This is a genomic window from Acinetobacter sp. UNC436CL71CviS28 (genome assembly GCF_000620525.1).
GTDB lineage: Bacteria > Pseudomonadota > Gammaproteobacteria > Pseudomonadales > Moraxellaceae > Acinetobacter > Acinetobacter radioresistens.
Window position 1 is genome coordinate 1 of the sequence record NZ_JIBB01000005.1, and the last position, 115,343, is coordinate 115,343.

Sequence of the window (115,343 nt, forward strand, 5' to 3'; positions counted from 1 at the left end):
GAAAATCAACTGAGAAATTTGACGATAATCAAAATACTGACCTGCAAAGAAGCGCTGCATACGTCGATAAAATGATTGTGGTAAGCACTTGATGGGCAAGGCTTTAGATGCAGAAGAAAGATTACATGTTTGCTTTAAAATAATCACAAGCATGATGAGCGCAAAGCACTTTAAATGTGACTTGTTCCATTTTAGATATTTGTTTAAGATAAGATATAACTCATTGAGATGTGTCATAGTATTCGTCGTTAGAAAACAATTATTATGACATTATTTCAATGAGTTATCTATTTTTGTCGTGTACAGAGAAAATAGTTAAAATACAAAGTAGTTTGGTAGATTAATTGATCCTCATAACTTAGTTTAATTCTATTAAAGCTTATTTTATCTCGATTCTGGACATCCCACTTAAAAATGCGTATAACGCTGTTTTTTCATTGTCCAGGTAAGACACTGTGAAACTTGTTCTTGCGCCTATGGAAGGCTTAACTGATCCGATTATGCGGGATGTACTCACACATGTGGGGAGCTTTGACTGGTGTGTGACCGAGTTTATTCGTGTTACGGACTCTGTTCTGCCCGACCATATCTATTACAGTTATTGTCCTGAATTAAAAACTGAAGGTAAAACAGCCGCAGGTACTCCGGTTCATGTCCAGTTTTTAGGCAATAATCCTGAAATGCTGGCGGCAAATGCGGTACGCGCTGCTACACTAGGTGCTCCCGCAATCGATATGAATTTTGGCTGCCCGGCAAAAACTGTAAACCGCCATCGTGGTGGTTCTGTACTCCTAGATGAACCAGAAGTTGTATACGAGCTAGTAAAAGCTGTACGTGATGCAGTCCCGGCCCATATTCCAGTTTCGGCTAAAATGCGCTTAGGCTATATGGACCGTAACTTTATGTTGGACAATGCGCATGCTATTGAAGATGCAGGCGCATCTTGGGTGACAGTTCATGCCCGTACCAAAGCTGATGGTTATACTCCGCCTGCGTTCTGGGACCAGCTGCAACCCATTCGTGAAGCCCTGAAGATTAATGTAATTGCTAATGGCGAAATCTGGAACAACACTGATGCACGTCAATGCCAGCTAGAATCTGGCTGTGAAGATTTGATGATTGGACGTGGTGCCGTTACCACCCCTGATTTAACCCAATGCATCCGCAATAACTCAGATGAACCTCTGCTTTGCTGGCAAGACCTGTTAGCTTTACAGATACGCTTTATCAATGGTCCATCCAAAACTGAAATCGGTATGGTTGGCCGTTATAAACAGTGGTTAGGCATGATGTCAAAACATTATCCAGAAGCAAAAATGCTGTGGAATGAAATCAAACGTCTGAAAAAAATTGACGAAATTAATGAAAAGATCACAATACAGTTGGCCAGTCCGTAAAATTAAAATATGATAGACTGGCCATACCGTTACTTAACTTGTGAAACAAAAGTAGGTAACTGCCAGGCTCCACCTGCAAAACCTTTGCATTGACCAGTGGTTGCATTGTAACTTTCTACAAAACCGTTACTGGTCCAGACCCACTCCTGCCGGCTCCAGCAGTCTCCCAAGCCACGCCCTTTATGATGGGCAAAAATTTCACCCTCACTAAAACTTGAACCCTGTGTAGTTGCCAGATGCTTGACCTGTTTAAGTTGAGGGTCCATCACCCAGTAACCTGAACCGGCATTATAGGCACCACGCCAGCACGGACTTTCAACTACAACATTCTGCTTGTCTAATGGATAGACCGTTATCTGGTCATGATCAGGATAATTTGCTTCAAATAAAATTGGACAGCCTTCCCGGTCTGCTGTTTTTTTAAATTTAGTAATTAGTGCCTTGGCTTGCGGGCTATTTAAGGCGAAATGTCGTGCTGTGCCCGGCCGGTAGGTTTTAGTAAGTACTGGCATAGACTGGGCCTTGATTACTTTATCTTGGCTGACATTTCCAAAACGAATCAGAGCAGATGCAGTATCTACCCGGTTCTGAAAGGCATCCATTTTAAGTAATACTGCGGTTGCGCCCTGATCAGACAGTTGCCACTGCTCCTTACCCAAACTAAAGACAATCTGGCTACTGCCCTTTAAAGCGGTTAAAAGATGCTGGGTCTGCTGTTTAGAGAGCGTACCACGCGCATTGTCTCTTTTTAGTATAATACTGCCCAGCGGGCGACCATTAATATATAAACTAAGATAAGGAGTACCTTTAATCTGTTCCAGAAATTTTTCGTCTTCATGACTAATCTGGACCTGAGCCAGCACTGCGGTATCTGGCCCAGCCTTACGTGTCAACAAAACAGATACCGGATGGGAGATGTTTTCTTCAGTCTGATAACCGGCAGCACGACAGGTACCTGTATTTTCACAGGCGAGTGACCAGTCTTTATATTCAAAGGCCAAACTGGCAGAGGTACCGGCCAGACATAATGTAGGCCACATTAAAATAGCGCCGAGACCAAATACTGTTTTCATACTGGCTTCCTGTACTTATTTTATTGTCCCTGATATTGAATTGCATCTGCCCAGATGCCTAGTTTGAAATTGTAAATAAAAAGAAATAATTATAGTTTTTTTAAAGTTTTTTATTTACTGAGGCAGTTTAATGGCCGTAATTTTCCAGCTCCACCCACTACGACTCAAGATAAAGCTGGTATACCTATTAGCTGCAGGTACCTGAACTCTAAACCTGTTTATGCTCAAATACCCAGCCTTGTAATTTAAAGCTGTTTGTGAAGAAGATGCTGAAGCAACAGATGCCCCAGATAAGAATGAGGCAGCAGCTTTTTTAGGTTCAGGCAGATGATAAACAACTGATGAGCGTTCATACCGGGTGAGCCGGATTACTTCTGAGAACTCTTTCCCTTGTAGTAACAGTGCGACACCATATGGATTAACCAGAGTTTCTACCAGGTAGCCAGTTAAGCTGATTGTAAGCTGCGCACCAAATTGCTCAAACGGATTAGAGCGTTGCTCAAAACCCATTTTTTGCTCTAAGTATTGGCTTAGCTGACTTTTTAAGCTTTGCCGCACAGCGGGATAATAGATATAGGCTGAAAGTTTGCCAGGCTGATTCTCCTCAACTGCCTGCTTAACCTGATAAAGTACCCAATAAGGTGATGCAAACCACCAACCGGCAATCAATAATACCAATAATCCACTGAATACTTTCAGAATTTTCATATAACCTTTATACCATTTTATCTAAACTGGTGATGTTTATTTATTGCATCATTGGTTTCAGTTTTAGTCTTCTTTCAGCTATTCAGTTTTTATCTTAAAATCTCTGTGCCTTAGTTAATTCTTACTTTTTATTGAGCATACATTATAGTAGCAAAGGCATCACGCACATGCTGATTAATATAAGCTGTGAGTCCTTTACCACTGACTGCAAGCTGCTTCATCTTTTCGACATGATGTTCGCCCGCACTAATATAGGTATAGACATATTGTTTGGCTGATCCTTTAAACTGCACCATGATATAGTCCGAACCAATATAATAAAATTCAATATGGGATTTACCGCTAACGTCTTTATATGCTTCCAAGATCAGGCCCACCTGTCTCTTAACACAGTCGCCCTATTCTATCCTGCAAGGTGAGCAACTGATTTTTTAATTTACGTTGTATTAGTTTAATCTTTCAGCCCTACCGCTTTGTATAATTTTGATCAACGGGCAAACGCTGAAAAGCAACCTGAATACTTCATGTATTTAAATAATGGCTAATAAGTTCAGCTGCCATAAAATTAGGCTTCCCATGATAAAAGATACTTATAATTATTTTTCAGGCTCACATTGTACCGGCATTGCGAAACCCTCACCCTGAATAAATCCAGTCTGGTTATTTTCATTTATTGCCAGAATAAAATTGGCTGCAATATCTTTTTGTCCCTCCATTGCCAATTCATTCGCTGAGGCTAAAAGATGCTGCCGGTCATATAAAATTTTTGCTTGTCCTGACCAACAAGCGCTATAGGCACAAACCTTTAACTCACCAGCTTGCTGCAGCTGGATATACATCGGCGTAAAATTTTCCTGATTTATTTCACAGCCACGCGCACCACAATAGATTTCGAAATCATGATTTTTGCAGCTCCAGTTGGCTGCATAAATCAAAGGGCTAGCCAACAGCAGGCTTAAAAATAAAGTACGAATCATGACCGATTAAATCTAGAAAATTTATCGGCCAAAATAGCGTACTTAATATCAGGAACAAAATACTTTTATTTACAATCTTGAGGTCAGATCAAAATTTTATCAGGATGAAATATTAGGACTTTCTTCTTCATCTTCATAGATATAAGACATGCAACCCCAACCATCATATTCGCCGTCAAATTCTCCAGCAATTTTAGTAAACCATTCTTCTAGGTCCACAATATCTTCATGTTCAGGAATCATATTAATATGAATATTTACTATCCATAAGTTTGCCCCGTCAGTCTGCTCGTCTTCCTGAAACATGGAAACTTTTTGTTCCTGCTGCAGTAAATGTAGCGCGCACTTTTCTGCCAGTTCCTGAGTTTTAAAAACAATAGAAAATTCGACCTCATGCAGGTCGCTCAAGTCATTGCCATCTTCATACATTTGCCAAAGTACATCGCCATTTTCATCGTCAGGAAATTGCTGATAGTCACGAGTCATGAGATTATCCTTGTTATGCTTGTGGTCATTATAAATAAATCATCATTATTCAATATCAGCACAAAGATTAATCTATTTTAATTTCACATGACCAGCTTAATTCTGTTTCTAATTAATTCATGATGATTTTAAATATAAAGTTTATAACCAGGCATCTGGTTTAAGAACTAGCCTGTTTTATATTTAAATTAATTTATATAGCTAATATACCAGTTTAAAGATCACCTGCGATTAAAACGGGATAGCCATATTAATTTCAATCAAATCTTTGCTTAGCGGTTGCTGGAAAGCCAGGTAACTGGCATGCAATGCCATTCGCTTTAAGTAAAAACCACCAGGTTCAGGGTGATATAGCTTATCTCCCATAATAGGATGTCCAATATATTGCATATGTACTCTTAACTGGTGCGAACGACCAGTTATAGGTGTCAGCAATACCCGGCTCATGTCATGCTCCTCATGATATTGAAGCACCTGAAATAAGGTTTTAGCCGATTTTCCCAGTTCAAAATGTACAATTTGCCGCGGACGGTTTTCCCAATCGGTAATTAATGGCACATCAATACTGCCCTGATCGTTAAGCTGGCCCTGTATCAGCGCAACATAGCGCTTGGTTACGGTACGTGCCTGAAACATTTTGCTGATCGCGACTTCTGCATCACGATGTTTGGCAAACATCAGGATACCTGAAGTTGCCATATCCAGCCGATGGGTGATCTTAGCATGCGGATATTTTTCCAACAGACGTAGATATGCGCTGTCCTGATGCTCAGGCAGACGTCCGGGTACAGAAAGTAATCCTGCTGGTTTATCTATAATAATTAAATCATCATCTTCATATATAATAGATAATGGCTGTTGCGGCGGTGCATAGATAAAGGGTTGATTCAAAGCCATGCGGTTATATGAAGAATGAATTAGCCCGAAAAATAACAAGGGATTATACAGCTGTCAATTCTTGATTTATAACAGGTTAATCAGTTGATTTTCTGGTCTAGAATTCAAACTGAAAGGGCAGCTTTATATTTTTGAAAGTATTATTTTGATAGTTCTACTATCTAAAGATTTATTGTAATAACAGAATATTTCAGGTGTCAGGGAAAACTTTACGGTTTACTTCAACTATCATAACTTTGTAAGTGATGATCTTATAGCCTATAAACTTCTGGTTTATAGCGTCCTAAGCCGAATCGAGACCTTTTGGGTAAGTACTGCACTCGCGTTTTGCGCCGCTCACAGCATGCTACTCTTTTCGATCCCTACTACACCTTGAGATCTACTTTAACTAATGCTGGACGGAATTAATTTTCGAAGTTCAGTTAATTTTTATATTTTTTAGAAAAATTTTCTACTAAAAGTAAAGTTTTAAGGATTTTTTCTTTTATCTCTCATTTTTTAATATTTTTATTGCAGTAAAGTTTATTTTTACAGAATTATTTTCTTTTAAAATCAGAAAACTTCTAACTCTATATTTATCTCGTCATTAAATAATTTTATTTTATTACTTTAAGTTTCGTTTGTTGAGCTCAGTTAATAGATCTAGCTGAATTTCCTGAATTTTAGCTAACCGGTCCCACTGGTGCATCAGCAGATGATCAAGCTTTTCATGTAAATGCCGGATTTCAAGCTCTGCTTTCAGGTTGACCTGATAATCATTTTGCGAACGTAACCGGTCTTTGGCTTCCTGCCGGTTCTGACTCATCATAATAATAGGCGCCTGCACTGCAGCCAGACATGATAAAATCAGGTTTAGCAAGATAAATGGATAAGGATCTGCCGGACGGTTTATCATTATAACGGTATTGACTAATATCCAGCCTGCCAGAAAAAGTGTAAAACAGATCAGAAATGCCCAGCTACCACCAAAAGTTGCTATTTTATCGGCCATCCGTTCACCCAGTGTCCAGTTCTGGTCAAATTCTGATTCTGTGTCTTTTGTAATAAGCTCATGTTCTTGCAAGCTTTGAATAACTTCATACTGAAGACTAGAAACTTCCCCCTGTTCAGACTTTAATAACCCTTGCACGTACTGCATACGATAATGGGTTAAATCAACCTGACAAATATAATCATGAACAGACCATGCTGGAAAATCTTTTGCTATTTCCTGTGTAATATCTTGCCGTACCGTATCTAAAGGAATCAGACTCTTTTCATTAAAATTTCTTTTACAAACCAGACATTTATGTAATTCGTTTTTATCATTCATCCTTATATCCTTTTTTATAGTTCAGTCTGCTTATTTTAATTAATTTAAACGATCAAAATCTTTAATTTTAGATAAATACACAGATGCCTGATTCATCTTATACCAAGTTTCTTTAAATTTTGGTGTATCGTCATCCCGGTTCTTATTTATATTTTCTCTTACTAATTTCCGCTGAGTTAAGTAGTTAATACTGGTTTGACTATTAATATAAGGACCGAAATTATCTGAATTGTCATAGCCCACCAATTGCAGATCATATTCTTTTAGTTGAAAGCGGTAGCGCCAGTAACCATAACGGCCATGGGCATAATGCACATTCAGCAACCCTTGTTCGACAGATAATAGTAATTCCGGCGCATAATATACGCCCCCATCTTCATACTCCGACGAGAAGCATGACAGATTCTGTATGATCTTTTTATATTGACCATTTTCATTTACAAGCACAATTATGCCACGACGATTTCGGTCTAGCTTTCCCTGATACTCATCATTTACCCATTTTGCAGGATCAGTTGCCTTAACTATCAGCACCACATCTGTTTTCCGGTCTTTATTCAAATCTCCTGTTATAACTTCAGTAAGTCTATAACTTCTCGGAATATAAGATTTGTAGCGACTACTGTCTTCTTTCAGCCGGATTTCTTCAGGACTTTTATTTTCAGCCCATATTAATGTTGGAAACGTAACAACCATGAAGAATATAAAAATATAAGGAATCATCAGAATGATACTTCCAAGGTAATAGCTTTTTACAGTATGAACTCGACTGTCTGTAAAATAGAGGAGTGTTTAAAAAGCAAAAAGCCCTATAGAGTAATAGGGCTTTTCTAAAAAACAGGGGTATCTGTTTTATTTATTGCTTAAGCCACCTTATCGTTATATTGGGTGCCGTAGCATTTGGTACACGGGGGTAAACGGTCTGTACCAATTTCTAAGTAAACGCGATGTCCGCATTGAACACAAAAATAGAAACCTGTTCCCGGTTTTGAGCCAGCTGTTACCATCTTTGTTCTCCATGAGTGTTTAGAAAATGGTCTAAGCAGTATAACCCTGTTGTGATGAATGTCTATTGTCCATTTTTGTAAATGATGATGGCAGATGGGCGAAGTAGTATTTCTAAAATGTATTCGCAAAATTAGACTCTAATTTAGGCACTTCAATACTATTTACTGTGAACAGATTTAAAATATCATCTCTGTCCATAAAAATGATCTGACTTCTACGATTAGCGTCTAATTTGTTACCTAACCAATTTCTTGCTGCTTTAGTAATTTCGCCACCAGCAATTATATAAGCATGATCAACCAAGACTCTTTTATTAGTCTCAGGATCAAAGATCTCATGTCCTAACATCATTGTGGTTTGGTTATAAATTTCAGCAATATTATGGTTACCTGATTTAGAAACTCCAGATGAATCTAGCTTCCCTTTTTTAACTTGTATTCCAAAATAAATTATATGTTGCGTAGGTAAAGTATATTTCATCCATATGTCTTTACCGTACTCCAAAGCTTTATCCTTATGACCTGCAACAGTGATCCGTTGGAATCCTATAGTTCTAAATAAGGGGAGTAAAATATTTTCAATAAGCTGGTCTTCGGAACATTTATTTAAGTAATCTGCTAGGTGCTCTCTTTTTTTTATTTCTGCTTCTGAAAATACTCTATTTGGATTTTCATTAGGTTTTATTGTTTGATTCGTAATTATATTTTTAATATAAAGATTATTATCTTCTCCATAATAAGCTTCATAACCTTCTCGACTTAAAGGCTTATTAAGTTCAATCAATGCATTAATCCTATATGGATCATCTTCTGTAGCCTCAGATTTATGCATTAATACCCTTAAAACATTTATAAATTTTTCAGGTAAGCAGTTTTGCAGGCATGGTTCTTGTAATAGCTCATTCAATCGTTCAGCTGTCCAATACCATCGAGTAGAACCATCATGCTTAAATGGTAAATCACATTCCTCAAAAAATTCAGTAATAAACATACTACTCTTGTATTTAAAATAGTTTTTATCACCAATAATACATTCAGCTAGTGCGCGTAAATTTCGATCCTTGAATTTTATAAAACTTAGTTTTTAAATTATTTAACGACAATTTAGATTATTATTTAACCAATTTCAATAAAATAAAATCTCCCCTAACCCCTCTTTAAAAAGAGGGGAACTCCCTCCTTTTTCAAAGGAGGGTTGGGGAGGATTTTAAATTAAGCCACATTCCCTTCCAAAAAATCCTGTGCAAAGCGCTGTAACACCCCACCCGCTTCATACACATGTACTTCTTCTTCGGTATCCAGACGGCAGGTCACAGGCACTTCAATCGTCTGTTCTTTACCATCATCTGTGGCACGTTCAATCACAAGCATCAAAGTCGAACGTGGTGCAATATTCCCAATCACACTATACAGCTCAGTACCATCCAGTTTTAATGTTTTACGATCTGTACCCGGCTTAAATTCAAGCGGCAACACGCCCATACCAACCAGATTGGTCCGGTGAATACGCTCAAAACCTTCAGCCACAATTGCTTCAACTCCCGCCAGACGTACACCTTTGGCAGCCCAGTCACGACTTGAACCCTGGCCATAATCCTTACCCGCAATAATGATCAGCGGCTGCTTGCGGTTCATGTAGGTTTCAATCGCCTCCCACATGCGCATCACCTCACCTTCAGGCTCCACACGCGCTTTTGAACCCTGCTTAATGGTACCGTCAGAACGTACCACCATTTCGTTATACAGTTTCGGATTCGCCAGGGTGGCACGCTGTGCAGTCAGGTGATCCCCACGATGCGTCGCGTAAGAGTTAAAGTCTTCCTCGGGCACACCCATTTTTGCCAGGTATTCACCCGCTGCCGAATCACGTACAATCGCATTTGATGGAGATAAATGATCGGTAGTGATGTTATCGCCAAGGATTGCTAAAGGACGCATATTTGCAAGGGTACGCGGTGCAGCCAACGCTCCTTCCCAATATGGTGGACGGCGAATATAGGTACTTTGCGGCCGCCAGTTATATAGCGGGCTTATTGCCTGCTCGGATCGGTCCAGATTGAACATAGGGATATAAACCTGCTGAAACTGCTCCGGTTTTACACTACGTGCCACCAGTTCATCAATTTCCTCATCAGAAGGCCAGATATCTTTCAGATAAATCAGGTTTCCTGCCTGATCATGACCCAGCACATCATTTTCAATATCAAAGCGGATAGTCCCAGCAATTGCATAGGCAATGACTAATGGCGGTGAAGCCAGAAATGCCTGTTTAGCATAAGGGTGAATCCGGCCATCGAAATTACGGTTACCAGAAAGTACAGCTGTGGCATACAGGTCACGGTCAATAATTTCCTGCTGGATTGCTGGATCTAACGCGCCTGACATACCGTTACAGGTGGTACAGGCATAAGCTACGATACCAAAACCGAGTTTTTCCAGATCTTCAAGCACCCCTGCTTCTTCAAGATATAATGCTGCCGCCTTTGAGCCGGGGGCAAATGAAGATTTCACCCAAGGCTTACGGGTTAGACCCAATTCATTGGCTTTACGTGCCAGCAAACCGGCAGCTACTGTATTTCGCGGGTTCGACGTGTTGGTGCATGAAGTAATGGCAGCAATAATAACCGCCCCATCCGGCATTAAACCGTCATCACGCTGTTCAACTACCCCGGCAATTCCTTTTGCTTTTAAGTCACTGGTAGAAACCCGCGCATGCGGATTAGACGGCCCGGCGATGTTACGGGTTACCTGAGACAGATCAAAACGTAATACTTTTGGATAAACTGCTTCTTTCATCTGCTCGGCCCAGAGCCCGATCTGTCTGGCATACTGCTCAACCAGTTGTACCTGCTCCGGTTCACGACCTGTGAGGCGCAGATAGTCGATAGTATTCTGGTCAATATAGAACATTGCTGCAGTGGCGCCATATTCCGGCGTCATATTGGAAATCGTGGCACGGTCACCGACTGACATGCTATCAGCACCTTCTCCAAAAAACTCCAGATAGGCACCTACTACACGCTCCTTACGCAGAAATTCAGTTAAAGCCAGCACAATATCAGTCGCAGTAATGCCAGGCTGACGCTGTCCAACCAGTTCTACACCAATGATATCCGGCAGACGCATCCATGAGGCACGGCCAAGCATCACGTTTTCAGCTTCCAAGCCACCCACCCCAATCGAAATTACGCCCAGCGCATCGGTATGGGGGGTATGCGAATCTGTTCCGACGCAGGTATCTGGAAATGCAACACCATCTCTGACCTGAACCACTGGTGACATTTTTTCAAGATTAATCTGGTGCATAATGCCGTTTCCGGCAGGAATGACATCAACGTTTTTAAATGCAGTTTTAGTCCAGTTAATAAAATGAAACCGGTCTTCATTACGGCGGTCTTCAATAGCGCGATTTTTTTCAAAAGCATCCGGGTCAAAACCGCCATATTCTACAGCCAGCGAATGATCAACAATCAGCTGGGTCGGTACCACCGGATTAACTTTGGCCGGATCACCGCCCTGTTCAGCAATTGCATCACGCAGGCCTGCCAGATCAACCAAGGCAGTCTGGCCTAAAATGTCATGACAAACCACACGTGCCGGATACCATGGAAAGTCACGAGTCTGGCGGCGCTCAATCAGTTGCTGTAAAGATTCGGTTAATATTTCTGGTTCACAGCGGCGCACCAGTTGTTCAGCAAGTACTTTGGAAGTATAGGGAAGCTGGTCATAAGCGCCTGGCTGAATATCTTCGACGGCTTGACGCACATCAAAGTATTCAAGCTGGGTATCTGGCAACGTTTTGCGGTATTGGTTATTCATACGTACTTGCCTCTGCATCTTTTTGCTTTATTTCATCTTTTTGTGTTGATTTCACTTTCCGTGCATTGGCATTGTACGCTGTTCAAAACCCATTTCCCAAATCTTATATATTTCAAATACCTATATATAAAAATACCGGTTTTTGAAATATTTGGTTACCTTTAAATGGGCTTTTCTAGCAAAAAGCTGCTTTTTTATTAAAAATCAGGGAAAATACAACTCATTCTTTAGTATTAAATTGCAAGATTGAGACTGATAACATGACTAGTTTGGCTTTTCTCTGTTTTAGCTTAAAAGGTGTCGATGCACAAAAATTCTTGCAGGGCCAAGTCACGGCAGATGTAGAGCGACTGGACAGTAACTACCGTTATACTGCTATTTGTGACTTAAAAGGCCGTATTCATTTTGGCTTATGGTTAAGTCGGCAAGATGCTGAAAATTTCAGTATTGTGGTGACTCAGGACCAGTCTGAAGAATTTGCCAAGCATATCCGCAAATATGGTGCATTCTCTAAAATGGCATTTGAAGAGAGTGGTGCCGTTTCTCCAAGCATGGATAATGCTCTCACCAGATTTAGTAGTGAAGATACGGATTTAAATGCCTGGCAATTGCAGGCAATTGAACAGGGCCAAGCCTGGATCACCAGCTTGACTGAGCATGAATTCCAGCCTCAGGAACTACGCCTGCATCAGCGTGGTGGTGTGCATTATGACAAGGGGTGTTATCTGGGTCAGGAAATCGTCGCTCGGCTATGGTTCAAGGCAAAACCGAAGCACTGGCTACATTTGGTACAAGGTTCAGGTACTGCCCCTGCTCCGGCGACTCTACTGCATGATGATGTAGAAGTGGTTAATAGTATCGCTGTTGAAAATGGCTATAAGGCATTAGTAGTCGCTAAACCGGTAGCACTTGATACGCTTGGATTAACCTTATTGGAATTGCCAGAATCGCTTAGAGGCGATGTGGCACGGCCAAAATAAAGCTGTGTTTGAAATTATGGGTAGTAAATATGACCTCCAGTAAATCTGGAGGTTTTTTATCAATCAGTCTATATTTTTTAAAACTCATTCTTTCAACCCTATTGTTCTGGAAAAAACCAGGTTTAACCAAATTTTTAATATAAAAATCAAACAACTATAAATATTTTTTATCTCTGAAGCAGGTTAAGATATAAAAACTATTTCAATAGTTTTAGAGCTTTCATTAAAAATTATTACCTAATACATTCTTTTATTTTTTAATCAGAATTTAAAGAAAGACCGGCATAGTCATAGCTGTAGCCTGATTAATCTTGCAAGATTTTTGGTGTTCCATATTTACATTCATATAATTCAGCTTATGATTTATGTTGAATGAATCACAGTTATTCCACATAAATGGAATTATGTGTAGAAAGAAGAGGAAAAAAATGAAAAAAATTCTGCTCGCCAGCCTGATTGCAGTCACCAGCACGTTTAGCATGGCTGCACCAAGTAGTGATAAAAATCCGGCTTTTGAACAAATTGAACAGCTAATTAAAGCAAATGATTACACCACCGCTTATCAACAGTTGCAAAAGCTGGCTCAAGAAGGTAATCCGCAAGCGTTGTATAATCTGGGTTACCTGACCCAGGTGGGAAAAGGCGTAACTAAAAATGAGCAGCAGGCCTTAAAATACTACCAGCAGGCCTCAGAGAAAGGCTATGTAGTGGCCGATTATGTACTTGCCAATAACTACGTGACTGGTGGACTGGGCCTGCCTAAAGATGAGAAGAAAGCCAGAGAGTATCTGGAAAAAGCCTCAAATGCGGGCTTTGATGATGCAACTGTCCAGCTTGCAGTGGCGCTATTTTCAGAAAATAAGCCAGCATCTGACCAACAGGCATTAAAGCGACTTGATCCGCTTATCAAGAAAAACAGTATGCCGGCAATTCATACCAAGGCACTTTATGACATTAGTACGGGGATCAAGAACAAGCAGGAAACCAAGGTTAATCAGGGGCTCCAAAGTATTCAGAATCTGGCCAAAAAAGGTTATATACCAGCCTTGATGGCAGTGGGTAATATGCTTGCCAATGGAACCATTGTGCAGCAGAATCTGCCTGAGGCACAGAAAATTTTTAGTGCACTGGCCCAGCAGAATGTTCCACGCGCTAAAGAATCACTGGATACCGTTAATAAAATGATGACTGATCAGAATAAAGCCAAGAAAAGCTAAAGATTGAATATAAAACCCCGCCAGATGACGGGGTTTTTTATAATTTATTTTTCTGCTTTAAAAGGATGGAACAACTCTTTTAAACCATGCGGTTGACTCCGTAGATACTGCGGTGCGATCGAAATATTTTCACCAAGTTTTGCAGCTGCATGCCAAGGCCAGCGTGGGTCATATAGCATAGCACGGGCTAAACCAATTGCATCTGCCTGACCTTTTTGGAGGATTTCTTCGGCCTGTTCGGGCTCGGTAATCAGTCCGACTGCGATAACAGGAATGCTTACACCCTGTTTAATTTTCTCTGCGAAAGGCACCTGATAATTTGGCCCGACTTCAATACGCTGCATTTCATGCAGTCCGCCTGATGAAACATGGATGTAAACCGCTCCCAGCATCTGTAGGGCTTTTGATAGGCCGGCACTACATTCTACATTCCAGCCTCCCTGCTCATCCATCCAGTCAGTAGCCGAAAGACGCACCCCGACCGGGAAGCCTGCTGGTACTGCATCACGGATCGCCTGAAATACTTCCAGTACCATCCGCATACGGTTTTCAAGTGAGCCGCCATATTCATCTGTACGCTGATTGGATAAGGGCGATAAAAACTGATGCAACAGATATCCATGGGCTGCATGGAGTTCAATCAGGTCAAAACCTGCTTCGACTGCACGACGCGCAGCTGCCGCAAAATCTGCCTGTACCTGATGAATCTGATCAAGTGTTAAGACATGTGGTTTCAGGTCAGCTGCGGCAAAACTTAATTCACTGGGTGCCACCGTATTCCAGCCATGTTCATGATCTGGTGCAATCTGGCCTTTGCCTAGCCATGGCTTATCGGTTGATGCCTTACGCCCGGCATGAGCTAACTGAATCGCAAAAGGCATGGGAGATATCTGGCGGACTTTACTAAGCAAAGCCCACATCTGATCGCGTTGCTGATCATTCCATAAGCCCAGATCAGCATAGCTGATTCGACCTTCAGCCTGTACCGCCGTTGCCTCTACAATGCATAAACCGGCACCAGACAGAGCATAATTGGCCCACTGCTGTTCATGCCAGTAAGTCACCTCACCCTGATCAGTGGCTGAATATTGGCACATAGGTGCAATAATAATGCGATTGGCAAGTTCAAAGCTACCAAAATTAATTTTCTCAAACAGCTTGGCCATATATTTCTCCGGTTTTATTATTAAGTGGGCAGAGTGCCTAGACGCTCACTAGCCTACACTGAACCAGCTTTATTTTTATAGTCCAGCCTAAAAAAACCATACAAAATCATGAGTAAGACAGCCTTTAATACAACATACTCTGTACAGGAGTTAATATGAACCAAACCTTAACGGCTCAAACTCGGATGTGCTTTCCAGCAGTAACGCTCCAGCCAGTCTTTGGCCTCTTCAGCATAGTCGATCCCAATACGCGGTGTCTGTACAATTTCAGGCTGCTGAGTTTTCTGTTCTATCCATAGCCCACTTTCCAGTCCGACTTTCTGTCCTTTAAAAGTACGATTAATTCCCATATGCCGGGTCAGTTTCCCTGGACCAGCCATTAACTTGAATTCCTGCCGTGTCTCGGCATCCTCAAAATAGCCGGCCCGCAACATCACACCTTCTGGCACACCTTCAGTCTGGGTAATAATATTAAGCATTTCATACATACCATAGATCAGGTATACATAAATAGTTCCACCTGCTTGGTACATAACTTCGGTACGTGGTGTTTTACGGTTATTATAGGTATGACAGGCTTTATCCTGACAGCCCAGATAAGCTTCTGTTTCTGTAATGATACAGCGCCTGATTTCTCCACTATCTTGGCGCACACATAACCTACACCCAACCAGATCATGCGCAACGTCTGAAGTATCGCGCTGAAACCAGGTTAAAGGTAGAATCTCTGCCATGTGTTCCCTCCTTTTCATATCAATGCCAGCTTGTAAATTATTCATGCAACCCGATATTATTGCTATTGCATAAGAATGAGTCGATCAATGCCTGAATTACCCGAAGTTGAAACCACCAAAAAGAGCCTTGAACCCTTATTACAGCAAAAAGTTATGTCTGTTGAGGTCCGTGAGCCGCGGCTTCGCTGGGCCATTCCTCAAGATATTCAAAAGCTACAAGGCCAGAAGCTCATCAGGTTAAATCGCCGCTCTAAATATATTCTTGCGCAGTTTGAACACGATACCATGTTATGGCACTTAGGCATGTCAGGTTCGTTTCGCTTGTGTGAGCCTGCGACCGAATTACGTAAACATGATCATTTGATTATTAGTTTCGAAAATATACAGCTGCGTTATCATGATCCGCGTCGTTTTGGCTGTATTTTATGGCTGAACCATGAAACACAACATAAATTAATTGATCCATTAGGACCAGAGCCACTATCTGAGACATTTAATACTGAATACCTGGTAAATAAACTCAAAAACAAGCAGGTCGGCATAAAAGTTGCACTCATGGATAATCATGTAGTGGTCGGTGTCGGCAATATTTATGCAACCGAGAGTCTCTTCAATACCAGAATCCATCCAGCTCAACCTGCTTCAAGCTTAAGCTATGAAAAAATTGATCAGTTGGTGATTGAAATTAAAAGGATTTTAAAATTTGCAATTGAACTGGGGGGTTCGACCTTGCGTGATTACAGTAATGCCGCAGGAGAAAATGGCTATTTTCAACAGACTCTGCTGGCATATGGCCGTGAAGGTGAAATGTGCATTAATTGTGAAACGCCTTTGCAGAATATCCGTTTAGGACAGCGTGCAAGTGTTTTTTGCCCTGAATGCCAGCCGCTACGAACAGTAAAATAAACCGGTTCAGCTGTAGGAGAAACTATATGAAAACAGCAATCGTCCGTCATATTTTGGTTAAAGAAAAAACACTGGCTGAACAGTTGAAAAAGAAGCTCCAGAGTGGTGCAGACTTTAATAAACTTGCACAGCAATACTCGACCTGTAACTCAGCTAGACGCGGAGGTGAATTGGGTGAAGTCAAAAAAGGTCAACTGGTGCCGGTAATCGATAAACTGGTTTTTAGTGGTGCTGAACGTGTAATCCATGGTCCGGTAAAAAGCCAGTTTGGCTTCCACTTGCTGGAAATCAAGTTCCGTATGAATTTCTAGCGGTTTTATTCAGCTTTATTTTTTTAAGACTTAAAGTGATGCGTTCGGTCAAAATAAAAAACGGCATTTGTTGTGCCGTTTTTCCATTTATATTTTAAGGTGCCGAGCGATTTTTAAGCTCATCACGGATTTCGCGCAGTAACTGGATATCTTCTGGTGTAGGTGCTGCCTCTTCTTTAGGTGGCGCTTCCTCGTGTTTACGGCGTAAACGGTTAATCATTTTAACCATTAAAAAGACAACCCAAGCCAGTAACAGAAAATTAATTAAGATGGTAAGAAAATTGCCATAGGCAAAGACATTCAGACCTGCTTCCTTAGCCGCTGCAAGATTACTAACATTATTTGGATTATCGCCTAGCACCAGAAACCAGTTAGAGTAATCAACTTCTCCACCTAGAATAAAAGAAATCAGGGGCATAAAAATATCTTTAACCAGAGAGTCAATAATTTTATTAAACGCCCCACCAATAATGACACCAATTGCAAGATCAATCATATTGCCTTTAATAGCAAATTCTTTAAATTCTTGAATAATACTCATTTTATCTCCAGACTCAATTTACCCATGCCCTAATCTTTTTCACATTCTTAATCCTATTTAAAGGGCATTAACCTTTAGGATAATTTAGCGATTTCTTTAAAGATTCCAATTTCTTTTTGTTATTTATATAAAAAAACCGCCAGATTACTGGCGGTTTTTTCAACTTAAACGAGAATTAACTGCGTGAAGCACGTTTACGTTCGTTTTCTGTCAGGAATTTTTTACGAATACGGATTGATTTAGGTGTAACTTCAACCAGTTCATCATCTTCAATAAATTCAAGCGCCTGTTCCAGCGTAAATTTAATAGCTGGAGTCAGTGTTAATGCTTCATCTGTACCAGATGCGCGCATGTTAGTTAACTGTTTTGCTTTAGTCGGGTTGACCACCATGTCGTCTGAACGTGAGTTCATACCAACAATCATACCTTCATAAACTTCAAGCTGTGGTTCAGCAAAAAGACGGCCACGGTCTTGCAGCGAGAACAAAGCAAATGCCAGGCAGGTACCATTTACCATAGAGATCAGCACACCGTTTTGACGTTTAGCTACAGCACCTGCTTTGGCTGGGCCATAGTGCGAGAAGCTAGAAGTCATGATACCTGTACCAGAAGTGATGGTCAGGAATTCAGAACGGAAGCCGATCAGACCACGTGAAGGTACAGTTGCCTCAATACGGATACGGCCTTTACCGTCAACTTCCATATTGGTCAGCTCGCCCTTACGGTTACCCATCTGTTCCATGATTGAACCCTGATGCTGTTCTTCAACATCAAAGGTCACATTTTCATACGGTTCCTGCATTTGACCGTCAACTTCTTTCATGATCACTTGAGGACGGGATACACCCATCTCGAAGCCTTCACGACGCATGTTTTCAATCAGTACAGACAGATGAAGTTCGCCACGGCCTGAAACTTTGAAACGGTCCGGGCTGTCTGTATCTTCAACACGCAAAGCAACGTTATGGATCAATTCGCGGTCCAGACGTTCACGGATATTACGTGAAGTCACGAACTTGCCTTCACGGCCGGCAAATGGTGAGTTATTTACCTGGAAAGTCATAGATACGGTTGGTTCATCTACAGACAGTGGCGGTAATGCTTCAACATTTTTCGGATCACAAATAGTGTCAGAGATGTTTAGTGCATCAATACCGGTAATACATACAATGTCACCTGCATTTGCAGAATCAACATCGATACGCTCGAGGCCATGGTAACCCATGATTTTCAGAATACGACCATTACGGGTCTTGCCTTCTTTATCAATCACAGTTACTGGTGTATTGGTTTTAACTGAACCGCGCTGAATACGGCCAACACCGATTACACCAACAAAACTGTTATAGTCAAGTGATGAAATCTGCATTTGGAATGGGCCATCAACATCAACTGCTGGTGGTTCAACGATGTCAACAATAGTTTCAAACAGTGGTGTCATGTCTTCAGCCAGTTCTTCTGGTGAAGGACCAGCAACACCGCGTAAGCCTGAGGCATATACAATCGGGAAGTCTAACTGTTCATCAGTTGCACCCAAGTTGTCGAACAAGTCAAATACCTGGTCGATAACCCAGTCTGGACGGGCACTTGGCTTGTCTACTTTGTTAATAATGACGATTGGTTTCAGACCACGTGCAAACGCTTTTTGTGTTACAAAACGGGTTTGTGGCATTGGGCCTTCTTGAGAGTCAACCAGAAGAAGTACACAGTCTACCATCGACATAACACGTTCAACTTCACCACCAAAGTCTGCGTGTCCCGGAGTATCTACGATGTTGATACGGTAAGTGGTATCAGTACGCTTATCTAACCATGTAATCGCTGTATTTTTAGCGAGAATAGTAATACCACGCTCTGATTCAAGCGCATTCGAGTCCATGACACGCTCAATCTCGCCGGCACGATCACCGAGTGCACCTGATTGTTGAAGAAGTTTATCGACAAGAGTGGTTTTCCCGTGGTCAACGTGCGCAATAATTGCGATGTTGCGGAGAGTTTTGATATCTGACATGAAATTCGATACGCCTACAATTTTGAGGGCAAATTATACAAAAAAATGCTACGCATTAGTAGTGACAGTTGATTGACAACTACAATATATTTTGACAAGCGGTGTACTTTAAGGTTTTTAAAGTGTAACAACTCGATTAGAATAGCGCCACCTTGCCACTCCCCTGTTTGTCTCATGTCTGACTTAAACACTTCATCTGATCAAAATGAGCGTCTAGATCTAGTCTACGGCCTTAATGACAGGCCTCGTCCATTAATTGCATTTCTGGCTGCATTACAGCATTTGCTCGCCATCATTGTACCTATTGTTACTCCAGGCCTGCTGATCTGTCTGGCGCTGGGGGTGTCTCGTGAAGATACCAACATGATTTTATCAATGTCTCTGGTCATTTCAGGTATTGCGACATTCTTGCAGTGTAAGAAAGTCGGACCATTTGGTGCTGGACTACTGATTGTACAGGGCACCAGTTTTAATTTTATTGGCCCTATCATTGGGATTGGCTCAGCCATGGTAGCGTCAGGCACGCCGGTAGAAGCGGTTATGGCTGCTATTTTCGGTGTAGTGATTGCAGGCTCATTCATTGAAATGGGGGTGTCCCGTATTTTACCTTGGGTAAAAAAACTGATTACGCCTTTAGTAACTGGTATTGTTGTACTGCTCATCGGGTTAACCTTAATTAAAGAAGGCCTGATCTCTATGGGTGGTGGCTATCAGGCAATGGAAAGTAAAACTTTTGCCAGTGCCGATAACCTGATTATGTCTTGTACTGTCCTGGCAATTATTATTTTGCTAAACCGTATGCGAGCAGTCTGGATCAAAAGCTCCGCCATTTTAATTGCTTTAGTTGCCGGTTATATTCTGGCCGGATTTATGGGTTATTTAGATTTCTCTACGCTTGAAGAGGCACCTTTAATCCAGATACCGACACCAATGCACTTTGGCTTAAGCTTCTCATGGAGTTTATTTATTCCGATGGCTTTCATCTATCTGGTCACTTCATTAGAAGCAATTGGTGATATTACTGCAACCAGTAAACTGTCAAATCAGCCAGTAGATGGCGATAGCTGGATGCAACGTATTAAAGGTGGCGTTCTGGTAAATGGTGCCAACTCTTTGCTGGCAGGTTTATTTAATACTTTCCCGAGTTCAGTCTTTGCACAAAATAATGGTGTCATTCAGCTGACTGGTGTGGCTAGCCGTTATGTAGGTTTGTGGATTGCAATTATGCTGATTATCCTGGGTCTGTTCCCTGCCGTTGCCGGGATTATTCAAGCAGTACCACAAGCGGTACTCGGTGGTGCAGTGATGGTGATGTTCGGTGCAGTTGCTGCATCCGGGGTAAATATCCTGTCAGGTATTCAGCTTGACCGTCGTGCCCTGCTGATTATTGCAATTTCTCTGGCACTGGGCTTAGGTGTGGCGCAGGTGCCTCAAATTCTAGAACATTTGCCTGAATTATTTAAAAATATTTTTAGTTCTGGTGTAGCGACAGGTGGTATTGCAGCATTAATTCTCAATATCGTATTACCTGAAACCAAGAAATAATACTTGTTATAGTGATATTGCCCAGCCCAGCCTGGGCATTGTTTTTGATGAGAAATGCCATGGATCCAAGAAGTGAAGTTGTGCTGCGGCAGATTGACCAGCTCTCTGGGCAGGTGCTTTTTATTCATGCACCCAATGATCAGCTCATGAACCAGTTGGGACCGCGGATAGATGCTTCTATCTGGACCTGGAATTTTAGTGATTATCAGGGATTTCAGGCAGCAGGTTTTAAAGCACATTTTGGTGTAGATTTTCCGCTACAACAGTTTAATCAGGTGGTCATATTTGTTCCTAAGTCCAAGGAACTACTTAACTATGTACTACATAATGTTGTCAGCCATTTAGAAATCGGTCAGTCTGTATTTTTGGTCGGAGAGAAAAAAGGAGGTGTTGAACGTGCAGCCAAGCAGTTACATACTTTTGGGCATCCGGTCAAGCTCGACAGTGCACGTCATTGCCAGTTCTGGCAAGTAAAACTGGAACATATAGAACAGCAAAAACCGCTTGAGAGCTGGTTAAAAACCTATACTGTCCAGTTAAAAGACCAGCAAATCGAGATTTGTGCCCTTCCGGGCGTTTTTAGCCAGAGTCATCTGGACGTTGGCACCGCTGTATTAATTCCTTATCTGGACCAAGTAAAATCAGGTACACTTGCCGACTTTGGATGCGGGGCTGGTGTTATTGCCTGCTATTTGGCAAAATCCAATCCGGCAAATACTGTATATGCTCTTGATGTCGATGCTTTTGCTTTACGTTCAACAGAACTTACTTTTCAGCGTAATCAGGTTCCAGCATCCCAATTGCGTCTGCAACCTGTGAGCAGTATTACAGATGCACCTTTTGAGCTTGATGCAATTGTCAGTAATCCGCCTTTTCATCAGGGTATTCATACCCATTATGAGGCCAGCGAAGAACTCTGTAAGACTGCGCCTCAGCATTTAAAGAATGGTGGCGAGCTATGGATTGTTGCAAACCGTTTTTTAAATTATCCCCATTTGATTGAACAGCGTTTTGGTCAATGCACTCTTAAGGCTGATCAACAAGGCTTTAAAGTTTTGTATGCCTGTGCGCGTTAATGTAATAAAGGAATCTCGATGAGCGAAATAAATCAGCCCGCGAAACTCAAGCGCAAGCTGGGAGCTCGCCACTTAAATATGATTGCGATCGGTGGTTCTATTGGCACAGGACTGTTCCTTGCGTCAGGATCAACTATTGCCAATGCCGGTCCTGGTGGTGCGCTGCTGGCTTATGGCCTAATCGGTATCATGATCTATTTTCTGATGACCAGCCTTGGTGAACTGGCCACCCATAATCCAACCTCTGGTGCTTTTTTTACCTATGGCAGCAAATATGTAGAAGATGGGTTTGGTTTTGCCTTGGGCTGGAACTACTGGTACAACTGGGCTATTACTGTCGCATTTGAACTGGTGGCAGTTCAGTTCATTATGAAATTCTGGTTTCCAGATATTCCTGGTTTTTACTGGAGTGCAATCTTTCTGGCCATCATTTTCGGCATCAATGCACTGACCGTTAAAGGATTTGGAGAAAGCGAATTCTGGTTTTCCATGGTCAAAGTAGTAGCCATTATTGCCTTTATCATTATTGGTATCGCCATGATTATAAAAATCATGTTAACGCCGGGAATGATTACTTTTAGCAACTGGACCAAAGGCGAAGCACCATTCGTTGGTGGCTTACAGGCAATGATCGGTGTAGCCATGATTGCTGGTTTTTCATTTCAGGGCACTGAGATGGTCGGAGTAGCTGCAGGGGAATCCAAAGATCCAAAACGCACTATTCCGCTTGCTATTAAACAGATTTTCTGGCGTATCCTGCTGTTTTATATCGTATGTATTTTTATCATTGGCACGTTAGTGAGCTATGATGATCCAAGATTGCTACAAGCAGCTGCCAGTGAAGATATAGCACTTTCACCCTTTACTTTACTTTATGAACAGGCCGGCTTTGCCTTTGCTGCCAGCCTGATGAATGCTGTAATTTTGACTGCCATTCTATCGGCGGGTAACTCGGGTATGTATTCGTCCACTCGTATGTTATTTGATATGGCACGTGAAGGCCGGGCGCCAAAATTTCTAAGCTGGATTTACGTGGCGTTCCAATGAACGCATTATACGCCACCACTGCGATTGCCGCGCTGTGCTTCTTGACGACATTTGTCGGTGAGCAGGAAGTCTTTAACTGGTTACTGAATATGTCGGGCATGTGCGGTTTCATTGTCTGGTTGGGTATTGCGATCTCACATTATCGTTTCCGTAAAGGTTATATCGCGCAAGGCTACAAGCTTGAAGACCTGGCTTATCGAGCAAAATTCTTTCCTTTCGCTCCATGGTTCGCATTTATTTTATGTTCCATTATTATTCTTGGGCAAAATTATGAAGCTGTGACAGGAGGAAAAATTGATTGGATTGGACTGCTATCAACCTATATCAGTATTCCCTTGTTTTTAGTCATCTGGTTTGGTTATAAGCTTAAACATAAAACCAAGTTAGTTTCTTACAAAGAAATGGATGTTAAACCGGGAAACCTTGACTAGTCCCTACCTTCAAGAACTTAACCCTCTTTCTAAATATGAATATACCCAGCTCACTCTATATATGATTGTGCTGGGTATTTTTATTTCTATATTTCTTTATACTTGTAGCGCTCTTGGTTATTTTCATATGACATAAGATGTAACTATGAAAAGCAATTATTGCCTTCTAAATTAGGAAATAAAAATTATTCTACTATATCGCGCCTGCTCTTCTTAAAAAATTCAGATAAATAAGTAGCCTATAAGTTAAGAATAAAAATTAAGGTAAAAATTTTGAACTGACCAGAGATAAACAGTGAGTAATTAAAAGTAAAGATAGATACTGAAAGATGGCTTATTAGAATAAAATTAGTATAAAAAAAAGCAGTTCCGAAGAACTGCTTTTTTTAGTTAAACTCAGATTATTGAGCTTGACCTGGTTGAGCAACAACAGTACGGCTACCAGTAATTGTCGCGAATACACGACGGTTCATAGCACGACCTTCTTTAGTGCTGTTGTCAGCAATTGGTTGATCCCAGGCAAAACCTTGAGCAGTCAAGCGAGATGGATCAATATTGTACTCGTTCACCAGTGAAGATTTCACAGAGTTAGCACGAGCCAGTGACAGACGTTCGTTCAGAGCACGTGGACCAGTGTTATCAGTGTGACCATCGATGCGAGCAGTAGCATTTGGATATTCTACTAACTTCTCAGCAACTTTAGCGATTTCTGGCTTGTACTGATCTTTGATATTTGATTTGTTAGTATCAAAGAACACACGAAGTTCCATATTCAGATCTTCAGTCAGTTCTTGTGGTTGTGGCTCAACAATTGGTGTTGGCTCAACAGGAACAACTTCTACCACAGGAGCAGCAGGTTTCAGGTGACCACCTAAAACAACGTTCAGACCAGCTAAAGCTGTATAGTTCCAGAACTGCTCGTCAAAATGGTAAGTACCACGTGCTTCTGTACGTAGAGACAGGGCATCATTAATACGCCAGAATGCACCAAGACCTGCGTTACCTAGAGTACCTTCTTCATCTAAGCCACGACCAGCACGACCAGCATCAGTGTCAAACTCATATTTATAGTGACCAGCACCTAACAATGCATAAGGCTTGATTTTACTGTCATAGTTTTTAGTGAACAGGTCAGAAGTAACATAGAAGTTACCAGCGATATTTTCGCCTTTATATTCATTGCCTGCAACGCTGGTATCACCTTTGATCTGGCTATATTCAGCTTCAAAACCTAACCATGGAGTAAGTTCAACACCAAGTGCTGCACCAACAAACAGGTCATCATCAAGTTCTACGCTATCAGTCAGGTCGCCATCGTTACCGCCATTGTTGTGCTGGGTATCAAACATTGTGTAACCAAGCATTAATGGGGTAATAGTTACGCCAGCATTTGCAGCAGCAAGAGGAGCAGCAACAAGCATAGCAAGTGCAATACGACTCAATTTCATGGATTATCCTCCAGAGATAACATTGTTGTTCAAGCTCAGCCTAAAATTAACTTTTTGGCTCCTGAGATAAGCTTATATATACCCCAGTATTATTTTTAAGCTACTCACTTTGAATCATACAAACACTTTGTTTTTTTTCCAAGTGCTTGATAATTTTAATCAAGTAAATTATTGACAAAATTACTTACAATTTCCGTTGTAATTCGGTAAATTTTCACTCAATTTATTCTAATGAATAGCTTATCTTTTTCGCTTCTGTTTATTTTAACAGTATTCAAAAGCTAAGCTAATGATCATTTGTTCTGGTTTTGAATGCAATAACTACACACTAATTTACTGTTAAAAAAACAAAAAACTATAATAAACAGGTAATTTTTTAACCATGAAGAAAAATAACAATGGAGTTTCTTTACTGGAACTCGTAGTTTGTATAGCGATTGTGGCAATTTTAGCTTCTTTTGCTATTCCTGCTTACCAAGAGTACCGAGCACAGCAGGAAGCCAAATCACTTCCACACTTATTAAACATGCAGATTATTCAAGCTAAAAATTATGCATTAACTTATCGTAATCAGATAGTTATCTGTTCAAGCCAGAACCTAGAGCAGTGTGAAGATGAGCAATGGAATAAAGGTTTACTCATCTTTATAGATACCAATAATGATAAGGAGCTTAATTCTAATGAAAAAATACTGTCTACAGTAATGCTTGATCTTGAGTATGGTCGACTAGATTGGCGAGGGGCTCTTAATAAACCGCGTTTGTTTTTTAAAGCAGATACCGGGCTACCGCGTGGTTCGAATGGTAGTTTTTTCTATTGTGCCAGCTCATCTGCCAGCCTAAATAAACGTTTAGTACTTAGTCCTATGGGCCACTTACGAGTAGAATCGTTAGCAAGTACTTGCTAAGAACTGTTCAGTCTAATGTTCACTAGTGTTTATTCTTTATTCATTAATTTTTTCTAAATATACTGCTCAAGATCAGTTATTTTTATAATGAAATAGTGGAGATTAGAACAATGGTAAACATCGTGATTCTTAACGGTGCGCGTACTGCGATGGGTGGTTTCCAAGGTTCACTCGCTACAAAGACTGCACCAGAATTGGGTGCAGCAGTAATTAAAGAAGCAGTTTCCCGTGCTGGGCTGCAGGCACACGACGTTGAAGAAGTCATTATGGGCTGCGTGCTTCCAGCAGGTTTAAAACAGGGCCCTGCTCGCCAGGCAATGCGTTTAGCTGGCATTCCAGATAGTACAGGCGCTGTTACTATTAATAAACTCTGTGGGTCAGGGATGAAAGCTGTAATGCAGGCCGCAGATATGATCAAAGCCGGTTCAGCAGACATTGTAGTTGCAGGCGGTATGGAGTCCATGACGAATGCGCCTTACCTTCTGCCAAAAGCCCGTGAAGGTTTTCGCATGGGTCATGGCGAAATCAAAGACCACATGTTTCTTGACGGCCTGGAAGATGCAGAAACTGGACGCCTGATGGGATCTTTTGCTCAGGATATGGCCAATGAGCGCGGTTATACACGTGAACAAATGGATGATTTTGCCATCCGCTCTTTAAAACGTGCTCAAACTGCGATTACTGAAGGTTATTTTAAAGATGAAATCGTCCCTGTAACTATTTCTAGCCGTAAAGGTGAGGCAGTAGTAGATCAGGATGAGCAGCCATTTAATGCCAATATTGATAAAATCCCGTCTTTGCGTCCGGCTTTTGCAAAAGATGGAACAATTACAGCAGCCAATGCCAGCTCAATTTCGGACGGAGCATCTGCGCTTGTTCTCTGCTCGGATGAAACTGCTAAGCAACGTGGTTTACAACCTTTAGCAAAGATTATTGCGAGCGCTTCAAACTCCCAGCACCCTTCTGAATTTACCATTGCGCCGGTAGGTGCAGTAAAAAAAGTTCTAGACAAGGCAGGCTGGACCGCGGCTGATGTCGATTTATGGGAAATTAATGAGGCATTCGCAATGGTTACCATGTGCCCAATCGATGAGTTTGGCCTTGATCCAGAAAAAGTAAATATTCATGGTGGTGCATGTGCTCTTGGTCATCCTGTAGGTTCTACCGGCTCACGTATTATTCTGACACTTATTCATGCCCTGAAACGTACAGGTGGACATAAAGGCATAGCTGCGTTATGTATTGGTGGCGGTGAGGCTACAGCTGTGGCAATTGAAATTCTTTAAAAATAATCAAATAAAAAATCCCGCTATTGCGGGATTTTTTATTTAGAAAAATAAACTTTTAATGAAGACGAATACTTCGAGGAGCAGGTAATTGCATTTCTCTAAATACTTCGGGTTGCTGTAAATACAGCTGATATAAATAGTTTTTAAGATCAAGTAAAAATTTTTCTGGTCGAACCAGAATATTTTGTCCCTCTGGTGTCAGATCTAAAGACAGATGTGTTTCATGTGCCCTCAAATAAGGCAGAACTTTTCCAATTAAATCTTTTAATGTAATTTCATGAATCTTATAGTTTTCCCACTGATCTTTTATTAACAATCTTGCCAGACTTCTACTTTGCCAGGCGGGAAATGCCTGCTGACCTGAAGGCGTTGCGCAGAGTGCCCATCCTTCATGATAAAGCGCAATAATCATACGTTGCGCAATAATATTTTGAATAAATTGCTGATAGTTCTCGAGCACCGAATAAGGTTTCTGCTGATTTTTTGATACAGTTTTACGCTGATAAGGGTTTTTCATAATTATTAGTTATATTAAGAATATTTTTAGATAATCTTAGGGGAACAAATAATGTTTTGCAACTGAAGAGGATATATGGTGGGCGCTGACGGGATCGAACCGCCGACATTCTGCTTGTAAGGCAGACGCTCTACCAACTGAGCTAAGCGCCCTGAGAAATAGCATAGCTATTAGAGATAGTAGCATAAGCAGTTATGCATATACACTGATTAATATCTTAATCTCAGGAAATTAGGATACCAAATTTTATAAAATGGCGCAGCGGACGGGGCTCGAACCCGCGACCCCCGGCGTGACAGGCCGGTATTCTAACCAACTGAACTACCGCTGCATCACATTACATTATTTAAAATAATGTAAAAGTCACTAAGTTATGGTGGGCGCTGACGGGATCGAACCGCCGACATTCTGCTTGTAAGGCAGACGCTCTACCAACTGAGCTAAGCGCCCTCAATAGGATTTGCATAAATGGCGCAGCGGACGGGGCTCGAACCCGCGACCCCCGGCGTGACAGGCCGGTATTCTAACCAACTGAACTACCGCTGCATTTGCACAATGTCGCTATTGTGGTACAAACTCTGAAATCTTAAGTGGCGCAGCGGACGGGGCTCGAACCCGCGACCCCCGGCGTGACAGGCCGGTATTCTAACCAACTGAACTACCGCTGCACGAAAGATCACAACATAAAGGCTTGGTGGGCGCTGACGGGATCGAACCGCCGACATTCTGCTTGTAAGGCAGACGCTCTACCAACTGAGCTAAGCGCCCTTTAGGTCTTCATCGTTTGTGAGGTGCATTATAGAGAATCCTCATCTGGTGTCAAACGCTTTTCTATCTGTTTTCATAAAAATACTTTCGAATGATTAAAAAATAGGTAAATTAAAGGAAAAACAATGTTTTTTGTATTTTATTTAAACATGTCTCTAAAAAATTAGAGGTGTTTATACAGACTATTTTTTATTTGTATCTGATAAACATAATGTGACTTATGTATTGTTTAAATCAATTCAAGTGGTGTTTCTGAGAGAAAAACTAAAGCCTGCTCGGGGATTAAATCAAAAAGCTCAATGATTTCTTCATTACGCATACGAATACAGCCATGTGACATCGGAATACCCATCGGCTCAGTATCTGGTGTACCATGAATATAAATATAGCGCTGGAAGGTATCCCGCCCTTCTCCCTGATTAAAACCTGGCTCAAGCCCATGTAACCAGAGTATGCGTGTTAGAATCCAGTCTCTTTGTGGGAACTGGGCAGCCAGTTCAGGACTATAAATCTCATCAGTAAACTGACGTGCAATAAACACTGAATTTTTAGGATGTTCCGCCCCAATTTTTTTTTCTATACGATGCCAACCTCGTGGAGTCTGGCCTGTATTTTCCTGCTCACCTACTCCATTTTTACCAGAAGAAATGGCATAACACTTTTTTAGTTTAGGAAGATGAAGCTTCTGCTGTGCCAGATCAATTAACAGATCTGCCTGATCCAAGGTATAGCTAGACATTTTTTACTCAATTTCTCCCGGTACTTTTTTTTCGATGGACTGTAAAGGTCGATCTTGAGGCTCAGGACGCATCCATAACCAGATGGCCACAACCAGCATAATGCCATCTGTAAAGATTTTGACAAGCAGTGGTGCATTAGTAAATAGCATCATAATACCGCTTATTAACATCATGATACTGGCCAGCCATTTTGCTTTACGCGGAACAGTGCCATTAGCTCTCCAAGCTCTGAGCGTTGACCCATATTTTGGATGATTCAGTAACCAGTTATCCATTTGTGGCCAGCCTTTAGACGCAGCCCATGCAGCAAGTATTAAAAACACTGTCGTTGGCATGCCGGGTAAAATTGCCCCTATCAGTCCAAGTACAATAAAAATCAGTACCAGACTTCGCCAAAACAATGTTCTCATATCTCTTTCCTAATCCCGCAATTGCGCTAGTATAAAGTGTTTTATATGCGCACTATATTTTTATTCTGCGCGTTTTCTTATGATATTTATGGGCGGACTATGTATATGTTTGGTGATCAGCAGGCTTATTTTGAACCATGGTTACAATTTAAGCATCCTGCCATACGTCAGCTGGCTTTTAGTCTAGCCAGTCCGAATATTCTTAAAAGCCTGCCACAAGAACTCATAATTAAGCATCATTTTAATTTGCATAGTGACCATATCTGGCAAAAATATTTCCAAGCCTATTTACCCCGTTTAAAACAGCTTGACCAGCAACCTGAACCACTTGAGCACTTCCTTCGACAGCTTAAAAGTACGCGCCTAGGACTACGTTTTGAAATGCTGATCTGGTTCTGGCTACTTGATCATGCATATCATCCATATCGTTTACTTGGACATAGCATCCAGATTATTGATGGACCAAAAACAATTGGTGAGCTGGATTTTTTAATTCTAAATACCGAAACGGGAAAAACAGAACATTGGGAAGTGGCTTTAAAATATTATCTGGCTGAAAGAGAACCTTCTTTGGCATCGTGGTTTGGTCTTAACCGTAGTGATACCTTATTACGCAAACTAAATCACTTTACGCAGAAACAGTTCCAGTTTGAAGAGGTATCAGGACATCTCATTCAAGAGCGCTACGCTATTCTCAAGGGACAACTTTACTTCCCCTTAAAAAACTGGCCTGACTCTTCTGAGCCCTTTTCAACCTGGATTAATTTATCTCGTAGATTTGGAGGATGGGCTGATTATATTCCCCAGCAAGACTACTATCGTCTACAGCGACAGGAGTGGTTATGTCCGGATCAGGTGCAAAGTTCGGACAGGGCTTTATGGTGGACTCAAGGTTTATATTATTCTGATCATGCATCTCCGCAGTTCTTTATGTACCGTCTACCTCCCTTACTCAAAACCTCTAATAATGTTTAAAAAATGCAATATAAATAAGTGATTTATCTTTTTCTGAAACATTTCATAACGTTTCTACTATCAAAACATAATGTTATTTATTAAGCATATTTTTTAGCCTGAGTGAACATCAAAATAAATCTAACTTGGAGATGATGATGAAAAAAATTTTAGCTGCTTCAATGTTTTTGGCAATTGTACTGACTGGTTGTAACACAGTAAAAGGCTTGGGCGAGGATGTTTCTAGTGCAGGAAGTGCTGTATCAAATACTGCAGAAGATACTAAACAAAAACTTTAATTTTGCTATCAGTTTTTCAAAAAACCTTATCTACGGATAGGGTTTCCTAATTTTATACAGACTAGGTTTGTTCTAATTAAACTCCCTTTCAATTACATATTCCCCTATTATATCGGCAAGTTTTAAAGACATTGATCTCCGGTATGACTTCATCATCAGACACTCTCGACCTTAGCCTGCAACTTTTGCGCCAGCCCTCAGTTACTCCTGTAGACCATAACTGCCAGAATATTATGGCTGAACGTTTATCAAAGGTCGGTTTTCATATAGAAAACATGCGCTTTGAAGACGTAGATAATTTATGGGCCCGTCGTGGTACTAAAGACCCAGTTTTCTGTTTTGCAGGACACACTGATGTGGTGCCCACTGGAAGCCTGGATGCCTGGAATTCTGATCCGTTTATTCCTGAAATACGTGATGGTAAGCTATATGGTCGTGGTAGTGCCGATATGAAAACAGCTCTGGCAGCGATGGTAATCGCTTCAGAACGTTTTGTTGCCAAGTATCCTGATCATAAAGGCTCAATTGCTTTTTTAATTACTTCTGATGAAGAAGGTCCTTCAATAAATGGGACCGTAAAGGTAGTAGAAACACTTGAGTCCCGTAATGAAAAAATGACCTGGTGTCTGGTGGGCGAGCCGTCTAGTACTCATCAGCTGGGTGATATCATTAAGAATGGTCGTAGGGGCTCTCTAAATGGTGTTTTAACTGTTAAGGGTAAACAGGGACATGTAGCATATCCACATCTGGCGATTAACCCGATTCATACAGCTTCTGCAGCGCTTGCAGAGCTATGTGAGACCGTATGGGACAGCGGGAATGAGTATTTTCCAGCAACCTCTTTCCAGATTTCCAATATCCAAGCTGGTACCGGTGCAACCAATGTAGTGCCTGGCACAATGACAGTTACATTTAATTTTCGTTATTCTACTGAAGTGACCGCAGATGAGCTTAAAGCACGAGTAATTGCTATTTTACAGTATCATCAGGTTGATTTTGATATTAAGTGGACCTTATCTGGCTTACCTTTCCTGACACCCGTGGGGGAGCTCGTAAACGCTGCTGTACAAGCGATACATGAGGTTAATGGTGTAGAAGCCAAGCTTTCAACCAGCGGTGGTACTTCAGATGGACGTTTTATTGCTCCAACTGGTGCACAGGTACTGGAGCTTGGGGTATTGAATGCCAGTATCCACCAAATTGATGAACACGTAAATGTAGACGATCTGGAACCGCTAGCAGAGATTTATGAAAAAATCCTGATACAGCTCCTGAGCTGATGAATATAAGATAAACAAAAAAGGAACCCTGTCGGTTCCTCTTTTGTTTCAAATGAATTTTTAGAATGTCTTATGACTTAACTGGTTTTGAATCTCGTTCAGGTTGGGAACCTGAAAAATCTGGTCTCCCATACGTACATACTGATAAATATTTGAATCATCAAAAGGCTGTTCTTCATCGACCACCTCTGAAATCCGCAGTCTGATAGTCTGAGGCATTTCATCACAGATCAAGGCAAAGCGCTGATCTACCTGCTCTCCTTCTATTACCAGTGCAACTGCTGTTTTAGCCGTAGGGCTATTTACCTTATAGACCGGAAGCTTAAAATCATGCCAATCAATATGATCGACGTTAATCGAACTATCAAGAGCAGACAATACAATATTCTGGGGTAGCAACATCGGTACCTGAGCATAGCATTGAATAATATAAGCATCGATAAAACCGGTCGATACTGTAATCAGGTGCTGTAACTCTTGTTGATCAATCTTTGCCAGAGTTGAATTCGCTTTGGTTTGACTCATCTTTTTTCTCCCGCGTTAGACCATAACCTCAAGTAACGCTTCAATATTGGCCAACAGGTCTGCTTCCTGGAAAGGTTTGCCCATATATTGCGTTGCTCCGAGTGCAAAAGCGCGCTCACGATGTTTCTCACCTGTACGTGAAGTAATCATAATAATTGGCATATTACGATGTACATCATGATGACGTACCAGATTAGTTACTTCAAAACCATCCATACGCGGCATTTCAATATCGAGCAGCATTAAATCAGGCTTAATACTTTCCAGCTGTTCAATCGCTTCAACACCATCTTTAGCGGTCACTACATCATAACCTTGACGCTCAAGCAATCGGCTGGTGACTTTGCGTACAGTGACTGAGTCATCAACGATCATAATCAGACGTCGTTCATCATTAAAGCGATGCAACTCACGAGATTCTTTTACTTCCTTGACACGTAATGAAGACTGTACCTGACGAGCAATATACTGCCCATCCAGAATGAGACAAACCTGTCCATCACCCAAAATTGTTGCACCAGCTACTGCACCTACGCTAGCCAGCTGTTGACCCACTGGTTTCACCACAATTTGTGCACGAGATCCGACCAGCTGGTCAACTAGTAACGCTACTGTCTGGCCACTGCTCCCTTTAATCAGCAGTACCGGCAGAGAGTGGGCTATACCGGTAAGACGAGGCAGAGACTGATTTGCTACAAACTCTGAAAGATAACGCAGCTTATAATACATATTGTCGATACGGAAAGTATCTTCTTTGCCAGCAAAATAGTCTTCCAGCATAGAAGGAGAGATACGCACAATACGTTCAATCTGCGCCAATGGTACAGCGTATTGCTGGTCACCTGCTTTAACCATCAGGGCATCACTGATTGCTACTGTAGTTGGTACACGAATCGTAAATGTTGTACCCTGCCCCTGTACAGACTCGACCGTCACATGACCACCCATCGCCTTGATACTGCTCTGTACCACATCCAGCCCTACACCACGACCAGAAATCTGGGTAATTTCTGCTGCAGTACTTAAACCTGGATGGAAAATCAACTGGGCCAGTTCTTCAGCTTCCAGTTTTTGTTCCGTTCCAATCAGGCCTCGCTCTAGTGCTTTATTTTTCAGCTTGTCAAGATTAATACCTTGGCCATCATCTGTAAAAGTAATGATGACATCTGTACCTTGGCGATTAATATTTAGCTCAATACGGCCACTTTCAGGTTTACCTTGCTTGAGACGCTGCTCAGAGGTTTCAATACCATGATCAATTGCATTTCGCAGCATATGTTCAAGCGGGGTGACCAGCCGCTCTAAAATATTGCGGTCCAGCTCTCCTTCAGTGTTTTGAACAACGAGTTCTGCAGGACGGTTTAATGCTGAAGAGGTCTGCCGTGCTATGCGCTGTAAACGCGGTAATAATCGAGAAAAGGGTACCAGACGGGTCCGCATCAGGTTTTCCTGAATCTCTGCCTGAATCCTTGACTGCTGTAATAGCAAACCTTCAGTATCACGTATTTTTTCAGATAATGTGGTTTTAAAGTCAAGTAAGTCAGATGCTGACTCAGCCAGTGATTTGGATAACTGATTTAGCGAAGAATACTGATCCATTTCTAAAGGATCAAAATCGCTGTAACGTGAATTCTCAGTACCATGCTTGGCAATAATCTGACTCTCAAGCTCACCCTCCATACGGCGTAACTGGTCAGCCAGTCGTTGAATAGCCAATTCCATGTCGGAAAGAATAGAGCCGACCTGTCCCACATCCATTTCAATACGGGAACGGTTGATGGAGTTTTCACCTGCAAGGTCAATCATTTTCTCAACCAGATCGGCTGAAATCCGGATCATTTCATTATTTTCAGTCCGCTCTGTATTGTCCCATTCACCCATCATGGAAGGTGGTTCAGTACCATCACCATGCACGAATTCAAACAGACTGCCATCAGCTACGATATTATCTGCAGGAATCTGATTGATGAGCTGAGCAGGAATTTCAGTAAACTGGATCGAGTCCAAGCTGTGCTTCAAACTGTCAAAGTTTTCATACTGCTCTTTGAAGATAGCATTTTCCAACCAGCGTAAAGCAGTATGTAAAAGCGGGTCATAGACACTGGTGGTAAGATTGTGCAGACCAAATTGTTCAAAAGTATTTTCCAGCGCATAAGCAATCACGGCTACCGGCTCAAGCTCGGCCATCCGTGCGCCGCCCTTAAGACTATGAGCATTCCGTTGCAGCTGTAGTAACAGACTCCGGTTACTGCGCTCTTCTACCCATTGATCTAGTAATTTATGAGCGGTCTGTAACAGCTCTTCGGCTTCCTCGAGAAAAACTTCTTCAACAATTGATCTTACCTGTTCATTTGTTTGTAACTCTTCGGAATGCTCAGCGATTTCCGCATCCGCAAGTGTACAATCAGTTATATCTGATTCAATATTTTGACTCGACTCGGACAGCTTCTCTTCTGCTACTTTTGGCTCAGCCGTAGTCACTAATACACCAGTGCTGATCGACTCAATATTTTTGAGGATTTCAATAGTTGCTGGCGCCGGGTAGTCAATCTGCTGTTCACGTAGTATCTGGATGCGTTCTGCCAGCTCATCCTGTACCAGCCGGATAATACTCATCAGTACAGTAGAGACCTGAACCTGCCCGTTAATAATTCTCTGATAAATGCTTTCCAGCTCATGTGCAATTAATCCCATATGGGTGGCCTGCACCATGTTTGCACCACCTTTTAAGGTATGCAAATAACGCATTAGATTGTTCAGAGCAGTAACTTGGCCTGATTCTTTTGTCCAACTGTTCAGGTCACTATCCATACCAGCCAGTAATTCTTCGGCCTCTTCCAAGAAGATATCGCGCAGATCAGCATCAGCAACCTGATTACTATGTTCAGAATGCATCAGCGCTTTATCAGCCGCTATACGTGCTGAAAGCGCTCCCAGGTTGAAAGTATGTTGCAAAACTGCTACGTCAACCGGAGCCTCAAAAGGCTCAGTAACAGTGGACAACTCATCTACCTGTTGTATTTCTTGCTGTACAAATGCAGATAATTCTTCAAGCAGACTTTGATGAGCCGGGCTCAGGCTGACACGCTGTCCCGCTGCAAGCGTATCAAACAGATAAATCAGCTGCTGATGAGCTTGAGTATAAAGTTCATATGCATAATCAAGATTTAATAGCTGTGGCTTTGCCAAGAGCTGCTGATAGCTCTGAAGTAGTTCTAACGTAAAATCATATACACCTTGGGAGGCACGGTTTCGTGTATGTTCAACCAGTTCCTGTGCCTGCTGTACCAAAAGCTGTAAATATTCTGGATATTCGGTACGGGTACGCTGATCAAACTCGAACTCGGCATCTAGTAACTGGTTGATCTCAAGCTCGAGGAGCCTTGAAACCAGACCTTGAGGGTTCACGAGATCATCCACAGGTTCTTGATGAAATCCGTAGTTTTCCCAAGCATGATTAAAGGTCTGATAAACCCGTTCCAACTGTTCTATATTACATTCCTGTTTTAGAATGTAGAGATAATCCCTTACAAATTCAGCATAATGAGTAAGTAAAGCGGTTTCATTTGAAGTAGATACCAGCTCATCTTGCAGCATGGTTTTAAACAGATTTTCAATTTTACTACTTGCTTCAAATATGTGTTCTACCTGAGCCATGGCCGAGCTGCCACGCAAAGTATGTAAAGCGCGGATTAGAGCATTATAATTACTGCCCTGTTCATTATTATTCAAGAACTCATCAATAGTTGCCAGATGTTCTTCCGACTCTTCAAGAAAGATCGCCAGTGTCTCGGCAGTTAGTGAATCAAATTCCTCGTGAATTTCAAGCTTCTCTACACCTAGTGGTGGTAGAGTCTCTGCTGTATGTTCCACCAGCTCAAGCCCGGTGACTGTCTCAGGCGAACATAAGGTCCAGCTAAGCTCCAGCAATTCCTCAAGTGCCGGTTCAAGACTGCCATGCTGTTGCAGTTGTTGCCCGATCAATACGAGGGGACGCAAATCAATCGCATGAGGCTGACTATTTTTAAAGTTATAAAATAACTTGTATTTGTAAATCTTAAAGACTAATTCTACATAACGACTGATCGCCAGGGTAAAAGCCTGTGTTTTAGCAATTATTCGATTCAAGAGATCTTCAACCGTCCAAGCCAACTCGCCGGAACTTTTAGCTCCTACCATCCGGCCGGAGCCTTTTAAGGTATGAAAATAACGGCGAATACTGGTCAGCTTGTCCTGCTGCTCAGGCTGCTGTATCAAAATATCCAAATCAGTAAAGATTTCTTCTAGTTCTTCAACAAAAATTTCAAGAATCTCTGCATCTTGGTCAAGATAGCTATCTTCAGGAAGAGTCGTTGTTCCAATCAAGTCTTTTAGTATTTGTTTCATAGCTAAAACTTCTTCGTTTCTTCTACCAAGACCGGCAGAAAACTATTTTGTAACCATCATGCAAGACGTTACTTTCGAACACGAATTCATCTTGTCGATGCGCTTAGTGCCTGTGACAGCAACCTGCTTCAGGGGCTGCTGTCTGGTTTTCTATTTTTATTGAGATTATTCAGGCAGTTTAAAGTCAGTTACAGATTCACGTAGTGACTCTGCCATACTGGCCAGCTCTGATACTGAACGTGCAGTATCGAAAGTAGCGCTGGTGGTCTGCGAGGTAATTTCCTGTACGATACTCATGGTACTAGAAATATGACCTGCTGAAGCAGCCTGTAACTTTGCAGCATCAGAAATGCTCGCAATCAGTTTTGCCAGATCGCCTGATACTTTCTGAATTTCATCCAGTGCAATACCCGCATCTTTTGCCAGATTGGCACCGCGTACTACCTCGGCTGTGGTCTGCTCCATCGAGATTACTGCTTCATTGGTATCGGCCTGAATGGTTTTTACCAGTGTCTCGATCTGTTTCGTTGCAGAGGTTGAGCGCTCTGCAAGACGCTGTACTTCATCGGCAACCACAGCAAAGCCACGGCCTGCTTCACCAGCCATCGATGCCTGAATAGCCGCATTCAATGCCAGAATGTTTGTCTGGTCTGCAATATCATTGATGAGGGAAACGATATTACCAATTTCCTGAGAAGACTCACCCAGACGCTTAATACGCTTTGATGTTTCCTGAATCTGTTCACGGATGGTATCCATCCCTTCAATAGAACGGTTTACAACATCTGCACCATTAGAAGCAATCTGTACTGAGCGCTGTGCAACCTCGGCAGATTCAGAAGCATTGGCAGATACCTGGTCAATTGAGGTTGCCATTTCACTGATTGCACTGGAAGCGCCGGCAATTTCCTGAGCCTGATGTTCTGAAGCCTCAGCCAGCTGGTTAGTAATATTCTGCGTATTTTGGGTATAACGTGATACTTCTTGCGAGGTTTCATTGATACGTGATACCAGATCACGTAGCTGGTCGATCGCAAAGTTAATCGAATCCGCAATCGCACCAGTAAAGTCTTCAGATACGGTTGCATAAGAACGCAAGTCACCATCTGCAAGATCTGCAATTTCATCCAGCAGACGTAAAATTGCATTCTGGTTACGGTCGTATTCGTCCTGTAGGCGGGTCACACGCTGTTTATCCGTCGCTCCCCGCAGTGCCAGAAGTTTAATTACAGAGAAGATCAAGGCAGCAATTGACGCCAGCAGCAGAATTGCAAGAGCCACTTCTGCCCAGTTACTACTTGCCGACTCAGTCAGTTTGTTTAGAGCTGCCAGCAGTTCGTCAGATTGAGAGAAAATTTGTGCTGATGCCTGACGGACCTGAACAATCTGGTTGGAGTTATTTAGAACTGTCGCTGCAGCAGATTTTAAGACCGCATTATACTCATCTTGAATATTGGTTAGAGATTCACGTAATGCAGGGTCATTAATACGCTCTACACCTAGCTCACTACTGCCGTTCAGCTGTGCATTGAGATAAGTACCGAAAGTTTCAGTATCAGCATTGAAGTCGTCTGCAGATTCACGTGAGCTGTCATTACCTACAAGTACGGAACTGATCGAACGCAAGATACGTTCTGCAATAAATACCTGGTTTTTAGCAATAACTACCTGGCTACTACTCATATTTTGTCGTGCCATCTGGTCGACTAGCAGGTTATATTCTGCCTGAATACCTGGAATGGTTTCAGAAATAGCAATATTGGTATCGTAGAGTTTGTTAATAATTTTTTGCTGGCTGGTAATCTGGTCAATATTTCGAGATACCGCATTCCAGGTCTGTTCAACCTGCCGAACCTCGGCATCAGTTGAGCCATGAATATCCTGTACAGTTTCTAGGTTTTCAGCAAAGCGCGCCTGTGACTGTGACAGGGTTTTAATGGACTCAGGCGTTCCAGAAGCAGTCGCCTCGGTTGCTTGACGGGAAATAGTTTGCGACAGTAGACGCAATTCACCCAAACTACGAGTTAACTCATTATGACGAGGTACGCTATAGAATAAAAACAGTAAAAGAATAACGGATAGAATTAAAGATAATGCTGCCCCATAAATAAACGGTTTAGATTTGGAACTATCTCCAAATAACCGTGCAAAGTCTTCGACTTGTGTTTGTATTTTGGTTAAAAACGCATTACTGCTGTGAGCAGCACCGCTTTCTCCCGTATTTTTCTTTTTGAGTTTAAAGCCCATACAGCCTCTCCCCTGAAAACGCTTTTATTGAGTAGGCGCGTCAAATTAGTTTATAAATTTTGTAGATGCGTTCATGTACTGTGAGTCTTTCAATAAACGGCTGAATAAAAACACATGCCAATGCTGGTTATGCTGATAAAAATAACCCTGACAATATGGATTTAACTGATCCTCCAGCCCGTCATTCTTTGAAAAAAAACTTTGTTTGTTAAAATGCTGAATCCCCAAAACCCGATCGACCACCACACCCACATATTGTTCATTATGACTAATGCAGAGTACTTTTTGAGTAGGTGAGAAATTGCTGCGTTGTCCAGATATAAACTGTGCCAAGTCAGCCACACAAAGTAGTCTTCCCCGAATATTAGCCAGTCCACGTACCCAAGGCTGAGTATTAGGAACTGCGGTATACTTTGGAGGATAAATAACCTCAGAAACCTCCCCAAGTGGAGCAACAAAATATTGCCCCAGCATTTCAAAAGCAATACCTGACCACCGGTTTACTTCATTATTGCTGGCAGCATAGCTACGGTTGCCACGCTTTGCCAGCCGAAGTAATTCGATAAATCCATTTGCTGCCATAGCACTATCCTGCGTTGAGGTATTGTTGGATTACTTCGATTAGTTTATTTTCATCAACAGGTTTGGTTAGATAGTCACGGGCGCCTTGACGCTTGCCCCAAACCCGGTCAGTTGCCTGGTCTTTTGTACTGACAATGACCACCGGGATATCTTTAGTTGTTTCACCACGAGCAATCTGACGAGTTGCCTGAAAACCGTTAACACCCGGCATCACCACATCCATCAATACCAGGTCCGGTAATTCTGCCTGGGCAATAGTTACCCCATCTGCACCATTAGTCGCTTCAAGAACCTCATAACCATGCTTGGTCAAGATCTCTTTAAAACGGAAAGTTTCGGTAGGTGAGTCATCAACAATCAAGATACGAGCCATTTTCTTCCCCAAGTTCTTTTTCTAGACACTGACATGATTACGTATTGCATTGAGCAATTCGTCTTTACTAAACGGTTTGGTCAGATATTCATCCGAACCCACTACACGACCTTTAGCCTGATCAAATAGCCCATCTTTACTAGACAGCATAATGACCGGTATATTCTGATAATTTTGTGAGTTTTTAATCAGTGCACAGGTCTGGTAACCATCTAGACGCGGCATCATGATATCGACAAAGACAATATCAGGATTGGCTTCGGCAATCTTGGACAATGCTTCAAAACCATCAACTGCAGTAATTACCTCACAGCCCTCACGTTGCAGCAAAGTTTCTGCTGTACGGCGAATAGTTTTTGAATCATCGATTACCATAACCTTAAGGTTTTGAAATTTGTCTTCCATCTAATCGGCCTTCCCGCTTATTCAACATAATATTTGACGGATTAATTTTTACAGTTATTCAACTTTTTTAACATAAATTTACTTGTATTTCCAATGAACATTTTAAGTATAGCTTTACAGAGTGTCATTTAAATCAATAAGATAATTTATGTTTTTATCAGAAACTGGTTTTTTTTGCCTATACCGTATTTTTAACTGCAAAAATCAGCTCTAATATAACAATTTTATTACTGAAAGATAAGTGCTTCGGTCCAGTGTGTTGGGGAATTTTATGGTGTTACATGCTATAGCTAAAAGTTGCTGGATACGAACGAAAAATATAACCCGTGAGTTTTTGATGGTTTGCAGCCTGAGCTGCCTGACTATTCCAGTCATTGCAAATGTCACTGAAACACCTAAAGCGGTGTGGTACCGTTATTATGATAATAATGGTATTGCCAATATTAGTACCTCGGTGACACCGACCCATATTCGTTATGGATATGAAGCACTAGATCAGAATATGCAGGTTATTCAACGCAGTCGGCCCTACAATGTAGATAAAGACATAAAGCAGGCTCCACAGCGCGCTGTTCAGGCCCGAGAGCGTGAACAGGACCTAAAACTTAAAAGAGCATATACCAACAGCCGAGTAGCTCAGGCTAAACGTGATGAACATTTAGCTAACCTCAAAAAACAGCTTAGTTTTCAACAAGACCAGCTTCGACAATTACAGAGTGACCGGATCTATTTTAAACGGCAGGAAATGGATTATTTAAGGAAAGGCCAACCTGTACCTGCTGTCTTGAAAAATAGTCTGAACAGCAATTATCAGAATCTTGTTCTCATTAAAAATAATATTACTTCTTTACAAACGAACTATCGCAATACCCAAGCCCAATACGACAGAATTATCTCACGTTTAAAAGCCATTGAATAATGTAAGCTTTTTAGAGAAAAATAATTTAAAAGCATTATGCTGAACATAAGGATGAATATGCATGCGAGTAGCAACGCGTATATTGACTCTGCCTACTCTTGACCTTATTCCCAGAATAAGCCTGTTATGTCTCTGTCTGGCCTTAATAGCCTGTGACAGGTCAGAACCTGTTGCAACACCGACCGAAGCCACTAAAATTGAACTGATTCCTCAAGATCTGATTCCGGTTAAAAGTGGTACTTTATTTAATAGAACGGCTTTTACCGGAACAATTAAAGCTGTAAATCAAAGCTCAATTCAGGCGCAAATTACAGCAACTGCCACTCAAGTGAATGCATCCGTAGGTCAGTCTGTTCATAAAGGCCAAGTGCTAGTGCGGCTTAATAATCAGGATAATGCTGCCAGACTGGCTCAAGCACAAGCTAATTTAGCCTCTACCCGTGCTCAGGCTGAACAGAGCCGTTTAATGGTAGAACGTAAACGTCGCCTGTTTAATCAAGGATTTATCTCCAAGGTAGAGTATGAGGAAGCCCAGGTTGACTATAAAGGTCAGCAGGAAAACGTCAGAGCTCAACAGGCGAATGTAGATATTGCACAAAAAGCTGACCGAGACGGTATTTTACGCAGTCCGATTTCAGGTGTAATTACTGCACGCCAAGTGGAGCCGGGCCAGACAGTGAGCGCCGGTCAGACCTTATTTGAAATTGTTGATCCTAGCCAGCTGGAAATACAGGCATCCTTACCAGCTGATCAGCAGCAGGCCTTGAAAGTCGGCCAGAAAATCGAATACCAGATTCAGGGTAACTCGGCGCAGCTCACTGCAACCTTAAGCCGGATTTCACCAATTGCTAATCAGGTCAGCCGCCAGATTGAGTTCTTTGCAAGACCAAATGAAGCCATTCAGTCCCTAAGTATTGGTGCTTTTGTTGAAGGTTATATCATTAGCAGTAACCAGCTTCAGGGTCAGCTTATACCTCTAGATGTGATTCAGAGCATAGACCAGAGCCCATATGTCTGGGCTATCCGCAATAATCGTATTACCAAGGTTCCCCTTACTCTTCTGCGTCAAGACTTCAGCAATAATACGGCTGTGGTAAAAGGACTGCAAAATACGGATGTGGTCAGCCGGGTCCAGCTTTCCAATGATCAGGTTAACCAGCCGGTCAGTATCAGCAAGCCTGCATCATAAGGATCTAGACATATGTGGTTTACGCGGATCAGTGTGAAGTACCCGGTCTTTACTATCATGATGATGTTATGTTTGATGGTGCTGGGACTTGCCTCATGGCAACGAATGGGTGTAGAAGAATATCCCGACGTAGATTTTCCCTTTGTAGTGGTGTATACCAGTTACCCAGGCGCATCCCCGGAAACGGTTGAGTCTGAAATTACAAAAAAAATGGAAGATCAGATTAACACCATTTCAGGCCTGAAAAAGCTTACCTCGACCTCAAGCGAAGGGCTTTCAACCATTGTGGCAGAATTTGACTTGGATATTTCATCCTCTGTAGCCGCACAAGACGTTCGCGATAAAATTGCATCAGTAACAGCACAGTTCAGGGATGAAATTGAAGATCCGGTAGTAGAGCGGTATGATCCGACCTCAAGTGCCATCATGTCGCTGGTATTCGAATCTAATAACATGTCATTAAAAGACCTGAGCTCTTATCTGGATCAGCGGATTTTACCGCAGTTAAGGACTGTAGAAGGAGTCGGTAATGTTAATCTGCTCGGCGATGCACAGCGACAAATCCGTATTGCAGTCGATCCAAAAAAGCTCCGAAGCTTTGGAGTCGGTATTGACCAGGTAATTAATACTTTAAAAAATGAAAATGTACAGATTCCAGGTGGAGCGTTGCAGCAACCTGACTCGGAACTGGTGGTTGAAATTCAGGCCAAGGTTCTCAATCCGTATCAGTTCGGAGAGCTTATTATAGCCAATAAACAAGGTACTCCAGTTTACCTAAAACAGGTTGCCACGATTACCGACTCTCAGGCTGAAATGGAAACCGCGGCCTATTTAAATGGCAAGTCAGCAGTTGCCATTGATATTTTACGTAGTGCGGACGCCAATATTGTAGATGTGGTCAAAAATGCCTATCAAGTCATTGACCGGATCGAGCAACAGTTACCGGCAGGTACTACGCTAAAAGTAGTAGTTGATAACTCAGAATCAATTCAATCCACTATTAAGGACGTTGCCCGTACCATTGTAGAGGGGGCGGTACTGGCAATTATTATTGTACTGTTGTTTTTAGGCTCTTTCCGCTCTACTGTCATTACCGGTTTAACTCTGCCGATTGCCTTGCTCGGAACACTAACCTTTATATGGGCATTTGGTTTTACTATCAATATGATGACTCTACTGGCACTCTCTTTAAGTATCGGCTTACTAATTGATGATGCGATTGTAGTTCGGGAAAATATTGTCCGGCACAGTGATATGGGTAAAGATCATGTGACCGCAGCACTTGATGGTACTAAAGAAATTGGACTGGCAGTGCTGGCAACTACCCTTACCATTGTGGCTGTATTTTTGCCTGTCGCTTTCATGGGCGGCATTATTGGCCGTTTCTTTTATCAGTTTGGCGTTACTGTTAGTACCGCTGTCCTGATCTCCATGTTTGTCAGCTTTACTCTTGACCCGATGCTCTCTGCACACTGGGCTGAACGCAAAGACAGGCCTAAAAAACAGAATGCTTTAACTCGTTTTTTTGCATGGACTTCTAAAAAGCTGGATGACCTGACAGCAGTTTATGAAAAGTTGCTCAGGTTAGCCTTACGCTTTCGCCTGTTAACAGTATTGATTGCTGTACTTTCTTTATTTGGGGCATTTGCCTTGTCAAAACTGATCGGTACTGAATTTGTACCTACACCTGACAAAGGTTCTATACGGGTAAAGTTTGAAACTCCGGTTGATGCCTCTTTGCAATATACCCAGGCAAAACTGCAACAGGTCGAAAATATTATTCGGCAGCACCCGGAAGTACAGACCACATATGGCGTAATTAACGGTATGACTGACCGCGGAAAAAACCACGGCAGCATCCGGGTGACTGTTACGCCAAGACACGAACGTGAACAAACCTTAAATGATCTGAACAATGACCTGCGTAACCGGTTACAACAGGTCGGTGGTATTACTATTACTTCAGTGGCATCGGCAGATGAGGTCGTTTCTGGTGGACGCAAACCTATCCAGATTTCAATCAAAGGACCCGATCTGGATGAACTTCAGAGAATATCCGACCGTTTTATGGCAGAAATGAAAAAAATTAATGGTGTGGTTGATCTTGAAACTTCTCTTAAAGAGCCAAAACCCACACTCTCTGTCAGTATTAATCGTGTCTTGGCGAGTGATTTAGGACTATCAGTGAACCAGATTGCAAATGTCGTACGTCCACTAATTGCAGGTGATAACGTCACAACCTGGGAAGATGAACGTGGTGAGAACTATGACGTCAATCTACGCCTGAGTGAAAATGCGCGCACTCTGCCAAGTGATATCCAGAATATGTATATTACTTCAGAAAAACTGGATAATAACAACCAGAATATTCTAGTTCCGCTAGCAACGGTCGCAAGCTTCAAGGAAACTTCAGGTGCGTCCCAGATTAACCGCCGTGAACTGTCCCGTGAAGTGCTGATTGAAGCGAATACTTCAGGCCGCCCTGCTGGCGATATTGGCGGGGATATTGATGCCATGCAAGCCCAGTTCAAGCTGCCGCCCGGCTATAATTTCGACACAGAAGGCGCTAATGCAGATATGGCTGAATCTTTAGGATATGCAATTACTGCAATTACCTTATCCATTGTATTTATCTATATTGTTTTAGGTTCACAGTTTAATAGCTTTATTCATCCGGCTGCTATTATGGCTTCTCTCCCCCTTTCACTGATTGGGGTATTCTTGGCCCTCTATCTATTTAACTCGACCATGAACCTGTTCTCGATTATCGGTATCATCATGTTAATGGGTCTGGTGACCAAAAATGCCATTTTGCTGATTGATTTTATTAAAAAAGGAATTGAAAGTGGAATGGACCGCTACGATGCTATTATTGCTGCGGGTACAACACGCTTGAGACCCATTCTGATGACAACTAGCGCTATGGTCATGGGGATGGTACCGCTGGCACTGGGCTTAGGTGAAAGTGGTGAACAGAGTTCCCCCATGGCCCATGCTGTAATTGGTGGCGTAATTACCTCTACATTGTTGACACTGGTTGTGGTTCCAGTCATTTTTACTTATCTGGATGATCTAAAGAACCTGATGATACGTCAATTCCGTAAATTAATGTCATAATCAGGCCATGAAAAAAATGAGATGAAATATTCATCTCATTTTTTGTCGTATAATCTTATTTTTACAATGCTCACTTTTAGGACTGTTTCCATGCGCGCAAGCCGCTTTCTATTTGCAACGTTAAGAGAAACCCCAAATGATGCAGAAGTTATTTCGCATCAGCTCATGTTAAGAGCGGGGATGATTCGTAAATTGGCTTCAGGGCTGTATACCTGGTTGCCGATGGGCGTACGTGTGCTGAATAAAGTAGAGGCGATTGTACGTGAAGAAATGAACCGGGCCGGTGCTCTGGAAACCTTTATGCCCGTGACCCAGCCTGCCAGTCTCTGGGAAGAATCTGGCCGATATGTACAATATGGTCCAGAATTACTGCGTTTCAATGACCGTCATACTAACCCGTTCGTACTCGGTCCGACTCATGAAGAAGTAATCACTGACCTGGCGCGTAATGAGCTTAAAAGCTACAAGCAGTTGCCAATCAATTTTTACCAGATCCAGACCAAGTTTCGTGACGAAGTTCGACCGCGCTTTGGTGTTATGCGCTCACGTGAATTTATCATGAAAGATGCCTATTCTTTTCATGTTGACCAGGCATCCCTACAAGAAACCTATGATGTGATGTATGAAACTTACTGCCGTATCTTCAGTCGATTAGGACTCGATTTCCGTCCGGTACAAGCAGATACAGGTTCTATTGGTGGCTCAGGTTCACATGAGTTTCATGTACTGGCTTCAAGTGGTGAAGATGATATCGCTTTCTCGACAGAGTCGGACTATGCAGCCAATATTGAAATGGCAGAGGCTATTTTAGTGGGAGAACGTGCAGCGCCTACTCAAGCACTCGAAATTGTAGACACGCCAAATCAAAAAACCATTGCAGATGTTTCAACTTTCTTGAACACTGATCCTGCCCATTCTGTTAAGGCACTCCTCGTGCAGGGTATCGCCGATGAAAAAGGTCACTCACCTGTAATTGCATTATTTTTGCGTGGTGACCATGAGCTTAATGAAATTAAAGCAGAGAAGCATCCACTGATTGCTGCACCGCTCACTTTCGCGACTGAAGAACAAATTGCCGCACTGGGCTTGACTGCTGGCTTCATTGGTCCCCAAGGGCTGGTCGAGAAAGGGCTTACCGTAATTGTTGACCGTGCTGCTTCAGTACTTTCAGATTTTGTTGCTGGAGCGAATGAAGCTGACAAACATGCAACTGGAGTGAACTGGGAACGTGATGCATCATTTACTGAAGTTTATGATTTGCGTAATGTGGTCGAGGGCGATCCATCTCCAGATGGCAAAGGTACTTTACAAATTAAGCGTGGTATTGAAGTCGGACATATTTTCCAGCTTGGTAAAAAATATTCTGAAGCGCTAGGCTGTAAAGTTTTGGGAGAAGATGGCAAGCCACTTACCGTTACTATGGGTTGTTATGGTATTGGGGTAACTCGTGTAATTGCTTCAGCAATTGAACAAAACTATGATGAAAAAGGTATCATTTGGCCTGCTGCCATTGCTCCTTTTGAAGTAGCGATTGTACCAATGAATGCCCATAAGTCGCCACGCACTCTGGAGGCCGCTGAAGCACTGTACATCGAACTACAAGCTCAAGGTTTTGATGTACTGCTAGATGACCGTAATGAGCGCCCAGGCGTTAAGTTCTCTGACCTGGAGCTCACTGGTATTCCACATCGAATTGTGATTGGTGAAAAAGGCTTGGATGCGGGTACTTTTGAATATAAAGGCCGTACTGATATAGAATCAGTTAACATTAACAAAGATGAATTACTGGCAAAACTTGCTAAATAGGTTTCCATAAAAAATCCCGCTCAATGCGGGATTTTTTTATTAGCAGAATTTAAGGCCACCGTAACAGTTGGAAATAGGCAGCTGACCTAAGTCCATAGGATCAATATTAACTGTTGCTCCTAATAAACCTCCAACCGCACTTGAAATAGGAAGTTTAACATTTGATCCGTCCATATTTAAATTTGCAAACTGCGTATCAGGAATAGACATCCACCAGCCTTTTTGAGCTGCATTTGCTTTCCAAGAGTTATCAGTTACATTTTGCCAAAAAATATCCTTATTCTGTAAAGATAGAGAAGCATTACTTGTTGCCCCCCCATTGCTATCTGCAATTACTAAGCGATGGACGGTACTAAATGGAATATCTTTCATATTGGTATCTAAATGAAGATTCTTTAATAATGGATAGCCTGCAATATTTAAAGTACTATTCGCGTCCATACCTAATAGATCAAATGTAGAGGAACGATTTACCACTAGAGTAGTAGCATAATCTGTAACTTTCGCATCTGCCGTCGATATTGGTAGTCCCAATAGGGTGACTTGGATGCCTTTAATATTAGCATTTGTAACTCTCACTCCAATATCACCACTTAAACTATTAATCCCCTTATCATCATTAAGTTTACTTAAATCTGAATTTCCACCTATACTCATCATACCTAAAGCTGAAAGTGCACCCAGACGGAAACCAGCCACTTGACGTGTGGCTGCTGAATTAGGATTATCAATAGCAAATTCAATGAAAGGATTATTTAAGACAAAATCTGAGTTTACATATGAACCATCTACAGGATTTATTCCAGTCAGAGCAATATTATCAATATCAATATCACAGCCTGCTCCCTTACTTCCCCCGCATCCTAACTGTAATTTCTTAATATTGGCATTCAGAGATAATTCAGCAGCCAGTCCTAAACGATAAAATCCCATATTGCTTTGCTGCATAGAGCCAGAGTTTATGCCTTGATTATATGTTAAATTTAATAAAGCCTGCCCTTCAACTTGTGAGAGGGCATTGTCATCTAACTCTGTCATCGCATATAGGGTTGAACTGCTTAATATAGAGACAAACAAAATACCTAAACCAGTCTTTTTCATTATCTTTCCTTATCTGTTCTTTTTATAATCTAGCGTGGTGTAATACCTAAAGTACTACGCATGGTGCCACCCGTAATTGCAAGGTCTGCAATCTTTTGCATGCTACCTGAAGGGGACATCGCCATCTCTGCTTTAAAAATCTTACCCGTATTCAATGTATTAACTTGTCCAGGACTCATTAATGTAGAAGCCCGGTTAAACTGTATTTGACTGTCTACCTTCACGGTATCCTGCTTTACATAGACTCTAGATTCAAGACCGACACTACCCTGCATTTTATTGATATTTATGCTTGAAGTTTTAGACGTACCGTCTGGCCTTATGTCTTCATTAATCAGACTTACATAACTTCCTAACACTGAAGGATCTTGCTTTTGTGAAGTATTTAACTCGCTAAAATCGAAATTTGCCTTTAGAGTTAAAAAATTGCTATCCAGATTCCCTTCAGTCGGGTTAACACCCGGAATAATAAACAACTCACCATTACCATCCAGTTTAAATGCCAACGAGGTTAAAACATCATTTTTGCGAGCAAAGTTATCAATGGGTACTACCTTTTTATCACAGCTTGTTACCCCAGCCGGACAGTTATATAAAGAGCCAGGTAACTGGCCAATTGCGATTTCTGCTTTAGCAGCGAGTAACAAGTGGTCAGCCTTAATATAGATTCCCTCATCTTCAAATCCGATGACACCATCAGATTTTAAATACGCATCTATATTTCTAAAACCTGCATAATAATTTACTTCTTCACCATGCGAACCTCTTGCACCATCAACAATAATAAGCGAGGTAGTACTAGGCGTATTAGTTTTCTGGTCAATACCATAACCTTCTGTAGACAAAGCCAAGTTATAGCCTAATCCGGCTTTGCTGCTTCCGTGGTAACTATAATTCTTAGAAAATAGGGCAAGATTGGTATTTAAGTTAAAAATAGGAATACCAATACCCCATTCCGCACTTTGATTGGTTAATGCTGCCATAGAATTATCAGAAATGAATCTTGCTTTACGGGCAATCGCCTGAAAGTCCATACCACGCATAGCCAGTAAGGCAATATTTTGTGTAGTACCGGATGGCACTATGTTATAGACCAGTTCAGCTGCTGTTTCACCCAATACCTTTCTCATATTTTCATTAATGATAAAACTTAATGTAGGTGTCTGGGCAGCATTAATATAGATATCACCCAAGTCTATATAAGCATTTTGGGTGTTGTAAGCAGTTATACTATTTGCATTGCGAATGGCCAAGGGAGACAAGTTAGAAAATTCGATCGCATAACTGCCTTTACCCGTATGACCTAGCTCAAGAGTTGTAGCCTGATGATTAGCCGTAAGTAATGGATTTCCCTGACGGGTAAACTCTGCTGCCAGTCCTAAGTGTAAGCCACCTTTGGTATCGTACCCTTGTGCCTTACGTGTTGTTTCTTTCAAATCTGTAGCATTAACTGTATTAAAATTTGCCAGTCCTGTCTGGTCAGCATTTAGAAAAATCTTGCCATTGGTTAAAGCACCTGATGCTCCCATACGGATCAGGTTTTTCTGGTTAGCGGGGTCAGAACCGTAACGTAAATCCAGGTTTACTCCAGGATTAGTAGCATCACTCCGGCTTGAATGAACATCAGTTAGATCAGAAACCCGGCCCAGTTCAATTATATGATCTGTGGCTCCATTTTTACTTTTTGTGGCCAGTACAATTCCTTCTGTCGGGTCGATATACATATATCCATCCGCTGAAATATTAAAATTTAAATCTTTCAAGGTCAGATTATGGCCATTCAAGCCATAACCAATACTGGCATTTTGTAGTCTGAAATCCAGATGAGCTTTCTCGTCACGGTTAAACAAGCCCGCTGTTGTTTCCAGATTAAAAATAAGTGGCGAGATAGTCGCGAGGCTCAAGGAACCCAGGTTTTGTTGAGCCACGGTGTTCGTGCAACTAGTATCACAGATCAGCATCAGTTTTTCGATAGTCGCCTGAAAAGGTGAAATACTGCCCTGTATCTTTATTCCTACGCCCCGCTCAGTTTTTCCAACATCAATATCTAAAGTACTTTTGATATTCTGCTGATGGGTTCCCTCTACTCTGACATTATGTAAACCTAGTTTCATTTTTCCAGTGTTGGAATAATCTACCCAGTTTGCTTGATCGATGACCACTTTAGATACTTCATGAGTAATAGAAATACCATCCTGACCGGTGACTGTACTTAATGACGTATCAGAAAGTTGCTGCAATGCATAAGAATGCTGTGCCATAAATATACAGACACTGAGCCACTTTAATTTTGTTATTTTTCTCATTTCAACATCCTTATTGATGAGCTCTCTTTTCTTTTAACAGCGACTTGTCGTTGTGCCCGCACAGTTATAACTGAAAATCTTCAGATTACCTGACATATGCAGGTTCCCATGCATGTTCACTCCCATAAAGCCTTGTTCCCCTCCTTGATCAAATCTCGGAACCAGCTTGCCGCCATCGTAAGTTGTATACTTTTTATCATTTAAATACCCTTCACTTCCGCTTTCTACCGCAAGACTTTTAAAGCCCAAATTACGGACTTTTAACGGATGGTCATCATAAAAAGTAAGTTGCAGTGCAGTTTGCGGTTCACCCTCCCGGTTTAGAATTGTAGAACCATCTAAAGAGAATTTATCTATTTGAAGAGTACCCTGTAACTGTTTAAATACCAGCCATTTTTGACTGCCATTTTCGGTATGGTTGTTGGGTGAAAAAGCGAATCGACATAAAATATCTGAAACACATTGATAAGAATAAAAAGCCTGAGTTACAGTTCCCTGTGGATCATATTCAGAAATATTTTTAAGACTCATATTATTGGCATACTGATGGTTTAACGACAGTGTCCAGCTTAAATCAGCTCCCCCCTGACCTGTGATATTCAACAATGCCTCATTATCGAGATTTATAAGTTCTGCTTGCGCTGTAGATGAAAGGACTAAAGCACATAATAAATTAAATTTATTTAACATATACTTCTCCTATAGCCCGGTCGTCTTGAATTTAAGATGCTGTATCATGACCCCGTCAATCACCGCAGAGCCTAAATTAGTCATCGTATTAGATGGTCCTCTGAATACCACACCTGTAGCATTACTATCAGTATTTGCTTTAAGTAAATTTGTAGTTGGATCACGTGTTACGCTACCAATCGAGATACTGCTATGAGTAGCATTTGTGCCCTGATATTTAATAGTTGAGGTACCAGCTTTGACATCAGATAAATTCGAACCGCAATAAGCCACATTACAGGTTGAGCCCTTAAAAGAAGCTGCGGTTAAAGCACCCTCAAGCTTGGTATCTTTATCTGTATCATTATAAAAAGTATAAATCTGGCTATAGATTTCCGGCACATTCGGAATGCGGGTGACCTCAAGAATAATATTGTTTCCTTCAGAACCTAGAACAAAAGGCTGATACATATTACCCAAGACCAGATTAAGGTTTGGACTGTACAGATATAAACCTTCCTGATCATTAAAAATTGGCGCGAAAGATTTATCCAAAGCTGGTGTAGCTGCCGTACCCTCCTGAATAGCTGCTGTACTCAAACGTATAGCTTTAGCATTGCGGCTGGTTGCTGAGTCACTTATCTTGAGAGTGGATGGGTTATCATTGGTATTCAACCGAATAATATTAGCCATACCAAGTGACTGGTTATGCTGGGTATTGTCTGAAGCTTGAGTCTGAAATAAACGGACTTGAGATCCATTTAGGCTCAGGCCATTTGCTACGAATTGCATCCGCAGTCTTTGATTTCTATCAAGATCCTGATCATTTCCATCAGAAGTTGGCTTGGGAATCGGTGCTCCCGTAATGGGATTTAATGTATTAGAGGAATCCCAAGAGCGTGAAAAAGCATCCAGCCAGAAACCCAGCTTGATATTATTATCTGATTCATCGGCATCAACTTTAACCAGGGGAGCTTCTAGAGCCAGATAGCTGATATCACCAGAAGGATTTTTTGCAGCGAACTGTTTAATATTGGTCGCTGTTCCGGCACGGAATAACCATGGATTTGCAGCATCTCCCCAGTTAAACCCCTGATTACTGAACCTCTGGTTCAAGTCTGAATTGGATTTTGATAAGGCCAGACCGTAGATAAAAATGTCTGCTTTATTATGCATTGCTGCGGCTTGGGCGGCGGTCAGTTTAAGTTGTTCATAGTTCTCACCCGTCGGAATAATTCGGATGAAACCTGTATCATACTTAGCTGCATCGGTAATATTTGAACGGTTATAACTTGAAGCTGCCGACTGATCATTGGGTCCCTGAAAGACCATTTTAAAATTCTCGGGAAGAAGTGCTATTCCCTCTCCTGTTGTTTCAGCTAAACGGTCATCAGACAAGGATTCAAGTGCATAACCAGTTTGGGTCAAGCATAAGCCGGCCATAGCGGCCAAACAGGACATACGAAATCCTGTAGTCTTCCAATGATGAATCATCTCGGTCTTCCTTTTTATCTGATGCTCCGCATCATTTATTTTTATTCCTCGATATCTTGGTATTTCTAGCTTTATTCAATTATTGCTATAGCAGTACTTATACCTAGATCTTTTAAAGTTAATTATGCTGAATATAAATGTAATTGCAAAAAAAATAGCCTTGAAAGACATGGTTTCCGATGAATGAATTGTAAAAAAATAGGCGGATTCAAATGATCCGCCTATTTATAAATGAAACCTGAATTATGCTTTTGGCAAAGTCACACCTCGTTGTCCCTGATATTTCCCGCCACGATCCTTATAAGAAGTTTCACACACTTCATCACTTTCAAAAAACAGCATCTGAGCAACACCCTCACCTGCATAAATACGCGCTGGCAAATTGGTAGTATTTGAAAATTCTAACGTAACATGGCCTTCCCACTCTGGCTCCAGCGGCGTGACATTAACAATAATACCGCAGCGTGCATAGGTGGATTTACCCAGACAAATTGTTAGTACATTGCGTGGAATACGGAAATACTCTACCGTACGGGCCAAAGCAAATGAGTTAGGTGGAATAATACAGACATCTGATTCAATATCGATGAAACTTTTATCATCGAAATTTTTTGGATCAACAATTGCAGAATGGACATTTGTAAAAACTTTAAACTCACGTGCACAGCGAACATCATAGCCATAGCTGGACACACCATAAGAAATCAGTTTTTGACCATTTTCATCGAGGCGGACCTGGTTTTCTGCATACGGTTCAATCATGCCGTGTTTTTCGCTCATTTCGCGAATCCAACGATCAGACTTAATAGCCATGTTGTTTCTATCCAAAAATACTGAAAATCAATTATTGCGCTGTACTTTAACTTAAATCTGTCACAATGAAAACAAGATCAGCTACAAGCCTTGAGACGTATGCATGTTGAATATTATTACAGACTCAGTAAAGCCGAGTAGCTTAGTGGAATAGAAAAGCTGACCAAAATCAAGGAAGCCGTTCGCTGTAGATTACGCTGATTTAACCACCGGACTTTTGGAGTATTCAAACTTGAGCCAATAAAAGTCCAGAATAATGCAATCGGCACAATAAGAGCCAGAAAAACTCCCATATGCACAGCATAGATAGACCAGTTGACCCATGCAGCAACCGGAAAAATAGCTGAAGCAAACAATAAAGCTTTAGGATTGAGTAGAGTCGCTACAAATAGCTCACGAGGACGAATCGCGGGCTGGTTCAGATCAAGCTGTACATTTGCAGTTTTCCATAGTTTAACTGCCAGAAAAATAATATAAAACGCACTTAAAAGCTTTAATAAAGTTGGCAGGATCGGCAGGGTAGCTGATACTGTATCAATCAAGGTGCCCCAGACAGTAATGGCAATAATATAACCTAAAACTTCTGCTGGAATTAAACGTGCAGAACGTCGCACCCCAAGCCGGATTCCAGAAGAGGCTAATAGAGTATTTGTCGGTCCTGGTGTAAGCAGCACGCTTGCCACTAGGCCAATAAAAAGCCATGAAATCATAGAGTCACCTCACTATTGAGTGAGCGAAGATTAAAGGAGTTTATAAACTCTCGCAAAATATAATTTTAGGAGCCTTTATAAAATAGAATTTACCACCGAGTGTTATTTATATAAATATATTAAATACAATAATTTGTAAGAAAAAATACAAATAGAACGCTTGAGTCACTTCTTCTGTTCGAAAGACTATAAATAAAAAAGGATCAGAGCTGATCCTTTTTTATTTATAGCTAGGTAGTTGAAATATTAAGCAGCTGCTTCTGTAGTAACTCCTGCATTTTGTACCTCAGCTGCCTGAACAGGCACGGTTTTTTTCGCAGCAGGAAATGAAGGAGTATAAACCACTGTAGCAGAACTGATCACAGGAGCAGCCGCGACCAGCATACCTAAAGAGAGAGGTAAAACTTTCAGGAGAGTTTTCATAAGGTTAGCTCTAAAAATAACAGTTAAAAAACAGCTGAGAGCTTAGCGGGGAGCTGGTAAAGAAAAAATGATAAAAACGGCGAAAATTTTCAAATTGACTTGGCAGTCATTCTAGAGTAAATACTTAATTAATTTTAGTTATTTTAAAATATCAAACAAAAAAACCTTCTTGAACTTCACCCTGCCGTATCAAGAAGGCTTTGCTTTCAGAATATCGAAATTAGAAGATGCGCTTCTCATCTCGACTATGCTGAGGCAGTTTTTCAGCAATTTTTCTGGCAATTTCAATATAACTTTCAGCTGCCTCATCCTCTGCAATTACGGAAGGTTTACCGGCATCGGTATTTTCACGGATCTGAACATTGAGTGGAAGACGGCCAAGCAGCGGAATCTGGTACTGATCTGCCAACTGGTCACCTCCGCCTGTGCCAAAAATCTGCTCCTCATAACCACAATTTGAGCAGATATGTGTAGACATATTTTCGATTACACCTAACACCGGAATTTTTACCTTATTGAACAGTTCGATTCCCTTAGTGGCATCCATTAATGCTACATTCTGAGGTGTAGTTACAATTACAGCACCTGTTACTGGAATACGCTGAGCCAATGTAAGCTGTATATCCCCTGTTCCAGGTGGCATATCAATTACCAGCACATCCAGTTCAGGCCATAAAGTCTGGTTAAATAGCTGCATCAGCGCGCCTGTAGCTTTGGGACCACGCCACGCTACAGGTGTATTGTGATCTCCGGTTAAATGGCCGATTGAAAGTACGGCCATGCCATATGCTTCAAGAGGAACAAAATTTTCTGCTTCAATAAGAGGCGTATGTCCAGCATTGCCAAGCATAGTCGGAATACTCGGCCCATAAATATCGGCGTCCAGTACGCCAACTTTTAAGCCCAGTTTCTGTAATGCTAACGCCAGATTAACAGTTGTTGTAGACTTGCCTACCCCACCTTTTCCAGAAGAGACCAGAATAATATTCTGAATACGTGAATGTTTTGGTACATCGCGTTGCTGGGGCGCAGCTTTTTCAATAGGTGGATTATTCGGGTCATTGTCAGGCGCAGTATTAGGACTGACTTGAGCTGAAGCATCCACTACCGGCGGTAAAGAACTTTTCTCACTCTGGCTGTCTTGAGCAGGGGTCGCAGCTGCGAGATTATTTTTTTGTTGAATTACATGCAGGTTCAGTTCTTGCAATCCGCATTTTTCTAACTGGTCAGCCAATTCATCATGTAATTGCTGTAGATAAGGCTTTTCTTCAGGATATGTTTTAATGGTCAGTTGCAGGGTTGCCTCATGCAATTGCAACTGGGTAATACGGTCCTGCAAACGGTTATTAGAATGCGGCAGCACATAATTTTGCAGTACCTGCTGGATTTCTTCTTCTTTCACGCCTTTAGCTGGTGAAAATACTGATTTTAATGAAGAAAACCATGACATAACTTTGACTCCAAACCGGACCATTTCTGCTGAATAGGGTTAGTTTACCTGTAAGTGTCGTGAAGGTTAATAGCTGTTCTGTGCCAGACAGACAAAAGCCTCTAATTTTCAAGTAATTTAGTCAGCTTTATAGCTGTTGGTTTCTAATTTCTTTTCTAAATCTAGTTCTATTCAATTCTTTTTAATTATCTCTGCCTTTATTTATCAAATAAAAATTTGGTCTTATTTTCTTTGAAAACTCATTTTTCTTTCTTTACTTAACTACAGCGTGAGACTTACTGTTAAATAAAGCCTCGCTTTGTTTTCCTTCGCTCATCAGGTAAAATTGACCGTCTTAAATAATGAATACGAATGAGAGAGTCAATCTGTGCGTAATATCTTAGTCACTAACGCCCTTCCCTACGCTAATGGCCCCATCCATATGGGACACTTACTTGGTTATATCCAGGCGGATATCTGGGTTCGTGCTATGCGTGCAATGGGCCATGACGTGACTTATGTCTGCGCAGATGATGCTCACGGTACAGCAATTATGTTACGTGCCGAGGCAAATGGCATTACACCGGAAGAACAGATTGCCAATGTGCAAAAAGAACACATTCGTGACTTTAATGGCTTTGGGGTTCACTTTGATCATTATGACTCTACCAATAGCGACACGAATAAAGCACGCTCTCAAGAAATCTATATTAAAAACCGTGAAGCTGGAAATATTGCGGTTCGCCCGGTTACTCAGCTATTTGACCCTGAAAAAGGCATGTTCCTCTCAGACCGTTTCATTAAAGGTACCTGCCCAAAATGTAAAACGGAAGACCAATACGGTGACTCGTGTGAAGCATGTGGAACGACCTATAATGCAACTGAGCTGATTAATCCAAAATCAACTTTAAGCGGCGCGACACCAGTAGAGAAATCTTCAGATCACTACTTTTTTAAATTACCTAACTTTTCAGAATATCTGCAGACATGGACTCGTGATTCAGGACGTTTACCGGTTTCAATTGCCAACAAGTTAGATGAATGGTTTGATGCAGGGCTTTCAGACTGGGATATTTCCCGTGATGCGCCTTATTTTGGTTTCGAAATTCCAGATGCACCGGATAAATACTTCTACGTTTGGGTAGATGCACCGATTGGCTATATGTCGAGTTTTGAAAACTATATCCAGACCAAACGCCCAGATTTAAATTTTGATGATTTCTGGAAAAAAGATTCTGAAAATGAGGTATATCACTTCATTGGAAAAGATATCGTTTATTTCCATGCCCTGTTTTGGCCTGCCATGCTTGAAGGTGCTAACTATCGTACCCCTACAGGTTTATTTGTAAACGGCTTTCTGACTGTCAATGGGCAGAAAATGTCAAAATCTCGTGGGACCTTTATTAAAGCAGAAACGTATCTGGAACATTTAAATCCTGAATACCTGCGGTATTATTTTGCTTCAAAGCTTTCAGACAAAGTAGAAGATTCCGACCTTAACCTGGACGATTTTATTCAGAAGGTAAATTCTGACCTAGTTGGAAAAGTGGTTAATATTGCCAGCCGCTGTGCCAAGTTTATTAATACTAAATTTGATCATAAACTATCTGCTGAATGTGCTGAACCTGAGCTGGTACAGAGTTTTATTGAAGCTGGCGATTCGATTGCGAAGGCTTATGAAGCCCGTGAATTCTCGACTGCTATTCGTGAAATCATGGCCTTGGCTGACCGTGCAAATCAGTATATTGATGAGAAAAAACCTTGGGCGCTTGCGAAAATTGAAGGTGAAGAGCTTCAAGTTCATAATGTATGTTCTGTTGGTATTAACCTGTTCCGCCAACTGGCAATTTACTTGGCGCCCGTACTTCCAGTATTAGCTCAACAGGTTCAAGACTTTTTGAAGCTTGACAGTTTTAACTTTGAATCCCGTAAGCAGATACTGGTAAATCATGAAATTGAATTATTCCAGCCGCTGATGCAACGCGTTGATCCAAAAGCAGTTACAGCAATAGTTGATGCATCTAAAGAGTCATTAGGAGCACCTGTGGCAGAGCCTGCTAAAGTAGAGAAGAAAAAAGAAAAAGCCAAAGAGAAAAAAGCTGAAGCTCAAGTCGGTGAAGCAGACATTATTGGTATTGAAGACTTTATAAAAGTTGACCTGCGTGTAGCAGAAGTTTTAGAAGCTGCGCATGTAGAAGGGTCTGATAAGCTTCTTCAACTTACCTTAAATGTTGGCGAAACTGAACCGCGAAATGTATTTAGTGGAATTCGTGAGTTTTACCAACCTGAAGATCTTAAAGGTAAATTAGTTGTTATGGTGGCAAACCTGGCCCCACGTAAAATGCGTTTTGGTATTTCTAACGGGATGGTTCTGGCGGCAGGTAATGGCGAAGGTGTGTGGGTAATTTCACCTGAGAATGGTGCTAAACCGGGTGATAAAGTGTCTTAACACTCAACACTTAAACTGCATAAGGTCTTTATAGCAACTATAGAGGCCTTTTTATTTAAAAGTATAATTAATTTATTGAAATTTATTCTAAATTATTAAAAAATACCTGCGCTTTTTTATTTATTACAATTATTCGGGGAATATATGAAAAATCTATTAGTAATTGCACTAGCTGCATCAACTATTGCAATTACAGGTTGTACGATGCGTATTGCAGATATGACGGTTGCTTCAACCAAAAACTATAACTTAAACTCTAATCAGTTTATTAAAGGTGAACGCGTTACAGGTGAAGATAAAGTACCTGTTATATTGTTTCCACTAGGCATACCAAACTTTAAAACTGCTATTGATCGTGCCATTGAAAAAAATCCATGCTCTGTAGCGCTTTCTGATGTAGTTATTACTCAATTAAATCAGGCTTTTCTTGTTGGTCAAATTGGTTACCGTGTAGAAGGCTCTCAAGTGATTGACCTTTCTCAACCAAACTGTAGAAAATAAGATAAAAGCCCCTCAAGTGAGGGGCTTTTTAAACAAGCCTTATTATTTCATAAAAAAAAGAAATTATTACTTCATCCCAAAAATTAATTTAAGACCTAATAATGTCATTACACCACCAGCAATCCGGTCAAAAATAGCTTTAAACTTCAAATAAACCTGACGTGGCTTCTCGGCAGATAGTGCAACAGCTACCAGAGAATACCAGCCAGCATCAATAAAGAAACACAGCAGAGGTAAGACCACATAAAAATAGGGAGGTATTTCTTTAGGTAAGAGTGCAGTAAAAATACTGGCTAAAATAATAGAAATTTTAGGATTACTTAACTGTGTAATCAGGCCTAAACGATAAGCTTGGGCATAGCTCATCGGTTGAACTGATCCATAGGTACTACCCATTGGTTCTTTAGCATGCTTAATAATTTTATAAGCCAGCCAAAGTAAATATAAACCGCCACAGACTTTCAAAATAAAATAGGCCGAAGGCACAGCCAGCAATATGGCTTGTAACCCCATGACGGCAAGAAAACCAAACAATGCTGCGCCAGTCCCTGTGCCCAGTGCAGTAAACAGGCCATGCTTACGTGAAATCGCAATTGAATTTTTTGCCACATAAATAAATGTTGGGCCCGGACTTATTGCGCCCAGCATCAGAGCTAGTGCAATTGAACCTATAATAAATAACGATTCCACAAGCGTGTCCTCAAATCATTAGAGAGAAATCTTTAATCGTGGTCTTTATAGCGAAGTGCATAGATTTAGTCTATCAATTTATTAGAAAACATACAGCAGCCAAGATACAAACTGAAATTGTATAGTATTAAATAAAGACTCAGAATATTTTTATATTAAGAAAATAGCAGAGTATAACTTTATCTCATGAAACTTGCTGAAGCGTTGATACTGCGAAGTGACTTACAGACCAAGCTTGCATCTTTGCAGCAACGTATTAATAACAATGTACTGATACAAGAAGGCGACCAGCCCAGTGAAGACCCCGAGCAATTGCTAAAAGAAGCATTTGCAGTCAACACCGAGCTGCATGATTTGATTAAACGGATTCACATGACTAATGCCCAGGCCCAAACCGTTCAGGGTAAAGCTTTACTGGATGTTTTAAATGAACGGGATTTCCTGATTAGTCAGCATCGTATTCTTCAACAGGCAATTGACAGTACACGGCGTGAATCTGCAAGATACAGTTCCAGTGAAATTCGCTGGATAAAAGTAGTCTCTGTCAGCGATCTACAAAAACAGGCCGACCAGATCAGTCAGAAATTGCGTCAGAACAATCTGGAAATTCAAGCATCAAACTGGCAAGTAGATCTCATTTGATTATTTTATTGATCTGTTTTTAAAAACAGGACAATATTCAAAGTTCGGGCATATTGGGCGAGTACAAGACCTTTTTATCCGGTTTGTAAGGTTTTAAATAAGACAAACCCTTGCATAGAGGTAAGACGTCTACTTCAATACTTCATTAGTCTGACGTAGCACTTTTCATCTTTTATCTCTTACTCTTTAGTTGGCACTACCGCGTACTGACAATATGCCCACCTTCCTTTCTTTTTCAGCTAACTCTCTTGTAAGGATATAATTTGTCTTATGGCCTAGCTGTTTGTGTATCTGTCAAACGGTAATGCTGCTCATATACAGGCGTACCTGCAATACTGAGCGGTGTCTGAGTTACCGGTTTATTCAACTGATCTTGACCGCATCCGCTCAGCAGCATTAATACAAATAGATAAAAAATTGGGGACTGCTTTTCCATACTGGCACTCCTTTTTTGTTGTTGTTATTGTTTCATACTGAAAATAATACAACAGTCATCGCTCAGCAAACAGCCTGAATAAGTAAACTTTTATATAAAACTTATATTTACTTTAGCCTTCCTTAAACTTGCAGAAAACCATAAGGAGCATGCTCAAAACTGCCCCTTTGAAAAGTATAAATGCAGTTTTCTTTTTATACTATGGTGTCTTATATTTAACTAAAGCTTTAAAGTTTCAACAAAAAACTTACTTACATATCAGTATATAGCTTTCAATATATGCCTAGTCGAACTCTCCATCATTTTTAATACTTAAAAATTCAATTAGCGAGAAAGCTATGACTTGTAATAAGCTCACTCTTTGTTTGAAGCTTTATTTATAGAGTTGGCGGTCGCCTTAATATAGGGAAATATGAGTGGAACTTAAGGTTTATAACCTTGGGTTCTAAAACTGGGAAGCTGTATGGATAAAACACCACGTTTTATAGAAACTCCACCGGACTGGACACCGGATGAACGCCCGACCTTACCTGGTTCTCCAGCAGCAATCGCCCACTCACGCCCAAAGCGTTTTCTTTATCTGTTTATTGGATTATTTGTAGCCATTGCGGCCAGCTTGAGTAATGGCTTTATCACTGCCAATTTACCTATCATTCAGGGAGAATATGGTTTAACCCTATCAGAAGCGGCATGGCTACCAGCAGCCTATGTTATGGCTAATGTCAGCTCAAACCTGATTTTATTTAAAGCCCGACAACAATATGGTTTACGTCTGTTTTCAGAAGTCGGGCTGATTGCTTTTATTGCAGTTCTGATTCTGCATATTTTAGTACATACCTATGAAATGGCTCTCTTTGCCCGTTTTATTGCCGGTCTGGCTGCCGCGCCGCTCAGTTCTCTAGGTATGTATTATGTTATGCAAGCTTTCAAGAAAGAAGATATGGCCAAAGGTATTTATATTGCTTTTGGTTTTCAGCAGCTTGGCTTGCCTCTAGCCTGGATTATTTCACCTTACCTGGTCGATACTCATAGCTGGATGGTACTTTACACTTTTGAACTAGGGTTAGCCATCTGCTGTCTGGCAATGGTAGTTTCATTAAAATTACCACGCAGTCTAAGAATTTATGTTTTTGAAAAACAGGACTTTTTTACTTTTTTATTACTTGCTCCAGGTTTTGCCTCCCTGTGTATAGTACTTACTCAGGGACCAATCTTGTGGTGGTTTAATAGTGAATGGCTGGCATATGTGCTTATTGCTGGTCTTACCCTGTTAGTCGCCGGATTACTTTATGAACACTACCGGGTCAACCCGCTTATTATGACGCGCTGGTTGAGTACAGGGGCAATTTTACATTTTATTCTGGGCGCTTTTGCCATTCGTCTGCTCATGTCGGAACAAAGTTATGCCGCTGTCAGTTTTTTAAAAACGATAGGTATGGGGCCAGACCAGTTTGTGCCACTGTATATCGTTATTGGAGCGGGTATTCTGTCTGGTACACTTTTTAGTGCTCTAACCTTTTCTAGAGAGCGAATTATTATACATCTGGTACTGGCTGAGTTTTTGATCCTGGTGGCATGTGGTCTAGATTATCATCTGACCAGTGATGTACGGCCTTCCAATTTCTTTACCAGTCAGTTTCTGGTTGGATTTGCAGGTGGTGTTTTTATTGGCCCCCTGCTACTGGCCGGTTTTGCCAAAACACTAGCACAAGGGCCATCGCATGTCGTTACCTTCATTGTGCTGTTCTCTGCAACTCAGACTTTTGGCGGACTGGTCGGTTCTTCATTTTTCAATACCTACCAACAGCATCGTACCCAAAACTACAAAGCTGAAATTACTTTAGAAATGGACAGAACCGATCCACTGATTAGCCAGCGTTTACATCAATACCAAGTAGCCACAGCTGCCCAGTCACCTGATACGGTACTCGCACAAACTCAAGCATTACGAAACTTGAATCAAGTTGTAACCCGCGAAGCACAAGTCCGGGCCTATAATGATGTTATTGCCCTGAACGGGCTGTTTGCTGTAGTACTGCTAATCTGGGGTCTGTTTATTATTGTCCGGATGAAGATTGTTGCAAGACGCATGCAGACATAGACACAATCTGCAAGTTAAATGAAAATTTGATATAAAAACAGAATTTGAGTTATATCCATGCCAGAAGACCAAAATAAAACTGATCAACAGACAGAACCGGTAGCACAATCTGAACAGGTTGAGCATGAAAAGACTGAAGCTCCTGCTACACCTCAACCTTCCAGCAAGCTGATTCCAACCAGACATTCCACTTTATTCTGGATGCTGCTTGTTTTAATTATTGGTATTACAATTATCTTATGGGCCTGGCATTTAGGTCCGTTTCATACAGCAATCGAACGTACTGATAACAGCTATGTTAAAGGGCAAACAACTATTTTGTCTTCTCAAATTAATGGCTATATTCAGCAGGTTATGGTCAAAGACTTTGACTATGTCAAAAAAGGGCAACCTTTACTCAGAATTGATGCGAAAACTTATGGGGAACAAGTTGTCCAGGCAGAAGCTGCGGTAGAACAGGCAGAAAACAATCTGGCTAACCAAGAACAGGCAATTGCCCAGCACCGCGCCGATATTGCAGCAGCTCAGGCGCAGGTAGAACAGGTCAAAGCACAGTATGAACTAGCGCGTAGCCAGCTACAGCGCTATCAGCAGCTTGGTAATAGTGGTGCTGCCTCTAAAACAGAACAGGATAGAGCCGCAGCTGATGTAAAAAATGCACAAGCACAGCTTAGACAGGCTGAGGCAAATGTTGAGGTCGCACGTGAAGCATTGAAAACTGCTCAAGTGGCCCAGATTGGTCTGAAAGCACAGGTCAAAAATGCACAGGCACAACAAGCACAGGCTCAGACCACCCAAAATTATAGTCTGATCAGTGCTCCAATGGACGGCCAGCTTGGGGAGGTAAACCCGCGTGTGGGGCAATACGTTGCTGCAGGTTCACAGCTGTTATTTCTGATTCCAAAACAGACTTGGGTTATTGCCAACTTTAAAGAAACCCAGATTGCCAATATGAAAGTTGGTCAGAAAGCAAGTTTTACAGTAGATGCTTTGAATGATCGTCAGTTTACTGGTCGCGTAGAACGGATCGCTCCAGCAGCCGGTTCAGAATTTAGTGTAATTAAGGCTGATAATGCTACAGGCAATTTTACCAAGGTGGTACAGCGTATATCGGTACGGATTGCAATTGATCCAAATCAGCCAGGAATTAAGGATTTGCGTCCGGGTATGTCCGTAATCAGTTCAGTTGATACCAGCTCATAATGAGCTGTTTAAATAACTACCATGTAACAGCAGTGAACTGCCTTTTTAGCTACAACAGTTTATGATTGTTTTATCTTAGTCTAGTCTATATTGCCAGTTTTTATGCTTGACCTTTTAGCTCAGCCTGTACCTTACCAGACTATTATTCAGCACGCTCAACTGAGCTTAACTGTCAAGCGGCTAGATCTGGTTCATCCAGAAATTTCTGGCAATAAATTTTATAAACTTAAAAACAATATCCATTTTGCTCTGGCAGAAGGATTCAAACAACTTCTGACTTTTGGAGGCGCTTTTTCGAATCATATTGCTGCTACCGCCGCCGCAGGCAAACTTGCCGGTTTATCTACTATAGGTATTATCCGGGGAGAAGAACTGGCTCAGCGTCCGTTTAATCTAACCCTTATGCAGGCCCAAGCAAATGGCATGCAGCTCTATTTTATAAGTCGTCATGAATACAAATACCGGGCTGATCAGGCCTACCTGCAGACGTTACAGCAACGTTTTCCTCAGGCTTATATCATTCCAGAAGGCGGTACCAATTCACTCGCTGTAACTGGGTGCAAGGAAATCCTTTCTTCACAAGATCTGGAAAACTATGATGTTTTCTGCTGTGCGGTGGGTACTGGCGGAACTATGAGTGGCTTGATTGAAGCCAGTTCAGAACAGCATCAGGTCTTAGGTTTTCCAGTGCTAAAGGGAGATTTTTTACAAGCAGAAATCACTCAATGGACTAACAAAACCCACTGGCAGCTGCTACAGGATTATCACTTTGGTGGTTATGCTAAAATTACGCCTGCGCTGCTCGACTTTATACAACACTTTAAGAAAGCTTATAGTATTCCTCTTGAACCAATCTATACGGCAAAAATGCTATTTGGACTAATAGATCTGATTCAAAAAAATTATTTTCAACCTCATACCCGTATTCTCGCCATTCACAGTGGAGGATTACAAGGTTTCCCTCTACCTCCTGAATCTTTTTCTGAAAATCGACTATAATGCCGAGCTTTTTTATGACTGGGAATTACTGATGGCTGCAGCATATTATGATGTGATTGTTATAGGTGCCGGCGCATCTGGACTAATGCTCGCAGCTTTGGCTGCCAGACGGGGGCGTAAGGTTCTGGTTGTAGAGAAAACCAATAAAGTCGGCAAAAAAATTCTTATGTCTGGTGGCGGTAAATGTAACTTTACCAATTTATATGTCGAGCCTGAACACTACATTTCCCATAATCCGCATTTTGTTATCTCTGCTCTATCCCGCTATAGCAACTGGGATTTTATTGGACTGGTGTGTGATTATGGTATTGAGTATGAAGAGCGCAAGCATGGACAGCTCTTTACCTTAAACGGCGCCAAAGATATTTTAAACATGCTGCTCAGCGAATGTAAAAAAACAGGGAATGTTGAAATTCGAAGCAGCTGTGAAGTCAAAGCGGTAAATCCACTTTGTGAAAACAGCTTTGAAGTTATCACAGCACAAGGTCAGTTTAATTGTGAATCTGTTGTTGTAGCTTCTGGTGGTTTGTCCATTCCTACACTGGGTGGTTCAGGTTTCGGCTATGAACTGGCAAAACAGTTTGGTCATTATGTTTACTCTACCCGTGCAGGCTTAGTTCCTTTCACCTTTAGTGATCAGTTCAAGGAAGTGACTACCCGTTTAAGTGGTAATGCACTGGAGGCAACTCTAAGTAATTCCTTAAATACTTTTACTGAGGCCCTGTTATTTACCCATCGCGGTCTAAGTGGCCCAAGTGCCCTACAACTGTCTAATTATTGGTGTAATGGTGAAAGCTTTCAGATTAATTTTCTGCCGGGAACAGATATAGCGATATGGTTAAAACAAAAAAAGCAGTCGCAGCCTAAAGTTCTGCTCCGTACATTACTTAATGAATATATGGCTAAAAGTATTGTAGTAGAGCTACAGAACTTGATTTGGCCTGAAGAATCTGAAATTGGAATTGGTAATTTAAGTGACCAGAGACTAGAAGAAATCGGTGAGAATCTGCAAAATTTTAGTGTTAAGCCTTCTGGCACAGAAGGTTACCGTACCGCTGAAGTGACTTTAGGTGGGATAGACACGACTGAAGTTTCATCCAAAACTATGGAAAGTAAAAAACAGAAAGGGATTTATTTTATTGGTGAAGTGTTGGATGTCACTGGCCACTTAGGGGGATATAACTTTCAATGGGCATGGGCTTCTGCCCATGCTGCCAGTCAATATGTATAAGTTATTCGAGATAATCTGTACGTAATAAAATGATCTGGCGTGTCTGCTGTAAACGGTTAATGGTTGCCTCCATCTTGTTTACAGCAAGCCTCATTGAACTTGGTTTTTCTGTTTTAAACATTGTATCTAAAAGATTTTTAATTAACATAACAGTTCCTTGTTTAGATTTTTATTGAATAGCTAAGTACTATTTTTTCTTTAAGTCTTCATCATATATAAACTGTTTCCTCAGCACAATTGGGGCCCTACAAAATTTACCATATTTTCATGACGATATTTGGTCTTAAAGATTTTTCAGAACTCCTCATGCTTCTGTTCTGGACATTTTATCTTTGAATTATGTTCGGACTTATTTTCGGTTACATTCTGTTTATGACTTAACTCAGAATTTTTCTTAAAGATAAACTTATAAGCCGCACTTAAAAAACCTGTAGTAATACTGGCAATAATTAATGGTGCAAGAACCTTGTTGGGTGGACGTCGCTCCGGATAGTTTTGCATTATTTTTATACTTCTCCTGTTATGAACTTAAAAAGAAAGGCCACGCTCAGGTGACCCATCTTTTATTCAGATCAAAGCTTATTTTTGATCATCTTTCTTTTCTGGATTTTTGTTAGCATCTACATTCGGCTCAGCTTCACCTGTAGAGCCAAATGGATTATTAGTAGGCAGATTTACTGGGTTAACCCCTACTGAATCAGGCGTAACCTGATCAATGCCAGAGGCTTCATTATCACCATATGGTGCAGTCGTTAATGTCGCCGGAGTAGTATTTGACAAATCTGTACGCATTGGCGCATTGGTATCATTATCGGTATCTGGCATAAAAGTTCCATTCTCCGCAGTTTTAGTTGTGCTGTCAGTTACCTGAGACGAAGCCCCATCCATAGATAATTCAGATGATTTAGCAGCTGAAGTATCTGTACCTTGAGATGAAGTCATTGACGGGCTAGTTGCAGGGGTGTGAGCAGCTGTAAATGAACCAGTGGTTGAAGTCATTGTTGAACTGGTAGTACCGGAGTCATTATTTCGTAAAGGATTTGGATGGTTCGCCTCACGTTTCGCTTTATCAATCAAGTCAGTCAAAACACGTTCAGCCGGTTGGCGTCCACCTAAACCAAAGGCTAGAGCAAATGCTACTGCCACCGCACCCAGAGTTAGACCAAAAGCAAGGTTTACAATAGAGTCGGCAATGCCCATTGCACGTAGACCCATAGCAATTACCAGACCCATGATTAATACACGAACCAGGCAACCTAACCAACGTGAACTATTGTATTCACCACGTTCAACAACATTCGCTACTATATTGGCCAGCCAGAAACCTACTACCAAAATTACTGCACCTAGTAGAATATTGGCACCAAAGTAAATGAACATGGCAATCAGCGCGCTGACTTGCTCAAAACCAAGACGGTTTGCTGCTTCAGACAGAGCAAACAGCATAGTGAAGAATACAATTAGGTAACCAACAATACTGGATACTTTGGCATTACCCATGAAACGCTGAACACCAACCTTAGCTGGTAGTTCATCTGCACCTGTACCGGCAATCAGTTCAGCAACCAGACGGCCAACAAAGCGTGACACGATGTATGCCAGAATCAGAATCAGGCCCGCAGCAATAATATGCGGAATTGCATTCATGATTTCATAGAGCATCGCAGTTGCAGGTTGAGAAATACTTTGTATACCTAGTGCTTCAAAAGCTACAATCAGTGCTGTAATCATAATGATTGCAAACACGAATGAACCAAGGAATCCAGGTAAATTAGAATTTTTAAATAAACCTACTTTTTGTACCTGAGTCTGCAAGTCAAGGCTGTTAACCAGACCTTCTACAATACCACGAACAATTTTGGCCAGAATGTAGCCTGCAAACAGGATGATAGCTGCCATGAATATATTAGGAATATATAGCGCAGCTTTATTAACAAGGTTTTGAACTGGCACCAAGAGGCCATCCAGTCCCAGAATAGAAAGGACAATTGGCAGGAACAGTAAAAGGATTAACCAGTAAATGATATCAGCAATATTTTTACTGATAGGACTTACACCGACATCATTACTCAACTTTTCATCAAGTTGTGTACGGGCCAGTACTTTGGTTAAACCGGTACGCACCAGACGTGCTACCAGCCAGCCAATAAAGCCTACCGCGATTGCTGCAATCAGATTAGGAATAAATACCAGCACTTGACTGATCATATTACTAAACGGACCGCTGACGCTATTGATATTCAGAACATTTAAAGCAGCAATAATGGCAATAATTAAAATAAACCAGAATACAATACGTGAGAAAAGTCCCTCATAATTCGGAGACGTTCCTGTAGTTGTAGTGTGCCCTGCTGCATTAGATAATTTATGATTGGTATTCATTTTTTGCAGAAGCTTTTTAACTCCGGCAGCAATGACCAATGCAATAATCCAGCCCAGAATTAATATCACAACCGCCGCAATAATGGGATGGAATTGATCCCAATAGTACATTGCATCAAAACCCGGACCTCGGGCTCCTCCAGCATAGTAATCATTCATTTTGTTATGCCCTCTTGTTATGCTTCAATTTGCTTGTTTTAAAGCGTTTTAAGTTGTTAAGAATGTTTAGAAAGCTAGGCTTATATTCCTTTTCAACATATTTTGTGGACAATGTTTATTCAACTACAGTGAGCATAAATACAACAAATCGTCAGTAAAAGATTGCAAAAAAGCCCTAATGTATACACATTAAGGCTATAGGCTGAGGTGACTTAAGTGGATAGCAATATTTAAACAGCCGCCACTATAGTCTGATCCTCGTCTAGCTAGCCTTATTGACCATGGGCAGAGCCAGTACCGGTATCATGAGCTGCTGCTGTACCGCCAGTATCTGTTGCCGTACTGTTGTCTACTGCCGTCGCTTCGGTATTACCGGCTACTGCTGGGGTTGTATTGTTCATGGAAGCTTGTTCCATTTCTGCATTAGGATGCTGTGGGGGAGCCTCAGAAGAATCCGGATCACGGTCGCCAATCATATAAACCACTAAAGCCGCCAGAAAAATACCTACCGCAATAAGAATATAAATAGGTAAACGGTTTTTTTTTGCCGTATCCTGTGGGCCATTAGTATGAGGCGGTTTATTAAAATCGTGTTGCATAGTCATTCTCTTATTCTTATGGCTTGGATTTTCATCATAACAAGCACTTATGTTGTATTGTGTGAAAAAGCATAGTGGGAACGTGTGCAATGTTTCTAAGTTGTAGTTAAAAATGCGCTATACTATTGGGCCAAGTTTTATGCATTCTGTTTATTTATGGCATATCGTCTACAGCGTACCTCACTGGATCTAGACACCGATGTTACGCATCAGTGCTATTTACATCATACGCGTGACCTGCACCTGATCGGGATTATTGAGTTTAGCAAGCCTAGCTATGTATTAAAGTGGGGCGATCTAGAATACTTTCGGCGTCGTACTGAAGAATTTTCAGTAATGCCATTTCCCGATTGTGTAAATGCGATGATCATTGATATTCGTAATATCAGTGCATTTCTGGATCAGGAAGTGCCTATTATTCCTTGGCGCCTGCTTGAAGAAGACTGTCCAATCCGGCTGGTGGTCCCACAAGACCGTATTGAACATTATTCAGGGATATTTGAACCGACTTGGCTCAGTTCAGATGTTGACAGTGCAATTCAGGAGATCCGTGAGTTTGTAGATATGTTTGTACATTAAACATATCTATCTATACTTATTATCCCTTACCAGTAATTTTCCACCGCAATATTTCCCTCACCCCGACGATTCATACTGAGCCCACGCCGTTTCAGTGCCTCCTTGGTATCTTCTACCATTTGCGGATTACCACAAAGCATTACATGACTGGTCTCAGGGTTAAATTGCAGCCCTGCCGCAGCTTCCAGTGCACCATTTTCAATAAGTACGGGCAAACGTTCATGTAATCGGGCATTTGGGTCACGGGTGATAACTGGTATAAAATGAAAGCCTTGATGCCCTTCCCCAAATATTTTGGCCATTTCCTGAATGCGGTCTAGATAAGCTAACTCGGCCTCTGTACGTACACTGTAGACCAGCTGAATTGACTGATATTTAGTCCAAGTTTCAAAATCCTGTAGCATTGATAGAAACGGCGCCAGACCAGTTCCTGTGGCAAGCAGCCATAGATCTTTAGGCAGTGGCAACTGATAACGTGCCAAAGTCAGATATCCATAAGGAATCTTTTCCAGATACAGCTCGTCATTTACTTTCAGGTACTGTAGCTGAGAAGTAAAAGCCCCGTCAGGCACAACAATCGAGAAAAATTCCAGAGTTTCATCAAAAGGTGAAGAAACAATTGAATAAGCGCGTACGATCAGCTCATCTCCAACTTTTAAGCCTATACGCGCAAACTGGCCGGCAGTAAACTTGAAATGTGCAGGTCGTGTCAGCGTAAAACTGAACAGGTTAGAGGTCCAGCGCTGTACTGATAAAACTTTTTCCTGAGTAAATTTTTCAATTGACATGATTTCTACATGGCATGAGAGACTGTGCTCATGGTAGCATGACCATCTATTTATTTTATATTTTTTAAACGTTAAGGCTTCATTCATGCGTATGACATTACGCCAGCTGGCGGTTTTTGTAGCAGTTGCTCAAGAGGGTACCGTCACCCGGGCAAGCGATGCCGTAAAACTGACTCAAAGTGCAGCCAGTATGGCACTGGCAGATCTGGAAGATGGTTTGGGTGCCCCCCTGTTTGACCGCTTAGGTAAACGTCTACAACTGAATGATCTGGGACGTTTCTTGCTTCCGCAAGCTTTAGAAATACTAGGTCGTTGTGAGTCTTTTGAACAGGCTGCTAAAGGTGAACTACAAAGTATTGATTTGCGTCTGGGTGCGACCTTAACGATCAGTGATTATTTAATGCCTGATCTGATGGCTGGCTTCTTGCAGCTTCAGCCCCAAGCTCATCTACAGCTTCAGGTAGGTAATACCCGCCAGATGATTGAAGCTGTAAATCAGTTTCAGCTGGATTTGGCACTCATTGAAGGCTCATGCCATTTACCCCAACTGCAATGTATCCATTGGCGTGATGATGAGCTTGCTGTCTGCTGTGCACCTGATCATCCATTGGCACAGCATAAACAACCGCTGAGTCAGAAAGATTTTTTAAATGCTGAGTGGATTTTGCGTGAAGAAGGTTCAGGTACCCGTGAAGTATTTGATAATAGTATTTTGCAGGATCTACCTGATGCAAACATCCGTTTAACGCTTGGGCATAATGAAGCCATTTTAAAAATAGTTGCTGGTGGTATGGGGGTTTCCTGTATTTCCAGACTAGCTATTGAGCCTCTTCGTGAAAAAGGTCAGTTAGTCATACTAGATACACCCTTCTGGCAGTTAACGCGCCCTCTTTTTATGCTGGTTCACCGCCAGAAATATCAGGGTCCGGGTTTAAAAGCATTTATGCGATTTTGTGAAGAGAAATAAAAAAAAGCGCCTTAAGGCGCTTTTTTTGATCAGTCTACATCATTTTCATTAGCTATATTCTTACTGTCTTTCTTATTTTGGAGCAATTTTTGAAAAAATCTCATTTTTTAGCAGGAATTCATCTGGCTAATATCACGCTCATTCTAGCCAGATTAAGCGGGTACAGGCCTTTGCTATAATGTTACACTCTTAACCTTAACAGCATAATTTGCAGTATTTCAAATTTAAAATATTCTAATAAAAAAAGAGGCTTTCGCCTCTTTCTTACCTCGACAGCAAATATTTTAGTCTTTTTGTACTGAACCAAAAATCTTGTCGCCTGCGTCCCCTAAACCCGGCACAATGTACCCCTGTGCATTTAGTCCTTCATCAATTGAAGCAGTAAAAATACGCACATCTGGATGAGCATCTTCTACTTTCTTGATTCCTTCAGGCGCTGCAACCAGGACCATCACCCGGATATCTTTACAGCCACTGGCTTTAAGGACATCAATTGCAGCCACTAGCGAAGCACCTGTGGCCAGCATTGGATCAATAATCATGGCGATACGATTTTGTACATCTGGAACCAGTTTCTTATAGTAAGTCCGCGCTTCTAATGTTTCTTCATCACGTTCAAGCCCCAATACAGAAACTTTGGCGCTCGGAATCAGGTTTAAAAAACCATCCAGCATACCAATGCCGGCACGTAAAATTGGTACTACGGTAATTTTTTTACCGGCAATACGTTGAGTTGTAACTGGTCCTGCCCATCCTGCGATTTCATGGTCAACTACTGGCAGATCCTGTGTTGCTTCATAAGTCAGCAGCATAGTAACTTCCTGAGCCAGTTCACGGAAATTCTTGGTGCTGATATCGGCACGACGCAAAAGACCAATTTTATGACGGATTAATGGATGTCGGATTTCTTGAATGGGCACGGGAGAACACCTAAAGAATAAGTTTTAGTTGGGGGCATTATAAATGTTTTTTATATCTGAAATAAGCAAAGCCCCCAATGTCTGGGGGCTTTTTTTGTTAAATCCAATAATTTTTAAGAATTATTGCTGACTTAACATGAAGTGGATTGGAGATAAAATCTCGGCTTGGAGCGCAAGCTTGATCATCGGATCTGGATAGATACCCAGGAATAATACCAGCACAGCTGCACCAAGAACCATTAAACCGCCGACTTTCTGGCCCCAGTGCTTATCTGCATCGATACGCGGTGTCTCAGGCGGCGTCATATACATAACCACCATTACACGCAGGTAGTAATATAGACCAATACCTGAACCTACAATCACCATTGCAGCCAAGAACCAGTGCTGGGTAGTAACTGCTGCCATAACTACAAGAAACTTACCAATAAAGCCTGCAGTCAACGGAATACCGGCTAAAGACAGCATCATGACAGTTAAGGTTGCAGTCAGAACCGGACGGCGCCAGAACAGACCTCGGTAATCTGCCAGTGATTCAGCTTCATCCAGATTATTATATGGACTCGACATCAGGGCAACAGCACCGAAAGCGCCGATCGTAGTTAATACATAAGTAATCACATAAACGCTTACACTGCCCAGACTTACATAGGTCATGCTGACCAGTGCAATCAGCAGATAACCGAAATGTGAAATCGATGAATAACCTAGAATGCGCTTTAAGTTTACTTGACGAACTGCCAGCAGGTTACCGACCAGAATCGATAAAACTGCAATAATGGTAATAATAGTCACTAGTGACTCAATCAGGATCGCACCTGAAGTGAGTATATAGCGCACAAACAGGCCAATAGTTGCTACTTTTGCTGCGGTAGCAAGGAAGGTTGCCATCGGTGCTGGTGCACCTGCATAAACATCAGGCGTCCATTTATGAAATGGCGCCAGCGATAGTTTAAATGCAATAGCAAAGATAATCAGTCCCAGACCAATAATTACCATTGGTTGCTGGATTGCCTGCATGAGTGCCTGTACAGAGTCATAGAATGACAGTGAGCCAGTATAAGCATAGATATATGCCATACCCATCAGTAGCATAGCTGAAGCAGTAGCTGACAGCACCAGGTACTTCACACCAGATTCAAGAGAACGGGCGCGCTGATGTGTATAGGCCAGCAAACCGTAAACCGGAATTGACATCAGTTCGAGGCTGATAAAGAAAGATGCATAGTGACTGCTTGAAACCATCAGCATTGCACCAACCACTGAAGTCAGTAGCAGAATATACAGCTCTTCACGGTTACTCTTATAGGTCTCGATATAAGCATGAGACAGTGTTGAACAGGCCAGTGCAGCGATCAAGATCAGTAACTGGTACAGCATGGTAAATGGATCAACCATAAACATGCCCATAACATTCGCCGGTACAAAATGACCACCGAACATTTCCATCAGGATATAGATGACGGACAGGTTTAAACCCACTACTGTGGCAGTAGCAATCAAGTTATGGTTACGTTTGATTGCCGTGAGGATCATTACCACGATCGCAGTTAAGGCCACGATCATCACAGGAGCTAATGGCATAAGCTCGGAAAATGACATTGTGAAGTTCATGGCTTATTGGATCTCCACATTTTCGAGTTGAGTCGACACCTGCTGGGTGACATCAACGACTTCTTGAACAGGAATGTAGCTATTTGCTAACCACGCCATACTTGAGTTGGACACATCAAGGAAAGTTTGTGGATAGAGACCAAGCCAGACTAGACCTAGCGCACAGATCAACAGAATTACCATTTCACGAGCATTCAGATCTTTTAATGGATGTGAATAATGCTGCTTTTGTTCTTCATTTGGCACACCAAATAAAGCTTTGTGAATCAGGATTAAACCGTACAGACCGGCAAATACCAGACTGACTGCTGCAAGAATTGTAAATACTGGGAATTTTGCATAAGAACCCATCAGGATCAGGAACTCACCGATGAAGTTACCCAAACCAGGAATACCGACTAACGCTGCCACGAAGAACATCAGGAAGAATGGCAGATACTGGAACTGACCGCGAATACCGCCCATCAGACGCATATCACGTGTATGCAGACGCTCATAAATCTGGCCACACATAATAAACAATGCAGCAGACGACAAACCATGAGCCAGCATCATGATCATCAGACCCTGGAAGGTCAGGATATTACCGGCATATAGCGCCAATAACACAAAACCCATGTGCGAAATGGAAGTGTAAGCCAGCAGACGCTTCATGTCTGTTTGCTGGAAAGCACACCATGCGCCGTAAAAAATACCGATCAAACCAAAGATAATAGCGATATTGGCAAAATCTGCAGATGCTGCCGGAAAGAACGGAATAACAAAACGGAGCAAACCATAAGCAGCAGTCTTAATCAGGATCCCTGCAAGGTCAACCGAACCTGCTGTAGGCGCCTGAGCATGGGCATCTGGTAACCAGCCATGTAACGGGAATACTGGCAACTTGACCGCAAACCCGATAAACATACAGATCATAAATGCGTATGCAACTGAAGGCAGCTGAGTGTCCAGTGCATTGGCAACGCCCAGCAGATAGTTATAGCTGAAGTTGATGGTACCGGTCATCATATAACCGTAAATCACCAGCCCCAGAATACCGATCAGCATGATCAGGCCTGCAACCTGCGTATAAATAAAGAACTTGGTTGCCGCATAAACACGCGAACGTCCATTTGAACCTTTATGTCCCCAAAGTGCGATCAGGAAGTAGATCGGCACCAGCATCATCTCCCAGAAGAAGAAGAACAGGAACATGTCGATAGCCAGAAATACCCCGATGACTCCACCTAGAGACCATAATAAGTTCAGGTGGAAGAAACCAACATTTTTCTGGATTTCACCCCATGAACAGCCTACTGCCAGCACACCAAGAAGTGCTGTCAGGCCGACCATGAGTAAAGAAAGTCCATCTACTGCCAAATGAATATTGATACCCAGGGTTTGAATCCAAGGTAGTGCAAACTCTGCAGACCAGGTTGGAACCTTCTGGCCCAAGCTATAGTCATAAGTACCAGTCTGCCAAAGAGCAATGGTCAGGCCCAAAGTAACGAGCATGCCAATTAAAGCAATCCAGCGTGGTAGATGTTGGTCGAGCTTGTCGACCAGCCAGCAAATAAAACCTGCAATGAACGGAACAAGGATCAGCGCGGGTAAAATTAAATTGTTTTCCATTTTATTTCCCCACTACCTGAATCACGATCAGGATCATCAGCAACACCACTACCCCGAGTGACATGCTAGATGCGTATTCACGTAGCAAACCGGTTTGACGAGAACTTGTAAAGCTGTTGCCGCTTTTAACTAGCGCAGGCAGAACCAGCCACAGACTGTCAATCGGATCACGACCCATGATCTTCGCGATGAGCAAATATGGTTTTACAAAAACAAGATGATAAAGGGCATCGAAGCCAAAAGCATTACGCCAGATATTGGCAATACCTGTACCAAACGATGTATTGGCAATGCTTTTTACGACATTGTAAGCAAAAGCAAACAGGATAATTCCCACGATCAGACCAGCAATTGCAACACCGCTTGCTAGATGCTCGGCATGTGCAACCGCATCTTCCAGTGTTTCAGGAATACTAAATGCAGGAATAGCTGTAGCCAGAAGCTTATTTACTGGACCTTGCAAGAAGTAACCCAAACCGGTTGACAACGCTGCAAGGATTGCCAGCGGACCCCAATAGGTCACTCCCTTGATTTCATGCGCATGAGTCTTCTCTTCACCAAAGAATACTACCCAGATCAAGCGGAATGTATAAATTGAAGTGAGGAAAGCACCCACTACCCCTACCCAGTACAATGTATTATAAAGTGGCAGGTTGGACATGGCTGACTGTGCATAAACTGCACCAAGGATCGCATCTTTAGAGAAGAAGCCCACGGTCACAATTGGTAACGCTGCCAGTGCACCACCACCAATAACAAAGCACCAGAACACAAATGGAATTTTCTTGCGTAAGCCACCCATTTTGAAAATATTCTGTTCATGATGACAAGCCAGAATCACTGCACCTGAAGACAGGAACAGTAATGCTTTAAAGAAAGCATGTGCCAGCATGTGGAACAGCCCTGCTTGATAAGCTTCTGCACCAACCGCCATAAACATATAACCCAACTGACTCATAGTTGAGTAAGCCAGAATACGTTTGATATCGGTCTGTACCAAGGCAGCAAAACCAGCAACCAGCAAAGTAACCGCACCAGTAATGGAGATAAACTGCATCACTTCTGGTGCCATTTCCATTACAGCAAACATACGGCAGGTTAGGTAGACACCTGCGGTTACCATAGTAGCGGCATGGATCAGTGCAGAAACAGGTGTTGGACCTGCCATTGCATCTGCAAGCCAGGTTTGCAGTGGTATCTGTGCAGATTTACCGGCTGCTCCAAGGAATAACATTAACGCAGTCCAGATAGATAGTGACGAGCTTAGAGTCATGACCTGAGCTGCATTTGCCACGATATACTGGATATTTAATGTTCCGAACTGTTGATAAAGCAGGAATAATGCAATCAGCAGGAATACGTCACCTACACGAGTCACGGTAAAGGCTTTAATTGCCGCCCAGCCATTAGCAGGATTCGAATAATAAAAACCGATCAGCAGATATGAACACAGGCCCACGCCTTCCCAGCCCAAGAATAAAAGTGCCAGGTTATCGCCAAGTACTAACAACAACATGCTTGCTACAAACAGGTTGAAGTAAGAGAAAAAGCGTGCATAACCTTCTTCACCACGCATATACCACGAAGCAAAGATATGGATCAGAAAACCTACCCCAGTAATCATACCGGTCATCAGTAAAGATAGACCATCCAGATGTAGACTAATGCCAGGAGCAAATGTACCAACACTGAACCAGGTCCACAAATGCTGAGCCTGAGCCACTGAACCATTACCTACAAACTCTATACCAGCAATCAGTGCGATCAGAGCAGACAGGCCTACTGAGCCTGCACCGATTACTGCAGAGATATTTTCAGAAAGCTTATCGCGTCCCGCCGCCAACAAGAGAAAACCGATTAGCGGGAATAATACTGTCAAATATAAATAGCTCATCCGCGCATCTCACTAGCAGCATCCACATCCAGATGATGGAAGCGATGATAAAACTGAAGGACGATCGCGAGACCGATACAAGCCTCTGCTGCTGCCAAGGTCAAAATCAGGATAAACATAATCTGTCCATCCGGCTGTGCCCAGGCACTACCCGCCAATACAAATGCCAATGCTGCTGCATTCATCATGACTTCAAGGCTCATTAACATAAACAAAAGGTTACGTCGTACCATTACACCATAAAAGCCCAGTGCAAAAAGAATGGTTGCGACAATCAAACCATGTTCTAGAGGGATGTTACCCATTATTGTTTTCCTCTTCTGCACCCGGTTCACGTCGACCAATATGGAATGCAGCAACCAGCGAAGCCAGAAGCAGCATTGCGGCAACCTCAACCAATAATAAATAATGTGTAAAGAGTGACTGACCTACAGCCTTGGGTCCGATAATTTCACGGCCGAGCGTAGCACCTGCAGTAGTGTATTCACCACCGAGCATCCACACTAAAATCAGTCCCATCAGGAATGACATCAGTGCCGGGTAGGCCCAGGCAGATGAGTTTAACCATTTACGCTCCTGCTCCATGGTTTGCTGTCCCAGATTCAGCATCATAACCACGAACACGAACAGCACCATAATGGCACCTGCATAAACGATCACTTCAAGTGCACCAGCAAACGGCGCACCTACGATCAGAAAAATACCTGCTACTGCCAGAAGTGAAACAATCAGGCTGAGTAAAGCGTGTACCGGATTGGTGTTGGTTACCACACGAATCGTCGAGATAATGGCCACAAGAGCCATCAGATAAAATGGCCACATCATGGTAATAGACTCCGTACATCAATAGGTGCACTTTCTTTTTGTGCCTGACCTTTGTCTTTGCCTTCGATTGCCATACCTGCTACACGGTAGAAATTATAGTCAGGATATTTGCCAGGACCAGAAATTAGCAGATGTTCTTTTTCATAGACCAGATCCTGACGAACATATTCACCAAGTTCAAAGTCAGGTGTCAGCTGAATGGCTGTGGTTGGGCATGCTTCTTCACACATACCGCAGAAGATACAACGTGAAAAGTTGATACGGAAAAATTCCGGATACCAGCGGCCATCTTCTTTCTCTGCTTTTTGCAGTGAAATACAGCCTACCGGACAGGCAACAGCACACAGGTTGCAGGCAACACAACGCTCTTCACCATCCGGGTCACGTGTCAGAATAATCCGCCCACGATAACGTGGCGGTACGATCTGCTCAGCAGGTACTTCCGGATATAAAATGGTGTCACGTTTACGTCCGACATGGGTGAAGACCATCCATAGCGTACGAACAATTGACCCAACTCCAGCTAGAATTTTATACATTTTTAACTCCCTGCTGTCCTAGGCCGCATTCATCAGAATAACAGCGCCAGTTACCAATAGGTTTACTAACGCCAATGGCAGACACACTTTCCAGCCAAAATTCATCACTTGGTCATATCGTGGACGCATAAGTGAACCACGAGCCAATACAAACATCATGACAAAGAAAGCAGTTTTAATAATGAACCAGAATGCTGGTGGCAAGAACGGAATTTCAAGATTGAATGGTGCAAGCCATCCACCAAAGAACAGAGTTACAATCAGGGCAGAAATCAGGATGATATTGACGTATTCAGCAACGAAGAACATCCCCCATTTCATACCACCATATTCAACATGGTAACCTTCTGCAAGTTCCTGTTCGGCTTCCGGCTGGTCAAATGGATGACGGTGAGTCACCGCTACGCCTGCGACTACGAAGATCATAAAACCAAGGAACTGCGGAATGATAAACCACATGTCACGCTGGGCTTCTACAATTTCACGCAGGTTGAAAGAACCTGCAATTGCAACTACACCCATCAGTGAAATACCCAGGAAGACTTCATAAGAAATCGTTTGGGCTGCAGAACGCAGGCCACCCAGTAATGCGTACTTGTTGTTTGAAGACCAGCCGCCAAATAATACGGCATAAACTGCAATACCAGCCATTGCCATAAAGAACAGCAGGCCGATACTCATATCGGCTACGCCCAGAGATGGTGATACAGGTATCACCATAAATGAGAGTACTGCAGTTGCCATCGCAACCGCAGGTGCCAGACGGAATGTCAGTTTGTCAGAGAATTTTGGTGTCCAGTCTTCCTTGAACATGATTTTAAGCATGTCGGCTACGATCTGGAACATACCGCCTGGACCTACACGGTTCGGACCATAACGGTCCTGCCAGACAGCCAGCAGGCGACGCTCAATAAAAGACATCAGTGCTGCCATTAATACCACCACCAGCAGTACGATAACGGCCTGTACTACCATAAAGGTAGTTTCCCAGCCGGCTGCCCATTGCGGTAGTACGCGTAAGGTTTCGTTCATGATTACACTCCTACCGCAACTGATACAGGCTCAGCCAAGGATACCGTAGGTGCCAGTCCTACCGGATAACCGATATAACCTGTCGGTAAATATTCAATCACTTGTACAGGAAGGCTGATGGTGGTATCCCCTGTTTTAACAGTAATACGCTGACCATCTTGTACATTGAGGCGGCTGGCATCCTGTTCACCTACAGCAAACATCGCTTCAGGAATACGGGTTTCCATCGCTGGTGTTTTAACAGTGAACTCGCCAGAAGCAAAGATGTGATGCATTGGAACCAGGCGGAAGCTTTCTGCATTTGCCAGAACTGCAGCAGGTGCAACATAGCTACGTGCCGGGCGTTTAGCCAGACGGTCAAACAGACGCACGCCGGAGTCTCCACCTTTTAAATGGCCACCGACTTCATCTTGATATTTATTCCAGGCTTGTGGCGAGTTCCAACCCGCAGCCCAGGCAAATGGTACCAGAGATGATGCTTTCTGCGGACCCACATAACCTTCCATAGAAAAGGTTAATGCAGAGTCAATATCTGTTGGCTGTTTTGGCTCATGTACAGAAAGTGGCGCACGCATTGCAGTACGACCAGAATAGCGACGTGGTTCACGCGCAATTTTCAGACCATGGATACGATAGCCTGCGTCCGGAGCAACGTCTTGGATCGCTTCAAGTACAGGTACATTTTTAGCGACACTTTCAATGACATCATCCAGTACAGTCCAGCTAATGTTCTTGTCTTCAAGACCGGTCTGTAAAGCATGCAGCCAGCGCCAAGACTCCTTGATCGCATAAGCCGGGTTATAGTATGACGGATCATAAACCTGATAGTAACGCTGTGCGCGACCTTCCTGACTAACTACCGTACCATCTCCTTCAGCAAAGCTTGCAGCAGACAATACAATCGATGCTTGAGCAACAGTCGCTGTATCAGAATGATCCAATACAATAACCTCAGCTGCTTTAGCCAGTGCTGCATCAATACGGGTAGCTGGCAGACGACGATACAAATCGTTTTCAACCACAATTACTGCATCATAATCCTGTGCAAAAGCCTGTTCGAGACTTAAGCCACCAAACAGAGCCAGCCCCATTGAGTTCACTTCAGGAACAGTCAGACTTAAACCGGCATGACCACCCAGATTTTGTGCGACCTGTGCAGCAGCTTCCATGATGGCAGCATCTTGCAAGCTGGTGCCTGAAATGATCAAAGGCTTTTTCGCAGCTTTCAGGGTATCAGCAATAGTCTGTGCAAATGCAGATGCACTGTCATCCAGACCAGTAATGGTTTCACCCGCCACTGCTTGTGCGACCGCAAAGCCTAAACGCGCGATATCGTTTGGAGAAGCAACCACTTCACCTGTAGCGACATCTGCCAGTCGGGTCTGGGTTGCAGCCAAGATATAGATCGGAGATTTTGCATCTTGAGCAATACGCTTGACCGGTTCAGCCAGCCATTCTTGAGTACGGCGCTCTGCAGCCATTTCTTTGGCTTTATTTTTTGCAGCCTGACGTACAGACAAGGCCATACGTGGTGCGGTCTGGGTCAGATCTTCACCTAAAATCAGAACGGCATCATAGCTTTCAATTTCACGCATGCTCGGGTTATAAATTCCCTCAGTCTGCATGATAGCTGCGGCTAGCTCGACCAGTGACTGCTCTTTCTGGTTCATACCTGTTGAGTAGTTTTCCTGCCCAACCAGTTCGCGTAGTGCAAAGTTAGACTCAAGGCTGGCACGTGGCGAACCAATTCCCAGAACTTTTTTACCTTTTAACTTGGCAATAGTTTGATCCAGCGCTTCATCTACAGTTGCGGTAGTCACTGTGGTACCTGAACGGAACTGCGGTTGACGTGGACGGTCGGCACGGTTGACATAACCGGTACCAAAACGACCCTTGTCACACAGGAAGTACTGGTTTACTTCTCCGTTAAACCGGTTTTCAACACGGCGCAGCTCACCATAACGCTCGCCCGGAGAGATATTACAACCTGAAGAACAGCCTTGGCATACGCTCGGCGCATACTGCATGTCCCATTTACGGTTATAACGCTCTGAGTGGGTTTTATCAGTGAACACGCCAGTTGGACAGATTTCTGTCAGATTTCCAGAGAATTCAGATTCCAAAGCACCTGATTCTGGACGACCGAAATACACACGTGACGCGTTGGCATATACGCCCAGGTCAGTACCGCCGGCATAGTCATTGTAATAACGTACACAGCGGTAACATGCGATACAGCGGTTCATTTCATGCGCAATAAATGAACCCAGTTCCTGATTGTAATGTGTCCGCTTGGTAAACCGGTAACGACGGCGGTCATGACCGGTCATCACAGTCATATCCTGCAAGTGACAGTGGCCACCCTCTTCGCATACCGGACAGTCATGCGGGTGGTTTGTCATCAAAAATTCAATGACAGACTCACGAAAATCTACCGCTTCCTTATCTTCAATCGAAATATAGGTATTGTCAGCCGCGGGGGTCATACATGACATAACCAGACGACCGCGTGTATCCTCAGGATTTGCATACTGGGTTACTGCACATTGACGGCAGGAACCTACAGAGCCTAAGGATGGATGCCAACAAAAATACGGAATATCGATACCCAGTGACAGACAGGCCTGTAGCAGGTTTTCTGAGCCGTCAACTTCGTATGATTTTCCATCGACATGAATTGTAGCCATAGTCGAATTCCTTAAGCTTGTTCTGCTTCACGAGCTGGAGCATGATCTTTGATCTTCGCTTCGAACTCATGACGCCAATATTTTAATGCGCTCTGTAGCGGTTCCATCGCACCTGGTGCGTGGGCACAGAATGTTTTGCCAATCCACAATTTCTTGGTGAGTTCCTGAAGATGCTGGATATCCTCCATCTTGCCTTCACCATTTTCAATTGAACGCAGTGCTTTCACACTCCATGGCAACCCATCACGGCACGGTGTACACCAGCCACAAGATTCACGCGCAAAGAATTCTTCTAAATTACGGGTCGCTGAAACCATGCACTGGTTCTCATCAAACACCATTAGCAAGCAGGTTCCCAGACGAGAGCCAGCTTTCATGATACTGTCAGAGTCCATTGGCAGATCAATATGATCGGCGGTCAGAAAGTCTGTTGATGCACCACCTGGCAGCCAGGCTTTTAGTTTCAGTCCATCACGCATACCACCAGCATGCTCTTCAATGACTTCACGTGCCGTAGTACCAAATGGCAGCTCCCATAGCCCAGGAAATTTCACTTTGCCTGATGCACCATAAATTTTGGTACCTGGATCTTTAGACTTGCCTGCAGACAGACCGATATACCATTCCGGACCACGCAGCATAATCGCTGGCAGATTGTTGTAAGTCTCTACGTTGTTGACAATTGTAGGACGTCCCCAAGCACCTGCGACCTGTGGAAATGGCGGTTTGGTACGCGGATTGGCACGGCGACCTTCCAGCGAGTTGATCAGTGCAGTTTCTTCGCCACAGATATAACGTCCTGCACCAGTGTGCACGTACATTTCAAAGTTCCAGCCAGTATCCAGGATATTTTCACCCAAATAACCTTTGGCACGGATCTGTTCCAAAGCTTCATTTAAATACTGTGCAGCTTCGATATACTCGCCACGGATGAAGATATAACCGTGAGTCGCTTCCAAGGTATAACCTGCAATCAGCATACCTTCGATCAGCTGATGCGGTAAACGCTCCATCAGCAAACGGTCTTTGAACGTACCTGGCTCCATCTCATCGGCGTTACAGATCAGGTAACGTGGACCTGAATTATCATTTGGCGCCATCAGCGACCATTTGATACCCGCCGGAAAGCCTGCACCACCACGCCCTTTAACGGTTGCAGCTTTGACAATTTCCAGTACATCTTTTGGCGGCATGCCTAGCGCTTTTTTAAAGCCTTCATAACCTTCAAGCGTTTCATAGTCATCAGCACTACGTACATGCTCTTGTTTACTTAGACGCCAAGTTAATGGATGAGTTTCCGGGTTACCGTCGCCGTAAATTGGTTTTGGTTCGGTATTCATACATACTTCTCCAATAACTGTTGGATAGAGGTCACTTCAACCAGACCGTGAGTATCTCCATCAATCATTAACGTTGGGCCTTTGTCACAGTTACCCAGGCAGCAGATTGGTAGCAAAGTAAAACGGCCATCAGCAGTCGTTTGACCAAACTGGATGCCAAGCTCACGCTGAAATGCTTCTGCCAAAGTTTCTGCACCCATCAGGAAGCATGCAATCGAATCACACAACAGGATCACATGACGCCCTACAGGCTGGCGATAAATACGGTTGTAAAATGTTGCAACACCTTCCAGATCAGCAGTACTGATTGAAAGCAGCTGGGCAATCGCATTAAGCTGGGCATCATCTACCCAGCCGTTACGGCGCTGCACACATTTTAGTGCGTCCAGTGACGCCGCACGTGCATAGGGATAATGACCAATGTGATGCTGAATTTCATGGATTTCTTCAGAAGTTAAAATCCCTTCGACATTCACACGTGGTTTTTTGTCAGTCAAAATCATCATAATGCGTTACCCCTTAGCGATCCACGTCTGCCATTACGACATCAATAGTCGCTAAATAAATGATCAAGTCAGACACAAGGCTGCCATTAATCACAGAAGGAATTTGCTGCAAGTGCGTGAAGGTCGGCGTACGGATACGGGTACGATAGCTCATCGTTGACTTGTCTGAAGTCAAATAATAAGTTGACGCGCCTTTAACCACCTCTGCCATCACTGCGGATTCACCTGCTGGCATTACAGGTCCCCAAGACACACTCAAGAAGTGGGTAATCAGGGTTTCAATATCTTTTAAAGTTTTATCTTTTGGTGGTGGTACAGCCAGTGGATGGTCTGCCTTATAAGCACCAGAAGGCATATTATCCAAACATTGCTTGATAATTTTCAGTGCTTCGTTAATTTCATGGAAGTGAACCATGACACGCGCGTAAGCATCACCTTCATACTCTACTGGTACTTCAAAGTCGTAGTTTTCATAACCGCTATATGGACGGTATTTACGCACATCAAAATCAATACCTGTCGCACGCAAACCTGTACCCGTTACGCCCCAAGCCAATGCTGCTTTAGCATCATACTGTGCCACATTTTTGGTACGGCCCATAAACACCGAGTTGCGAAGTGCAGCCGTATAGTATTCATTCATCCGTTTCGGCATCCACTCAAGGATTTCACGGATGAGTTTCTGCCAGTTATTTGGCAGATCATGTGCAGTACCACCAATACGGAACCAGGCCGGATGCATACGAAAACCGGTAATTGCTTCAATTGCATCATAAATTTTCTGGCGATCGGCGAACATATAGAACACCGGAGTCATACCGCCGGCATCCTGAATCGCAGTACCGATATATAACAGATGGTTATTGATGCGAAACAGCTCTGACATCATGACACGAATACACTGTGCACGATCCGGCACAGTAATACCAGCCAACTGTTCAATCGACATCAGATAAGGCATGTTCTGAGAACAGCCACCCAGATAATCTACGCGGTCAGTATAAGGAATGTATGAATGCCAAGTCTGGCGTTCACCCATCTTTTCGGCACCACGATGGTGATAACCAATGTCCGGTACACAGTCCTTAATCTCTTCACCATCTAGCTGCAAGATGACACGGAATGCACCATGCGCAGACGGGTGGTTAGGACCCAGATTCAGGAACATAAAGTCTTCATCGGCATTGCCGCGTTTTAGACCCCAGTCTTCTGGTACAAAACGCAGATGCTCCTGTTCATAGTCCTGCTTGGCCTTGTCCTGCATATATGGCGTATATTCAGTTGCACGCGCAGAGTACTCTTTACGAAGCGGATGACCTTCCCAGTAAGTTGGCAAGAGAATACGACGAAGCATCGGATGACCTTCGAAGTTAATCCCGAACATGTCATAAGCTTCGCGTTCATACCAGTTGGCATTTGGCCAGATATTGGTAATGGTACCTAGGTTCAAGTCATGCTCATTCAGCGCCACTTTAATCCGGATATCGGTATTGCGCTCAAGCGATAACAAATGATAGAACACAGTAAAGTCTGATGCAGGCAAACCATCACGATGCTGGCGTAAACGCTCATCCATCGCAGACAAGTCAAATAGCATCACATACGGCTTACTTACCGTACGCAAGAACATCAGCACTTCTTGTACACGTGCGCGTTCGACCCAGACCGTCGGAAAATTTTCACAAGTCGGTTGCACGTAGAAGTTCTCACCAAACTTGGTTTTGAGTTCTTCTACAATTGCAAATGCTGGGCGTGAATCAACTGGCGTTGATTCTGGCATAGCAATGTCAGTTTCAGCCATTGGCTTGGCTTCCTATTCAATACAAATTTGGTCAACCCTAACGACAATTACACCCATACGGGTGCATTTAAAAATTCAGTCGCTAAAATTATTCAATTTCATCCATAGAGCGCAAATTAGTCACAGCAATACGCTGAGCCTGTTTACGGTCCCGTTCCGGCATCATCTTTGGCTTATATACTGGCTGAAGATCATCACCGATTATTGTAGAAAGCGGACGGCGCTCTAATTGAATCTGGTCTTGTAACAGCATCAATGCCTGGAGCAGAGCTTCAGGACGCGGCGGACAACCTGGTACATATACATCTACAGGAATAATTTTATCTACACCCTGGACTACAGAGTAAATGTCATACATACCGCCCGAGTTGGCGCAGGCACCCATGGAAATAACCCATTTTGGCTCAAGCATCTGTTCATACAGACGCTGAATTACCGGTGCCATTTTGGTAAAACAGGTTCCGGCAACGATCATCAGGTCAGCCTGACGCGGTGAAGCACGGATAACCTCGGCACCAAAGCGTGACATATCATGAACGCCTGTTAAGGTCGTTGCATACTCTACATAACAGCAAGATGTACCAAAGTTAAAAGGCCAGATAGAATTTTTACGGCCCCAGTTTACAGCTGTGTGCAGCACGTCCTCTAAACGGGTCATGAACACATTTTTATTCACTTCACTCTCAAGCGGATCAGTTACGATTTGACGCTCTTGAAGCGGATATTGCTCAGCATCTGGATTCGCACGGGTTAAGGTATATTTCATCCCGAGTTACTCCTGTTCAGATGTCAAAACAGTCGATGTTTTTTGTTTCATACGACCTGAGGATTGAGCTGGAATCTGACCCGTTGGGTCCATCACCAGCTCGTCGATAGAGTTGAAGCGGGTAATTTCTGCAAGATCCATATTAGGTGAGCCTACTTTAGGTTTAATCCCTGCTGCTTTACGCTTGTCTGAAGGTGCCCAGTTCAGTGCACCTGTCGACATTTCGTAAATCAAACCAACGAGTAAAACTAAAATAAATACAGCGGCTGTTGCAAAACCGATCCAGCCCACTTCGCGCACAGAAGATGCCCATGCATAAAGATAGAGAGCTTCAAGGTCAAATACCACGAAGAAAATAGCAACAAGATAGAACTTTGCAGACAAGCGAATACGTGCACCACCGGCACTCACTACACCTGATTCAAACTGTTCCTGCTTGGCACGCCCCCATGATTTACCCCCAAGGAGTAAGGGAACTGTCAGCATAAAAACACAAAGAAATGTAACGCCGATCACGAAAGCAATAATTGCCCAATCGTATGGAGTAATGGCACTCATGCGGGGATAACTCCTGGCAGGCCTATATTAACAAAGAATGTATGTATTGGCCGTTTAAATATACCAAACATAAAATTAATCCCGCCAATTGTACCTGATTTATGATTTGACTTGCTAGTTAAAGGCACTTAGTCTTTTGGATGATTTTTTATTCGTTTTTAAACCTATATAGACAAGTCTTGTACTTTTACAGCCATAAAATCGGTTAAAAAAATAATATTCTCAAGCTCTATTGTTTTTTCATATTAATATTCTTTTCTAATATCCCTATTCTTTCAGTTTACATTTTTCTTGATCTTGCTTTAAAACATGACTGTATTTATAAATATTACTCAACTATGATCAACATTTAAACAACAATGCTTTATTAACTTTTTATGAGATTGTAATTATATATCTTGCAAGGCTTAGCTCATGCCCTATTTTCAAGGAAGAATACTAAAGGTTCAGGCATGGCAATACTTCTTCATCTTCGCAATAATGATTTTCGCTTGCTGCATGTGGGGTATTGCAACCCGTCCTTTTAATCATCTGGCAGCTTTCTGGCCAGCTAACTCCATTCTCTTGGGTTGCTTGGCACGCTTTCCAGCTACCCGAAATGCCTATACTTTAGCAGGTGCTTTTACTGGTTATGTAGTTTCAGACCTTCTGTCATTTCACTCATGGAGTATTGCCCTTGGTTTTACTACTGCCAATTTGCTCTATGTAATTATTGCTTTTGCCTTTTATATAAAATTTCGCCCTTATTTTCGTCTACTGCACCAAGGCTATTTTTATTTGTTTCTGCTTTTATTCTGTTGTATAGGCAGTTTGGTTAGCTCACTCTTTATTGCCAGTCTATTTCCTCAATTAGATACCAAACTTATTCACGGCTCATTCTGGACTATTTTTGGTTACTGGTTTAGTGCCGAGTTACAGAATGCGATTTTAATTTTGCCTCTTATTTTAAACTTGCCTTATCAAAAAGGAATTGATCAGATCTTTCGCCCAGCAGATGGACCATATAGCTTTCTGCATATCTTACCCATTTTTGTACTGTTATTTTCGTTATCACTCAGTTACTACGATTCAGGTCCAGGCGCCATTCTTTATCCGATTGCAGCATTAATCTGGTGTGCCCTGAATTACCGGCATTTTACTGTGGCACTGATTACATCAATTAGCTGCTTCTATATTGCTTTTTTCATGTCAGATAAATACCTGACACTTTATCCTGAACAGTACTATCTGGAAATGATTTCACTCCGCTTTGGTATTATTACCATGGCAATTGCCCCCTTAACTGTTTCAAGTATTAACCGCATCCGTTCCCAACTAATCCGGGAACTTCAACACCATGTAGCACATGATGAGCTGACTGCCAGCTTAACCCGGCGCCAATTTATGCGCTCTGCCCATTTACTTCTTAGACAGCGTACTCAGGAAAGTCAGTCACTTGCGGTACTTATGCTTGATATTGATCATTTTAAACTGATCAATGACAAATATGGGCATCAGGCTGGAGATGAGGCATTAAGGGTCTGTGCTGCAGTTATTCGGCGCAGCTTGCGCGGCTATGATCTTTTTGGCCGGTTAGGTGGTGAAGAGTTTGCTATAGTGCTGCTTGATGTTGGTCCTGCTGAGGCATTTGAAATTGCTGAAAGAATAAGAGAAACTTTAAAAACACATATCATCCAGCTAGATGCAGAGACTCAATTTTCTATCCAGATCAGTATTGGCCTGACTTTATTTAATCCGGCAGTCCCACACAATATAGAAGTACTACTGCATAAAGCTGATTTAGCTCTCTACGAAGCTAAACGCTCAGGACGGGACCGTGTTGTGATCACTCAATAATTTTTTGATAATTCAGTTACATGCTTTAATGAACTTAATACACTGCTAATTTTCACTACAGGTTATGCTTAAAATCAAAGAATAAGGAGCAATAACATGAGTTTAAAATTTACCCATAAACCTAATTATTTTTTATATGCAGATTTACTGATTAAATATATACAGGGGTATGTACGTAAATATCCAGAAGTTAATAATGCCATTTTTGACTTAAACGATATTTATAAGCTTTTCACTGAAGATTATGCTTCTACTACCGTTAATCTGGCTGGCATTTTAAATATTGCGGACGAATATACAGTTGAAACTATCAATGGGGACTGTAAAGTAATTCTTAACCATCGTATCGATGTCGAAAATCATAAACTTCTGGTTGATTTTAATCAGGCAGCTTTAGAAGGTTTACGCCAAGGCAATCCACTGATTGCACCTGACCCCACCATCCAGCAATAAGGCTAATATAAAAAAGCACCTGTCAGGTGCTTTTTTTATCGATACGATTTTTTCTGGCTTCATGTTTAAAACGCTGAGCAGGCCAAGTCATAATGAAACGCGCCCCTCCCAAGTCCGGGCTCTGATCAACCTGTATGGTTCCACCAAACCAGTATGCAATACGACTGACAATAGAAAGGCCCAGTCCATAACCACCTGAAGCACGGGTTCTGCTGTCATCTAGACGAGCAAAAGCTTCAAAAATACGGGCACGGTCTATTTCAGGAATACCTGCTCCATCATCTTCAACACTGACATAAGCTTTCCCATCTTTATCGATACCACCCGAAATTCGCACCTTATGGTCACAATAACGTACTGCATTACCCACCAGATTTTGTACTACACGATGAAGGTAGCGGCGTTCAGCATCTACCCGGAGATCAGGGGCTGGTGCTAACAATTCAATTTCCTTTTGGGTCTTTAAAGCTTCTGTTTCGGTTGCTACCTGACTCAGCACTTCTACCAGCGGAAGTTCTTCAAACTCAAGCGAAGGTGTCCCCTGCTCCAGTTTGGCATAAGTCATAATTTCATCAATCAGGGTATTCAGTGCTTCAATATCCTTATCGATCATTTCAATCTGTTGCAGACGATATTCATAATCATCTTCTTCTGCCAGCATTTCCATACCGAAGCGAATCCGGGCCACTGGTGTTCTTAGCTCATGTGAAACGGCGCGCATCAACTCACGTTGTGCTTCAATAAGGCGCTGGATATGATCTGACATATTGTTGTAACTGGCTGCCAGATTAGCCATTTCATCATTACCTTCAATAGGTACACGTAATGACAGATCACCAGATTTCATACGGTTTAAAGCATAACGTACCTGACGGATCTTGCGCTCTAGCGGTACAATTAAACCGTAAACTCCCAAGCTCAATAAAAATAGGCTCAGCAAGGTAATGCCACCAGCCAGCTGGAATGGCATCCAGTTAAAGACCGGCACAGGACCAATCACCAGCACTTCAGACGGATTGCTTGGCATTGGTGAAATAATCGTAATATTGGTACCACGCATGGTCGCGCTGTCTTTATAGAGCATAATGCTCTGATCCTGACGCAGCTGACCGATCTGTTCAGAATCGAGCTGGAGCTCATGCAGGTTTTGAATAGAAATTGGATAAGTAAAGTATTTTTGAATCTTGGCCAGATACTCGCGCTCCTGACCCGGATAGTAAATCAGATAATCTAAAATAAAAATTGGCAAGGCCTTCATTTGACGCTCGCCAATCTTGTCTACTTTGACATAGAGATAATGTTTAGGATCATCTTTTAGCCCAAGAATAATATACGCAGTTGTATTCTTGGCATCATAACGTACTACTGCCTGCAAATTATTGATTCGTTTGCGTTCCGCACGTGACAGCTCTACTTTACTGGCATCAACATAATAGATTGAAAGTTCCAGAAGATCAGAGGCATCCGCAATCCAGTCCAGCTTTTGCTGTTCACTTGGCTGCCGGGAAACCCCCTCACTGATCACATAAGAAATACCATCTGTGAGTGATTCCCGATATTCCTGCGCCCGTTGATAGTTAATGATTTGGACCAGCAGGTAACCAAATACAGCAACTAAAGCAACCAGAACTACAAGTCCTGCGTATATACGCAGGAATATACTGTGTTTGAACACTCGACCAACCTTGTAAGGAGATGAATTTGTTTAGAAGCAAAAAAACCGCTATATCTTATAGACCATTGGTTTCTTTGACAAACAGATATCCCTTGCTTCGTACAGTTTTAATACGTTTTGGATTTTCTGGATCATCACCGATTTTTGGACGAATACGTGAGATACGTACATCGATTGAACGGTCCTGACCATCATATTCAATACCGCGCAGACGCTCAAAGATATCTTCACGTGATAAGATACGGCCCGCGTTCGAAGCCAGTAACCACAGCAAATCATACTCAGCACTGGTGAAATCAACCAGCTCACCATTGAGAGTGACCGAGCGACCGCCATTGTCAATAACCAGATCATCAAACTCAATACGCTGTGCTACTTCATCTTCTACAGTTTTATCTGTACGACGCAGCAGTGCACGGATACGCGCCAATAGTACTCGTGGCTGAACTGGTTTCGGCACGTAATCATCAGCGCCCATTTCCAGACCCAGTACCTGATCCATGTCTTCAGTACGTGCTGTAAGCATCAGAATCGGTTGATGGTAATGTGGACGCACTTCACGACAAACGGTTAATCCGTCTGCTCCTGGCAACATTACATCAAGTACGACCATATCTGGCTGTTCACTGATGATACGGCGGATTGCACGGTTACCATCCGTTTCCACCCCCACTTCCAACCCGTTACGGATTAAGTATTCCTGGGTCAGACGAGCAAGACGCTCATCATCTTCAACGATTAAAATTTTTGGTAACTTTTCTTCTTGGCTCATGAAATATGCCTCTATGTATATGTTTGTTGGTATCTTTAATGAATCGAAACTCAGTGATACGTCATTAATAATTCGCAATATACACACGTTTACATTGTAAACAAGTAGCTGTTCACCAAACTGATACATGTCAGCATTGTTTTGTAATATTCTTTTAATGCTTGATATCACTAGGCTTTTATATAAATTCTAGTATTTGTCCTGGATTTTAGCTTTTTTTTAACCGATAAAATGTATTTTTATATACAAAAGATTGCATTGTTCAGAAACTGAGTAATTGATTCGTCGCTTTTTTAGTTATCCACATAGTTATCTATAAGCATGCTGAACCAGCTTTGTTATGCTATGCCTTAGCCAATAAGGCTTATAGCTGAATGACAGAAAATGGGAAAATTTGCTGCGAAGCAAAGGCCTTTTCCAAGAAAAATTTTTACTAAAATGTCAATATTGATATACCCTAAAAATTCCCGTATCTTGTGTCCAATTCAAATATAAACCACTAAGTCTTGTGTTTATCCTGATCAGCTGTCCTGTTTTGCAAACAGATGAATCAGGCTTATTAAACATAACAATAGATGACAATGGAGAGCGACTGAGATGAGCGCAATCACTTCAACCCCAGGTCAACTTCAGGTGATTAAACGCACCGGTGAGGTTGCCGCTTTCGATGCAGAAAAAATCTCTGTTGCGATTGGTAAAGCATTTTTGGCGGTAGAAGGCCAGCAAAGTGCTGACTCTAGTCGCGTCCATGACCGGATTACCCAATTAACTGAAATGGTCATGAATACCTTCAAGCGTCGTTTACCTTCTGGCGGGACGATTCATATTGAAGAAATTCAGGATCAGGTTGAACTGGCACTTATGCGCACTGGCGAGCAGAAAGTTGCCCGTGCTTATGTTATTTATCGTGAACAGCGTAACCAAGCTCGCCAGCAAACTGGCGCTCATCACCATCCAACACTGCAGATTACTGACAGTAAAGGACAGCTTCAGCCACTGGACATGAGCAAACTTCAAACCACACTGGAAAAAGCTAGTGAAGGTCTGGAAGGCATTGATGTACAGGCAATTATTGATGAAACTGTAAAAAACCTCTATAACGGCGTTAAAGCATCTGATATTGCCACCACCATGATGATGGCAACACGTACCCGTATCGAACAGGAACCTAACTATACTTATGTTACGGCCCGTCTGTTACGTGATGAACTGGTGGCAACCGGTCTGGCATTTTTGGGACTGTCTGAAGATACACCGGAAAGTGAAGCGCTTGAAGGTTTCTTGAAAAAAGGGGTCGAGCTTGAACTGCTTGATGCCGAGTTGCTGAAATTTGACCTGAAAAAGCTGGCAGCAGCAATTCAGCCAGAACGTTCAAACCAGTTTACCTATTTAGGCCTGCAAACCTTATTTGACCGTTATTTCATCCATTCTAATGGGATACGCTTCGAACTGCCCCAACTATTCTTTATGCGCGTTTCTATGGGACTTGCTGTTCAGGAAGATGATCGAGAAGCCCGTGCAATCGAATTTTATAATCTGCTGTCCAGTTTTGACTATATGGCATCTACGCCAACACTATTTAATTCAGGCACCCTGCGTCCACAGCTTTCCAGCTGCTACCTGACCACCATTTCAGATGATCTTTATAATATCTATGGCGCAATGCGTGATAATGCCATGCTGTCAAAATGGGCTGGTGGCCTGGGCAATGACTGGACCCCGGTCCGTGCGCTGAACTCATATATCAAAGGGACTAATGGCAAATCTCAAGGTGTAGTTCCATTCCTTAAAGTTGCAAATGACACTGCAGTTGCAGTTAACCAGGGTGGCAAGCGTAAAGGTGCAGTATGTGCCTATCTTGAAACCTGGCATCTTGATATTGAGGAGTTTCTGGAACTACGTAAAAATACAGGTGATGACCGTCGTCGTACCCATGACATGAACACGGCTAACTGGGTACCTGACCTGTTTATGCAGCGTGTCTTCGAAGATGGTGAATGGACCCTGTTTACCCCTTCTGAAACGCCTGATCTGCATGACCTGACAGGTTCAGCATTTGCAGAGCGTTATGCTTATTATGAGTCTGTTGCCAAAGAACAGAACATGTTGCACAAGAAAATCCGTGCAAAAGACTTATGGCGTAAAATGCTGTCTATGCTGTTTGAAACAGGTCATCCTTGGATTACTTTCAAAGATGTATGTAACCTGCGCTCACCTCAGCAGCATGTGGGTGTGGTTCACTCTTCCAACCTGTGTACTGAAATTACCCTGAATACCAATCAGGATGAAATTGCAGTATGTAACCTCGGTTCTATTAACCTGGTACAGCATGTACAAGGCGGCAAGCTTGACCGCGAGAAACTGGCACGTACCGTAAAAACAGCTGTACGTATGCTCGATAACGTTATCGATATTAACTACTATGCTGTACCACAAGCCAAAAACTCTAACCTGAAACACCGTCCGGTTGGTATGGGTATCATGGGCTTCCAGGATGCACTGTATGAACTTGGCATGGCTTACGGTTCAGATGCAGCAGTTGAATTTGCTGATGAATCTATGGAAGTGATCAGTTACTACGCCATTCAGACTTCAAGTGATCTTGCAGTTGAGCGTGGTGCTTATTCAACCTTCAAAGGGTCGCTATGGGATCAAGGAATCTTACCAATTGACTCTCTGGAAATTGTAGCAAAATCCCGCCCGGACCGTATGTTTGAAGTGGACCGTACCCAACGTCTGGACTGGAATACTTTACGTGCCAAAGTCCAGAAAGACGGTATGCGCAACTCGAATGTAATGGCCATTGCACCGACTGCAACCATTTCTAATATTTGTGGTGTTTCGCAATCAATTGAGCCAACCTTCCAGAACCTGTATGTGAAATCAAACCTGTCTGGTGAGTTTACAGTGATTAACCCGTATCTGGTACGTGCCCTGAAAGAACGCGGCCTGTGGGATTCGGTAATGGTAAATGACCTGAAACACTTTGAAGGTTCTGTACAGAAGATTGCCCGTATTCCAGATGAGTTAAAAGCTATTTTTGCCACTGCATTTGAAGTTGAGCCACGCTGGATTGTAGATGCTGCTTCACGACGCCAGAAATGGATCGATCAGGCCCAGTCTCTGAACCTGTATATTGCAGGTGCCAATGGCAAAAAACTTGATCTAACCTATAAAATGGCATGGTTGCGTGGCCTGAAAACAACCTATTATCTGCGAGCGCTTGGTGCTACTTCAGCCGAGAAATCAACTATTAACACCGGTGCATTAAATGCTGTTAAAGCCACAGCAGCGGCCCCAGTAGCTGCAGCTCCTGTGGTAGAAACCAAACCGGAAACTGTAGCTGAAGAAGACGGTTTTGCTCAAGCTGCGCCGGTGCCTATGGCATGTTCGATTGATAATCCTGACTGTGAAGCTTGTCAGTAATTGATGAGCTAAGGCCTTTGTCCTTATCCTGGAAGTAATAATATGTTTAAGGATAAGGATGGAGAGCCAAAAATAAATTTGTAAAGTAAAGGAAATGATCATGCCTCATATGACTCATAACTATGTGTTAGGACTCGCGGTTCTGGTTTTTTCCTTTATTTTTTTCTACGTACCGATGGTATATGCCTTTATTAAAATCCGGGCACAACAGCGTAACCAAAATAAGTAAGATCAATGCAGCCTAATGACTAAAAATAGAGCAGCAATTGGTAAAACTTAATTTTGCTTACACAGAATGAGCGTATAGTAGTGACATCTTCGTATGTGAGATGTCAGATAAAGATATAAGCAACGAAGAGAGAACTATTATGTCTATCCTAAGTTGGGACGATTTCGAAGATGATTCGCAAAAACCGGCTGCTCCAGCACAGCAGCCTGCGCCCGTCGAACCGCAAAAAGCGGCTCATACGCAAGTGGTATCTGATGCAAAGCCATCACCGCAGAATGCGGCTTATGGACAATCCGCTGGAACCGATCAGCTGCGACCAGCAGATTCAACCGATACGCTGGCTCGAGCATCTGAATCCTTAAATCATTTGGATGTTGCGCCTGGGCTTGAAGAGCTGGAAATGGGTGCGCAGCGTGTACAGGTTGATGATAAAGCCATGATCAACTGTCGTGCTGATTTAAACCAGCTTGTTCCATTCAAATATGAGTGGGCATGGCAAAAGTATCTGGATGGATGTGCCAACCACTGGATGCCGCAAGAAGTTAACATGAATCATGATATTGCGCTCTGGAAGTCTGAAAACGGCTTGACTGAAGATGAGCGTACTATTGTCATGCGTTCACTCGGTTTCTTCTCGACTGCCGATTCACTGGTCGCAAATAACCTGGTACTGGCAATTTACCGTCATATTACCAACCCGGAATGCCGTCAATATATTCTGCGTCAGGCATTTGAAGAGGCAATTCATACCCATGCTTACCAGTATTGTATCGAGTCGTTGGGAATGGATGAAGGCGAAGTCTTCAATATGTACCGTGAAGTACCGTCAGTAGCACGTAAGGCGGCGTGGGGACTGAAATATACCCAGTCTTTAAGTGATCCGACTTTTAAAACGGGCACTCCGGAAAATGACCAGATTCTGCTACGTAACCTGATTGCCTTTTATTGTGTTCTTGAAGGTATTTTCTTTTACTGTGGCTTTACCCAGATTTTATCAATGGGCCGCCGTAATAAAATGAATGGTGTAGCTGAACAGTTCCAGTACATCTTGCGTGATGAGTCAATGCATTTGAATTTCGGGATCGATATGATCAACCAGATCAAAATCGAAAATCCGCACCTATGGACTGCGGAGTTCCAGCAAGAAATCATTCAGATGATTTTAGAAGGCACTATGCTTGAGATTGAGTATGCACGGGATACCATGCCACGTGGAGTACTTGGTATGAATGCAGCAATGATGGAAGAGTATCTCAAATTTATCTGTAATCGCCGTTTAAACCAGTTGGGCCTGCCTGAGCAGTTTGCTGGTGTAAATAATCCATTCCAGTGGATGTCTGAGATGATGGACTTGCGTAAAGAAAAGAACTTCTTTGAAACACGCGTAACTGATTATCAGACGGGTGGCGCATTAAGCTGGTAAAAGTAGCTTAATGTAAAACAACATATCAGATGTTATTTTCATTATATATATTTTATTAGTAAAGATAGAGCTTTAGGGCTCTATCTCTATATCAACTCTATCAAATTAGTAATAAAAATTTAAAATAAAGATTTATTTAATATTTTTAAAGATTATTTATATTTGAAAAATTAATATCTAACTTAGCTTAAGTAGTAAAAGCAACCAGCTTATAAATAAAAATTATATTTTATAAAAGTTATTAAATCAGTTTAAACCTTATTTTTAAATATTTCTAATATCTAATATAAACTTTCATTTAGCAGTTTTCAGATGATTTAAAATCCGAAATATAAGAATCCTGAATAGCTTCAATACAGTTTTTAATAATGACATCACTCCCCTTTTTCCAAATTAATTTAACTTCAGATTGATTATTCTTATCGTTTATAGAAAGCAACTTTACATTCTGTGGAAGAACGCTAGCAAACTCCTCAGGGACAATACAAATCCCAAAATCCTTTGCAACTAAATCCAGTTGGGACAACTTTCGTGAAGTTATTCTTGATTTTTTTTGAGAAAAACCATTGCTTAAGCAAAGATTAGAGGCTAAGTAGCTCAGTCCTCCTCGTTCAGAATGGGGGGTAGAAACAAACTCTAATTCCTTTAAATCTCTGATATAAACACTGGTTTTGTCTCTAAAATTCTGATTAGAAGCAGAAACTGCTACATATAAAGGGGCTTCATATAAACTTATAGAAGCTATTTCATCTAAATTATGATGAACAGGCGGTCGAATAAAACCGATATCAATATTACCGCTAAGAATTGCTTTAATTTGATCCTCAGATGAAATAGTATTAATTTCTATATTAATTTTATATTTTCCGCATAACTCATCTAAAATCTGCAACTTTTTTTGATCAAAGATAATGCTGCTAGAGTGGCTGATTTTTATACTTCTGTCTTCTCCCTCGCTAATTCTCTTTGCCAGTTCAATTGAATTATTAAAATTCTCAAGATGATTCTTTAAACTTTTATAAAGAACTAATCCAGCAGGGGTTAATTTAATTTTTTTTTCGGATCTATCAAAAACACAAAAACCTATTTCATCTTCCAGATTTTTTATTTGTCTGCTTAAAGCTGACTGAGCAATAAAAAGTTTTTCGGAAGCAGCATTAAAGCTGCCTTCTTCAACAATACTGATCAGATAATTACATTGTTTAAAAGTTAACATATCTCGAAAATAGATAGATGGATAATATTTCTATATTAGATTAGATCACTAAATTAATATATCTTTTCTTTAACAGAATTGGATAGGGTTAAATTTAACATGATTATTAATAGAAAAATTATTTTATTTATGACTATAATACTTATATGTCTAGCAGCCCAATCTTATGACAACTACACTAAAAACATATCCAAATCAGCTTTAGAGCCTATAGATTTATTAACTGATTAATCTTTATTTTATATAATATTAATAAATTATTTTATTTAACAACCCTTCAAATTTTAATATTTAATTCAATACTGAATTATATTAAATCAAACTTAATTTTATTAAAATCTTACTTTTGTCTAATTATTAAAAACCAAATTAAAACCTTTATATTAGGATAAAACCTTATTATTCTATTATTTTTTTAAAATATCTCTAAACTATAATTTAAAATTAATAAAAATTTAAATATAGTTAGTTCTTCTAATATTTTACTTTAAAAGAAAATTCTTATTTATGAGCATTAAATATATATCTATTATATATACAATAAAAAAGGGCTGATTGCCCCCTTTTACTTGTCTTTTGAATATTTTTAATCTTCAGACAAAAGTCTGGTTAGAATTTATAACGCAAGCTTAGTGTTGCGTTACGTGGTGCACCATAATTCATACTGCTCTCGCCGATCCCTTCATAATAAACTTTATCAAATAAGTTATCGACATTGAGCTGAACCTTGATATTCGGGTCAACCTGATAACCCAGCATAAGACTCGCCAACCAGATATTACCTTGGTCAATTCGCCAGTTATCCTTTTTTGTTAATGAATAAGTTTTACTTCGATAATCCACTCCTGCTCCAGCACTCCATTTATCTTGGCTATATTTAACAAACAGATTTGAGGTAGTACGGGAATTATTGGGATTTACCTTCTCACCTTTAGCATCTCGTGCTTCAAAGTTGGCGATACCAAAGTTAAGACTCCATTGATCATTAATTTCGCCATCAACCTCTAGCTCTACCCCTTTACTGACGACTCCATCAATACTTCGGTAAGCCTGTTCAGAGGTCTTAACGCCATCAACAATTACATATCCATCCGTAATTTTCTCGGCAAAGTTATCTTGCTCTATTCTAAAGACAGATAAAGCTGTATTTAAACGGCCATCAAAAAATTCACTTTTAATACCCGTTTCATAGTTTTTACCAACAGCCGGGTCTAAATAACCACCATCTATATCACGACGGTTTTCCGATTTAAAAATATCGGTATAACTGGCATACCAGGAATGATCTGCTGCAAAGTCATATATGACTCCGACATAAGGAGTAACCTGATTGTCGAATTTACGCGTTCCCTTGCCATCACTTGATTCAAATTCCCAGTTTGACAGCCGTACCCCTGTCACAACTTTAAGAGGGTCAAGCACATGAAATTTACCAGCAATATAAACACCGCTTTGAGTAGTCTTGTTTAATGCCAGTCTTTTCGGGTTAGTAATCGGAGTCAGCAACTCCGTATTCATATTGGAAAAATCCAGCTCATTAGGGGTATTGATGTCCAGATCATTTGTACTTTCTTTTTTTCCCTGAATCGTTCCATATTTATTGGTAAGAAGCTCATTCTGGTTCCATGAAGCACCAGTTACAATTTCCTGCTGGCGTCCAGCCCAAGTAAAGGGCGCAGTAATATAAATATCGACATTATTTTCATCATTTCTCTGTTCAGAGGAATAAACAGAAATAGCCCCCAAACTTTTATGAGTATTTTTATCTACATTACCATCGACATAAAGCAGAGCTGTATCTTTGTCATCCCGACGATAAGAATAACCTATATGTAAATCAACATCATTAAACAGGTTATGTTGGAGTGAGGTAAATATGGCCTTTGAGTCAACATCCCAATAGGTCCAGTCTGAACTGACGGTTAGGGAGCGGTTAAATTTGGTTCGGGTACCATCATTATAAAAGGCGGGTAACCCTCCCCAGCGAATTCCATCACGTTCTAATTGCTGGTACATGGCAGCAAACGATAAACTGGTCCGATCGGACAGGTCGTAGTCTAGTGCTCCATAAGCAATATTGCGCTCTTTGGAATAAAAATCCATAAAGGAATTTTCTTGTAAATGTTTCACAAAGACCCGACCGCGTAATGAACCGTCTTCATTTAAAGCATTTGAAAAATCTGCCGAGCTAGAGTAGCTATTCCATGAACCGGCTGATGCAGTCAGGTTACCTGTCAGTTCTTTTGCATTAGCATGTTTGCGGATCAGATTAAGGCCGATTGCCGGATTTCCAGCTCCCGTCATTAAACCATTTGCCCCTTTAACTACCTCTACCCGGTCATAAATACTTAAATCCGGATCACCTTCAGCCAGTGTTAAGGTACTTGGCAAGCCATCGACCAGATAATAATCGACCTGGAAACCACGTGCATAATAACTCTGGCGTTCATCGGTACGTGAAGCTGTTACTCCCGTAATATGGCTCATGAGCTCCTGAAAAGACTCAATATTCCGGTCATCCAGATAGGCCCGTGTATAGACCTTAACTGTCTGTGGCGTGTCTCGTAAAGATAGATCTAGCTTGGTCGCTGTACTTGCACTTTTAACCGTATAGCTTCCGGAGTTTTCTGTGTCTGCCTGTGGCTGCTCTGCTGTTAAAGTAATGGTTTGAAGCTGCTGTACATTATCAGAATGACTTGTTTCATTTTTCTGATCCGCTTCTGCTGCAAAGGTAGTTTGTATCAGTAAGGCAGTGGAAGCAAACAGAATAGTCCGTACTGCCAAAAATAAAGATTTCGGCGTAGAGTTTAATGGTCTAGACATACGAGTTAAGCCAAAAATAGTTGTCGTCAATAATTCCCTTAATGAATTGATATAGTCTCCCTCATCTTTTTATTAAGGTTAGACTTTTATAGGGCACTGGCTGCAACTCGCCTTAGCCTTGCATAGTACGGTTCTTCTTTCAAAGTCCACTAAAGTCAATTTTTTAAAGCAAGGTATATCAATTCAATCGCGGCAGAATCTTAACATGAAGTATAACTAAATGATACTAATTATCATTTTTATCATCATTATCTTATTTTTGGATTTTGAATATAATTGTTCAGATATTAAAATCATTTCTAAAAATTTAATTTAAACAAATTATTAGCTTCTCTTTTTCCTATTAGAAAGCGGTATAAATTTATAAAAGATTCATCAGATTTTAATTTCTATAATTTTACTCAATTCAGTGTTTGACTATTTTTATCAGTTATTTATTTTTGCACAGGTTCAGTTCTGCTCTTCCTGTTTTTGCTTAAGATTTTCGATATGTAGCCGGTCAGTTTTCCAGCCCTTTTCTAGTATTTCTTTTTCTAGACGATATTTAATGCGTTTGAGTTTCATTGCCGGAATCACAGTCTGCTGGAATTGTTTGACGTAATCTGTCCATGCTTTTCCCTGTAATACATTAGCTGGCATGGGCGTCTTGAAAGTACTCTGGGGGGTAAAAACTATAATTGAATGCAAATACTCAGGCTCAACTACATCTTTAAGCACTGACTCCAATACCTTAATGTGTTTGTAGTTCTGATATAACGGATTTTGAAACTTAAAAGATTTTTTATATATTTTCTGTGTCCAGTGTTTCTGGCGTTCTCCGCCAAAGATCCATCCTTGATAATTTTTAGTTTCTATAATAAATATACCATAGGGACTTAACAGAATATGATCAATTTGAGTAGTACCAGTCTGTTCATCAGGTAGCGTGCAATCATTTAGCATAATATACTCTTCACTCAAGTATTTTTTAGCATGTACCTTCACTGTGAATTCGCCCAGTTTGCCTTTAAATTTAGGAGAAGAAACCCAAGCAATCAGGCCGATTACAGCCACTATAATTATAAAATTAAATAACATTTTCCTTACCCCAGTTGTTTAGCTATAAATATGTTATGAAGTAGAATTCAAGGTTCTATCAAGCTTTTCAAACTCATTCAGCGCTATTATGATTTAATATGCATGTTCAAGGAAATAAATTATATTGGCTCAGAGATCAGAACTTTATATTTCAGTCGACATTGAAGCGTCTGGCCCTATACCTGGTATTTATAGCCTGCTTTCCATTGGCGCATGTAATATTGATCATCCTGAACAGAACTTTCAATGTGAAATCAAGCCATTAAATAGTAATGCAATACCGGAAGCATTAAATGTCTGTGGACTTTCATTAGAGAGCTTACAGCAAACCGGTCTGGAACCAGTTCAGGCTATGCAAATGTTTAGTCAGTGGCTTAGCTCACTTGTAATAGATCAACGGCTGGTCTTTGTAGGTTTAAATGCCGGTTTTGACTGGTCGTTTATTAACTATTATTTCTGGGCATTTTTAGGGCATAACCCGTTTGGAATCAGCGCACTGGATATTAAGTCTTATTTTATGGCTGCCCAGCACTGTAAATGGTCAGAAACCAGTTCACGGCATATGGACCGGCTATTACATCCAAAGTTAAGTAAAAATCACAATGCTCTAGATGATGCTTTATATCAGGCAGAGCTTTTTAGGTTAATACGGGGTCAGCAGTTAAAGATGAACCGTCCGCTTGGCTAACTCAGCAAATCAACGCCTTAAAGCTGGATATTCTTTTCCAGGTTCAGCAGAATTGTTTTATTATCCAGTCCACCCGCAAAACCAGTTAATGCACCACTAGCTCCTATTACCCGATGACAAGGTGCAATTATTGAAATCGGATTACGACCATTTGCAGCACCTACGGCGCGCATCGCCTTAGGTCGACCAATCGCTTGAGCAATCTGCCCATAACTACGAGTCTGTCCATAAGGAATTTTTAACAGTTCGGTCCAGACCAGTTTCTGAAACTCTGTTCCGGCAAAGTCTAGCGGTATGTCAAATCGCTGCCGGTTTCCCTCAAAGTATTCTTCAAGCTGCTGGCGTACCTGAAGCAAAACCGGATGCTCCGGCTCAACCACCAGTTCTGCCAGCTGAATACGTTTAGGTTGCTCATTTTCCCAAAGAACGGCTACCAGTGCTTTCTCGTTTGCGATCAGCCTTAAACGGCCCACTGGAGAATCCATATACTGCATTGCAAGTTTCATATTTTTTTACCTGCCTCTAATTGCTTGAAGATAATTTCATGAGAACCAATCCAGATACAATCAGTACTGCTGCCAGCATTCGCATTGCTCCTGCCGGTTCATTTAAAATAAAAATCCCCAGTAAAAAAGAACCGATTGCGCCTATTCCTGTCCAGACAGTATAAGCTGTACCTAGAGGTAAAGTCCGCATCGAAATAGAGAGCAGCACTACACTCAGTATCATAAAAACAATCGTAATTACGCTTGGGCCTAAGCGAGTAAAGCCTTCTGAAAGCTTCATTGAGTAAGCCCAAACTACTTCAAAAAGACCTGCTAAGAGTAATAGTAACCATGCCATCCGGTCTTTTCCTTTCTCGTCAGGCCGTCCTGACAATTTTTCCACTATGGGGAGGCCGTTCCTCCTGAAACTTTGATTATTTTAACTGAGCCTGTCCAGATAAACAGTAGCTCAATACGAAGGTATCTTTTGCTCAGATTCCATTCATTTAAATTTAAAATCTCTTGAGCTTTAAGTAAACCCTAAAAATAGTATTACCGCAGATGGGGAAAAATTTATAAAATTATGCACAAAAGCCAAGCTTCACTTCCAGATAAGTATATAGCTTTAAAAAAAACCTTGTTCTGCAGGCTGTAGCTATAAATTAGTCAGTTCAAATTTTAGACACTGGCTAATAAAAATACTTGCTTTTGGAGTGATTAAGTCAATAAAAAAGGATTCAGTTGAATCCTTTTTATACTTTTTTTGTCTAATTAATAAGCAATTGATAGTTAATTGTTTATAGTTTACCCAAGTTATCCCTAGCGTTATCAACAAGGATATCCATAGAGTTATAAACAAAGTTATCCACAGACCTCATCAAGTTATTTAAAATAGCTTAAACTTCTACACTACCTACTTTATTCAGTTCAGCCCGCATCTCATCAATGACATTTTTATAATCTGGTTTTCCAAAAATGGCTGAACCTGCTACAAACATATCTGCACCTGCTTCAGCAATTTCACGAATATTGGCAGGTCCTACGCCACCATCTACCTCTAAACGGATATCACGGCCACTTGCGTCAATAATTTTGCGTACCTGACGTAGTTTTTCTAAAGTCATTGGAATAAATTTCTGGCCGCCGAACCCCGGGTTTACACTCATCAACAGAATCTGGTCTACCTTATCCAGTACATAGTCCAGATAATGCAATGGAGTTGCCGGGTTAAACACCAGCCCAGCTTGCGCTCCGCCAGATTTGATCAGTTGTAAAGAGCGGTCAATATGGTCAGATGCTTCTGGATGAAAGGTAATAATGTCCGCCCCTGCGTCCAGAAAGTCACCAATTATGCGATCAACTGGTGAAACCATCAGATGTACATCAATGGGTGCCTGAATACCATATTTTTTGAGCGCCTTGCATACCCCCGCCCCAAAAGTAAGATTAGGCACATAATGATTATCCATTACATCGAAATGAACTACATCAGCACCGGCTGCCAATACTTTTTCCACATCTTCACCGAGACGGGCAAAATCTGCAGATAAAATTGAAGGTGCAATTAGATAGGGCTTGGACATCGGAGGACCTGGCTTGAGAAATTGACTATTGTATTATTATAGCAAAAAGCTCCTGATTACTGGGCACTAAAGCATAAATGCAATCCCTGTTGAAACAGGTCTTAAAATTTTGAGGAAGTACTTTGAGTAAAACTCTGCTACAGTATGCTTGTTATTGAGAATGAGAAGCAGCATGAATAGTCGCACAGAAATTGATACTCAAGATGCTGGTCGTATAGCTAAACGTCTGGTAAATCACTGGAAACACAAGTTTGAAATTGAAGAGCATGGCACAGCTTTTACAATTGTCATGCCAGATGCAAAAGTCATTTTAACCCCTGAAACTGAACAGTTAGCTGTTCAGGTAGAAAGTCAACGTGCCGAAGATGAGCATCAACGTCTGGAAAAAGTTGTTATTGATCACCTGAATCGTATGGCACAACAGGAATTTCAGGTACAGTGGCGAGCATACTAGAAGTATGCTCTGTATCATTCAAGCTTATTTCTCTTCCAGCTGGATGGCATGAAACTGTAAGTGGTCATCCATAAAGCTTTGAATAAAATAGTAACCATGATCATAGCCAGTATGCTGGCGCAAGCGTAGTGGCTGGCTTGCCTGTTTGCAGGCCTGTGCAAACAGTTCAGGATGGAGCTGGTCATAGAATTGGTCATCCAGCCCCTGATCAATCAGGATTTCAGGAAATAAGGTACCTTTTTGTGTCACCAGCTGTACAGCGTCGTGTTTAGTCCACTGCTGGTGGTCTTCACCCAAGTAATGTCGAAATGCTTTTTCTCCCCACGGACACTGACACGGTGCGCAGATCGGTGCAAATGCGGATACCGATTTAAACTTTTCCGGATATTTCAATGCTAGCGTCAAGGCACCATGGCCACCCATAGAATGTCCGAATATCCCGACTTTATCGGTCTGCACTGGAAAGTTTTTCAGAATTGCCGGATAAAGCTCATCTGTCACATAACTTTCCATCTGGTAATGTTCAGACCATGGCTCTGCACAGGCATTAATATAAAAGCCAGCGCCTTGGCCTAAGTCCCAACTGTCTCCCTGGGCAACATTTTCCCCTCTTGGCGAAGTATCAGGAGAGACCAGAATTAGTCCGAGCTGGGCAGCAAGTCGCTGGGCGTGGGCTTTAATTGCAAAGGTTTCTTCGGTACAGGTTAAGCCTGCCAGATAAAATAAAGTGGTGCAGGGTTCATCCAGCAGCGCCTGAGGTGGCAAAAAAATACTAAAACGGCTCTCACCCTTCAGATATTTTGAAGTCCACTGATAAATACGCTGTTCACCATCAAAGCAACGATTGGTCTGCAATAGTTCCATATTCTTATTCCTTTTATTTTCCTGCCCTTTCGAGCTGAGCAGACTGGGATACAGCTAATGATAAATTAGGCTGATTTGCTGTGGTAGCCGGGAACAGGCGCTGTTCCAGTTGAGGCAACATCAGTTCCATATTTTTGCCGATGACCCACTGAGGCTCAGAAGGATCAAAACCTTGAGCATTCTCCCAAGTCGCTACCGTACTGCGTGCCTGTTCAAACGCCGTTTTTAAGGAAGACTGTTCACGCATAGCCTGATCAAAGAAAGCCCGCCCAAAATAAGTATAGTCAGCTTCATTGGAGCAGCCAAATGAAGCACGGTCAGCAGCAGAAGCTGTGATAATTAAAGTGTTGGCAGACTGCAAGGCCGGTATAAAACTGCCAGAATAGCAGGCAGAAATTACAATTACACGCCAGCGGATACCGGAACGGTCCAATGCTTCACGTAGCCATTTTGGATCAACCTGATCCAGCTCTAAAGGCGCATTTTCAATTTCAAACTGATTTTGCAGTCCGTGTGAAGTCATATATAAAAATAGCACATCACTTTCACGGTTCATTTGCTGCCCGATACGGCGTAGCGCCAGATTAATGCTGGTTCTAGAAGCAATAGGTATTTCAGTACGGGTTTCTGGGTTATTAATTAGCATTACCGAACGGCCGAATGTTCCGAAACGGGTATCAAACTGTTCCCTAATCCGTTTTACTTCAGATTTAAAAACATCCTGATAGCTGGCGCCAGCGACACCCAAGAAATACCAGTGCGTTTGAGCAAACTCACCATACTCCACATCTTCTAGAGTACGATTCAGTATTTGACTCTGCTTATAGAAAGCCTCTTCAGAAAATGATGGCGGGACACTTTCTACTTTCCAGATTGGCTGGTCTTTAACTGACATCTGCCATACGACCAATGTAATAAATGTCGCCAGCATGATCAGGGCAAATTCCCACCACGGCCATTTTAGTTCACGACCAAATACCCAGACCACAGCCATACTCTGCCAGACAAACAGCACCATAAACAGGATGGGCAAATAGTCATAAATTGCATAAGGTAAATAATCAAGTTGTCCCAGATACTGAATCAGGCTTTGCAATAGCGCAATATGCGTATCCAGAATCAGCCATAAGATAGTCGGCACCAGCATTAATCGTGGATTATTGGTACGCTGTGACAGGAATATGCCGACAATTAAGGCCAGAAAAGGCCATAAGGCATAACTCACCAGTCCTTGCGAATTAAACTCGCCAGTTTCACCAGCAGTCAGCCAGCTAAATAAAGTATTGGCCAGCCCTCCCAGTACGCCCCAGACAATAAACTGAAGGATTGAAGGCCGCACAGCAGCCAGTGCGCGACGAGAACCTAAAAATAACCACATCCCGGCAATCTGATTGCTTTGAAAATCATGCCAAAAATTAATCGATGGTTTGAGGTTAATCATAGGATGTCTGGGAAAATGATATTTTTTTAAAGGCCTAAACAGTTTAGGCCTGAGATAGAATTTAGCAATGCCACTTTCTAACTATATAACAAAACTTTGCTTAATATTGAAGCTGTTACCAAATAGTTTTAATCAGGCAGATAAAAGTAGGCATCGAAGCGGCAGGCGTCGCCTAACCATTGATGATCAGGTGTTTGTTCGGCTAGAAATCCTGCATGACGTGGCCGTTTTACTATGACCCGTTTTGCAACTGCTTGTGCAAGAGATAAAAGTCTATCTCCCAAATCCATCTCTCCCTGTTCAGGCAACAGCATATGTAAAAGCTGCATCTGTTTTTTAACTTGGGCCTGTTTTTTATGGTCCTGCTGATTCTGGTCACGCTGTGGAAACATCGGATCAAGATAAACAACGTCTATCCTGTGCTGTCGAGCTGTTTGCTGACGCAAATAATCAGCAGAGTCGGCAAAAACCAGTTTAATCCTTGCTGCGGCTGAGTTCAGGAATGCATCAGTTTGTGCCTGGGCCAGACTTTCTTCCAGCAGCGTAAATAGAATGGGATGACGCTCGACTAAAGTGACTTCTGCACCCAAATGGGCCATCAGCAAGCTGTCATGCCCCAAACCGGCAGTGGCATCAATCAGTTGCGGCTTTTCTCCCAGTTGGCAGGCGCGGGCAAGCATTTCCGACTTTAAACTGGCACGCTTTAAACGTGGAATTTCAGCTTTCCAGTCTGGTTGCATTTTCATGCCATTTGCACATAGCCATAAACCCTGCGCGTTTGTACATAAAGCAAGTTCCGGATTCAGGCGTAAAAAACGGCTATTGATTTTCTCAACTGTTTCTATACCTAAATTTATACCTCGTGAACCAAGCACAGCAGCGTAGTGCTGTGCTTGATCCTCATATTCAGCTTCACAAAATAAGCGCATGGCTTACCATAATCTCCAGCCAGTAAAGGCAAATAACAGGATCAGTAATCCGGATGCGATCCGGTACCAGGCAAAGATCATGAAATCACGCTTGGCCACATAAGCGACTAAAACACGAATCAGGAACAATGCTGAAATAAAGGAAACTAGAATCCCCCAGCCGATTACCAACCAGTCAAAATTACTTTCCAGTACATCATAACTTTGATACAGATCTAAAAGACCGGCTCCGATAATGACAGGAATACCGAGAAAGAAAGAGAATTCGGTTGCCGATTTACGTGACAGACCCAACATCATGCCGCCAATAATTGTTGCGCCTGAGCGCGAAGTGCCCGGAATCAGTGATAAGATCTGAATCAGGCCAATCCAGATTGCCTGTTTGATACTGATATTCTCAACTTCAGGTGCATTGACTTTAGGTGGATTCTTTTCTATCCATATAATAATCAGGCCACCAACAATCAAACCAATTGCTACTGCCACATCATTAAATAGAAGCTCTTTAACCTGCTGACCAAACGTCAGACCCACCAGTACAATTGGAATCGAGGCCAGAATCAGCCCAAAGCCCAGACGGCGACCTTTTTCTTCGCCCGTGATCATACCTGTGGCAGCGTCCCATAGACGCGACCAGTATTCATAAATCACTGCCGCGATTGCCCCCATCTGGATGGCAATTACAAAGACTGCACTTTTTTCTTTAGTCCAGAAATCCATTAACTCTGAGGCCAGAATCAAATGTCCAGTACTTGAAATCGGAAGGAATTCAGTGATTCCCTCAACAATACCCATGATGGCTGCTTTAAATAGCAGTAAAAGATCCATACCGTATTCCTAATTATGCTTTACCTTGTTCTGGTATTTTTTTCCACGCATTGTCACGCAAGTAGACTGGTAAAGCCTGCTCGGCACTTAACCACTCGGCTTTTAATGCCTGTACTCGTGCGATCGCTGCAATATCTTGGGCTGTTGCCGTAATCTGCTGGTAGTTTACCTGTGCTGTATCAACTAAGGCTGAACCAGAACCCACCAGTGGAAACTGGACAGCTTGTCTGGCAGTCTCATAATCAAGTAGCTGTTCCTCAGCAACTGGCCGCATAATATGCTGTTCATCTAACTGAAAACTGCCTATATAAACTTCCTGCATCCGTGCATCCAGTACGGCACTCACCTCTTTGAGGCCCGTCAGACGATAGGCTGCCTGAGCCAGTGCCTGTAAGGTTGATACGGGAATGACTGGCAAATCGTTGGCCCAAGCCAGTGCCTGGGTGACTGCAGCATTAATGCGTACGCCGCTGAATGAACCTGGTCCACGGCTAAACGCTATTGCGGATAACTGCTCCAATTGCAGTGAAGTTTGCTGCAATCCCTTTTCAATCATAGGTAGTATCATTTGTGTCTGTGCTTTAGTACGCTCATCCAGCTGAAAGAACAGCTCCTGAATGTCATCTACTATGGATACGGAACACTGCTCGTTGGCAGTTTCCAATGCCAGCAATTTCATGCACAACCTTAAATAAAATCAGTTAAAAATTGTTGGCTATCATACTCCACTCATGTTTCAGTGGCGAGGATTTCACAGAGCAAATACAAAAAAGCCAAGTCTATACTTGGCTAAATTTTCTTCTTTCAGATTCAGTTAAAGTTTAACTTCTTCCAGGTGTGTAAATCGCTTAAAATGTTCTGCATAATGTAGTGCGCTGAAACGGATATGCGCTGCAACCTGCTCATCCACCTGTTTCACGACTTTTCCAGGCGACCCCATGACAACTGAGTTGTCTGGAATAATTTTACCTTCTGGGATCAAAGCGTTAGCACCAATAATACAGTTTTTACCAATCACTGCATTATTTAGAATTACAGAATTAATTCCAATTAATGTATTGTCTCCAATGGTACAGCCATGCAGCATGGCTTGATGACCAATCGTAACATATTGCCCGATATTCATCTCGATGCCGGCATCAGTATGTAATACGGCATTTTCCTGCACATTGGTATAATCACCAAGATGGATTTTAGAATTATCTGCACGGATCACCGCTCCAAACCAGATGCTGACCTGCTGCCCCATTTCAACCTGACCAATCACTGTGGCGTTGTCTGCTACCCATCCATCCCAAGGCTGCTGTAAAGCTTTAGGCGCGTGCCCTTCAAATTTATATAACATGTTTCTATTCCCTGTTTGTTTTAGTCAGTATTTTCTAGCCTGAAAAGTAGGCGAGTTCAACAAGAATGGCCATTCTTTTTTATAATTTAAGCCATATTTAAACAGCGCAATTAACATTCGGGCCGTCAGGCCCCAAATAATTTCATTATTAATCCGCATACTGGGAAAATATAATGACTGATGCGCATAATGAACCTCATAAGGTACAGGAGGTGCATGCATCAGTTCGTCTAATGAAACATAAAAAATCCGGTCGATTTCAGAAGGCTGCGGATTGAGTTCCAACCCGGCCGGAATAAGTCCAACTACCGGTTTAACCAACATACCATTACGCGCACGATGCATAGGTAAATCGCCTATCAGCTCTACTTCAAACGGGTTAAGGCCAGTTTCTTCCTGAGCTTCCCGTAGTGCAATCACAATATTGCTGGTATCTGTCGCATCCCGTTTCCCGCCTGGAAACGAGACTTCACCTGCATGACTGTTCAGATAGGCAGAACGGCGTGTTAGCAGCACTTTCGGATCAGGCTCATTGGTAATAGCAATCAGGACTGCGGCATGGGCAGGCTGTATACGTCTTGAAAACCGCAAGCGTTGTTGCAGAAGTTGTATGAGTGAATGATCATCCATGCCATTACCTTATCTTCGCTCTTTTATTCTATTTTCATCATAGCTGAAATTGTCGGGCTTGACATACAAATGATGCGAAAGCATAAAATTTCGGTTATGCTGAATGCCACCTCTCCTGGCGTTAATGTATATGAATTTCTGCATCATTTGTGGGCATGAGACAACTGAAAAAATTCCTTTAGGCGATCATCAAATTCGTCGTGTCTGTGTTCAATGTGGAAATATACATTATGAGAATCCGAAGGTAATTTGTGGAGCTTTAGCACTTTGGGAAGATAAAGTCCTGCTTTGTCGCCGCGCTATTGAACCGCGTTACGGACTCTGGACACTGCCAGCTGGCTATATGGAATTATTTGAAACCATGGAACAGGGTGCAGCACGTGAAACCCGTGAAGAAGCTGAAGCTGAAATTCATATTGAACAGTTATACTGTATGTATAATATTCCACGAATCGGGCAGATCTATGTGCTGTTTAAAGCTAACTTAATTGATGGTACATTTGGAGCGGGTGAAGAAAGTATTGAATGTCGTCTCTTTGATGAACATGAAATTCCCTGGACTGAATTAGCTTTTCCGAGTGTCGAGCGGACTTTACGTCATTATTTTGAAGACCGGAAAAATAATTCTTTTATTACCCATCTTGAAACTATTGGTACGCGTATAGATCACACCGGCTAATATAAAATATAATAAAAAGACCAGAACAAATTAATATTACTCTGGTCTTTTATAGAACTTGATTCATATAAATACAAATCATTTGATGTCAGAATTTTATTTAGTTTTAACCTGATAACAGTCTGGCAAAGTCATTTCTATTTTTCCGCCCGCCAGCTTTGCCAGATTTAAATCAGCCTGTGTGACTTCTTTTTTAGTTGGATCATTTTCAGTCTTTTTCTGGTTTGCATTATTAAAGGTATTCTGGAAGCTTGCTAATGTATTGGCCCATTGTACAGCTTCTCCTGCAGAGTCCGTAAAGCGAATTGACCTGTTACCGTTTAATAGTCCACCAAGCTGTATCCTTGCTCCCCCAACAGAAAGTATTTCACCATTTTCTGCGAGCTGCAATTTGACATTCATTCCCACTAATGCACCATTGATATTATTAAAAGTATCATTGGCTAAAATCATGCGTACAGAAATAGAATTATCATTAGTAAATACGCGGGCCGTGGTTCCTAAACGATACTGTTGCACTCCATAATTATCTATTAATTCCGGGCTGATACTATCTGAATTACATAAAGCCGTAGACATATCTGATGCAGTTGCATTTGGCCGGATATTAGTTCGAATATCTCCATTGGCATCTACTACAATGCCGAGTTTAATATTATTGACCGAAGTATCATTAAACTTGAAGGTCAGATCAGCATAAAGTGGAAAAATATAATTTTCGCCTACACGGCTATTATTAATAGACTTGAAGACTTTTTTATCCAGATAAGTAATATGGTAGATTTTGTACAGATCCATAGGTCCTTGAAATAATTCACCGGCTACGTCCTGCTGCCAGTGACCTAAATCATTTTTATCTGCTTCTGTGATCGTTGTTTTTCTGGTAATTTTTTTATAGAACTTTTCTTGCCCGGCCATAATACTGTTATTAAATAGTTTACCTTGAGTAATCAGTAAATCTTGAGAGTTCTGTTCACTGACTTTAAATGTAAAAGGCTGATCTATTCTCTTAGTAAGTGGATTAATCCAGTGATCCTGTGGTTCCGCAGTGATTCTCACTGGCCTGGTAGAGGTAATAAGTTCCAGATTAGCACCGATAACTGCAGATGTAGCTTTAGTAACACTTCCTTTCCATTGAATGCCACTCCCAAGAGTGTAGCCCTGCCGGTCAGTAATCAACATAAAATGACCTAAAGCACGTTTAATAGAAATATCATTTAAGTCACAAACTGGTTTATTACACCCTACCATGCCTTCTGAGCCGGCATTACTTGCTATTTGATCAATTAAATTTGTTGGAAAGACGGCAAATTCAGGTTGATAAACTGCAGAATTAGCAATATTGACTAATTTATTTAGCGTAATAAAAGCATCTTGATCTGTAATTTGTGAAACATCCAGCCATGGGCGAATCAATTCAACATATCTTTTACTGACAATATCTTCGGCAGTCACTGAGGTAGAAATTTTTTCCAGATTTTGTCTTACTGCATCTGTAATATAAAGTGCCTGGATATCCGTAGGCACTTCAATTCTTTGTTCTTTGAGTGCCAATGCCTGAATAATTTTAACCAGTTCTAAGGCAACTTTCACGGTAGGATCACTCTGCTGAAGCATTTTGGCATCTTGTCCAGTTATTCCAGCAGCAAGATCAAGCAAGGTCAAACGAGGAACCGTACCAATTGTATCGGATGAACTAATTTTATTGAGGTCTACTTCACCCAGACTAATTTTTCTGTCGTCACTGCCCATCATAAAGAATTCCGCCTTATCGCCTGTACGGCAAGTTCCTGTAACTACAGAGTTGGCAAAATCCATTAAAGTTATAAACGTATTATTGGCGTCACTACTACAGGTAAAATTCAGACCATCAACGGGATAATCTAAAATAAATTCAGTACATCCTTTATCATTTGCTTTA

General features: G+C 41.9%; 103 protein-coding genes, 6 tRNA genes and 2 pseudogenes (1 of these 111 running past the window's edge). 34 read left to right on the forward strand and 77 right to left on the reverse strand.

Going from position 1 to position 115,343, the window contains the following annotated elements; all coding sequences use genetic code 11:
• Nucleotides 1-237: pseudogene (locus tag N518_RS16665) on the reverse strand (IS4 family transposase); the annotation flags it as partial.
• A gap of 218 nt (nt 238-455) precedes the next feature.
• Between N518_RS16665 and N518_RS0103490 the strand changes: the two are divergent.
• Nucleotides 456-1,397: a tRNA-dihydrouridine synthase gene (locus tag N518_RS0103490; RefSeq protein ID WP_005027566.1), complete on the forward strand. Its 942-nt coding sequence runs from the start codon at nt 456-458 to the stop codon at nt 1,395-1,397.
• Between the two features lie 29 nt (nt 1,398-1,426).
• On the opposite strand, the gene N518_RS0103495 is transcribed toward N518_RS0103490, so the two are convergent.
• From N518_RS0103495 to acnD, 11 genes are all read right to left on the reverse strand, one after another.
• Complete coding sequence (locus N518_RS0103495; protein ID WP_017401154.1) at nt 1,427-2,470, reverse strand: DUF1176 domain-containing protein; 1,044 nt, start codon at nt 2,468-2,470, stop codon at nt 1,427-1,429.
• Between the two features lie 114 nt (nt 2,471-2,584).
• The gene (locus N518_RS0103500; protein WP_005027573.1) at nt 2,585-3,178 is read right to left on the reverse strand and encodes a DUF2939 domain-containing protein; all 594 of its coding nucleotides are present in this window, start codon (nt 3,176-3,178) and stop codon (nt 2,585-2,587) included.
• 128 nt (nt 3,179-3,306) lie between these two features.
• A complete protein-coding gene (locus N518_RS0103505; RefSeq protein WP_026443988.1) occupies nt 3,307-3,543 on the reverse strand; it encodes a hypothetical protein in 237 nt (78 codons plus the stop codon).
• Between the two features lie 231 nt (nt 3,544-3,774).
• The gene (locus tag N518_RS0103510; protein WP_005027576.1) at nt 3,775-4,155 is read right to left on the reverse strand and encodes a hypothetical protein; all 381 of its coding nucleotides are present in this window, start codon (nt 4,153-4,155) and stop codon (nt 3,775-3,777) included.
• Between the two features lie 99 nt (nt 4,156-4,254).
• A complete protein-coding gene (locus N518_RS0103515; RefSeq protein ID WP_005018810.1) occupies nt 4,255-4,641 on the reverse strand; it encodes a ribonuclease E inhibitor RraB in 387 nt (128 codons plus the stop codon).
• Between the two features lie 231 nt (nt 4,642-4,872).
• A complete protein-coding gene (locus N518_RS0103520; RefSeq protein WP_005027579.1) occupies nt 4,873-5,538 on the reverse strand; it encodes an RluA family pseudouridine synthase in 666 nt (221 codons plus the stop codon).
• A gap of 604 nt (nt 5,539-6,142) precedes the next feature.
• The gene (locus tag N518_RS0103525; protein ID WP_005027581.1) at nt 6,143-6,850 is read right to left on the reverse strand and encodes a DUF1003 domain-containing protein; all 708 of its coding nucleotides are present in this window, start codon (nt 6,848-6,850) and stop codon (nt 6,143-6,145) included.
• Nucleotides 6,851-6,889: 39 nt separating this feature from the next.
• The gene (locus tag N518_RS0103530) at nt 6,890-7,573 is read right to left on the reverse strand and encodes a hypothetical protein (RefSeq protein ID WP_005027583.1); all 684 of its coding nucleotides are present in this window, start codon (nt 7,571-7,573) and stop codon (nt 6,890-6,892) included.
• 140 nt (nt 7,574-7,713) lie between these two features.
• Entirely contained in the window at nt 7,714-7,986 is a 273-nt protein-coding gene (locus N518_RS16670) for a zinc ribbon-containing protein (RefSeq protein ID WP_217449050.1), read from the reverse strand.
• Nucleotides 7,970-8,929: a hypothetical protein gene (locus tag N518_RS0103535; RefSeq protein ID WP_005018801.1), complete on the reverse strand. Its 960-nt coding sequence runs from the start codon at nt 8,927-8,929 to the stop codon at nt 7,970-7,972. Before N518_RS0103535 ends, N518_RS16670 begins: the two co-directional genes overlap by 17 nt.
• Before the next feature lie 140 nt (nt 8,930-9,069).
• Nucleotides 9,070-11,676: a Fe/S-dependent 2-methylisocitrate dehydratase AcnD gene (gene acnD / locus N518_RS0103540; RefSeq protein ID WP_005027590.1), complete on the reverse strand. Its 2,607-nt coding sequence runs from the start codon at nt 11,674-11,676 to the stop codon at nt 9,070-9,072.
• A gap of 260 nt (nt 11,677-11,936) precedes the next feature.
• Between acnD and N518_RS0103545 the strand changes: the two genes are divergently transcribed.
• Both N518_RS0103545 and N518_RS0103550 read left to right on the forward strand, forming a co-directional pair.
• Nucleotides 11,937-12,656, forward strand: a complete 720-nt coding sequence (locus N518_RS0103545; protein ID WP_005027592.1) for a YgfZ/GcvT domain-containing protein — start codon at nt 11,937-11,939, stop codon at nt 12,654-12,656.
• 428 nt (nt 12,657-13,084) lie between these two features.
• The gene (locus N518_RS0103550) at nt 13,085-13,873 is read left to right on the forward strand and encodes a tetratricopeptide repeat protein (protein WP_005018797.1); all 789 of its coding nucleotides are present in this window, start codon (nt 13,085-13,087) and stop codon (nt 13,871-13,873) included.
• A gap of 44 nt (nt 13,874-13,917) precedes the next feature.
• Here the strand turns inward: N518_RS0103550 and N518_RS0103555 are convergent, their stop codons facing one another.
• Together N518_RS0103555 and N518_RS0103560 are read right to left on the reverse strand one after the other, a co-directional pair.
• Nucleotides 13,918-15,039, reverse strand: coding sequence for an NADH:flavin oxidoreductase/NADH oxidase (locus tag N518_RS0103555; RefSeq protein WP_005027595.1), 1,122 nt, complete (start codon nt 15,037-15,039; stop codon nt 13,918-13,920).
• A 167-nt stretch (nt 15,040-15,206) separates the two neighbouring features.
• Nucleotides 15,207-15,773: a DNA-3-methyladenine glycosylase gene (locus tag N518_RS0103560; RefSeq protein WP_005018795.1), complete on the reverse strand. Its 567-nt coding sequence runs from the start codon at nt 15,771-15,773 to the stop codon at nt 15,207-15,209.
• A gap of 87 nt (nt 15,774-15,860) precedes the next feature.
• Here N518_RS0103560 and mutM point away from each other — a divergent pair, with 87 nt between their 5' ends.
• Both mutM and N518_RS0103570 read left to right on the forward strand, forming a co-directional pair.
• Complete coding sequence (mutM, locus tag N518_RS0103565; protein WP_005027597.1) at nt 15,861-16,679, forward strand: bifunctional DNA-formamidopyrimidine glycosylase/DNA-(apurinic or apyrimidinic site) lyase; 819 nt, start codon at nt 15,861-15,863, stop codon at nt 16,677-16,679.
• 26 nt (nt 16,680-16,705) lie between these two features.
• Nucleotides 16,706-16,990, forward strand: a complete 285-nt coding sequence (locus tag N518_RS0103570; RefSeq protein WP_005018793.1) for a peptidylprolyl isomerase — start codon at nt 16,706-16,708, stop codon at nt 16,988-16,990.
• 94 nt (nt 16,991-17,084) lie between these two features.
• Here N518_RS0103570 and mscL read toward each other — a convergent pair whose 3' ends face one another.
• A complete protein-coding gene (mscL, locus tag N518_RS0103575) occupies nt 17,085-17,531 on the reverse strand; it encodes a large conductance mechanosensitive channel protein MscL (protein WP_005027600.1) in 447 nt (148 codons plus the stop codon).
• Between the two features lie 175 nt (nt 17,532-17,706).
• Nucleotides 17,707-19,542, reverse strand: a complete 1,836-nt coding sequence (typA, locus tag N518_RS0103580; RefSeq protein ID WP_005018791.1) for a translational GTPase TypA — start codon at nt 19,540-19,542, stop codon at nt 17,707-17,709.
• Nucleotides 19,543-19,716: 174 nt separating this feature from the next.
• Between typA and N518_RS0103585 the strand changes: the two genes are divergently transcribed.
• From N518_RS0103585 to N518_RS16085, 3 genes and pseudogenes are all read left to right on the forward strand, one after another.
• On the forward strand, nt 19,717-21,087 hold the full coding sequence (locus N518_RS0103585; RefSeq protein WP_005027602.1) for a uracil-xanthine permease family protein: 1,371 nt from the start codon (nt 19,717-19,719) through the stop codon (nt 21,085-21,087).
• Between the two features lie 59 nt (nt 21,088-21,146).
• On the forward strand, nt 21,147-22,163 hold the full coding sequence (locus N518_RS0103590; protein ID WP_026443989.1) for a class I SAM-dependent methyltransferase: 1,017 nt from the start codon (nt 21,147-21,149) through the stop codon (nt 22,161-22,163).
• Nucleotides 22,164-22,181: 18 nt separating this feature from the next.
• Nucleotides 22,182-23,641 (forward strand): annotated as a pseudogene (locus tag N518_RS16085) (amino acid permease).
• A gap of 401 nt (nt 23,642-24,042) precedes the next feature.
• On the opposite strand, the gene omp38 reads toward N518_RS16085, so the two are convergent.
• Nucleotides 24,043-25,089, reverse strand: coding sequence for an outer membrane protein Omp38 (gene omp38, locus N518_RS0103600; protein WP_005018785.1), 1,047 nt, complete (start codon nt 25,087-25,089; stop codon nt 24,043-24,045).
• A gap of 382 nt (nt 25,090-25,471) precedes the next feature.
• Between omp38 and N518_RS0103605 the strand changes: the two genes are divergently transcribed.
• Nucleotides 25,472-25,996: a type IV pilin protein gene (locus N518_RS0103605; protein WP_005027608.1), complete on the forward strand. Its 525-nt coding sequence runs from the start codon at nt 25,472-25,474 to the stop codon at nt 25,994-25,996.
• Between the two features lie 110 nt (nt 25,997-26,106).
• Nucleotides 26,107-27,282: a thiolase family protein gene (locus tag N518_RS0103610; RefSeq protein ID WP_005027610.1), complete on the forward strand. Its 1,176-nt coding sequence runs from the start codon at nt 26,107-26,109 to the stop codon at nt 27,280-27,282.
• 58 nt (nt 27,283-27,340) lie between these two features.
• On the opposite strand, the gene N518_RS0103615 is transcribed toward N518_RS0103610, so the two are convergent.
• From N518_RS0103615 to N518_RS0103655, 9 genes are all read right to left on the reverse strand, one after another.
• Nucleotides 27,341-27,802, reverse strand: a complete 462-nt coding sequence (locus N518_RS0103615; protein WP_005027612.1) for a DUF2750 domain-containing protein — start codon at nt 27,800-27,802, stop codon at nt 27,341-27,343.
• A 76-nt stretch (nt 27,803-27,878) separates the two neighbouring features.
• Nucleotides 27,879-27,954: transfer RNA gene (locus tag N518_RS0103620), tRNA-Val, on the reverse strand.
• Nucleotides 27,955-28,056: 102 nt separating this feature from the next.
• Nucleotides 28,057-28,133: transfer RNA gene (locus N518_RS0103625), tRNA-Asp, on the reverse strand.
• A 43-nt stretch (nt 28,134-28,176) separates the two neighbouring features.
• Nucleotides 28,177-28,252, reverse strand: a tRNA-Val gene (locus N518_RS0103630).
• A 19-nt stretch (nt 28,253-28,271) separates the two neighbouring features.
• Nucleotides 28,272-28,348: transfer RNA gene (locus N518_RS0103635), tRNA-Asp, on the reverse strand.
• 45 nt (nt 28,349-28,393) lie between these two features.
• Nucleotides 28,394-28,470: transfer RNA gene (locus N518_RS0103640), tRNA-Asp, on the reverse strand.
• Nucleotides 28,471-28,494: 24 nt separating this feature from the next.
• Nucleotides 28,495-28,570: transfer RNA gene (locus N518_RS0103645), tRNA-Val, on the reverse strand.
• A gap of 229 nt (nt 28,571-28,799) precedes the next feature.
• Entirely contained in the window at nt 28,800-29,309 is a 510-nt protein-coding gene (gene elsL / locus N518_RS0103650) for a cell wall-recycling L,D-carboxypeptidase ElsL (protein ID WP_005027614.1), read from the reverse strand.
• A 3-nt stretch (nt 29,310-29,312) separates the two neighbouring features.
• The gene (locus N518_RS0103655) at nt 29,313-29,720 is read right to left on the reverse strand and encodes a YbaN family protein (protein ID WP_005027615.1); all 408 of its coding nucleotides are present in this window, start codon (nt 29,718-29,720) and stop codon (nt 29,313-29,315) included.
• 105 nt (nt 29,721-29,825) lie between these two features.
• On the opposite strand from N518_RS0103655, the gene N518_RS0103660 reads away from it, so the two are divergent.
• The 3 genes from N518_RS0103660 (at nt 29,826) to dapE (ending at nt 32,253) form a co-directional block, all read left to right on the forward strand.
• Nucleotides 29,826-30,695 (forward strand): DUF1853 family protein, encoded by an 870-nt coding sequence (locus N518_RS0103660; protein ID WP_005027617.1) that lies wholly within the window; start codon nt 29,826-29,828, stop codon nt 30,693-30,695.
• A gap of 137 nt (nt 30,696-30,832) precedes the next feature.
• Nucleotides 30,833-30,973, forward strand: coding sequence for an entericidin A/B family lipoprotein (locus tag N518_RS0103665; protein ID WP_005018775.1), 141 nt, complete (start codon nt 30,833-30,835; stop codon nt 30,971-30,973).
• Nucleotides 30,974-31,116: 143 nt separating this feature from the next.
• Complete coding sequence (gene dapE, locus N518_RS0103670) at nt 31,117-32,253, forward strand: succinyl-diaminopimelate desuccinylase (RefSeq protein ID WP_005027619.1); 1,137 nt, start codon at nt 31,117-31,119, stop codon at nt 32,251-32,253.
• A 60-nt stretch (nt 32,254-32,313) separates the two neighbouring features.
• Here dapE and N518_RS0103675 read toward each other — a convergent pair whose 3' ends face one another.
• From N518_RS0103675 to pilG, 6 genes are all read right to left on the reverse strand, one after another.
• On the reverse strand, nt 32,314-32,778 hold the full coding sequence (locus N518_RS0103675) for a hypothetical protein (RefSeq protein WP_005027621.1): 465 nt from the start codon (nt 32,776-32,778) through the stop codon (nt 32,314-32,316).
• Nucleotides 32,779-32,793: 15 nt separating this feature from the next.
• Nucleotides 32,794-37,164, reverse strand: a complete 4,371-nt coding sequence (locus N518_RS0103680; RefSeq protein WP_026443990.1) for an Hpt domain-containing protein — start codon at nt 37,162-37,164, stop codon at nt 32,794-32,796.
• A gap of 165 nt (nt 37,165-37,329) precedes the next feature.
• Nucleotides 37,330-39,411, reverse strand: a complete 2,082-nt coding sequence (locus N518_RS0103685) for a methyl-accepting chemotaxis protein (RefSeq protein ID WP_005018770.1) — start codon at nt 39,409-39,411, stop codon at nt 37,330-37,332.
• 45 nt (nt 39,412-39,456) lie between these two features.
• On the reverse strand, nt 39,457-39,993 hold the full coding sequence (locus N518_RS0103690; protein WP_005018769.1) for a chemotaxis protein CheW: 537 nt from the start codon (nt 39,991-39,993) through the stop codon (nt 39,457-39,459).
• A 4-nt stretch (nt 39,994-39,997) separates the two neighbouring features.
• Nucleotides 39,998-40,366 (reverse strand): response regulator, encoded by a 369-nt coding sequence (locus N518_RS0103695; RefSeq protein WP_005018768.1) that lies wholly within the window; start codon nt 40,364-40,366, stop codon nt 39,998-40,000.
• Between the two features lie 21 nt (nt 40,367-40,387).
• Nucleotides 40,388-40,771: a twitching motility response regulator PilG gene (gene pilG / locus N518_RS0103700; protein ID WP_005018759.1), complete on the reverse strand. Its 384-nt coding sequence runs from the start codon at nt 40,769-40,771 to the stop codon at nt 40,388-40,390.
• Nucleotides 40,772-41,108: 337 nt separating this feature from the next.
• On the opposite strand from pilG, the gene N518_RS0103705 reads away from it, so the two are divergent.
• From N518_RS0103705 to N518_RS0103720, 4 genes are all read left to right on the forward strand, one after another.
• A complete protein-coding gene (locus N518_RS0103705) occupies nt 41,109-41,690 on the forward strand; it encodes a hypothetical protein (RefSeq protein WP_005027625.1) in 582 nt (193 codons plus the stop codon).
• Between the two features lie 61 nt (nt 41,691-41,751).
• Nucleotides 41,752-42,879, forward strand: a complete 1,128-nt coding sequence (locus N518_RS0103710) for an efflux RND transporter periplasmic adaptor subunit (RefSeq protein ID WP_005027627.1) — start codon at nt 41,752-41,754, stop codon at nt 42,877-42,879.
• A gap of 12 nt (nt 42,880-42,891) precedes the next feature.
• Nucleotides 42,892-45,996 carry an efflux RND transporter permease subunit gene (locus N518_RS0103715; RefSeq protein ID WP_017400929.1) on the forward strand — a complete coding sequence of 1,035 codons (3,105 nt, stop codon included), beginning with the start codon at nt 42,892-42,894 and terminating at the stop codon, nt 45,994-45,996.
• Between the two features lie 90 nt (nt 45,997-46,086).
• Nucleotides 46,087-47,802 carry a proline--tRNA ligase gene (locus tag N518_RS0103720; RefSeq protein ID WP_005018749.1) on the forward strand — a complete coding sequence of 572 codons (1,716 nt, stop codon included), beginning with the start codon at nt 46,087-46,089 and terminating at the stop codon, nt 47,800-47,802.
• Nucleotides 47,803-47,841: 39 nt separating this feature from the next.
• Here the strand turns inward: N518_RS0103720 and N518_RS0103725 are convergent, their stop codons facing one another.
• The 8 genes from N518_RS0103725 to apbC form a co-directional block, all read right to left on the reverse strand.
• Nucleotides 47,842-48,903, reverse strand: a complete 1,062-nt coding sequence (locus tag N518_RS0103725; protein ID WP_005018748.1) for a hypothetical protein — start codon at nt 48,901-48,903, stop codon at nt 47,842-47,844.
• A gap of 29 nt (nt 48,904-48,932) precedes the next feature.
• Nucleotides 48,933-51,209: a DUF6160 family protein gene (locus N518_RS0103730; RefSeq protein WP_026443992.1), complete on the reverse strand. Its 2,277-nt coding sequence runs from the start codon at nt 51,207-51,209 to the stop codon at nt 48,933-48,935.
• Between the two features lie 33 nt (nt 51,210-51,242).
• Nucleotides 51,243-51,899 (reverse strand): hypothetical protein, encoded by a 657-nt coding sequence (locus N518_RS0103735; protein WP_005027633.1) that lies wholly within the window; start codon nt 51,897-51,899, stop codon nt 51,243-51,245.
• Nucleotides 51,900-51,908: 9 nt separating this feature from the next.
• Entirely contained in the window at nt 51,909-53,372 is a 1,464-nt protein-coding gene (locus tag N518_RS0103740) for a hypothetical protein (RefSeq protein WP_005027635.1), read from the reverse strand.
• A gap of 243 nt (nt 53,373-53,615) precedes the next feature.
• Complete coding sequence (gene dcd, locus N518_RS0103745; protein WP_005018739.1) at nt 53,616-54,185, reverse strand: dCTP deaminase; 570 nt, start codon at nt 54,183-54,185, stop codon at nt 53,616-53,618.
• 116 nt (nt 54,186-54,301) lie between these two features.
• Nucleotides 54,302-54,895, reverse strand: a complete 594-nt coding sequence (locus N518_RS0103750) for a LysE family translocator (protein ID WP_005018736.1) — start codon at nt 54,893-54,895, stop codon at nt 54,302-54,304.
• Nucleotides 54,896-55,141: 246 nt separating this feature from the next.
• Nucleotides 55,142-55,318 carry a hypothetical protein gene (locus tag N518_RS17185; RefSeq protein ID WP_005027638.1) on the reverse strand — a complete coding sequence of 59 codons (177 nt, stop codon included), beginning with the start codon at nt 55,316-55,318 and terminating at the stop codon, nt 55,142-55,144.
• A 220-nt stretch (nt 55,319-55,538) separates the two neighbouring features.
• On the reverse strand, nt 55,539-56,768 hold the full coding sequence (gene apbC, locus N518_RS0103760; RefSeq protein WP_005027640.1) for an iron-sulfur cluster carrier protein ApbC: 1,230 nt from the start codon (nt 56,766-56,768) through the stop codon (nt 55,539-55,541).
• Between the two features lie 367 nt (nt 56,769-57,135).
• Between apbC and metG the strand changes: the two genes are divergently transcribed.
• Both metG and N518_RS0103770 read left to right on the forward strand, forming a co-directional pair.
• A complete protein-coding gene (gene metG, locus N518_RS0103765; RefSeq protein ID WP_026443993.1) occupies nt 57,136-59,196 on the forward strand; it encodes a methionine--tRNA ligase in 2,061 nt (686 codons plus the stop codon).
• Between the two features lie 144 nt (nt 59,197-59,340).
• Complete coding sequence (locus tag N518_RS0103770; RefSeq protein WP_005027645.1) at nt 59,341-59,697, forward strand: hypothetical protein; 357 nt, start codon at nt 59,341-59,343, stop codon at nt 59,695-59,697.
• Between the two features lie 66 nt (nt 59,698-59,763).
• Here the strand turns inward: N518_RS0103770 and N518_RS0103775 are convergent, their stop codons facing one another.
• A complete protein-coding gene (locus N518_RS0103775) occupies nt 59,764-60,387 on the reverse strand; it encodes a LysE family translocator (RefSeq protein ID WP_005027647.1) in 624 nt (207 codons plus the stop codon).
• Between the two features lie 186 nt (nt 60,388-60,573).
• On the opposite strand from N518_RS0103775, the gene N518_RS0103780 reads away from it, so the two are divergent.
• Nucleotides 60,574-61,029 (forward strand): DIP1984 family protein, encoded by a 456-nt coding sequence (locus N518_RS0103780; RefSeq protein ID WP_005027650.1) that lies wholly within the window; start codon nt 60,574-60,576, stop codon nt 61,027-61,029.
• 268 nt (nt 61,030-61,297) lie between these two features.
• Here N518_RS0103780 and N518_RS17190 read toward each other — a convergent pair whose 3' ends face one another.
• Nucleotides 61,298-61,465, reverse strand: a complete 168-nt coding sequence (locus tag N518_RS17190) for an NF038215 family lipoprotein (protein ID WP_005018716.1) — start codon at nt 61,463-61,465, stop codon at nt 61,298-61,300.
• Nucleotides 61,466-61,928: 463 nt separating this feature from the next.
• On the opposite strand from N518_RS17190, the gene N518_RS0103790 reads away from it, so the two are divergent.
• The 4 genes from N518_RS0103790 (at nt 61,929) to N518_RS0103805 (ending at nt 66,999) form a co-directional block, all read left to right on the forward strand.
• Complete coding sequence (locus N518_RS0103790) at nt 61,929-63,566, forward strand: MFS transporter (protein WP_005027653.1); 1,638 nt, start codon at nt 61,929-61,931, stop codon at nt 63,564-63,566.
• A gap of 57 nt (nt 63,567-63,623) precedes the next feature.
• Nucleotides 63,624-64,769, forward strand: coding sequence for an HlyD family secretion protein (locus N518_RS0103795; RefSeq protein WP_005027655.1), 1,146 nt, complete (start codon nt 63,624-63,626; stop codon nt 64,767-64,769).
• Nucleotides 64,770-64,871: 102 nt separating this feature from the next.
• Complete coding sequence (locus tag N518_RS0103800; protein WP_026443994.1) at nt 64,872-65,768, forward strand: 1-aminocyclopropane-1-carboxylate deaminase/D-cysteine desulfhydrase; 897 nt, start codon at nt 64,872-64,874, stop codon at nt 65,766-65,768.
• A gap of 31 nt (nt 65,769-65,799) precedes the next feature.
• The gene (locus tag N518_RS0103805; RefSeq protein WP_005027659.1) at nt 65,800-66,999 is read left to right on the forward strand and encodes an NAD(P)/FAD-dependent oxidoreductase; all 1,200 of its coding nucleotides are present in this window, start codon (nt 65,800-65,802) and stop codon (nt 66,997-66,999) included.
• Between the two features lies 1 nt (nt 67,000).
• On the opposite strand, the gene N518_RS17195 is transcribed toward N518_RS0103805, so the two are convergent.
• From N518_RS17195 to N518_RS0103825, 4 genes are all read right to left on the reverse strand, one after another.
• Entirely contained in the window at nt 67,001-67,147 is a 147-nt protein-coding gene (locus tag N518_RS17195; protein WP_005018703.1) for a hypothetical protein, read from the reverse strand.
• Nucleotides 67,148-67,293: 146 nt separating this feature from the next.
• Nucleotides 67,294-67,500: a hypothetical protein gene (locus N518_RS0103815; protein ID WP_026443995.1), complete on the reverse strand. Its 207-nt coding sequence runs from the start codon at nt 67,498-67,500 to the stop codon at nt 67,294-67,296.
• 78 nt (nt 67,501-67,578) lie between these two features.
• Nucleotides 67,579-69,540 carry a mechanosensitive ion channel gene (locus N518_RS0103820; protein ID WP_026443996.1) on the reverse strand — a complete coding sequence of 654 codons (1,962 nt, stop codon included), beginning with the start codon at nt 69,538-69,540 and terminating at the stop codon, nt 67,579-67,581.
• A 272-nt stretch (nt 69,541-69,812) separates the two neighbouring features.
• A complete protein-coding gene (locus tag N518_RS0103825; RefSeq protein ID WP_026443997.1) occupies nt 69,813-70,139 on the reverse strand; it encodes a hypothetical protein in 327 nt (108 codons plus the stop codon).
• A gap of 156 nt (nt 70,140-70,295) precedes the next feature.
• Between N518_RS0103825 and N518_RS0103830 the strand changes: the two genes are divergently transcribed.
• Entirely contained in the window at nt 70,296-70,718 is a 423-nt protein-coding gene (locus N518_RS0103830; protein WP_005018694.1) for a hypothetical protein, read from the forward strand.
• A gap of 26 nt (nt 70,719-70,744) precedes the next feature.
• Here the strand turns inward: N518_RS0103830 and N518_RS0103835 are convergent, their stop codons facing one another.
• Nucleotides 70,745-71,506, reverse strand: a complete 762-nt coding sequence (locus tag N518_RS0103835; RefSeq protein WP_005027669.1) for a ferredoxin--NADP reductase — start codon at nt 71,504-71,506, stop codon at nt 70,745-70,747.
• An 85-nt stretch (nt 71,507-71,591) separates the two neighbouring features.
• Here N518_RS0103835 and gigC point away from each other — a divergent pair, with 85 nt between their 5' ends.
• Nucleotides 71,592-72,473 (forward strand): LysR family transcriptional regulator GigC, encoded by an 882-nt coding sequence (gene gigC, locus N518_RS0103840; RefSeq protein ID WP_026443998.1) that lies wholly within the window; start codon nt 71,592-71,594, stop codon nt 72,471-72,473.
• A gap of 284 nt (nt 72,474-72,757) precedes the next feature.
• Here gigC and upp read toward each other — a convergent pair whose 3' ends face one another.
• The 14 genes from upp to N518_RS0103910 form a co-directional block, all read right to left on the reverse strand.
• Nucleotides 72,758-73,393, reverse strand: coding sequence for a uracil phosphoribosyltransferase (gene upp, locus N518_RS0103845; RefSeq protein WP_005018688.1), 636 nt, complete (start codon nt 73,391-73,393; stop codon nt 72,758-72,760).
• 120 nt (nt 73,394-73,513) lie between these two features.
• Nucleotides 73,514-75,007 carry an NADH-quinone oxidoreductase subunit NuoN gene (gene nuoN, locus N518_RS0103850; RefSeq protein ID WP_005018687.1) on the reverse strand — a complete coding sequence of 498 codons (1,494 nt, stop codon included), beginning with the start codon at nt 75,005-75,007 and terminating at the stop codon, nt 73,514-73,516.
• Nucleotides 75,008-75,010: 3 nt separating this feature from the next.
• Nucleotides 75,011-76,618: an NADH-quinone oxidoreductase subunit M gene (nuoM, locus tag N518_RS0103855; RefSeq protein ID WP_005018684.1), complete on the reverse strand. Its 1,608-nt coding sequence runs from the start codon at nt 76,616-76,618 to the stop codon at nt 75,011-75,013.
• A 1-nt stretch (nt 76,619) separates the two neighbouring features.
• Nucleotides 76,620-78,512: an NADH-quinone oxidoreductase subunit L gene (gene nuoL / locus N518_RS0103860; RefSeq protein ID WP_026443999.1), complete on the reverse strand. Its 1,893-nt coding sequence runs from the start codon at nt 78,510-78,512 to the stop codon at nt 76,620-76,622.
• A complete protein-coding gene (nuoK, locus tag N518_RS0103865; protein WP_005018679.1) occupies nt 78,509-78,817 on the reverse strand; it encodes an NADH-quinone oxidoreductase subunit NuoK in 309 nt (102 codons plus the stop codon). The genes nuoL and nuoK overlap by 4 nt, the downstream gene beginning before the upstream one ends.
• Nucleotides 78,810-79,334, reverse strand: coding sequence for an NADH-quinone oxidoreductase subunit J (gene nuoJ, locus N518_RS0103870; protein WP_171053883.1), 525 nt, complete (start codon nt 79,332-79,334; stop codon nt 78,810-78,812). Before nuoJ ends, nuoK begins: the two co-directional genes overlap by 8 nt.
• Nucleotides 79,334-79,876 (reverse strand): NADH-quinone oxidoreductase subunit NuoI, encoded by a 543-nt coding sequence (gene nuoI, locus N518_RS0103875; protein WP_005018674.1) that lies wholly within the window; start codon nt 79,874-79,876, stop codon nt 79,334-79,336. Before nuoI ends, nuoJ begins: the two co-directional genes overlap by 1 nt.
• Nucleotides 79,877-79,894: 18 nt before the next feature.
• Entirely contained in the window at nt 79,895-80,908 is a 1,014-nt protein-coding gene (nuoH, locus tag N518_RS0103880) for an NADH-quinone oxidoreductase subunit NuoH (protein WP_005406763.1), read from the reverse strand.
• Between the two features lie 2 nt (nt 80,909-80,910).
• Nucleotides 80,911-83,595, reverse strand: coding sequence for an NADH-quinone oxidoreductase subunit NuoG (gene nuoG, locus N518_RS0103885; RefSeq protein ID WP_005406725.1), 2,685 nt, complete (start codon nt 83,593-83,595; stop codon nt 80,911-80,913).
• 11 nt (nt 83,596-83,606) lie between these two features.
• Nucleotides 83,607-84,935 (reverse strand): NADH-quinone oxidoreductase subunit NuoF, encoded by a 1,329-nt coding sequence (gene nuoF / locus N518_RS0103890; RefSeq protein WP_005018667.1) that lies wholly within the window; start codon nt 84,933-84,935, stop codon nt 83,607-83,609.
• Entirely contained in the window at nt 84,932-85,441 is a 510-nt protein-coding gene (gene nuoE, locus N518_RS0103895; protein WP_005018664.1) for an NADH-quinone oxidoreductase subunit NuoE, read from the reverse strand. The genes nuoF and nuoE overlap by 4 nt, the downstream gene beginning before the upstream one ends.
• 13 nt (nt 85,442-85,454) lie before the next feature.
• Entirely contained in the window at nt 85,455-87,242 is a 1,788-nt protein-coding gene (nuoC, locus tag N518_RS0103900) for an NADH-quinone oxidoreductase subunit C/D (protein WP_005018663.1), read from the reverse strand.
• Nucleotides 87,243-87,330: 88 nt separating this feature from the next.
• On the reverse strand, nt 87,331-88,008 hold the full coding sequence (locus tag N518_RS0103905) for a NuoB/complex I 20 kDa subunit family protein (protein WP_005018660.1): 678 nt from the start codon (nt 88,006-88,008) through the stop codon (nt 87,331-87,333).
• A 6-nt stretch (nt 88,009-88,014) separates the two neighbouring features.
• A complete protein-coding gene (locus tag N518_RS0103910; RefSeq protein ID WP_005018657.1) occupies nt 88,015-88,566 on the reverse strand; it encodes an NADH-quinone oxidoreductase subunit A in 552 nt (183 codons plus the stop codon).
• 414 nt (nt 88,567-88,980) lie between these two features.
• On the opposite strand from N518_RS0103910, the gene N518_RS0103915 reads away from it, so the two are divergent.
• On the forward strand, nt 88,981-90,402 hold the full coding sequence (locus tag N518_RS0103915) for a GGDEF domain-containing protein (RefSeq protein ID WP_026444000.1): 1,422 nt from the start codon (nt 88,981-88,983) through the stop codon (nt 90,400-90,402).
• Between the two features lie 96 nt (nt 90,403-90,498).
• Nucleotides 90,499-90,855, forward strand: coding sequence for a hypothetical protein (locus N518_RS0103920; protein ID WP_005018643.1), 357 nt, complete (start codon nt 90,499-90,501; stop codon nt 90,853-90,855).
• 22 nt (nt 90,856-90,877) lie between these two features.
• Here the strand turns inward: N518_RS0103920 and bfmS are convergent, their stop codons facing one another.
• Together bfmS and bfmR are read right to left on the reverse strand one after the other, a co-directional pair.
• Nucleotides 90,878-92,530 carry a sensor histidine kinase BfmS gene (bfmS, locus tag N518_RS0103925; RefSeq protein ID WP_005018642.1) on the reverse strand — a complete coding sequence of 551 codons (1,653 nt, stop codon included), beginning with the start codon at nt 92,528-92,530 and terminating at the stop codon, nt 90,878-90,880.
• Nucleotides 92,531-92,585: 55 nt separating this feature from the next.
• A complete protein-coding gene (bfmR, locus tag N518_RS0103930) occupies nt 92,586-93,302 on the reverse strand; it encodes a response regulator transcription factor BfmR (protein ID WP_005018641.1) in 717 nt (238 codons plus the stop codon).
• Between the two features lie 597 nt (nt 93,303-93,899).
• On the opposite strand from bfmR, the gene N518_RS0103935 reads away from it, so the two are divergent.
• The 3 genes from N518_RS0103935 to N518_RS0103945 all read left to right on the forward strand — a co-directional run bounded on the left by N518_RS0103935 (nt 93,900) and on the right by N518_RS0103945 (nt 98,380).
• Nucleotides 93,900-96,728: a ribonucleoside-diphosphate reductase subunit alpha gene (locus N518_RS0103935; RefSeq protein ID WP_026444001.1), complete on the forward strand. Its 2,829-nt coding sequence runs from the start codon at nt 93,900-93,902 to the stop codon at nt 96,726-96,728.
• A gap of 100 nt (nt 96,729-96,828) precedes the next feature.
• Nucleotides 96,829-96,957 carry a hypothetical protein gene (locus N518_RS16675; RefSeq protein WP_005018611.1) on the forward strand — a complete coding sequence of 43 codons (129 nt, stop codon included), beginning with the start codon at nt 96,829-96,831 and terminating at the stop codon, nt 96,955-96,957.
• 139 nt (nt 96,958-97,096) lie between these two features.
• Nucleotides 97,097-98,380 (forward strand): ribonucleotide-diphosphate reductase subunit beta, encoded by a 1,284-nt coding sequence (locus N518_RS0103945; protein WP_005018610.1) that lies wholly within the window; start codon nt 97,097-97,099, stop codon nt 98,378-98,380.
• Between the two features lie 298 nt (nt 98,381-98,678).
• Here N518_RS0103945 and N518_RS0103950 read toward each other — a convergent pair whose 3' ends face one another.
• The 3 genes from N518_RS0103950 to N518_RS0103960 all read right to left on the reverse strand — a co-directional run bounded on the left by N518_RS0103950 (nt 98,679) and on the right by N518_RS0103960 (nt 103,496).
• Complete coding sequence (locus N518_RS0103950; protein ID WP_005018609.1) at nt 98,679-99,596, reverse strand: LysR family transcriptional regulator; 918 nt, start codon at nt 99,594-99,596, stop codon at nt 98,679-98,681.
• Between the two features lie 609 nt (nt 99,597-100,205).
• A complete protein-coding gene (locus tag N518_RS0103955) occupies nt 100,206-102,419 on the reverse strand; it encodes a TonB-dependent siderophore receptor (RefSeq protein WP_005404879.1) in 2,214 nt (737 codons plus the stop codon).
• A gap of 450 nt (nt 102,420-102,869) precedes the next feature.
• The gene (locus tag N518_RS0103960; RefSeq protein ID WP_005018607.1) at nt 102,870-103,496 is read right to left on the reverse strand and encodes a nuclease-related domain-containing protein; all 627 of its coding nucleotides are present in this window, start codon (nt 103,494-103,496) and stop codon (nt 102,870-102,872) included.
• 124 nt (nt 103,497-103,620) lie between these two features.
• Between N518_RS0103960 and N518_RS0103965 the strand changes: the two genes are divergently transcribed.
• On the forward strand, nt 103,621-104,184 hold the full coding sequence (locus tag N518_RS0103965) for a 3'-5' exonuclease (protein ID WP_005018606.1): 564 nt from the start codon (nt 103,621-103,623) through the stop codon (nt 104,182-104,184).
• A gap of 17 nt (nt 104,185-104,201) precedes the next feature.
• Here the strand turns inward: N518_RS0103965 and N518_RS0103970 are convergent, their stop codons facing one another.
• From N518_RS0103970 to rpe, 3 genes are all read right to left on the reverse strand, one after another.
• Complete coding sequence (locus N518_RS0103970) at nt 104,202-104,690, reverse strand: methylated-DNA--[protein]-cysteine S-methyltransferase (RefSeq protein WP_005018605.1); 489 nt, start codon at nt 104,688-104,690, stop codon at nt 104,202-104,204.
• Nucleotides 104,691-104,706: 16 nt separating this feature from the next.
• Entirely contained in the window at nt 104,707-105,027 is a 321-nt protein-coding gene (locus tag N518_RS0103975; RefSeq protein ID WP_005018603.1) for a DMT family transporter, read from the reverse strand.
• A 538-nt stretch (nt 105,028-105,565) separates the two neighbouring features.
• The gene (rpe, locus tag N518_RS0103980) at nt 105,566-106,252 is read right to left on the reverse strand and encodes a ribulose-phosphate 3-epimerase (RefSeq protein WP_005406768.1); all 687 of its coding nucleotides are present in this window, start codon (nt 106,250-106,252) and stop codon (nt 105,566-105,568) included.
• A gap of 172 nt (nt 106,253-106,424) precedes the next feature.
• Between rpe and N518_RS0103985 the strand changes: the two genes are divergently transcribed.
• On the forward strand, nt 106,425-106,706 hold the full coding sequence (locus N518_RS0103985) for a DUF2218 domain-containing protein (protein ID WP_026444002.1): 282 nt from the start codon (nt 106,425-106,427) through the stop codon (nt 106,704-106,706).
• 24 nt (nt 106,707-106,730) lie between these two features.
• On the opposite strand, the gene fghA is transcribed toward N518_RS0103985, so the two are convergent.
• From fghA to N518_RS0104020, 7 genes are all read right to left on the reverse strand, one after another.
• Nucleotides 106,731-107,570, reverse strand: a complete 840-nt coding sequence (gene fghA / locus N518_RS0103990; RefSeq protein WP_026444003.1) for an S-formylglutathione hydrolase — start codon at nt 107,568-107,570, stop codon at nt 106,731-106,733.
• A 13-nt stretch (nt 107,571-107,583) separates the two neighbouring features.
• Nucleotides 107,584-109,011, reverse strand: a complete 1,428-nt coding sequence (locus tag N518_RS0103995) for a C13 family peptidase (RefSeq protein WP_005027704.1) — start codon at nt 109,009-109,011, stop codon at nt 107,584-107,586.
• A gap of 128 nt (nt 109,012-109,139) precedes the next feature.
• Nucleotides 109,140-109,940 carry a class I SAM-dependent methyltransferase gene (locus N518_RS0104000; RefSeq protein WP_005027706.1) on the reverse strand — a complete coding sequence of 267 codons (801 nt, stop codon included), beginning with the start codon at nt 109,938-109,940 and terminating at the stop codon, nt 109,140-109,142.
• Between the two features lie 3 nt (nt 109,941-109,943).
• Complete coding sequence (locus N518_RS0104005) at nt 109,944-110,768, reverse strand: undecaprenyl-diphosphate phosphatase (protein ID WP_005027708.1); 825 nt, start codon at nt 110,766-110,768, stop codon at nt 109,944-109,946.
• 13 nt (nt 110,769-110,781) lie between these two features.
• A complete protein-coding gene (tsaB, locus tag N518_RS0104010) occupies nt 110,782-111,447 on the reverse strand; it encodes a tRNA (adenosine(37)-N6)-threonylcarbamoyltransferase complex dimerization subunit type 1 TsaB (RefSeq protein WP_005027710.1) in 666 nt (221 codons plus the stop codon).
• Nucleotides 111,448-111,582: 135 nt separating this feature from the next.
• The gene (locus tag N518_RS0104015; RefSeq protein WP_017400939.1) at nt 111,583-112,113 is read right to left on the reverse strand and encodes a gamma carbonic anhydrase family protein; all 531 of its coding nucleotides are present in this window, start codon (nt 112,111-112,113) and stop codon (nt 111,583-111,585) included.
• A 24-nt stretch (nt 112,114-112,137) separates the two neighbouring features.
• A complete protein-coding gene (locus N518_RS0104020) occupies nt 112,138-112,743 on the reverse strand; it encodes a CoA pyrophosphatase (RefSeq protein WP_005018581.1) in 606 nt (201 codons plus the stop codon).
• A gap of 130 nt (nt 112,744-112,873) precedes the next feature.
• On the opposite strand from N518_RS0104020, the gene N518_RS0104025 reads away from it, so the two are divergent.
• Nucleotides 112,874-113,422: an NUDIX hydrolase gene (locus N518_RS0104025; RefSeq protein ID WP_005404874.1), complete on the forward strand. Its 549-nt coding sequence runs from the start codon at nt 112,874-112,876 to the stop codon at nt 113,420-113,422.
• Nucleotides 113,423-113,518: 96 nt separating this feature from the next.
• On the opposite strand, the gene N518_RS0104030 is transcribed toward N518_RS0104025, so the two are convergent.
• Nucleotides 113,519-115,343, reverse strand: the 3' portion of a protein-coding gene (locus tag N518_RS0104030; protein ID WP_026444004.1) for a hypothetical protein. It continues 125 nt past the right edge of the window; 1,825 of the gene's 1,950 nt are visible here — the last part of the coding sequence; its start codon lies off the right edge, out of view; its stop codon occupies nt 113,519-113,521.

What these genes read in the sequence shown, in the direction of transcription:
- N518_RS0103495 (WP_017401154.1), bottom strand. Translation starts at nt 2,470, where the DNA reads ATGAAAACAGTATTTGGTCTCGGCGCTATTTTAATGTGGCCTACATTA.
- N518_RS0103500 (WP_005027573.1), bottom strand. Translation starts at nt 3,178, where the DNA reads ATGAAAATTCTGAAAGTATTCAGTGGATTATTGGTATTATTGATTGCC.
- N518_RS0103510 (WP_005027576.1), bottom strand. Translation starts at nt 4,155, where the DNA reads ATGATTCGTACTTTATTTTTAAGCCTGCTGTTGGCTAGCCCTTTGATT.
- N518_RS0103515 (WP_005018810.1), bottom strand. Translation starts at nt 4,641, where the DNA reads ATGACTCGTGACTATCAGCAATTTCCTGACGATGAAAATGGCGATGTA.
- N518_RS0103520 (WP_005027579.1), bottom strand. Translation starts at nt 5,538, where the DNA reads ATGGCTTTGAATCAACCCTTTATCTATGCACCGCCGCAACAGCCATTA.
- N518_RS0103525 (WP_005027581.1), bottom strand. Translation starts at nt 6,850, where the DNA reads ATGAATGATAAAAACGAATTACATAAATGTCTGGTTTGTAAAAGAAAT.
- N518_RS0103530 (WP_005027583.1), bottom strand. Translation starts at nt 7,573, where the DNA reads ATGATTCCTTATATTTTTATATTCTTCATGGTTGTTACGTTTCCAACA.
- acnD (WP_005027590.1), bottom strand. Translation starts at nt 11,676, where the DNA reads ATGAATAACCAATACCGCAAAACGTTGCCAGATACCCAGCTTGAATAC.
- N518_RS0103545 (WP_005027592.1), top strand. Translation starts at nt 11,937, where the DNA reads ATGACTAGTTTGGCTTTTCTCTGTTTTAGCTTAAAAGGTGTCGATGCA.
- N518_RS0103550 (WP_005018797.1), top strand. Translation starts at nt 13,085, where the DNA reads ATGAAAAAAATTCTGCTCGCCAGCCTGATTGCAGTCACCAGCACGTTT.
- N518_RS0103555 (WP_005027595.1), bottom strand. Translation starts at nt 15,039, where the DNA reads ATGGCCAAGCTGTTTGAGAAAATTAATTTTGGTAGCTTTGAACTTGCC.
- N518_RS0103560 (WP_005018795.1), bottom strand. Translation starts at nt 15,773, where the DNA reads ATGGCAGAGATTCTACCTTTAACCTGGTTTCAGCGCGATACTTCAGAC.
- mutM (WP_005027597.1), top strand. Translation starts at nt 15,861, where the DNA reads ATGCCTGAATTACCCGAAGTTGAAACCACCAAAAAGAGCCTTGAACCC.
- N518_RS0103570 (WP_005018793.1), top strand. Translation starts at nt 16,706, where the DNA reads ATGAAAACAGCAATCGTCCGTCATATTTTGGTTAAAGAAAAAACACTG.
- mscL (WP_005027600.1), bottom strand. Translation starts at nt 17,531, where the DNA reads ATGAGTATTATTCAAGAATTTAAAGAATTTGCTATTAAAGGCAATATG.
- typA (WP_005018791.1), bottom strand. Translation starts at nt 19,542, where the DNA reads ATGTCAGATATCAAAACTCTCCGCAACATCGCAATTATTGCGCACGTT.
- N518_RS0103585 (WP_005027602.1), top strand. Translation starts at nt 19,717, where the DNA reads ATGTCTGACTTAAACACTTCATCTGATCAAAATGAGCGTCTAGATCTA.
- N518_RS0103590 (WP_026443989.1), top strand. Translation starts at nt 21,147, where the DNA reads ATGGATCCAAGAAGTGAAGTTGTGCTGCGGCAGATTGACCAGCTCTCT.
- omp38 (WP_005018785.1), bottom strand. Translation starts at nt 25,089, where the DNA reads ATGAAATTGAGTCGTATTGCACTTGCTATGCTTGTTGCTGCTCCTCTT.
- N518_RS0103605 (WP_005027608.1), top strand. Translation starts at nt 25,472, where the DNA reads ATGAAGAAAAATAACAATGGAGTTTCTTTACTGGAACTCGTAGTTTGT.
- N518_RS0103610 (WP_005027610.1), top strand. Translation starts at nt 26,107, where the DNA reads ATGGTAAACATCGTGATTCTTAACGGTGCGCGTACTGCGATGGGTGGT.
- N518_RS0103615 (WP_005027612.1), bottom strand. Translation starts at nt 27,802, where the DNA reads ATGAAAAACCCTTATCAGCGTAAAACTGTATCAAAAAATCAGCAGAAA.
- elsL (WP_005027614.1), bottom strand. Translation starts at nt 29,309, where the DNA reads ATGTCTAGCTATACCTTGGATCAGGCAGATCTGTTAATTGATCTGGCA.
- N518_RS0103655 (WP_005027615.1), bottom strand. Translation starts at nt 29,720, where the DNA reads ATGAGAACATTGTTTTGGCGAAGTCTGGTACTGATTTTTATTGTACTT.
- N518_RS0103660 (WP_005027617.1), top strand. Translation starts at nt 29,826, where the DNA reads ATGTTTGGTGATCAGCAGGCTTATTTTGAACCATGGTTACAATTTAAG.
- N518_RS0103665 (WP_005018775.1), top strand. Translation starts at nt 30,833, where the DNA reads ATGAAAAAAATTTTAGCTGCTTCAATGTTTTTGGCAATTGTACTGACT.
- dapE (WP_005027619.1), top strand. Translation starts at nt 31,117, where the DNA reads ATGACTTCATCATCAGACACTCTCGACCTTAGCCTGCAACTTTTGCGC.
- N518_RS0103675 (WP_005027621.1), bottom strand. Translation starts at nt 32,778, where the DNA reads ATGAGTCAAACCAAAGCGAATTCAACTCTGGCAAAGATTGATCAACAA.
- N518_RS0103680 (WP_026443990.1), bottom strand. Translation starts at nt 37,164, where the DNA reads ATGAAACAAATACTAAAAGACTTGATTGGAACAACGACTCTTCCTGAA.
- N518_RS0103685 (WP_005018770.1), bottom strand. Translation starts at nt 39,411, where the DNA reads ATGGGCTTTAAACTCAAAAAGAAAAATACGGGAGAAAGCGGTGCTGCT.
- N518_RS0103690 (WP_005018769.1), bottom strand. Translation starts at nt 39,993, where the DNA reads ATGGCAGCAAATGGATTTATCGAATTACTTCGGCTGGCAAAGCGTGGC.
- N518_RS0103695 (WP_005018768.1), bottom strand. Translation starts at nt 40,366, where the DNA reads ATGGCTCGTATCTTGATTGTTGATGACTCACCTACCGAAACTTTCCGT.
- pilG (WP_005018759.1), bottom strand. Translation starts at nt 40,771, where the DNA reads ATGGAAGACAAATTTCAAAACCTTAAGGTTATGGTAATCGATGATTCA.
- N518_RS0103705 (WP_005027625.1), top strand. Translation starts at nt 41,109, where the DNA reads ATGGTTTGCAGCCTGAGCTGCCTGACTATTCCAGTCATTGCAAATGTC.
- N518_RS0103710 (WP_005027627.1), top strand. Translation starts at nt 41,752, where the DNA reads ATGCGAGTAGCAACGCGTATATTGACTCTGCCTACTCTTGACCTTATT.
- N518_RS0103715 (WP_017400929.1), top strand. Translation starts at nt 42,892, where the DNA reads ATGTGGTTTACGCGGATCAGTGTGAAGTACCCGGTCTTTACTATCATG.
- N518_RS0103720 (WP_005018749.1), top strand. Translation starts at nt 46,087, where the DNA reads ATGCGCGCAAGCCGCTTTCTATTTGCAACGTTAAGAGAAACCCCAAAT.
- N518_RS0103725 (WP_005018748.1), bottom strand. Translation starts at nt 48,903, where the DNA reads ATGAAAAAGACTGGTTTAGGTATTTTGTTTGTCTCTATATTAAGCAGT.
- N518_RS0103730 (WP_026443992.1), bottom strand. Translation starts at nt 51,209, where the DNA reads ATGAGAAAAATAACAAAATTAAAGTGGCTCAGTGTCTGTATATTTATG.
- N518_RS0103735 (WP_005027633.1), bottom strand. Translation starts at nt 51,899, where the DNA reads ATGTTAAATAAATTTAATTTATTATGTGCTTTAGTCCTTTCATCTACA.
- N518_RS0103740 (WP_005027635.1), bottom strand. Translation starts at nt 53,372, where the DNA reads ATGATTCATCATTGGAAGACTACAGGATTTCGTATGTCCTGTTTGGCC.
- dcd (WP_005018739.1), bottom strand. Translation starts at nt 54,185, where the DNA reads ATGGCTATTAAGTCTGATCGTTGGATTCGCGAAATGAGCGAAAAACAC.
- N518_RS0103750 (WP_005018736.1), bottom strand. Translation starts at nt 54,895, where the DNA reads ATGATTTCATGGCTTTTTATTGGCCTAGTGGCAAGCGTGCTGCTTACA.
- N518_RS17185 (WP_005027638.1), bottom strand. Translation starts at nt 55,318, where the DNA reads ATGAAAACTCTCCTGAAAGTTTTACCTCTCTCTTTAGGTATGCTGGTC.
- apbC (WP_005027640.1), bottom strand. Translation starts at nt 56,768, where the DNA reads ATGTCATGGTTTTCTTCATTAAAATCAGTATTTTCACCAGCTAAAGGC.
- N518_RS0103770 (WP_005027645.1), top strand. Translation starts at nt 59,341, where the DNA reads ATGAAAAATCTATTAGTAATTGCACTAGCTGCATCAACTATTGCAATT.
- N518_RS0103780 (WP_005027650.1), top strand. Translation starts at nt 60,574, where the DNA reads ATGAAACTTGCTGAAGCGTTGATACTGCGAAGTGACTTACAGACCAAG.
- N518_RS17190 (WP_005018716.1), bottom strand. Translation starts at nt 61,465, where the DNA reads ATGGAAAAGCAGTCCCCAATTTTTTATCTATTTGTATTAATGCTGCTG.
- N518_RS0103790 (WP_005027653.1), top strand. Translation starts at nt 61,929, where the DNA reads ATGGATAAAACACCACGTTTTATAGAAACTCCACCGGACTGGACACCG.
- N518_RS0103795 (WP_005027655.1), top strand. Translation starts at nt 63,624, where the DNA reads ATGCCAGAAGACCAAAATAAAACTGATCAACAGACAGAACCGGTAGCA.
- N518_RS0103800 (WP_026443994.1), top strand. Translation starts at nt 64,872, where the DNA reads ATGCTTGACCTTTTAGCTCAGCCTGTACCTTACCAGACTATTATTCAG.
- N518_RS0103805 (WP_005027659.1), top strand. Translation starts at nt 65,800, where the DNA reads ATGGCTGCAGCATATTATGATGTGATTGTTATAGGTGCCGGCGCATCT.
- N518_RS17195 (WP_005018703.1), bottom strand. Translation starts at nt 67,147, where the DNA reads ATGTTAATTAAAAATCTTTTAGATACAATGTTTAAAACAGAAAAACCA.
- N518_RS0103815 (WP_026443995.1), bottom strand. Translation starts at nt 67,500, where the DNA reads ATGCAAAACTATCCGGAGCGACGTCCACCCAACAAGGTTCTTGCACCA.
- N518_RS0103820 (WP_026443996.1), bottom strand. Translation starts at nt 69,540, where the DNA reads ATGAATGATTACTATGCTGGAGGAGCCCGAGGTCCGGGTTTTGATGCA.
- N518_RS0103825 (WP_026443997.1), bottom strand. Translation starts at nt 70,139, where the DNA reads ATGCAACACGATTTTAATAAACCGCCTCATACTAATGGCCCACAGGAT.
- N518_RS0103830 (WP_005018694.1), top strand. Translation starts at nt 70,296, where the DNA reads ATGGCATATCGTCTACAGCGTACCTCACTGGATCTAGACACCGATGTT.
- N518_RS0103835 (WP_005027669.1), bottom strand. Translation starts at nt 71,506, where the DNA reads ATGTCAATTGAAAAATTTACTCAGGAAAAAGTTTTATCAGTACAGCGC.
- gigC (WP_026443998.1), top strand. Translation starts at nt 71,592, where the DNA reads ATGCGTATGACATTACGCCAGCTGGCGGTTTTTGTAGCAGTTGCTCAA.
- nuoN (WP_005018687.1), bottom strand. Translation starts at nt 75,007, where the DNA reads ATGAACTTCACAATGTCATTTTCCGAGCTTATGCCATTAGCTCCTGTG.
- nuoM (WP_005018684.1), bottom strand. Translation starts at nt 76,618, where the DNA reads ATGGAAAACAATTTAATTTTACCCGCGCTGATCCTTGTTCCGTTCATT.
- nuoL (WP_026443999.1), bottom strand. Translation starts at nt 78,512, where the DNA reads ATGAGCTATTTATATTTGACAGTATTATTCCCGCTAATCGGTTTTCTC.
- nuoK (WP_005018679.1), bottom strand. Translation starts at nt 78,817, where the DNA reads ATGGGTAACATCCCTCTAGAACATGGTTTGATTGTCGCAACCATTCTT.
- nuoJ (WP_171053883.1), bottom strand. Translation starts at nt 79,334, where the DNA reads ATGTGGCCATTTTATCTGATGGCTCTTGTGGCCATTATCTCGACGATT.
- nuoI (WP_005018674.1), bottom strand. Translation starts at nt 79,876, where the DNA reads ATGTATAAAATTCTAGCTGGAGTTGGGTCAATTGTTCGTACGCTATGG.
- nuoH (WP_005406763.1), bottom strand. Translation starts at nt 80,908, where the DNA reads ATGAACGAAACCTTACGCGTACTACCGCAATGGGCAGCCGGCTGGGAA.
- nuoG (WP_005406725.1), bottom strand. Translation starts at nt 83,595, where the DNA reads ATGGCTACAATTCATGTCGATGGAAAATCATACGAAGTTGACGGCTCA.
- nuoF (WP_005018667.1), bottom strand. Translation starts at nt 84,935, where the DNA reads ATGAATACCGAACCAAAACCAATTTACGGCGACGGTAACCCGGAAACT.
- nuoE (WP_005018664.1), bottom strand. Translation starts at nt 85,441, where the DNA reads ATGATGATTTTGACTGACAAAAAACCACGTGTGAATGTCGAAGGGATT.
- nuoC (WP_005018663.1), bottom strand. Translation starts at nt 87,242, where the DNA reads ATGGCTGAAACTGACATTGCTATGCCAGAATCAACGCCAGTTGATTCA.
- N518_RS0103905 (WP_005018660.1), bottom strand. Translation starts at nt 88,008, where the DNA reads ATGAAATATACCTTAACCCGTGCGAATCCAGATGCTGAGCAATATCCG.
- N518_RS0103910 (WP_005018657.1), bottom strand. Translation starts at nt 88,566, where the DNA reads ATGAGTGCCATTACTCCATACGATTGGGCAATTATTGCTTTCGTGATC.
- N518_RS0103915 (WP_026444000.1), top strand. Translation starts at nt 88,981, where the DNA reads ATGCCCTATTTTCAAGGAAGAATACTAAAGGTTCAGGCATGGCAATAC.
- N518_RS0103920 (WP_005018643.1), top strand. Translation starts at nt 90,499, where the DNA reads ATGAGTTTAAAATTTACCCATAAACCTAATTATTTTTTATATGCAGAT.
- bfmR (WP_005018641.1), bottom strand. Translation starts at nt 93,302, where the DNA reads ATGAGCCAAGAAGAAAAGTTACCAAAAATTTTAATCGTTGAAGATGAT.
- N518_RS0103935 (WP_026444001.1), top strand. Translation starts at nt 93,900, where the DNA reads ATGAGCGCAATCACTTCAACCCCAGGTCAACTTCAGGTGATTAAACGC.
- N518_RS16675 (WP_005018611.1), top strand. Translation starts at nt 96,829, where the DNA reads ATGCCTCATATGACTCATAACTATGTGTTAGGACTCGCGGTTCTGGTT.
- N518_RS0103945 (WP_005018610.1), top strand. Translation starts at nt 97,097, where the DNA reads ATGTCTATCCTAAGTTGGGACGATTTCGAAGATGATTCGCAAAAACCG.
- N518_RS0103950 (WP_005018609.1), bottom strand. Translation starts at nt 99,596, where the DNA reads ATGTTAACTTTTAAACAATGTAATTATCTGATCAGTATTGTTGAAGAA.
- N518_RS0103955 (WP_005404879.1), bottom strand. Translation starts at nt 102,419, where the DNA reads ATGTCTAGACCATTAAACTCTACGCCGAAATCTTTATTTTTGGCAGTA.
- N518_RS0103960 (WP_005018607.1), bottom strand. Translation starts at nt 103,496, where the DNA reads ATGTTATTTAATTTTATAATTATAGTGGCTGTAATCGGCCTGATTGCT.
- N518_RS0103970 (WP_005018605.1), bottom strand. Translation starts at nt 104,690, where the DNA reads ATGAAACTTGCAATGCAGTATATGGATTCTCCAGTGGGCCGTTTAAGG.
- N518_RS0103975 (WP_005018603.1), bottom strand. Translation starts at nt 105,027, where the DNA reads ATGGCATGGTTACTATTACTCTTAGCAGGTCTTTTTGAAGTAGTTTGG.
- rpe (WP_005406768.1), bottom strand. Translation starts at nt 106,252, where the DNA reads ATGTCCAAGCCCTATCTAATTGCACCTTCAATTTTATCTGCAGATTTT.
- N518_RS0103985 (WP_026444002.1), top strand. Translation starts at nt 106,425, where the DNA reads ATGAATAGTCGCACAGAAATTGATACTCAAGATGCTGGTCGTATAGCT.
- fghA (WP_026444003.1), bottom strand. Translation starts at nt 107,570, where the DNA reads ATGGAACTATTGCAGACCAATCGTTGCTTTGATGGTGAACAGCGTATT.
- N518_RS0103995 (WP_005027704.1), bottom strand. Translation starts at nt 109,011, where the DNA reads ATGATTAACCTCAAACCATCGATTAATTTTTGGCATGATTTTCAAAGC.
- N518_RS0104000 (WP_005027706.1), bottom strand. Translation starts at nt 109,940, where the DNA reads ATGCGCTTATTTTGTGAAGCTGAATATGAGGATCAAGCACAGCACTAC.
- N518_RS0104005 (WP_005027708.1), bottom strand. Translation starts at nt 110,768, where the DNA reads ATGGATCTTTTACTGCTATTTAAAGCAGCCATCATGGGTATTGTTGAG.
- tsaB (WP_005027710.1), bottom strand. Translation starts at nt 111,447, where the DNA reads ATGAAATTGCTGGCATTGGAAACTGCCAACGAGCAGTGTTCCGTATCC.
- N518_RS0104015 (WP_017400939.1), bottom strand. Translation starts at nt 112,113, where the DNA reads ATGTTATATAAATTTGAAGGGCACGCGCCTAAAGCTTTACAGCAGCCT.
- N518_RS0104020 (WP_005018581.1), bottom strand. Translation starts at nt 112,743, where the DNA reads ATGGATGATCATTCACTCATACAACTTCTGCAACAACGCTTGCGGTTT.
- N518_RS0104025 (WP_005404874.1), top strand. Translation starts at nt 112,874, where the DNA reads ATGAATTTCTGCATCATTTGTGGGCATGAGACAACTGAAAAAATTCCT.